Here is a 115,343-nt window from a genome sequence, read left to right on the forward strand (position 1 = left end):
ATTTTTCAACAAATGAATTAATTATCACAGAGTCGGTTAAAATAGGGACTTTTTTTCTCAAATTACCGTACCTCAACAGGTTTTTTTACCATATTATGCTTGATATCATTATAAGTATACTTATGATTAATGTAGTGAAAACAAAAAGATGATTAATAGATATGGCTAATTCAATTTACCGAAGCGTCCATCTTCAATCGATAGATGCTAATAACACAGTTTGGCGTGCTAAATTAACCACGTGATATCCTGTCTGAATATGGGGGGACCATCCTCCAAGGCTAAATACTACTGACTGACCGATAGTGTACCAGTACCGTGAGGGAAAGGCGAAAAGAACCCCTGTGAGGGGAGTGAAATAGAACCTGAAACCGTGTACGTACAAGCAGTAGGAGCACCTTCGTGGTGTGACTGCGTACCTTTTGTATAATGGGTCAGCGACTTAATTTTAGTAGCAAGGTTAACCGTTTAGGGGAGCCGTAGGGAAACCGAGTCTTAACTGGGCGTACAGTTGCTAGGATTAGACCCGAAACCAGGTGATCTAGCCATGGGCAGGTTGAAGGTTGAGTAACATCAACTGGAGGACCGAACCGACTAATGTTGAAAAATTAGCGGATGACTTGTGGCTAGGGGTGAAAGGCCAATCAAACCTGGAGATAGCTGGTTCTCCCCGAAAGCTATTTAGGTAGCGCCTCGGACGAATACTACTGGGGGTAGAGCACTGTTAAGGCTAGGGGGTCATCCCGACTTACCAACCCTTTGCAAACTCCGAATACCAGTAAGTACTATCCGGGAGACACACGGCGGGTGCTAACGTCCGTCGTGGAGAGGGAAACAACCCAGACCGCCAGCTAAGGTCCCAAAGTATAGCTAAGTGGGAAACGATGTGGGAAGGCTCAGACAGCCAGGATGTTGGCTTAGAAGCAGCCATCATTTAAAGAAAGCGTAATAGCTCACTGGTCGAGTCGGCCTGCGCGGAAGATGTAACGGGGCTAAGCTATACACCGAAGCTGCGGCTACGTACCTTAGGGTATGTGGGGTAGGGGAGCGTTCTGTAAGCCGTTGAAGGTGGTCTGTAAGGGCTGCTGGAGGTATCAGAAGTGCGAATGCTGACATGAGTAACGATAAAGGGAGTGAAAAACTCCCTCGCCGGAAGACCAAGGGTTCCTGTCCAACGTTAATCGGGGCAGGGTAAGTCGACTCCTAAGGCGAGGCCGAAAGGCGTAGTCGATGGGAAACGGGTTAATATTCCCGTACTTCTTACAATTGCGATGGGGGGACGGAGAAGGCTAGGTGGGCCTGGCGACGGTTGTCCAGGTTCAAGTACGTAGGCGGGTGGTTTAGGTAAATCCGGACCGCTACTAACGCTGAGATACGATGTCGAGCTACTACGGTAGTGAAGTCATTGATGCCATGCTTCCAGGAAAAGCCTCTAAGCTTCAGATTGTAAGGAATCGTACCCCAAACCGACACAGGTGGTCGGGTAGAGAATACCAAGGCGCTTGAGAGAACTCGGGTGAAGGAACTAGGCAAAATGGTACCGTAACTTCGGGAGAAGGTACGCTCTTATCAGTGAAGTCCCTTGCGGATGGAGCAGACGAGAGTCGCAGATACCAGGTGGCTGCAACTGTTTATTAAAAACACAGCACTGTGCAAAATCGTAAGATGACGTATACGGTGTGACGCCTGCCCGGTGCCGGAAGGTTAATTGATGGGGTTAGACTTCGGTCGAAGCTCTTGATCGAAGCCCCGGTAAACGGCGGCCGTAACTATAACGGTCCTAAGGTAGCGAAATTCCTTGTCGGGTAAGTTCCGACCTGCACGAATGGCGTAATGATGGCCACGCTGTCTCCACCCGAGACTCAGTGAAATTGAAATCGCTGTGAAGATGCAGTGTACCCGCGGCTAGACGGAAAGACCCCGTGAACCTTTACTACAGCTTGGCACTGAACATTGAACCTACATGTGTAGGATAGGTGGGAGACTTTGAAACCGCGTCGCTAGATGTGGTGGAGTCGTCCTTGAAATACCACCCTTGTAGTTTTGATGTTCTAACGTTGGTCCCTGAATCGGGATTACGGACAGTGCCTGGTGGGTAGTTTGACTGGGGCGGTCTCCTCCCAAAGAGTAACGGAGGAGCACGAAGGTGGGCTAAACACGGTTGGACATCGTGTGGTTAGTGCAATGGCATAAGCCCGCTTGACTGCGAGAATGACAATTCGAGCAGGTGCGAAAGCAGGTCATAGTGATCCGGTGGTTCTGAATGGAAGGGCCATCGCTCAACGGATAAAAGGTACTCCGGGGATAACAGGCTGATACCGCCCAAGAGTTCATATCGACGGCGGTGTTTGGCACCTCGATGTCGGCTCATCACATCCTGGGGCTGAAGTCGGTCCCAAGGGTATGGCTGTTCGCCATTTAAAGTGGTACGCGAGCTGGGTTTAGAACGTCGTGAGACAGTTCGGTCCCTATCTGCCGTGGGCGTTGGAAAATTGAAAGGGGCTGCTCCTAGTACGAGAGGACCGGAGTGGACGAACCTCTGGTGTTCGGGTTGTCATGCCAATGGCATTGCCCGGTAGCTAAGTTCGGAATCGATAACCGCTGAAAGCATCTAAGCGGGAAGCGAGCCTTGAGATGAGTTTTCCCTGGCGCTATAAGCGTCCTAAAGGGTTGTCGTAGACTACGACGTTGATAGGCAGGGTGTGTAAGTGCTGCGAGGCATTGAGCTAACCTGTACTAATTGCCCGTGAGGCTTAACCATACAACACCCAAGGGGTTTTGTGGACTCAAAGAAATACCAAACGCTTGAATGAGTTTGAAGAGACTTTTAAATCAGTTTTCCAGATTATTTGCCTTCAGTTTTTTAAAAACTGAAAGTAAAAGCAAAATTTGCTTGGCGACCATAGCATTGTGGACCCACCTGATTCCAATGCCGAACTCAGAAGTGAAACACAATAGCGCCGATGGTAGTGTGGGGCTTCCCCATGTGAGAGTAGGACATCGCCAGGCTTTAATTTCGTTATTTGCATAGCAAGTAACAACCTCAACAGTGCACAAATCTGTTGATGACAATTTGTTGGAGGGATGGCTGAGTGGTCGAAAGCACCGGTCTTGAAAACCGGCAACCGTTAATAGCGGTTCTAGGGTTCAAATCCCTATCCCTCCACCACCATTGAAAAGCCCGCTGAGAAATCAGCGGGCTTTTTTCATATCTGTCGTTTAGAAAAACAAAAAGAGCACTAACGTGCTCTTTATCTGTGACTCTATCCCCGTTTGTTACCACTTATATATTCTTTAGTCTTGCAGATATTTTCCTTCGGCGACCTGCCAAAATGCTCTAATTAATGGGTTTTCTAACTGTGCTCTCTTGCAGCAAACACCCAACTCAAAGGGTTTGATGGGTTCTATCTTTAAGCGGTCGACTTTATCTCTTACAGGGCTATTGTTAATCACCACGTCAGGTGCAATTCCTACCCCACAACCTAGCGCCACCATACTCACTATCGCCTCATGGCCTGAAACTTGCGCGTATATGTTGGGTTTTATCTTCATCTTTTTGAACCATGCATTGGCACGTTCACGCGCCGTACCTGCTTCAGGGATGATAAAGGGCACTTCATTCCAGTTTGGCTTGTCAGACTGAAGTTGCTGGCTAAAGCTGCTGACACCTGATGGAATTATGACGGATAGTGGAATATCGCTGATGGTCTCGAATTCTAATCTTGAAGGAAGAATGTCTGGCTTTGCTGAAATCGCGATATCCGCCTCATCGTTTAAAATCTTGTCGATGGATTGAGCTGGATCGCCAGTAGAGAGCTTAAATTCAATATACGGATGAATAGCCCTAAATTCGGTTATGAGTTCAGGTAAGTGACTGTAGCTAGCTGTTACTGAACAAAATATACGGATCTCACCTTTAAGCTCTTGCTCTCCACCTTTCAAATGAAGATTGTATTGCTGCCACTCTCCAACGATGCTTAGTGCTACAGGCAATAGGTGTTTTCCTGCTGGGGTGAGATCAACACTGCGGTTGTCTCTGATAAGCAGTTCTTGTCCTGTTTCCTCTTCAAGTTTTTGTATCTGACGGCTCAGCGCTGAAGGACTGACATGCATAGCAGCAGCGGTTTTGCTGAAACTCTTGCTATCACATAAATGTATAAATAATTGTAGAGATTTTATGTTCATGTTCTGCGATCGTTTCCATGTTGCATTTATTGCAATAACTAATTGTGAATATATCACTTTCAGCAACGGAGTGTCTGTTTTAGTATGAAGTCATTCGATAGAGAGATATCGACCTTACGGACTTATTTTTAAAGGAGTGCCCTAGAATGGCTAACTATTTCAATACATTAAACCTTCGTGAACAACTAGACCAACTAGGTCGTTGCCGCTTTATGGATCGTGAGGAATTCGCGACAGAAGCTGAATTTCTTGAAGGTAAGAAAATCGTAATTGTTGGTTGTGGTGCTCAAGGCCTAAACCAAGGTCTAAACATGCGTGATTCTGGTCTAGACGTATCTTACGCTCTACGCCAAGCAGCAATTGATGAAAAGCGTCAATCATTCAAAAATGCTGATGAAAATGGCTTTGTTGTGGGTAGCTACGAAACACTAATCCCTCAAGCAGACCTAGTAATCAACCTTACTCCAGACAAGCAACATACAAATGTTGTTGAAACTGTAATGCCTCTAATGAAAGAAGGTGCTGCACTTGGTTACTCTCACGGCTTTAACGTTGTTGAAGAAGGCATGCAGTTACGTTCTGACCTTACGGTTGTAATGGTTGCTCCTAAGTGTCCTGGTTCTGAAGTTCGCGAAGAGTACAAGCGTGGTTTCGGTGTACCAACACTGATTGCTGTTCACCCAGAGAATGACCCTAAAGGTGAAGGCTGGGATATCGCTAAAGCTTGGGCTGCAGGTACTGGTGGTCACCGTGCAGGTTGCCTAGAGTCTTCTTTCGTAGCGGAAGTTAAATCTGACCTTATGGGTGAGCAAACTATCCTTTGTGGCATGCTACAAGCGGGTTCTATCGTATCTTACGAGAAGATGATTGCTGACGGTATCGAACCTGGCTACGCAGGCAAACTTCTACAATACGGTTGGGAAACGATCACTGAAGCACTTAAGTTTGGTGGCGTAACTCACATGATGGATCGTTTATCTAACCCAGCTAAAGTTAAAGCGTTTGAGCTTTCTGAAGAGCTTAAAGATCTAATGCGTCCGCTTTACAACAAGCACATGGATGACATCATCTCTGGTCACTTCTCTAGCACAATGATGGCTGACTGGGCGAACGATGACGTGAACCTACTAGGCTGGCGTGAAGAGACAGGCGAAACGGCATTCGAAAACTACCCAGCTTCTGACGTAGAAATCTCAGAGCAAGAGTACTTCGACAACGGTATCCTAATGGTTGCTATGGTTCGTGCAGGTGTTGAGCTAGCATTCGAAGCTATGACTGCATCAGGTATCATCGACGAGTCTGCTTACTACGAATCTCTACATGAGCTTCCACTAATCGCAAACACAGTTGCTCGTAAGCGTCTTTACGAAATGAACGTTGTAATCTCAGATACTGCTGAGTACGGTAACTACCTATTCGCTAACGTAGCAACACCGTTACTACGTGAGAAGTTCATGCCTTCAGTAGCAACTGACGTAATCGGCCGCGGTCTAGGTGAAGCATCTAACCAAGTTGATAACGCTAAGCTAATTGAAGTAAACGAAGCTATCCGTAACCACCCTGTAGAGTACATTGGTGAAGAGCTACGTAGCTACATGAGCGACATGAAGCGTATCGCTGTAGGCGGTTAATTAGTCGCTTAGATACTGATAAATTTGCAGAAAAAGCGAAGCAGTATCACTAACTCCTTACAGGTTTGAGTTATAAATAAGCAACACAACATCTAATAAAAAGGCTTGGTCGCCGTTGACCAAGCCTTTTTGCTTTTAGTAACAAAGTCTTAAAAATCAATCAAATGAACATTGTTTGATCAGTTTTCGTCGACTTTCAGGTCTTGATTGATCCTCAGAAATACAAAAGGGTTGGCGTTTTCACACCAACCCTTTCAGTTTTCTTGCTTTGCGCTTACTTATCGGCAATCTTTGCTTCTAAGTCAGCTAGCTTTTGTTCCATTTCAGTTAGCTTTTGGCGAGTGCGAAGCAGTACTTGTGTTTGAACATCAAACTCTTCACGGCTCACAACGTCTAGCTTGTTTAGTTGGCCTTGGATAACTTGGCGAACTTTTTGATCTACGTCTGAACCAAGCTCTTTTACTGGTTGAGGCATAGAATCGTGGATCTGCTTAGCAATCTGCTCTAGTTTTTTTGGATCAAACATATCAATTAAAACTCCTGAATATTTACCACTATTCTATTTAATCACACTTGAGATGTCGCCTATGGCGTATAAAAAAAGGCCACCGAAGTAGCCTTTTTATTGTTAATACGACTTAGCGATTACTTATTATCAGCTAATTCTCTGTGTGCCGCTTTTGCTTCATCGACGCGAGCTAGCTTTTCTAGGTCTTTGTCTTCTACAAATACAGGTAGAGGTTTGTGTTTTTCAGCCAAGTAGCTGTAAATCACTGGCAGTACAAATAGCGTGAAGATAGTACCAATCGCTAGACCAGCAACGATTACGATACCAATACTAAAGCGCTGAGCTGCACCCGCACCACTTGCGTACATCAGTGGGATTAGACCCGCGATCATCGCAGCTGTTGTCATCAGGATTGGACGAAGACGAACCTTCGCAGCTTCCATTACCGCTTCGATACGAGTCTTGTGATGATGCAACTGTTCTTCTTTTGCAACTTCACAGATCAAGATACCGTGCTTGGTAATTAGGCCGACTAAGGTGATCAAACCTACTTGCGAGTAGATGTTCATTGTTGCCGCACCCCAAGCCAGAGCTATTAGGGCACCACAGATCGCCAGTGGTACAGATACCATGATAACCAATGGATCTTTCAGAGATTCGAATTGAATCGCTAGTACCAAGAAGATGATAGCCAGTGCTAGACCAAAGGTCGCGTAAAGTGCGCTACCTTCAGTTACGTATTGACGTGCTTCACCCATGTAATCGTGGTTGTAGCCACTTGGAAGCTTATTCGCCGCCGTGTCTTCAAACCATGCAATTGCATCACCCATTGCAGCGCCTGGAGCAGGTACTGCACCAATCGTAGCTGAGTTCAATTGGTTGAAGTGAGGAAGAGAGCGAGGCTCTGCCACAACATCAATCGTAATCAAACTGCCTAATGGGACAGCATTACCGTCCGCAGCACGTACGTAGTAGTTATTCATCGATTCTGGGTTCAAACGGAATTTACGTTCAACCTGAGGGATAACCTCGTAAGAACGACCATTCAAGTCGATACGGTTTACGTAGCCATCTGACATCATGGTACCTAGCGTGATACCGATATCTTGCATGGTTACGCCGTATGCGCCCGCTTTATCCTTGTCGATGTGTACTTTCATCGTTGCTGAGTCGTAGTTCAGATCGAGATCCGAGTATACGAATAGTGGGTTTGTCGCTACATCAGTCAAAATGTCAGTGGTGATTTGGAACAAGCTTTCAAAACTGTTTGGCGTTGTAATAACAAACTGAATTGGAAGGCCAGAACCTGCACCTGGTAGTTCTGGCATTTGGAAGGCTGTTACTGCCATTCCTGGAACATCTTTCACCAAACCACCAACGCGGTTTGCTACCTCAGATTGGCTTGCTTCACGCTCACTCCAAGGAACCATAGATGCAATACCAAACGCTTGGTTTGCATTAGGAACTCCTGTGAACACCTGCGCGTAAGCGACTTCTGGCTGGTCAGACAGAATCTTGTTTACGTCGTTCATGGTATTTTGCATGAAGTCTAAGTTCGCATTAGATGGTGCAGTACCCATTAGCATGATTACACCTTTATCTTCTGAAGGTGCTAATTCACTAGGGATGAACTTGAACAACATCGGCAAACTTGCAAATACGATGATAGCAAAGCCAATAAATACTGGACGATGTTGCATTACCGCGCCAAGCATACGCTCGTAACGGTTAGTCATACCATCCAAAACGCTATGAACCTTCTGTTCAAACTTGCTCGGCTCAGCGTGAGCTTTCAGCATTTTTGAACACATCATTGGCGACAGCGTTAGTGCCACGATACCTGATACAAATACAGAACCGGCTAGGGTTAATGCGAACTCTTTAAATAGTGAGCCCGTGATACCGCCCATCATTGCGATTGGAGCGTATACCGCACCTAGCGTGAGTGTCATTGCGATAACAGGGACCGCAATTTCACGAGTACCGATGATCGCAGCGCGGAAAGGGGACTCTCCGAGCTTGATATGCCTGTCGACGTTCTCAAGTACCACGATCGCATCATCTACCACCAGACCGATGGCGAGTACCATTGCCAGTAGTGTCATCAGGTTCCAAGAGAAGCCCATCGCCTGCATTACCATTGCCACACCAATCAGAGATAGTGGGATAGTAACGATAGGGATCAGTACCGCTCGGAATGAACCTAAGAACAATGTGATTACGATTAATACGATTAATGCCGCTTCAAGAATTGTCTTGATAACTTCTTGAATTGACTCGTTAATCGCAATGGTTGAATCGTACATTACGTTCATTGAGATGTTGCTTGGAAGGTTCTTCTCTAGCTGAGGAAGAAGCTCAAGTACATCTGCAGCGATGTTGATTGGGTTCGCACTTGGTGCCGCATTAATTGCTGCAACAACCGCCTCCTGACCGTTCGCACTTGCACGATAAACGTCGTGGCTTTTCTCTAGAGAAACCTTAGCGATGTCAGACAGACGGATAATCTCACCTTCACCACTTCTAACGACTAAGTTCTCTAACTCTTCAGTGTTTGATACTTGTGTATCGGCACTGCCGTTATAAAGAACGAATTCGCCAGTAGCTTGACCTGTCGCTGACTGGTAGTTGTTGGCATTCAATACCGACATAACATCAGTAGCAGTTAGGTTAACAGCTGCCATTTTTGATGGATCTAGCCATACGCGCAGTGCGTATTTCATACCACCATAAAGGTCGACTTTAGATACACCATTTACCGTGAATAGTTGCGGGTTGATTACACGCTCTAGGTAGTCGGTAATTTGGCTCGACACCAACTCATCACTGGTAAAACCAATGTAGAGTACAGCTGTCGTTGAACCGGTAGACATGGTTACGGTTGGATCTTCTGCTTCTTTAGGAAGCTGAGAACGCACCGAGTTAGTCTTGGCCAGTATGTCAGACAGCGCCGCATTCGGGTCGGTGTTCAACTTCATGTTCACGGTAATAGTAGAACTACCGAGCACAGAAGAAGAAGTCATATAGTCGATGTTATCCGCTTGAGCCACAGCCTGTTCGAGGGGCTGGGTGATAAAGCCTTGGATAAGATCGGCACTTGCACCGTAGTAACTCGTGGTTACGGTTACGACGGTATTCGTCATTTCAGGGTATTCACGCACCTGCATTTTGAAGATTGCTTGTAAGCCAAGCAGCGCAATCAAAAAGCTGATGGATACCGCTAGAACTGGACGTTTAATAAAAACATCAGTAAAGCGCATTGTGCCTCCAGTTACAGCTTAGGTGTTTCAGATGGTGGAGTGATTGCATCACTTTCAACAACCTTAACTTTGGCACCGTTACTTAGACGTACTTGGCCAGAAGTTACAACCGTATCGCCGGCTTTAACGCCTTCAAGGATGTGTGCAATATCAGCTGTACGCTCACCTACTTTTACAACATGTTGAGCAACACGTTGAACGCCGTCTTCTTCAGTCAGGATGTAAACATTGTCACCGTATAGAGTGAAAGTAATCGCCGTTTGAGGCAGAGTTACTTGGTTCTCTAGTTTAGGCAGAATGATGTTAGCGCGAGCGAACATACCGCTACGAAGCTTGCCATCATTGTTTGGAATGTCTGCTTGAACTTGGATAAGACCACTTTGGATGCTTACAGCTGGTTCAATTGCACTGATAGAGCCTTCAAACGGTGTCTCTGGGTAAGCATCAACAAAGATGTCGATAGCCTGACCAACATTGATACGAGAGATATCTGTTTGAGAAACTGTGAAGCGCAGACGCATGACACTGGTATCTTCTAAACGAACGATATCGGTACCCGATTGTAGGTATTGGCCTAGGTATACGTTACGAATACCAACAGTACCGTCGAATGGCGCGCGAATTTCACGACGCTCGATCGATGCTTTTAGGCTTTCAATGTCAGCAGATAGAGAGAAGTAGTTCGCTTCTGCTTCATCGTACGCTTCTTTAGAGATAGAACCTTTCTTGAATAGACCTTGGTAACGCTTGTATTTTGCTTTCGCAGCAGGCAAACGAGCTTCAGAACTCTTTAGGTTTGCTTTCTCTACGTCAGAATCAAGACGCACCAGTTGCTGACCACTCTTAACATCAGTACCTGACTCGAAAGAGATCTGGTCAATAACACCGCTGGTCTCGTTCGCTAGTGTCACACCTTGGTTAGGTTCGATGAAGCCGATAGCTTCAATCACTGGAACCCAGTCGATCGGCTGAACTTCAGTTACCGTTACTGGAAACTCTGGTTCAGGGCGGTTGGCCATATACTCAGCAATTTTTTGTTGTTTGAACATGTTAAACCCAATAACGCTGCCGAAAAGTAGTACAGCGATGAGTAACATGAAGAAAGTCCACTTTTTCATTATGGTCAAAACTCCGATCTAGTGTTTAATTATTGCGTCCCAACTGGCTTCGATTGCAGATTCTAGTTCTGCCTCATCAAGTTGGTAAAATCCTAAAGAATGCTTGCGTGCTAGAGAAACACTAGCCGCCAAGCTCAATCCACCTAATACTTCATTGTTAAGTGGTTTAAACAATCCTTGTTCCTTCCCCTCATTAAATAGCAGCTCAACTTGGGCAAACATTTTACGTTCTAGTTCCCTGAAGTTTAGGCTATTTGTGATGGGTAGAGAGTCATACTGAACTCGATTTTTTATTGCGGCTAAATTCGTTCCTGCTAAGTTCCATATGTTCAACCACATAGTACGGTAGCGTTGTTTAATTGGATCCGAATCATTAACCCCTTCTTGAACAGCATCAGCTACTCTTTGAGTCACGAGCATTCGAACATCTTCTATCAAGTGCTCTTTATCATCGAAGTAGCGATAGATAGTGCCTGCAGCCACTCCCGCTTCTTTGGCTAATTTTTGCATTGAAAGGCCTTGGAAACCGACCTCTGCAATTAGCTTTTCAGCTGCAGAAAGTATTTGCTGGCGTTTATCCCGAGGTGCATGAGTTGTCATTATTCCATCACCAGTGAATGAACGTTCATTCATTATAGCCTAAGAACCACACACATGTGCAACAAAGTTTTACACAAGCAGCGTAAAAATCTTGTATAAGAGAACGTAGCATTCGAGGTGTTGCAGCATTATTATAAGCGCGCAATTTAATTCGCTCCTCTAGACCAAATTGAGAACCAAATGAAACTGAACCCAAGACAAGATGAAGCCGTGAAATATGTTTCGGGGCCCTGCTTAGTATTAGCGGGCGCTGGATCCGGTAAAACACGTGTTATCACGAATAAGATCGCTTACTTGGTTCAAGAGTGTGGCTATAAGGCGCGTAATATTGCAGCGGTAACCTTTACCAATAAAGCGGCACGTGAGATGAAAGAGCGTGTTGGTCAAACCTTAGGTAAAGGTGAGTCGAAAGGACTTATTGTTTCGACGTTTCACACCATGGGCCTAACTATTATTCGTCGCGAGTACAAAGCACTGGGCTTAAAAGCTGGCTTCTCTCTGTTTGATGACCAAGACCAGTTAGCTCTGTTAAAAGAGCTAACAGAGAGACAGATCGATGGCGATAAAGATTTATTGCGTGCATTGATGAGTGCGATTTCGAATTGGAAGAATGACATGCTGACGCCAGATCAGGCGAAAGCTCGAGCTCAAGGCGAACAAGAACAGCTTTTTGCATTCTGTTTTGAGATGTACCAGAAACAGATGAAGGCATACAACGCGCTCGATTTTGATGATTTGATTGCGATGCCGGTATTACTACTGAAAACTAATCAAGAAGTGCGTGAGCGCTGGCAGTCGCGTATCCGCTATTTACTGGTCGATGAATACCAAGATACCAATACCAGCCAGTATGAGTTGGTTCGTTTACTAGTAGGAGAGCGTGGTCGTTTGACGGTAGTAGGTGATGATGACCAATCTATCTATTCATGGCGTGGCGCAAAACCGCAAAACTTGGTGTTGCTGGGTGAAGACTACCCGAACCTTCGCTTGATCAAACTCGAGCAAAACTATCGCTCAACCAGTCGAATCTTACGTGCGGCGAACATCTTGATCGCTAACAACCCACACGTTTATGAAAAATCACTGTTCTCAGAGATCCCGGACGGTGAAAAGCTTAAGGTACTGAATGCTAAGAATGAAGAGCATGAAGCAGAGCGTATTACTGGCGAGATCATCGCGCACAAGTTTTTGAACCGTACTGAATACAAAGATTACGCAGTGCTTTACCGTGGTAACCACCAATCTCGCTTGATAGAAAAAGCGCTGATGCAGAACCGCGTGCCTTACAAGATCTCTGGTGGTACCTCTTTCTTCGCTAGAGCTGAGATTAAAGACATCATGGCTTACTTACGTGTGTTGGTGAACCCTGATGATGACAACGCTTTCCTACGTATTGTAAATACACCGCGTCGTGAGATTGGTCCGGTGACGCTTGAGAAATTAGGCAGTTACGCCAATATGCGTGGTAAGAGTCTGTTTGAAGCCAGTTTTGAGATGGGCTTAGAGCAGACACTGACCGGGCGTGGTTTAGAAAATCTTCGCCGCTTCGGTGACTGGATTGTTCGTATCTCAGACAATGCAGAGCGTGGTAATACGGTTGAAGCCGTTCGTTCTTTGGTTCGTGACATCAACTACGAAGATTGGTTGTACGAAACCTCAGCGAGCCCGAAAGCCGCTGAAATGCGAATGAAGAACGTCTCTGATCTCTATAGTTGGATTGTGGCCGATCTTGAGGGTGACAATTACGACAAAGAAGAGAAAACCCTGCGCGAGGTGGTTCAACGTTTAACGCTGCGCGACATGATGGAGCGTGGTGAGGATGATGACGATGCAGATCAAGTCCAATTAATGACATTGCATGCATCGAAAGGCCTAGAGTTCCCGTATGTATTCCTGATGGGAGCAGAAGAGGGCATCTTGCCGCACCAAACCAGTGTTGATGAAGGCAACGTAGAAGAAGAACGTCGTCTTATGTATGTGGGGATTACTCGAGCGCAGAAAGAGCTGACTTTTACTAAGTGTCGTGAACGTCGTCAATATGGTGAATTAATAAAGCCAACACAAAGCCGCTTCCTTGATGAGCTGCCGCACGATGATGTGGAGTGGGAAAGCGTTAAGAAGCCTCAATCCGCTGAAGAAAGAATGGAAAAAGGGCAGGCACACATTGCGAATATTCGTGCGATGTTCAACAAGAAATAAAGCTCAGCTTTAATAGCACTATATTATAAGCCAATAAAAAAGGTGACCATGAGGTCACCTTTTTTGAATCTGGCATTTTTAATTACAGATCGGTAAATTACAGACCGGCAATCATGTGCTCGATAGCATCTTTGATTTCATCGTCTGAACAGTCCATACATGAACCTTTCGCTGGCATCGCATTGAAACCGTTGATTGCGTGGTCAGCTAGGATGTCGCGACCTTGAGCAATACGAGGGCCCCAATCTCCAGCATCACCTGTTTTAGGTGCGCCACTTACGCCAGATGCGTGACAAGCGATACAAAAGGTACCGTAAACTGCTGCGCCATCACGAGGGCCTGTTGGTTCTGCGGCTACTGGCTCGCTGCCGACTAGGTAAACTTGGCCAACTGGTTTGATGCGTTCAGCAATTGCATCTTGCTCCGCTTCGCTAAGGCCTGCAGCCATTGCGCCAGTTGAAAAGGTTAAAACTGCGATGACAACGCTTAAAATTCGACGAGACATATCCATTAAACTCACTTTACATTCCCAAGGTAAGTACATGCTTACCAATTTATAGTGTTGGAAGGGTGTTTTGGCTTTAACCAGCAAAGAGCAACTGTTAAACCAATGTAAATAATGGGTGATTATATCCCGATAAGTTGTTGCAATAAACAACAACTTATAAGCTGTGGCGGGTTGTAGTACTCAAATAAGGGGTTTATCACATATTAACTGTCGAAAAAGAGACCAAACAGAAAAAAAAGTTAAAAAAGTACTAGACGGCATTGGGTGATATACGTATTATTCCACTCCGCCGACAGGGCATGCGCCTGTAGCTCAGCTGGATAGAGCGTTGGCCTCCGGAGCCAAAGGCCGAAGGTTCGAATCCTTTCAGGCGCGCCATCCGGTCTCTTACTTCGGTAAGTGAGAAATTGGCACAAAAGAAATAATGGTGGCTATAGCTCAGTTGGTAGAGCCCTGGATTGTGATTCCGGTGGTCGCGAGTTCGAATCTCGTTAGCCACCCCATTCTTTCTTTATAAAATATCGGTAGCTTCGGCTTCCTGTGTTGATTCACTATCCCAAGAATCGATACAAAATTAGTCGGTGAATAGCGCAGCTTGGTAGCGCATCTGGTTTGGGACCAGAGGGTCGGGGGTTCGAATCCCTCTTCACCGACCACTATTTCAATAATCGCTTTTAAGCGGTTATATAAAAAATTAGTGGTGGCTATAGCTCAGTTGGTAGAGCCCTGGATTGTGATTCCGGTGGTCGCGAGTTCGAATCTCGTTAGCCACCCCATTAATTTTGGTAACTTCTTTGAAGTTCCCAGTTTGAGAAATCAAACGAAATGTCTCGGTGAATAGCGCAGCTTGGTAGCGCATCTGGTTTGGGACCAGAGGGTCGGGGGTTCGAATCCCTCTTCACCGACCACCTTAAGAAAGCTCATCAGAAATGATGAGCTTTTTTTCATCTGTAGATCACAGGTTGGAACCCAAGTGGGGTTCGCCTGATGTTCAAAGGATGTCTCTTCACTGACCGCCTTTATGAAAGCTCATCAGAAATGATGAGCTTTTTTTTCATCTGTAGATCACTAGATAGGAACCGAAATGGGTTCGCCTGATGTTCAAAGAATGTATCTTCACCGCTCACTTAAGAAGCATCATCAGAAATTATGGGCTTTGTTGCATATGTCGTGTCAGTATTCTTCAATTATTGCTTCTCACAGTGTTGAATTGGTCCAGTTCGACTCGCTCCTCTTTAATAAACTCCTTTTAGAAGCAAGAATCCCACCTTCGATCTCCTCGATTATTACGTCTGTATGGAGGTAGTTCATTTATCAAACGGAAAGATCTATATCTAATTTTATATAAAATAACCACTCAATAATTCGACAAATTAATAGGTCTGGTCTAGAGATTTTTGTGAAAAGTTGAATTTGGCCCTTAATCTGCTCACTAACCCATGTATTTGACAGCTTTCTACGCATTTGGTCGTTCAAAACTCCTCAGATTTATTAAGCCTTTCGTTTCTCTGGTTTGTATTTATCAAAAAAATACAAATGGTTAAATGTATGGTTACTTGGCGTGTATCTAGTTGTTTTATTTGTTTAAATTAACAAAGTTAGCGTTTGTTTCTATAGTGTTAATTGTTTTTTGGAATAATTATTTGTTTTTATTGAATGGTAGTGAGATCTGCTTTGAAGCACAGGTTTAACTCTACAAGTAAGCAGTGGTAAGGAGTTTGTGAGTATTTCTTGCCGATAATATAATGTTGATTTTTCTTACTATATGCTCTCTGGGTGAATAGTTATGTGGCACTTTTGCTTGCTAAGCGTTTAATGTCGACTTTTTATCCTATTTTTGTTGCTTTTCTGTGAATTATTTGCCAAATTGTCAACCGTATAAAATATCAGAACAATATTCTGGTAAGAATGGATTCAATTTTGCAGACAGGGCAGAAAGCTGCCAAAGCAGTAGAGGTCTGGTAATGTCACTTTTAGAAGTAAAAAATCTTCGTATCGAATACCCATCTCGTCATGGAGTTCACGCCGCAGTTAAATCGCTTTCGTTCAACATCGAACGTGGTGAGATCGTTGGTGTTGTAGGCGAGTCTGGTGCAGGTAAATCAACAGTAGGTAATGCTGTGATCGATTTGCTGAGCCCTCCCGGCCGCATTGCTAGCGGCGAGGTATTTCTGGATGGCGAAAAAGTCTCTGGCTTATCTCCTGAACAGATGCGTTCTGTTCGCGGCTCAAAGATTGGTTTTATCTTCCAAGATCCAATGACGTCTCTTAACCCTCTATTCACAGTAGAACAGCAGTTAAAAGAGACGATTCATGCCAACATGAAGGTTTCGGATCAAGAAGCCTACCAGCGTTCATTAGACTTGATGAACCAAGTGGGTATCCCACAACCTGAAAACCGTTTAAAGCAGTACCCACACCAGTTCTCTGGCGGTATGCGTCAGCGTGTGGTTATCGCGATCGCATTGGCTGGTGAACCTGACCTTATCATCGCAGATGAACCAACGACGGCACTGGATGTGTCTATTCAAGATCAAATCTTAGGTTTGATTCGCGATCTATGTATTAAGAAAAACGTAGGTTGTATGTTGGTCACGCACGACATGGGCGTGGTATCAAACGTTACCGACCGCGTAGCCGTTATGTATCGTGGTGACTTAGTTGAGTTTGGCCCGACGGCGAAAGTCCTTGGTACTCCTGAACACCCATACACACACAGTCTTATCTCAGCGGTTCCACGTTCAGACCGTAAACTTGATCGTTTCCCTCTTGTGAGCTACATCGAAGAAGCGCACGAGATGGAGCCTCTAGATGTGAAAAACCACTGGTTAGGCCAAAGCCAAGATCACCGCGATTACACTGGCCCATTGTTGAATGTTGAAAACGTGCACTTACGCTTTACCACCAAAGATTCTTTCTTTGAGAGTCGTCGTGAGTACGTTCAAGCATCAAACAACGTGAGCTTTGAAGTGCATGAAGGTGAGACGTTTGGCTTAGTAGGTGAATCAGGTTCAGGTAAATCAACGATTGCTCGTGTGATTGCTGGCTTGTACGCACCGAATTCAGGCAAGGTAACGTTTGAAGGCGTTGATCTTACTGGTCTTAAATCTGAAAAAGAACGTCGCCCTATGCGTCGTCAAATGCAGATGGTTTTCCAAAACCCTTACACATCAATGAACCCTCGAATGAAGATATTCGACATCATTGCTGAGCCTATCCGATTCCATAAGCTTACGCGCAACGAGAATGAAACTCGTCAGATCGTGAACGACCTGCTAGAGCACGTTGGTCTAGGCGTAATGGCCGGGGTTAAGTACCCGCACGAATTCTCAGGTGGTCAACGTCAGCGTATTTCTATCGCTCGCGCTTTGGCAACTCGCCCTCGTCTTTTGATTTGTGATGAACCTACCTCGGCACTGGATGTGTCGGTACAGGCTCAGATCCTTAACCTACTAAAAGACTTACAAGACGAGCTAAACCTAACCATGCTGTTCATCAGTCACGATTTACCGGTTATTCGCCAAATGTGTGATCGTGTTGGTGTGATGCAAATGGGAGAACTATTGGAAGTCGCGCCAACTGAGCAGCTATTCCAATCGCCTCAGCATGAATACAGCAAACACCTAATTTCTTTAATGCCTGAATTTACAGGTTTAAGAGAAGAAAAAGCAGTGGCACAAGCCGCGGTATAAAAATTAGCAGGCTGGAGTTTAGCTTGCTAACAACAATAAACAGACGCAAATACAACAACTAGGGATCTGGATTCCCGCATGAAGGAGTTATGCAATGAAAACCATGAAAAGCAAATTAGCAGTAGCTTTAATGGCAGCTGGCCTAAGCTTTAGTGCAGCAGCAGCAGATATTACCGTTGGCTACGCAGCTGACCCAGTATCACTTGACCCGCACGAGCAGCTGTCTGGTGGCACACTGCAAATGTCTCACATGGTGTTTGACCCTCTAGTACGTTTCACAAAAGAGATGGATTTTGAAGGCCGCCTAGCATCTAGCTGGGAGCGTGTTGATGAAACGACTTTCCGTTTCAACCTACGTAAAGGTGTGAAATTCCACTCTGGTAACGAACTGACTGCTGATGATGTTGTGTGGACTTTTGAACGTCTACAAGCTTCTCCAGACTTTAAGTCTATCTTCACGCCATACGAAAAAATGGTAAAAGTGGATGACTACACAGTTGAGCTAGTATCAAAAGCGGCTTACCCACTAGTACTACAAACAGCAACTTACATCTTCCCAATGGACAGCAAGTTCTACTCTGGCCAAACAGCGGAAGGTAAAGACAAGTCTGAGCTAGTTAAGCACGGTAACTCGTTTGCTTCGACTAACGTTTCAGGTACTGGTCCTTTCATCGTAACGCAGCGTGAGCAAGGCGTTAAAGTAACGTTCGAACGTTTCAACGATTACTGGGATACAGAAACTGAAGGTAACGTAGACAAGCTAACACTTGTGCCAATCAAAGAAGACGCGACACGTGTTGCAGCACTTCTTTCTGGCGACGTTGATATGATTCACCCAGTAGCACCAAACGATCACAAGCGTGTTAAAAACGCTAAGAACATCGATCTAGTAACGCTACCTGGTACTCGTATCATCACGTTCCAAATGAACCAAAACAGCAACGAAGCTCTTAAAGATGTTCGCGTTCGTCAGGCGATTGTTCACGCAATCAACAACGAAGGTATCGTTAAGAAGATCATGAAAGGCTTCGCAACAGCTGCTGGTCAGCAAAGCCCAACAGGCTACGCGGGTCACAACGAAGACCTAGTTCCTCGTTACGATCTGAAAAAAGCGAAAGAGTTGATGAAAGAAGCGGGCTACGAAGATGGCTTTACGCTAACTATGATGGCTCCAAACAACCGTTACGTGAACGATGCGAAAGTAGCGCAAGCGTCTGCGGCAATGCTGTCTAAGATTGGTATCAAAGTTGATCTTAAGACTATGCCTAAAGCACAGTACTGGCCTGAGTTTGACCTATGTTCAGCAGACATGATGATGATCGGCTGGCACTCAGATACTGAAGATTCAGCTAACTTCAACGAGTTCCTAACTATGACTCGTAACGAAGAGACTGGTCGTGGTCAATACAACTGTTCTGGTTACTCAAACCCAGAAATGGATGCGATTGTAGAAGCTTCTAACACTGAAACTGACCCAGTTAAGCGTGCTGAAATGCTGAAAGGCGTTGAAGCAACACTGTACAACGACGCAGCATTTGTACCGCTACACTGGCAAAGTGAAGCGTGGGGCGCGAAGTCTAACGTAGGTGCAGCAGACGTAGTAAACCCAATGGTTATGCCTTACTTCGGCGACCTAGTTGTAAAATAATCTAGCTTGCTAGAATCGAGAGCCTGAAGCTTTTCAGGCTCTCAAATTATTAAGAAATAGATTTAAGTTTCGGTATTTGGTCTTCCTTCAGTCTGGCTAAATACCTTTTTTAAGACTGAATTTTGTTATCTAGTCGCGGATTTCGATTAGATAGTCATGGATAGATAAGGGGCAAGGAATGGTTACGTTTCTGGTCAAGCGCCTGTTTCAGGCACTGATAGTGATGTTTGTGATCAGTTTGGTGGCGTTTGCCATTCAGGATAACCTGGGCGACCCGTTGCGTGAGTTAGTCGGTCAATCTGTTTCAGAATCGGAGCGTCAAGCGCTGCGTGATGAACTCGGCTTAAATGATCCCTTCATTACAAAATACACTCGCTTTGTGGGCGCAGCTCTACAAGGTGATCTTGGTACTTCATATTTCTTTAAACGCCCAGCTGTGGACGTAATCTTAGATAAACTAGTCGCAACGCTTGAACTTGTGTTTGGCGCTTCTCTGATCATTGTTTGTCTGTCGATTCCACTTGGCGTTTATTCTGCAATACACCCAAAAAGCTTCTTCACTAAACTGGTGATGGCGGGCAGTAGTATCGGCATTTCTGTGCCTGTTTTCTTAACCGCAATCATGTTGATGTATGTATTCTCTATTGAATTAGGTTGGCTGCCGTCGTTTGGACGTGGTGAGACCGCAAACTGGTTTGGTTGGGAGTCTGGCTTCTTAACGATAGATGGCCTTGCGCACTTAGTGCTGCCGAGTATTGCTCTAGCATCTATCATGCTGCCGCTATTCATTCGTCTAGTACGTTCTGAAATGCTAGAGGTTCTTAGCTCTGAATACATCAAGTTTGGTAAAGCAAAAGGCCTAGCGCTGAACAAGATTTACTACCAACACGCTTTGAAAAACACAATGCTGCCAGTATTAACGGTAGGTGGTGTTCAAATCGGTACTATGGTGGCTTACACCATTCTTACTGAAACTGTATTCCAGTGGCCAGGCACCGGCTTCCTATTCCTTGAAGCGATTAACCGAGTGGATACACCACTGATTACCGCATACGTTATCTTCGTAGGTCTTATCTTCGTAGTAACGAACACCATTGTTGACTTGCTATACGGCATCATTAACCCAACAGTGAACATTACAGGGAAAGGAGCATAATCATGGAACAAACAACAACAGCTCCATCTCGTTGGGAGCGATTCAAGCAGTCAGATATTCTGTACTACTTCTTACGCGACAAAGTGGCAATGGTCAGCTTTGCCATCTTTGCAGCCTTCTTAGTGATGGCACTCGCGGCACCGATTTTAGCGCCAACAGACCCGTATGACGTGACGTCTATCGACATCATGGATTCAGAGTTGCCACCATCTTGGATGGAAGACGGCGAAGAACGTTTCTTACTGGGCACTGATGAGCAAGGTCGTGACATCCTATCGACCATGCTTTACGGCTCTCGTCTTTCATTGACGATTGGTTTCTTGGCGGTTGGCCTTCAGCTGACTCTAGGTATCATCATTGGTCTGTCTGCGGGTTACTTCGGTGGTCGTATCGATAGCTTCCTGATGCGTTTTGCCGATGTTCAGCTTTCGTTTTCAACCATGATGGTAGCGATCATTGTCTCGGCTATCTTTAAGGCGAGTTTCGGTAGTGACTTCTACGCGCAATATGCCGTTGTTATGCTGGTGGTGATCATCGGTATTGCTGAATGGCCGCAGTATGCTCGTACGATTCGTGCATCGGTATTGGCAGAGAAGAAGAAAGAGTACGTAGAAGCGGCTCGTGTGATGGGCTTCCGAGCACCTCGCATCATGTTCCGTCATATTCTACCTAACTGTTTATCACCGATTTTGGTTATCTCTACGGTACAGGTGGCAAATGCCATCATGTCAGAGGCGGCACTTTCTTTCCTAGGTTTAGGTCTTCCGGTAGACCAACCGTCACTCGGTGCCCTGATCAGTACTGGTTTTAACTACATTTTCTCAGGAGCATGGTGGATCACGGCATTCCCAGGTGTGCTTTTGGTAACATTAGTTCTAGTTATTAACCTATTAGGCGACTGGTTACGTGACGTGTTTAACCCTAAAATTTATAAAGGGTGATAGCGCGGTTTGATTTTTAGAAAAAAAAGTCACTAAACTAAGAGCCGTAAGCAATTACGGCTCTTTTTTTGCTTAATGGATCTGGAACTTAGTATCATTGATACTGTCAATAATACTTAAAATGGAATTCATGTTTTATCGACATCGATTCGGTAATAATTAACCCGTAAGGGTTTAAGTGGTGGTTATGAAATTGACAATGAATGCTGTATGTCGTGCTGTGATGAGAAATTATCGTATGGGGCTTATCGCTGCATCCCTTTTGGTATCGAGCCAAGTTAGTGCAGAATCGGTTCTATGTGATGCTACTCAGGCAAGCACCAATCAATTACCACAGCTAGAGCAGTCATGTCCGATTGGTAAAGGAGTTTGGGGTAGCAAGGCACCTAAACGTCATTCAGATAACGAACTGTTCTGGGTTCAATGTGGCCTGCTGAACAAGCCTTTGTCACTGAGCCGTGCAAAACCTCTATATGAAAAGATCTCGACTAATGTTTGGATGAAGCCTGAAGGTGGTGACTACCGTTGCTTAATCGGCCCTTACTCGACCTTTTCTGATGCAAGGAAAGACCTAGCTCAAGTACGTAAGGTTCCTGGTTACGGTGAAGCCTTTATTCGTATGGTCGATAAGTCGAAAACTTCATCACGACCTATCGTTGCAAAAACGGCAGAACCAAAAACGGTGAAGTCTAAGGCTCCTGTAAAACCAAAAGTAGAAGCTAAACCTGTATCGAAACCTGTGGCTGCCAAGCAAGCGGCTGTGGTGACGAGCGCTGCTGCTATTCAGACGCTACCAAGTGGTAACGCGAGATCAGATAATGATCTAGAGATCGAGATTCGCGTGAAAGCAGACGTAGCGGGTAGCCAATATGCGATACCTTACCTTCTAGATCATCAACAACAGTTCTACATGGAGCAAGGTAAGCCTTGGAGTCGCCTAGATTACGCCAGTGCTGAGTTAGTGTGTCAGCAGGTCAACATGAAGCTGATGACTGAAAAACAATGGCAGAGCATCTTAGGTTCGAAGGTAATGGAGAAACAGAACTGGCCAATGCACCTACCTTACTGGGGCGCAGATAAGAAAGGTCTGTTTACCAACGGTAACGTAAACCAATTGAAAGGCTCTTCATTGCTTAACGTGATGTGTGTGAAGTAACTCCGACATGCAGTAATACCAAACAAGCCTCAGCCATCGCTGGGGCTTTGTTGTTTTTACATCTTTCTTTTTCAATGTTGGTCTAAGTTCTTGATGTCTACTTCTTCAAAACGAATTTGATTAAATATCGTTAAAAGTTGTTCAAATAGAGTCGTTGATGCGTAGTAAACCATAACTCAGCAATAAGGTGATTGAGATTATGAGTTTGAAAAAACGATTAGAAGACGTGGCTCCGCGCTTCGAAGCGGGTGGTAAGTACGAAAAGCTTTACCCAGTGTATGAGGCTTTTGCGACCATCTTTTACACGCCCGGCAATGTAAACCGCGGCATAACCCATGTTCGAGACAGCATAGACCTCAAACGCATCATGATTCTGGTGTGGCTAGCAACTTTTCCCGCAATGTTTTGGGGTATGTACAACGTAGGTCAGCAAGCCGTTATGGGGTTAGCGGCTACCTATTCCGGTGCCGAGCTTGCTTCTATCATCGATAGTAGTTGGCGCTTATCGTGGGCGTTTGGTGATGCACAGACCTTAGTAGCAAGCGGCTGGGGAAGCCAGATGTTCTTGGGGGCGCTCTACTTCTTACCTGTTTATGCCACGGTATTTGTGGTCGGGGGCTTCTGGGAAGTTTTATTTGCCGTTGTGCGAAAACACGAGGTGAATGAAGGATTTTTCGTAAGCTCGGTACTGTTTGCACTTATTCTTCCACCAACCATCCCGCTGTGGCAAGCCGCTTTGGGTATCACCTTTGGTATTGTTGTTGCCAAGGAGTTGTTCGGTGGTACAGGACGAAACTTCCTCAACCCTGCACTGGCGGGGCGAGCGTTTCTTTACTTTGCTTATCCTGCCAATATGTCCGGAGGCTTGGTATGGGTTGCCGCTGACGGCTATTCAGGAGCGACACCGCTCAGCCAATGGTATGAAGGCGGTAGTTCGTCACTCATCAACAACATGACAGGTAAGGCGATCACTTGGATGGATGCCTTCATCGGTAATATTCCGGGCTCAATGGGCGAAGTGTCTTCACTGCTGATTATGCTGACCGGTGTGATTTTGATTGTGATGAAGATAGCTTCTTGGCGCATTGTAGCTGGGGTGATTGTCGGTCTTGTGGTGACGTCGAGCTTGATGAACTGGATTGGCTCAGAGACTAACTCGATGTTCTCGATGCCGTTCTACTGGCACTTCGTGTTGGGTGGTGTTGCATTTGGTACCTTCTTTATGGCAACGGATCCGGTTTCCGCGGCGTTCACTAATCAGAGTAAGTGGGCTTACGGGATCTTGATTGGTGTAATGACGGTCGGTATTCGCGTGCTCAATCCTGCTTATCCAGAGGGCATTATGCTCGCTATCTTGTTTGCTAACCTGTTTGCTCCGCTGTTCGACTTTGTCGTGAAAGAGCAAAACATTAAACGCAGACAAAAACGCACTGCACGATAATAAATATGACCCAAAAGAAAAAGGCTTGCATTAGTGCAAGCCTTTCTATTTTTATCACGACTGATTTGAAGTTGATTTAACTCCACTTCAAATCAATCTCGAACAGTTGTGTGCTACCACAGTGTTCACCACACATTTCGTCATAAGCACTGTTATGAATTAGAGTTGCCGACGCCACACCTTGATCACTAAAGTGGTCACGTGCTTGATTGACACTCAAAAATTTCATTGGGTGCTGGTGGTCGTCTTTAATTAACTGCTTTTGCTCACCAACGATTTGGTAAGCCAAGTAAATCCCGCCTTCAAATGATTCAATTAGTAGATTCATCACAAACTCCATTTTTCTAGTTAGGTGGATATTGGTGTTACGTCGAATCGAGAACCAAGGTTCAAAGCGGGCATAAAAAAAGCAGTCCCAAGGACTGCTTTTTAAAAGTATCAACTAAAGGTGTTGATTAACGCATAGTTACGAATTCTTCGCTGCCCGTTGGGTGAATCGCCACAACAGAGTCGAAATCTGCTTTGGTTGCGCCCATCTTCATTGCAACGCCGAAGCCTTGAATCATTTCGTCAACAGTGAAACCGATGCCGTGTAGGCCAACTACAGTCTCTTCTTCGCCAGCACATACTAGCTTCATCTTACAAGGTTGACGGTGCTTGGTTACTGCTGTGTACATCGCAGTGAAGCCAGATGTGTAAACCTTGATGTTGTCTTTGCCGTACTGCTCTTCAGCTTCTTGAGTCGTTAAACCGATCGTGCCGATAGGTGGGTGGCTGAATACAACAGTAGGAACTAGCTTGTAGTCCATCTTCGCGTTGGTTTGACCGTTGAATAGACGCTCAGAAAGCTGACGACCTGCTTTAACTGCTACAGGTGTTAGCTCGATACCGCCTTCCATAATGTCACCAACACAGTAGATGCCAGGAACGTTGGTTGCTTGGAACTCGTCTACTTTGATGTAGCCACGGTCGTTGGTTGCAACGCCCGTTGATGCTAGGTTGATAGCGTCAGTGGCTGGGTGACGGCCGATAGCCCAAATTAGGTGGTCAACGTTTTGAGTGTTGCCGTTCTCTAGATGCAGAGTCAGCGTGCCATCTGCTTCTTTCACTACTTCTTTAGGAACTGAGTGCGTGTGAAGTGTTGGGCCTTCCGCTTCCATCACTTCAACCAGTGTCTCAACGATCATTGGGTCGAAGCTACGAAGTGGCGACTCTTTACGGCAGAACAGGTGTGTTTCTGTGCCAAGTGCGCTTAGTACGCCTGCGATTTCTACTGCGATGTAGCCTGCGCCGATTACAGCAACACGTTTAGGTTGCTCCATCAGATCGAAGAAACCGTTTGAGTCGATACCGTGCTCTGCGCCAGGGATGTTTGGAATGGTTGGACGACCACCCACTGCGATCAGGATGTGATCCGCTGTGTAGTGTTCACCGTTAACTTCAACGGTTTTTTCATCTACAAACTTAGCAAAACCTTTGATTACGTTTATTTTGTTGTTACCAAGAACGCGATCGTAAGATTGGTGGATACGACCAATGTACGCTTGACGGTTTTCAACCAGTTTGCCCCAGTTGAAGCCTTTTACGTCAACGTCGAAGCCGTAGTCTTTTGAATATAGGTTGATTGCTTCAGCAACTTGAGCACCGTGCCACATAACCTTTTTAGGAACACAACCAACGTTTACACAAGTACCACCAAGGTCTTGAGCTTCGATAAGTGCAACTTTTGCACCGTGCATTGCTGCGCGGTTAGCTGATGCGATGCCGCCTGAACCGCCGCCGATACAGATGTAATCAAAATGAGTCGCCATTACTTTCTCCATTTATTGAAGGTTGTGGGTACAGTGAGCGCACTGAACACCTACGTCCTATAGATTCTTAAATTGTCTAATTATTATATTGAGGGCAGATTGGTTGAACTCAATCTCCCTGTTTAAAATTTATTCGTGTATGTCACAGTCTATTGAAGATTCTTCAAACTATGCCATCGAGTTTGAGATTACTCGGGTACGATCCACTCTACTTTGAAGTGACCGGTCGCCGGCGCAATTGCTTCCTTCAAGAATGGAAGAATTTCATTCATTTGGCTTTCTAGCTTCCAAGGTGGGTTGATAACAATCATGCCTGATGCCGTCATACCACGCTCGTTGGTGTCTGGTGATACGCCAAGTTCGATTTGTAGAATTTTGTTGATGCCTAAGCCTTCAAGTCCTTCGATCATATCTTCGATATCACAGCGATTTACCACTGGGTACCAAATTGCGTAGATACCGGTTGCCCAGCGCTTATGGCTTTGAGCAATCGCAGTCACAACATCACGATACTCTTTTGCCAGCTCGTAAGGTGGGTCGATAAGAACCAAACCACGACGTTCTTTAGGTGGCAGGCTGCCTTTTAAGCGTTGGAAGCCATCTTCTTTATAGATAGACACCTGACGATCGCGGTGGAACTCTTGCTCAAGCAGAGGGTGATCGGCTGGGTGAAGCTCAGTTAATACCATGCGGTCTTGATCACGCAGGTGTGCACGCGCAACACGTGGTGAACCTGGATAGAAACGCAGTTTTTCGCCATTGTTGAGTGCAGAGATAGACTCAAGGTAGCTTTGAATGTCTTCAGGATGATCTTGTTGACCCGCTTCACTTGCAGACCATAGACGTGCAATACCTTGCTTGTATTCGCCCGTTTTTTCAGACCATTCATGCGTTAAGTCGTAACGACCTACACCAGAGTGAGTGTCATGGTAAACAAAAGGCTTATCCTTTTGTTTCAAAGAATTAAGAATAAGGCTCTGTACGATATGCTTTACTACGTCGGCATGGTTGCCCGCGTGGAAGCTGTGGCGATAACTTAACAAATTAAACTCTCGTAACACTCTCGAATTAGAGTGTGGTTAGTGTAGGTGGGGTTAGTTTGACTATTATAACCCCCAATGGACCATAAATTCTCGAACAATTCAGGAACAGTCGCTAGCAATATGCAGTTAGTTATTGGTTCTACTATTGAAATTTGCCTTGTTGGGCACTATCTAATAACTATTCGCAGGTGATTTTTTAGGGCGACCCTGAGCCTGATGACTGTAAGACGACCTCATTACAAAAAAGACGAAAGTCTCTAAAGCCAAAGGAATGTTTATATGTCTAATCCGCTATTAACCTTCACGGACTTACCTCCGTTTTCACAGATCAAACCTGAGCACGTTAAGCCAGCGGTTGAGCAAGTGATTGAAGAGTGTCGCAACAAGATAGAACAAGTACTTGAAGGTAATACTTCACCAAGCTGGGACAACCTCGTTGCTCCAATTGATGAAGTGGATGATCGTTTAGGCCGTATTTGGTCACCTGTAAGCCATATGAATTCTGTGATGAACAGCGACGAACTGCGTGACGCTTATGAGAGCTGCCTGCCTGTTCTTTCTGAGTACGGCACATGGGTCGGCCAACACAAAGGTTTGTTCGAAGCGTATAAAGCGATCAAGGCGAGCGAAGCATTCTCTGCATTAAACCAAGCTCAACAAAAAACCATTACCGACGCACTGCGTGATTTTGAATTATCAGGCATTGGCTTACCCGCGGACGAACAGCATCGCTACGGTGAGATCAGCAAGCGCCAGTCTGAGCTAGGTTCTCAATTCTCAAATAACGTGCTTGATGCAACCATGGGTTGGAGCAAGCAGATCACAGACGTCGCTGAACTGGCCGGTATGCCTGAATCAGCACTGGCGGCAGCACAAGCCGCGGCAGAAGCTAAAGAGCAGGAAGGTTACCTACTGACTCTAGATATCCCATCATACCTACCGGTGATGACGTACTGTGATAACCAAGAACTACGTAAAGAGCTGTACGAAGCTTACGTAACTCGCGCTTCAGATCGCGGTCCAAATGCTGGCAAGTGGGACAACACTGAGATCATCACAGAGCAACTTAAGCTGCGTCACGAGATCGCACGCATGCTTGGCTTTAGCACCTATAGCGAAAAATCTTTGTCGACTAAGATGGCAGAAACGCCAGACCAAGTACTTGGTTTCCTTAACGACCTAGCAGTAAAAGCCAAACCGCAAGGTGAGCGCGAAGTAGAAGAGCTACGTCAGTTTGCTGAGAAAGAGTTTGGTGTTTCTGAGCTAAACCTGTGGGACATCGCTTACTACAGCGAGAAACAAAAGCAGAACTTGTTCGAGATCTCTGATGAAGAGCTTCGTCCATATTTCCCTGAGTCGAACGCGGTTTCTGGTTTGTTCGAAGTACTCAACCGTGTGTTTGGTATGTCGGTAACAGAGCGTGAAGGCGTGGATACATGGCATGATTCAGTGCGCTTCTTCGACATCTTTGATGCGACAGGCACATTGCGCGGTAGCTTCTACCTAGATCTATACGCACGTGAACACAAACGTGGCGGCGCTTGGATGGATGACTGTCGCGGTCGTCGCATTACTCAATCTGGCGAGCTACAAACGCCTGTTGCTTACCTAACGTGTAACTTCAACAAGCCAGTCGGTGATAAGCCTGCGCTATTTACTCACGATGAAGTGGTGACCTTATTCCACGAATTCGGCCACGGTATTCACCATATGTTAACGCAAGTTGATGCGGGTGCTGTGTCAGGTATCAATGGCGTGCCTTGGGACGCGGTTGAATTACCAAGTCAGTTCCTCGAAAACTGGTGTTGGGAAGAGGAGGCGCTGTCGTTCATCTCTGGTCACTTCGAAACCGGTGAAGCGTTACCGAAAGAGATGCTAGAAAAGATGCTAGCGGCGAAGAACTTCCAGTCAGCGATGTTTATCCTGCGTCAGCTAGAGCTTGGCCTGTTCGATTTCACGCTACACACTGAATACGATCCAGAAGTCGGTGCTCGCGTACTAGAAACACTAGCCGACGTGAAATCTAAGGTATCGGTACTGCCAAGTCTTGATTGGAACCGCTTCTCGCACAGCTTTGGTCACATCTTTGCTGGTGGCTACAGTGCAGGTTACTACAGCTACCTGTGGGCAGAAGTATTGTCTGCAGATGCGTTCTCGGCATTTGAAGAAGAGGGTATCTTCAATACTGAAACCGGTAATCGCTTCTTGAACAACATTCTTGAGATGGGTGGCAGTGAAGAGCCAATGGAGCTGTTCAAACGCTTCCGTGGTCGTGAGCCACAAATCGACGCGATGCTGCGTCATGCGGGTATTAGCGCTTAATATTGTGCTGATAAGAATGTAAAAAGAGCCTCCTTGTGAGGCTCTTTTTGTATCTATTTATCAAATGATTATGGGTTAACGTTGCGGTTGATAGGGTTCTGTAATGAAATCAGAGTCTCTGTCGACTGAACTTCATCGATTGCTTGCAGCTTATCGATCAATACAAACTGCAGCTCTTCAATCGACTTACACATCAGCTTTACAAAGATATTGTAAGCTCCAGTGGTGTAGTACGCCTCAACCACTTCATCTAAAGCATTCAGCTTGGCGATCGCTGAGTGGTAATCTTTAGCTGCATTGAGGTTGATACCAATAAAGCAACACACGTCGTACCCCAGTTTTTTGGTGTTTACCACAACCTCGGTACGCTCAATAATGTCGGCCGATCTCATCTTTTCGATACGAACGTGAATCGTCGCAGGGCTGACATCGAACTGCTTTGCCATTTCAGCATAAGGAGTACGTGCATCTTCCATCAAGGTTTTGAGGATGGCACGGTCTAGATCATCGAGACGAGCTGTGGTTGTGGACATGCATAATCCTTAGATTGAATGAAAAACATACCGGCCTGAGTACACATCATAGCCAAGGGTGATAATATTAGCAGTAACTATAGGGTTAGGGTGAATTCAGTGCGATTTTCGTTATTTTTTATTGTGATGTGTTGGAGTGTGTTTGCTTCAGCTCAGGCAAAGGATGTATTGGTGATCCACTCTTACCACCAAGGCTTTTTCTGGACAGATGATTTCCATAAAGGATTATCAGATGAGCTCGATCGTGACGGGCTGTCTTACCGTGTGGTTTATCTCGATAGTAAACGCACTCAAAACCCAGAATACCTAGAGCGCGTGTATCAGCTTTATCATACCAAGCTACTGCATGAAGAATTTGCAGCGATTGTCGTTAGTGATAATAACGCGCTCAACTTAATGAAGCGCCTTGCGCCCGATCTCAAAGATACGCCAGTCATCTTTGGTGGCATCAACAACTTCTCCCCTGAAATGATCGAAGGTTTGAACGCGACGGGCATCACCGAAGATATCGACTTAGTTGGCAATATTGAGTTGGTTAAGCGTCTTCAAGCGACCGTAAAGAAAATCTATATTGTTACTGATCACTCGGTCACGGGTGAGGCGATTCGCTCTCAAATCGATTTGTTCATCAAAAACCATCCCGATATTTCTGATCTCGTTGAGCACTATGTGCCGGATTCCTACCAAGAGTTAATGGCCTTTTCTCAACGTGTTGACCTAGGAAAAAGCTTGCTGTTTTGGGCGTATTACCGCGATGCACAAGGCAGAGTGAGTAGTGATGAAGATTGGCGACAACTGAATATCAAGACCCAAATTCCATTGTACATGGTGCACGATCTAGGGCTAGGTTTTGGTGCGATTGGTGGTGTGATTCAAAGCGGAGAAACGCAAGGCCGAGACACCGGGCGCGTATTGTTGAGTGTACTGAAAAACCCCAAGGCACCATTGCCATTGGTGGTTGCTGGCGCGCCAGAAATCAAACTTGACTACCAACAGATCTCAAGATGGGATTTGGGTGCCGAGAATGAAGCCTCGGTGACCTTCCTCAACAAGCCAAAGTCATTTTTAGTACGCTACCGCGATGAAATTCGCACCGTAGGTTTGCTGTTTTTGGTTATGTCGTGTGTCATCGCGACATTGGTGTATTACCTCAATCGCCTAAAGAAAAGTGAACGTGCCAGCCGACAAAGCCAGCTGCTGCTTGAGTCGATATTCGACCAAAGCCTGCAGTTTATGGGGATCATTGATAAGGGCGGTGTGTTGTTGTCGAGTAACAGCAAGCTACATGAGCTGCTTTATAACCAAGGCTATAAACTGGGAACACCTCTGCAGCAACATCAACATTGGGAAGATTCTGCACGAGAAGTGCTAAGTGAATATTTCATCACTAAAAGTGAACACCCAGCCTTACGATTTGAAGCTGAGGTGTGGTGTCGTGATCGTGGTGCGATGGTGTTGGATATTTCATTGAAGCCGATGCCAGGCAATGAGAAGGAAGACACTCAGTTCCTGTTTGAAGCGCGTGACGTGACCTCTCGTAAGCTGGCTGAGAATAAACTGTTCCAGCGCGAAGCGAACCTCAAGTTATATTACGACAAACAACCGGTGATGATGATTACCCTCGATGGCAATAACCGCATCCAACAAGTGAACCAGTTTGCGGAGCAGCTACTAGGTTACCCGCTAGATCAACTATTAGGGCACCGCCCTCGAGAGTTCTATGTCGATGAGAACGCGATGATTCCACGTCATATTTTGCTGCAACCACAACATAAGATTCGTGGGGTATGGCGTCGTGATATCGAATATCGCCATGCCGACGGCAGCAAGATCTGGATTCGAGAAAATATTCGCCCGCTAGTGGAGTCTGATCAGCTGTTGATTGTGGGTGAAGACATCACTGAAACGCACGAGCTCTCTGAAAAGTTAGAGTATCAAGCTCGTTATGATCTGCTGACTGATACCTTCAACCGTAACCATTTTGAGCAAGAGCTGCAAAAAGCGCTCAAAGAGGTTGAGAGTCACATGCGAACTCATGCAATGTTGTTCTTAGACTTGGATCAGTTGAAGGTCCTGAACGACACCGCAGGGCATGAAGCGGGTGATGCCGCAATCATGTTTAGCGCCAATTTGCTGGAAGATGTACTGCCTTATAATGCGGTGTTAGCGCGAATGGGCGGTGACGAGTTTGCAGTATTAATGAAAGACTGTACTGAGCGAGATGCGGTGAATGTGTGTCGCAGTATTATCTCGATGATGAGCGAGAATCCGTTCTTGTGGGATGATATTCGACTCAACCTGACCTGCTCTATTGGCATTCGATTGATTGACCATACTGCGGCTTCACCGCAGATGGTGCATGCTCAGGCGGATGCGGCTTGTCATGCGGCTAAAGAAGAAGGCCGTAACCGTTATAACCTTTACCATCAAGATGATGAAGACCTGCGTCGTCGTCACTTAGAGATGGAGTGCGTCAACTTAGTGCATGAGGCTTTGGCGAATGACCGCTTAGAGTTGTTTGCTCAGCGCATTCTTGGTCTAGATGAAAATAGTGAAAAAATGCATTTTGAGATCTTGGTACGTATCAAGAATATCAAAGGTGAGTACATCTCTCCGGGGATCTTCATGCCAGCCTCTGAGCGCTACAACATCGCGCATTTGATTGACCGCCAAGTGGTGGGTCAAACCTTGAGTTGGTTGGAACAACGACCAGATATCATTGATGAGTTGGGGATGTGTTCAATTAACCTTTCCGGTCACTCGATGGGTAACCGTGAGTTTGTCGAGTTCTTGATAGATAGTCTGAGTGATTCATCGATACCGTGTCATAAGATTTGTTTAGAGATCACCGAAACGGCTGCGATGAGTAACATGAAGCAGGCGATCAAATTCTTCACTCGAATCAAAGAGCTCGGCTGCATGATTGCACTGGATGACTTTGGCTCAGGGCTATCGTCGTTTGGTTATCTGAAAAAACTGCCGGTCGATATTGTGAAGATCGATGGCTTGTTTGTACGTGATATTGATGTCAATGAGATGGACCATGTGATGGTTCGCTCGATCAATGATTTAGCTAAGCAGATGGGTAAACATACCGTGGCTGAGTTCGTTGAAAATACTCAAATCATAGATAAGTTGATCGAGCTTGGTGTGAACTACGCTCAGGGCTACATCATAGGGCGACCTAAGCCACTGGCGGAGCTCGTTGAAGAGTTAAGGCAAGAGCGCGAGATAGAACAATTGGTTTAGGTAAGCCGACTTTAGCTGTGAATACTTTTCACCGCTAATATGTATTGTTGAGGCAATCAGGTAAACTGGTTGCCTCTTTTGTTTTGAATACTACTGTCTGTTGGAGACGACCTTGCAACTACAACTGATTTGCGAAGATGCTACCCAAATCGATCATTTGAATGACTTAGCGACCCGCTGGAACTTATCTCATGATGAAAGCAGTGATTTTGCTTTGGTACTGACTAGTGAGCGACTTGAGCTACGTAAAGTCGATGAGCCTAAGCTTGGCGCTATCTTTGTTGATTTAGTGGGAGGCGCTGTCGGTCACCGACGTAAGTTTGGTGGTGGTAAAGGTCAGGCGATTGCCAAAGCCGCTGGTTTAAACAAAGGCGCAACGCCAACTATCCTCGATGGCACTGCGGGCTTAGGGCGCGATGCGTTTGTGTTGGCTTCTCTAGGTTGTAACGTACAAATGGTCGAGCGTCACCCCGTTGTGGCAGCACTGCTTGATGATGGCTTGCAGCGAGCGCAACAAGACCCAGACATCGGTGGTTGGGTCAGCGAACGTATGAAGTTGATTCACGCTTCGAGTCACGATACGCTAGATAAACTTAGTAACGATCCTGATTTCGAACAACCAGACGTGGTGTATCTAGACCCAATGTACCCACACCCAGAGAACAAAAAGAAATCGGCTCTAGTCAAAAAAGAGATGCGCGTATTCCAATCTTTGGTGGGTGCCGATCTGGATGCTGATGGTCTATTTGAGCCGGCGATGAAATTGGCATCGAAGCGCGTTGTGGTTAAAAGACCGGATTACGCAGCTTGGTTAGACGAGCAAAAACCGAGCATGGCGATCGAAACCAAAAAGAACCGCTTTGACGTCTATGTGAAAGCATCAATGACTTAATTGATGCATCAATAACTTAGATACACGCTAAGAAAATTTCCCGTCATAAATACGATAAATTGCCATTTAACACTTGCGATAGTCGCGTTACGGATGTATATCTAACTAAGAATCATTATTATTCTTAGCTGGAGTTGTAGCATGGCTAAACGCTTTTGTAAGTTAAACCGTCGAGATATCACTGAACACTTGGGCGAGATCCACAGCTTGGTGACTGAACCTAAGTTTGTGTGTCGTTCTTGTGCGCGTTCTTCGGCGGATCAAGCGAATCTATGCAAACCAACCGCAATTCCACCTCTTGGTTGTCAAAACAAACCCGTTGAAGAGAAAGTCGCATGCGGCCTGTTAGCGGAAACATTACCTGCACCAGAGCTATCGCTTGCAGAAATCAACGAAACAATTGAGCCAAGCGTACAAATGTTCGATCCAACCGCAATTGATATTGTTCCTGAGCTTGCAAAAAAAGAAGCAGCACAGAAAAAAGCCAAGCTGAAAAAACTGATGGCGAAGGCGAGTGGTGATGAGAAAGCTGAACTCAAACAAGCGAAGAAAGCAGCTAAGAAACAAGAGAAGTACAACAAAAAGCTCGCGAAGATGATTAAGAAACAGCAAAAGCTGTTTAAGAAAAGCCAGAAACTGGAAAGTGACCTTGAACGCATCAACCTACAACTTGATGATGTCGCCTTCACTGAAACCAAGACTCAGGTAGTGAGCCATAATCACATTCACTGAAGTTGATTCGAATGGTTTATTGCTACAGCGATGATTTAAAAAGAGCGACTTAGGTCGCTCTTTTGCTTTTTGGGGTTACCTGAGCTAACTCATGCAGCTCATTTCAATCCCTTAGGCATTGCTTGCGGATCTTGCTACGCGCTTCTTCACCCAGGTCTCATTGACGAACAAAGAGAATAAGATAACAGCGCCACCAATAGACAAGCGAACTAAATCGACATCTCTGTTCCAAATCAGGATATTCACCACTAGGCCAGCAGGAACCAATGCATTGTTCATTACCGCCAGTGCACCGGCATTCACCATGCATGCACCTTTATTCCACATAAAGTAACCCAGCCCCGAAGCAATCAAGCCAAGGTAGATCAGGATTCCCCATTGAAGTGTGGTGGTGGGTAGTTTCTCTGGATTGCCCAGTAGCATGAAAGCAACCGAAGCGACACATAGCGCCCCTAAGTAGAAGTAACCAAATATGGTTCGCTGAGGTAACTCGGTCGATTCCTTCTCCATCACAACTTTGTAGCCCACCTGACCGATAGCAAAGCACAGGTTCGCGCCTTGCACGACGAGGAAGCCAACTAAAAAGTTTTCGTTGATGCCTGCGAATTTAATGAATACCGCGCCTAATACCGCAATTGCCGCAGTCACTAGGTACCACGGAGAGAATTGCCCTTTGAGAAAGTCATAAATTAGCGTGACGTAAATTGGCGTGAAAACGGTAAACAAAAGGACTTCAGGAACAGATAGCAGTAAGAAAGACTGATAGTAGAAGCAGTACATCAGGCCAAGCTGGATACCACCAATTGTCATCAATTTAGCGATCAGCTTACGTGATACGCCGCGAAACTTTAGGAAAGGAAGAAATACGACGCCAGCAAGGGCAACACGCATTAAAACAGAGAACCAAGAATCAACCTGACCCGCAAGGTAAACGCCGATCAGGCTAAAGGAGAAGGCCCATAGGAGGGTAACACCAGCTAAATAGCTCATAGTAAAACTTCGTTAATAAGATATGAGCTGTATGTTACCTAACCTTAAATCATTAGTCTTCTGAATCTCTTAGAGGCACGACCAGCATATCAACCGGAGAGGCGTTGATCAGTTGTCGTGTTGAAGAAAGCAGTTTGCTCCAAAAGTCTTGATGGTGACCGCAAACCACGAGATCAACATTGAACTCGTTGATGGTGTCACACAGCTCATGACTCAAATCGCCACTACCCACCAGGGTATGGGTGATCGGGTATTGAGCGTGTTCCGCAAAATTTTGCAGCTGAATACGAGATGCTTCCATCGCGTTATGTTGCGTTTCGGCCATGTTGATATCAATCAGGCCAGTGTAGAGTTCCGCGTAGTTAATATCGATATGGATAAAAGAGACCTTGGCTTCCAATGGCTTTGCCAATGCTACCGCTTTATCCACAATTAATTTGCTGTCTTCTGATAAATCGACCGCGACCAAAATATGTTTGTAACTCATATCGCTACCTCCTTTATTCATTGTCTGTTTAAAGATTAGCACTATGCGATGGCTTTTTTTGCTGAAGTGATCTCATATCCACTGTCTTGCGTAATGACAGCTCGAAATATTGGTTAACTAATGGCCTGCGAGATATTCATTAAATAGTGATATAGTAGAGAAAATTGAGGATGTAATTAGGAGTCTTAAATGCTGTCAAAAACTATGGTTGAGCAACTGAATGATCAAATTAACCTAGAATTTTTCTCATCCAATCTATACTTACAAATGAGTGCTTGGTGTGAAGACAAAGGATTTGAAGGTGCAGCAGAGTTTCTGCGTGTTCATGCAGTAGAAGAAATGGAACATATGCAGCGTCTTTTCACTTACGTAAGCGAAACAGGTGCAATGCCAATTCTGGGTGCAATTGAAGCACCAAAACACGAATTCGAAAGCCTTGGCGCAGTGTTCCGTGAAACTTATGAACATGAGCAGATGATTACTGAAAAGATCAACAAACTGGCTCACGTTGCTTTCAGCACACAAGACTACTCAACCTTTAACTTCCTGCAATGGTACGTTGCAGAGCAACACGAAGAAGAGAAGTTGTTTAAAGGTGTATTGGATAAGCTAGAACTTGTTGGTGAAGACGGTAAGGCACTGTTCTTTATAGATAAAGACCTAGCGCAATTGGCAAAAGATGGTTCATCTTCAATTATGGAAGCTCCTGCCGTTTAGGTAGTACGAGAAAGACACTGATTATCTTTTTCTTTTGAGTTTTCTTATGAAGATGTAGGGAGGAAAGGATGATCAGCGGCGACACTATTCTATTTGCACTAATGGTTGTGACTTGCGTGAACTGGGCGCGTTATTTTACTGCGCTAAGAACACTCATTTATATTATGCGAGAAGCGCATCCTCTACTTTATCAACAAGTAGACGGAGGCGGTTTTTTCACAACTCATGGCAATATGACCAAACAGGTTCGCCTGTTCAGTTACATCAAAAGCAAAGAGTATCACCATCATCATGACGAAGTTTTTACTTCGAAGTGCGATCGTGTAAGGCAGTTATTCATACTCTCTTCCGCTCTGCTAGGTGTAACCTTGCTGTCTTCTTTCATCGTCTAAGTTTTTTAGTACATATGAAGTAGAGCTTAGGTTTTGGTGTGAAGCTTTGGTTGTTGGTTCGCTAAGCCAAGTAGTGGTTTTGCTGCTGTCTGCAAATTGTACAATTGAACATCAATTGCAAAGTTTAAAATTGCCGCTAAAATAGCGAGCAATTAGTAAGGATGTGCTGTTTATGCACATCCTTTTTTATTGATGGCATTTCGAGAACAGGGCGTACTCGGGCTGCAAAAGTGAAGAAAAGCAGAACCACATGAGTGAAAAATTTGATGTAATCGTAATTGGTGCGGGCGCCGCGGGCTTAATGTGTGCTGCGGAAGCTGGTAAACGCGGCCGACGAGTGCTGGTGGTTGATCATGCAAAGAAACCAGGCAGAAAAATTTTAATCTCAGGTGGCGGCCGTTGTAACTTCACTAACTATGATGTTTCAGCCAACAACTTCCTGTGTAACAACCCTCACTTTGTGAAGTCAGCTTTATCTCAATACACCAACTGGGATTTTATCTCGATGGTGAGCAAGTACGGTATAGAGTTCGAAGAGCGAGACCACGGCCAGTTGTTCTGTGTGAATGACCACACCGCAAAAGACATCGTGAGCATGTTGCTTGAAGAGTGTAAGCTGGCGAAAGTTGAACAGCGCTACCGTTGTGACGTTCACTCCATCGAAAAGACCGATTCTGGCTTCAAGATGCATCTCAATACCGACCAAGTTGAGTGTGACTCACTGGTGGTAGCGACCGGTGGTTTGTCGATGCCTAAGCTGGGCGCAACGCCATTTGGTTACAAGATTGCAGAGCAATTTGGTTTGTCTGTGATGCCAACTACCGCAGGCTTGGTGCCATTCACTCTGCATAAAGAAGATAAAGAAGCTTTCGCAGAGCTTTCTGGTATCGCAATTCCTGCCGAGATCACCGCGCAAGACGGAACCTTGTTCAAAGAAGCATTGTTGTTTACTCACCGCGGCCTATCGGGTCCTTCAGTACTGCAAATTTCTTCGTTCTGGAAAGCGGGTCAGTCGGTTTCGATTAATCTAGTACCTGAAGTCGATGTAGCTGAGTTGCTGGCTAACTCTCGCGAGAAGCACCCAAATCAGAGCCTGAAAAATACCTTGGCGAAAGCACTACCGAAGCGTTTTGTGGAAGTGTTGATTGATCGTAAAGAGCTGGAAGACAAGCCGCTCAAGCAGTTCAATGAAAAACAGCTGAATGACATCGTAGAGCACTTAGAAAATTGGAAAATCGCGCCAAACGGTACCGAAGGCTACCGAACGGCCGAAGTAACTCTAGGCGGCGTGGACACCAATCACCTATCTTCAAAAACTATGGAATGTAAGAGCGTCTCTGGCCTCTACTTCATCGGTGAAGTGATGGACGTAACGGGCTGGCTTGGAGGTTATAACTTCCAATGGTGCTGGAGTTCTGGCTTTGCTGCAGGCCAGTGGGTTTAAGCTTACCCATAGATTTAAAATTACATAAAAATGGCGAGTCATACGACTCGCCATTTTTGTATCTAACATTGTGCTCTAGCTCTAGATTCGGCTTTATAGATAGCTTTTCGTTCTCAATCGAATCTTTTAGCGCTTATTTACGCAGCTTTGTTTTTTGAAAATTTGATCTGTTGAACCACTAAACCAGCAATGATCAGTACCAAGCCAAACAGTGTCGCTGGGTGAATTTCTTCGCCGATAATCGTGGAAAGTAGCATCAACGAGATAAATGGTGATGCGAAAATCAGGTTGCTGATACGAGCTGTGTTGTTGGTTAGCTTGAGTGCTGATAACCACAATACAAAGGTAATTCCCATCTCGAATAGGCCAACGTAAGTCACCGCCATCCAGCCCTTCGCCGTGATTTGGCTAAAGCTTTCGCCCTCAAAAATGGTTAAACCGATCGCGAATGGCAATGCCACTAAGAAACCAAGCAGTACACCCACCACAGGATCTGCCTTGTTTTTGGTGTTGAGAATCCAGTATCCCGCCCAAAGCAAAGTTGAAAGCAGCGCTAGCGCCACACCGAGTGGGCTATCGAACTGCATTCCTAACACGTCGCCTTTGGTCGCAATAACTACCACACCCGCATAGCTGAAGGTACACGCAATCCAATCTTGTTTACGAATCTTTTGCCCTAGAAAAACCGCTGCCATTAAGGTTAGCGTGATCGCCCAGCTGTAGTTGATGGCTTGAGCTTGTGAAGCGGGAAGCAGGTCGTATGCTTTGAATAGAATCAGGTAATAGGCCAATGGGTTGACCAAGCCGAGCAGTAAGTAATACCAAGGGTTTGAAAGGAACGTAGTACTCAGCTGAGAAAGCTTGCCCTGAAAGGCGCAGACTGCGATCAGCGCAATCGACGACACAATGCTAGCGATAGTCAGCATTTGAATAGGTGAAAACTCAGCAAGGGTCAGCTTAAAGGCAGTAGCGACCGTTGACCACAGCAGTACTGCGGAAAGGCCAAAGCCTAAGGCACGACGTTCGTTCATGGCAACTCATTTTAATTTGATGGGACAGAATACGGAGCGCCTAGTCTATCTGTCGAATTTTAATACGGCAAACTGGACATTTATCCAGTATCAAAATACCATTTAATGAGTTATTTCCAATTAGGCTAAATCATTATCATGCAATGGATTATCGAACATCAGGCAACGCTTATTGCTGCAATTTCTGGCGCGCTCGTCAGCGGTGGCGTCGTGGGTTGGTGGATTAAACAGAAGCTCTCTTTTCAGCAGCGATTGCTCGAGCAGCAGCTAGAGTCCGATCGTTTGTTGCATGAATCTCAGCAAGCTCAGCTCAAATCATCACTCGCAGAGGCGCAACAAGAACTCAATGAGTTAGATGATGACCGAGACAAAGCGGCATTCGAGCTCAAGCAAGCACACGGTAAGGTGATGGCTGCGATGGAAAAGCTGCGCTACTTTGAGGCAGTAAAGCAAGAGCGCCAGCAGTACGCTGATGAGATCAATGTGCTTAAGGATCATAAGTCTGAATTAGAAGCCGAGCTGCGCGAACAAGAAGCAAGGCATGATCAAGAAAACCTCGCCAATAGCGAAAAGCTGCAGTTGCTAGAACAAGCTGAATCTCGACTTAAGCAGCAGTTTGAATTGTTAGCGAACCAACTTTTTGAGAGTAAAACCGCCAAGGTCGATCAGCAGAACAAGCAGAGCCTAGAAGGTTTGTTGTCTCCACTAAGAGAGCAGTTGGAAGGCTTTAAGAAGCAGGTTAACGATAGCTTTAACCAAGAAGCCAAAGAGCGCCATACCTTAGTGCATGAGCTGAAAAACCTGCAGCGCCTTAATGAAAGCATGACGCGTGAAGCGGTTAACCTGACTCAAGCACTAAAGGGCGATAACAAACAACAAGGTAACTGGGGTGAAGTGGTACTGGCTCGCGTGCTTGCTGAATCAGGGCTGCGCGAAGGTCACGAATACCAAACGCAAGTGAACCTACAGAACGATGCAGGTAAGCGCTATCAGCCGGATGTGATCGTGCATTTGCCACAAGATAAGCAAGTAGTGGTGGATTCGAAAATGGCGTTGGTCGCGTTTGAGCGCTATTTCAATGCCGAAACCGATCAGCAGCGTGATGCCGCATTGCGTGATCACTTGGTGTCGTTAAGAGCGCACATCAAAGGACTGAGCCAGAAAGATTATCATCAGCTTAAAGGCATACAGAGTTTGGATTACGTGCTGATGTTTATCCCGGTTGAGCCAGCATTCCAAGTGGCGATTCAGGCGGATCCTAGCTTGGTTAAAGATGCGATGGAGCAAAACATCATCTTGGTCAGCCCAACCACCCTGCTGGTGGCACTGCGTACCATTGATAACCTGTGGCGCAACGACAGACAGAACCAAAATGCACAAGTTATCGCGGAACGTGCGAGCAAGCTTTACGACAAGCTGCGCCTGTTTGTTGATGATATGGAAGGCCTTGGCTGCTCACTTGATAGAGCCAACCAAAGTTATCAAGGGGCGATGAATAAGCTAGTGACAGGGCGAGGCAACGTGATTCGTCAGGCCGAAAGCTTCAAGCAATTGGGTGTTGAAGTGAAGAAACCGATCTCGATTGGTTTGGCTGAAATGGCGCAAAATGAGGCTTTTTCAGAAAATGCCTCCTTAGTAGAAAGACAACCTGCTGAGGATAAAGTAAACTAATCGGCCGCAGCGCCTCTAAACATGGAGCGTGCTGTCGATGAGAACTTACCATGGTAGATAACAGCATTATGGACACAAGCGTGCAGACAAATTCAGCAGTAGAGTCAGAAACCACACACTTTGGTTTCGAAACAGTCGCGAAAGACGAAAAAGTCGCGAAAGTAGCAGAGGTTTTTCACTCTGTAGCCGCTAAATACGACATCATGAATGACTTAATGTCGGGTGGTGTTCACCGCTTGTGGAAGCGATTCACGATTGATTGCAGTGGCGTGCGCCCTGGTCAGCGTATCCTAGATCTTGGTGGTGGTACTGGCGACCTTACTGCGAAATTCTCGCGTATTGTTGGTGAGAAAGGCCACGTGGTTCTTGCTGATATCAACAACTCAATGCTGAATGTTGGCCGTGATAAGCTGCGTGATAGCGGCATTGTTGGCAACGTACACTATGTACAAGCGAACGCTGAAGAGTTGCCTTTCCCGGATAACTACTTCGATTGCATTACCATCAGCTTCTGTCTGCGTAATGTAACCGATAAAGACCAAGCGCTGCGTTCAATGTACCGCGTGCTTAAGCCGGGTGGTCGTCTGTTGGTTCTTGAGTTTTCTAAGCCAGTGCTTGAGCCACTATCAAAGGTTTACGACGCATACTCTTTCCACCTATTGCCAAAAATGGGTGAGCTGATTGCTAACGATGCAGACAGCTACCGTTACCTTGCAGAATCTATCCGCATGCACCCTAACCAAGAGACTTTGGAAGGCATGATGCAGGAAGCGGGTTTCGAGAATACTAAATATTTCAACTTAACGGGCGGCATTGTTGCGCTGCACCGCGGTTACAAGTTCTAGTCGAACTTGGTAGCAGGCTCGTTGAGCGTGCTAAACAATAAGAATAAAGACAGAACGGATAGGTTAAGGCTTATCCGTTTTCAAAGGTAAGGACAGTCATGCCATTTGATCCATTGGTAACCGCGGTTATTGAAACCTCTTTAAATACTTTCGTGAACGATGATCCAGCTTTGGTTCGTCGTTTGTCTCGTTTAAAGGGGCAGATCATTCAAGTTAATTTGAAAGAGTTGAATAAAACACTCACTTTCGTTTTCAGCCAACAAATTGATGTGTTGTCGGAATACGAAGGGCAGCCTGATTGCTACCTATCTTTGAATTTATCGGTGTTACCGGAACTGCGTGAGCAATCGAACATCACCAAGCTGATCAAGCAAGATAAGCTGATCTTAGAGGGTGATATTCAACTGGCTCAGAAATTTGCTCAACTGATGACAGACTGCAAGCCTGACTTGGAAGAGTGGTTATCGCGCGTAACAGGTGATGTGGTTGCTCATACCTTGGTCCAAGGCGTTAAAAACGTCGGTGGTTTTGTGGCAAAGCAAGCCAGCAAACATCAAAGCCATGTTGCTCAAGTTCTGACTGAAGAGTGGAAGATCGCACCAGCACCGTTAGAAGTCGCGCACTTTTGCGATCAAGTTGATGACGTGAAAAGCTCTGCAGCACGCCTTGAAGCTAAGTTGAACGCCCTGTTGGAGAAAGCATGACCCCAACAGAACTGAAACGTCTTTATCATATTATCAAGGTACAGTTGGAATATGGCCTTGATGAATTGATGCCAGAGCACCAATTGACCAAAGCCCCTTTGCTGGCGCGAAAGTCGCTGTTTTGGCTTAAGAACAAGCATCAAGATAAAGAGTTGGGTCATCGCTTACGTCTCGCGCTGCAAGAGCTTGGGCCTGTGTGGATCAAGTTCGGACAGATGATGTCGACGCGTCGCGATTTGTTCCCTCCTCATATCGCCGATCAACTGGCACTGTTGCAAGACCAAGTTGCGCCATTCGATGGTCAATTGGCTAAACAAGATATGGAAAAGGCGCTCGGTGGCAGTTTAGATAACTGGTTTACCGACTTTGATATCGAGCCTCTGGCTTCTGCTTCTATCGCTCAGGTGCATACCGCAAAGCTTAAAGAGAGCGGTCGTGAGATTGTTCTCAAGGTAATTCGACCTGATATTCGCCCGGTGATTGACGCAGATCTAAAACTGATGCACCGAATGGCGCGTATAGTCGCTAAGTCGCTTCCTGAAGCACGTCGTTTGAAACCTGTTGAGGTGGTTCATGAGTACGAGAAAACGTTACTTGATGAACTAGACCTGCGCCGTGAGGCGGCCAATGCTATTCAACTGCGACGTAATTTTGAAGGCAGTGAAGAGCTGTATGTTCCAGAGGTTATCCCTGATTTAAGCAGTGAAACCTTGATGGTGTCAGAGCGAATCTATGGTATTCAGGTTTCGGATATTGAGACGTTAAACTCCAACGGCACCAACATGAAATTGCTCGCGGAACGTGGTGTGACCGTATTCTTCACCCAAGTATTTCGAGACAGCTTTTTCCATGCAGACATGCACCCGGGCAACGTATTCGTTAATCCAGAAAATCCAGATAACCCGCAGTGGATTGGTTTGGATTGTGGCATTGTCGGCACACTCAACAGTGAAGATAAGCGTTATTTAGCAGAAAACCTGCTGGCTTTCTTCAACCGAGATTATCGTAAAGTCGCTGAGCTGCACGTTGATTCGGGGTGGGTGCCACACGACACCAACGTCAACGACTTTGAGTTCGCGATTCGCATGGTGTGTGAGCCAATTTTTGCAAAACCACTTGGCGAGATCTCATTTGGCCATGTGTTGCTAAACTTATTTAATACAGCAAGACGTTTCAACATGGAGGTTCAACCTCAGTTGGTGCTTCTGCAGAAGACCTTGTTGTATGTGGAAGGTCTAGGCCGCCAGTTGTATCCGCAGCTTGATTTGTGGGCAACCGCCAAGCCTTTCCTTGAAACCTGGATGATGAATCAGGTGGGGCCGCAAGCTGTGATTAACGCAGTAAAAGAGCGCGCGCCATTCTGGGCAGAAAAACTGCCAGAGCTGCCAGAGCTACTTTATGACAGCTTGCGCCAAGGTAAAGCGATGAACCACAGAATGGATCAGCTTTATCAAGGTTACCGAGATAGTAAGCGTCAGCAAGCAACTGGAAAGTTTTTGTTTGGCGTTGGAGCCACTTTAGTCGTATGCTCCGCAATATTAGTTTCAAGCCCTTATGAGCAGCTATCTATGGGCTGTGGCATCGCAGGTGTCACATTTTGGTTGCTTAGTTGGCGAGCTTACCGTCGTTAGACAGTAGACTCTCTTAATATTTTTATGTGTAGACAGACCCGAGGACAATGACAATGGGTGGTATCAGTATTTGGCAACTTCTAATCATTGCTGTAATTGTAATTTTGCTATTCGGAACAAAGAAACTGCGCGGTATGGGTGGTGACTTAGGTTCAGCGGTTAAAGGCTTCAAAAAAGCGATGAGCGATGAAGACAAGCCTGCAGATAAGAAAGATGCAGACTTCGAACCAAAGAATATTGAACAGCAGAAGACAGAAGCTCACGCTGAAACAACTGCTGAAACAAAGAAAGACAAAGAGCAGGCGTAAATCGTGTTTGATATCGGTTTTTGGGAACTGGTATTAATATCTGTCGTTGGGTTAGTGGTTTTAGGGCCTGAGCGTTTGCCCGTGGCGATTCGCAGTATTTCCAAGTTTGTTGGACAAGCGAAAAGCATGGCAAATAGTGTGAAAGATGAACTTTCTCATGAGCTTAAGGTGCAGGAGCTGCAAGAAAACCTACGCAAGGCGGAAAAAATGGGCATGGAAGATTTATCTCCAGACCTTAAAGCGTCAGTCGATGAACTCAAGCAGGCCGCTGCTGAGGTTCAACGTCCGTATGCTAAGCCTGAGTCTGATAAGCCAAGTGAGACTAAACCTAGTGTCACGGAAACTGTGGAATCTGAAACCATTCAGGTCAACAGCGAAGCTTCAGCACCGTCAGATAAGAAAGCCGAATAGTCTCGCAAGGAGGAGTCGCCGGATACTTGAGTCGCTAGATGTTTAAATAGATAGCTATTCAAGTAAATAACTATTCAAGTGGATACCAATTCAACTGGATAGATACACGCGCGGCTCCTTTTCGATCTTCCTGTTTAAGAGGTTTGACATGTCTTCGACTGAGCAGACACAGCCTTTAATTAGCCACCTTCTAGAACTACGTAATCGTCTACTACGTGCGATTGTCGCGGTGCTAGTGATATTTGTCGGGCTAATTTATTTTGCTAATGATATTTATGAATTCGTATCAGCACCTTTGGTAGATCGTCTACCTGAAGGGGCGACGATGATCGCAACCGATGTTGCATCGCCATTTTTCACACCACTGAAATTAACCTTGATCGCGTCTATATTCCTCGCGGTTCCGTTTATTTTGTATCAGGTGTGGGCTTTTGTTGCTCCGGGTTTATACAAGCATGAAAAACGCTTGATCATGCCGCTATTGGCTTCAAGTTCATTGCTGTTTTACTGTGGTGTGGCGTTCGCTTACTTCATTGTATTCCCGTTGGTATTTGGCTTTTTTACGGCCATATCATTAGGGGGGGTAGAGTTCGCAACCGACATCTCAAGCTATCTTGATTTTGTACTCGCGCTGTTCTTTGCTTTTGGTATTGCCTTTGAAGTGCCCGTTGCGATTATCTTGCTATGTTGGACGGGGGCAACAACGCCTCAATCTCTATCTGAAAAGCGTCCTTACATCGTTGTAGGTGCTTTCATCATCGGTATGATGCTGACACCACCAGATATGATCTCACAAACACTGTTGGCGATTCCAATGTGTATTCTGTTTGAGATTGGTCTGTTCTTCGCACGTTTTTATACGCGTAAGCCAGATGCGGATGAAGAGGAAGAAGCTGAGTCTTAATTCGGAATGCTTCAGTAAGAATCACATAATAAAAAAGCGGCCTAGGGCCGCTTTTTTATTATGTCTGTTTATCGAATCTTTAACTGATAGCCACAGTTCTGACATATATAGAGCTCTTTGATGCCCAAAATCTTATGCCATAGGGTTCGATGTTGACGTTGTAAGTGTTGTGAATGGTCACACATAATCAACTACCTCCATATGCAGGTGGTTGATAATATACATATCACTTAGCTTTCTCAAATAAATTCAGGATAAATCCGTAATAATTACTTATTAATAGATTTATCATAGATTAAACAATGCCTTAGCATTTGTGCTGGTTATGTTTTCGACTTCTTCAAGGGTAATTCCGCGCAATTCGGCGATGCGTTTTGCCACCAATTCTGTATAGGCTGGCTCATTACGTTTACCGCGATTCGGTGTTGGTGCCAAGTATGGGCAATCTGTCTCTAGAATGACGTAATCCATATCAAGATGTGGGATTACCTTGTCCATCCCTGAGTTCTTAAAGGTCGAAACGCCGCCTAAACCTAAGTGAAAACCTAACGCATTGATCGCTTGAGCTTCCTCTAAGCTGCTGCCAAAACAGTGGAATACCCCGCGTAAGCTGCCATCTTGTTCTTTACGAAGTAGGGCAAGTGTCTCTTCAATGGAATCACGGGTGTGGATCACCACCGGTAGATCGAGCTCTTTTGCCCACTGCAGTTGAGTCACGAAAGCCATCTCTTGTTCAGCCTTGAAGGTTTTATCCCAGTACAAGTCGATACCAATCTCACCCACGGCGATAAAGTCATGCTTATCAAACCAAGCTCGAATGGTTTTGAGGGTTTGCTCGATATTCGCATCGACATAGCAAGGGTGTAAGCCCATCATTGAACGGCACACATCAGGAAACTGCGCTTCCGTTGCTAACATTGGCTCGATAGATTCTAAATCGATGTTCGGCAATAGAATGGTATCAATCCCTTGAGCCAGTGCGCGCTGTACGACTTGCTCGCGGTCTTCATCAAATTCGCTCGCGTAAATATGAGCATGGGTGTCGATCATTGTTTTGTCCTGAAAGCGGTCTTTACTGAGTTGTCATGAGTATACGGCAGTGTGAGGAGAAGGTCATTTTTTGCCATTTATCCCTGTTTTTGAGTGGGTTTCATATTTTACTGCTAGCGTCCTGAGCCATCAGTGATATGCTTTTGCCTGTATTTAGCACTTTTCATATCTAAGTATTTCGGTGCTTAGACTAGGCAAGGAGAATCTAGTGTCTGTTTCAATTCAAGGTCAATTCCCAGGTCGCCGTATGCGCCGTATGCGTAAGCACGACTTTAGCCGTCGCCTAATGGCAGAAAATCAATTGTCTGTGGATGATCTAATCTACCCAATGTTTATCCTGATGGGTAAAGACCGCCGCGAGCCTGTCGAGTCAATGCCAGGTGTTGAACGCTTGTCGATCGACTACATGCTTGAGGAAGCAGATTACCTGTCAAAGCTGGGTGTTCCTGCGATTGCTCTATTTCCAGTCGTGAACCAAGATGCTAAAAGTTTATGCGCAGCTGAAGCTCATAACTCAGAAGGTTTAGTGCAGCGCGCTGTACGTTTACTAAAAGAGCATGTGCCAAACATTGGCGTTATTACTGACGTAGCACTAGACCCGTTCACCACTCACGGCCAAGACGGCATCATCGATGAAGATGGTTACGTGATGAATGATGAGACGACTGAAGTCTTGATCAAGCAGGCGCTATCACACGCTGAAGCGGGTGCTGACGTGGTTGCACCATCGGACATGATGGACGGTCGTATTGGTAAGATCCGTGAAGCGTTAGAAGAAGCGGGCCATATTCATACTCAGATTATGGCGTACTCTGCGAAATACGCATCGTGCTATTACGGTCCATTCCGCGACGCAGTCGGCAGTGCTTCGAACCTGAAAGGTGGTAACAAGAAGAACTACCAAATGGATCCTGCGAACAGCGATGAAGCGATTCACGAAGTCGCGATGGATCTTAATGAAGGTGCGGACATGGTGATGGTTAAGCCTGGCATGCCTTACCTAGATATCGTGCGCCGTGTGAAGCATGAACTTCAAGCGCCGACATTTGCATATCAAGTGTCTGGTGAGTATGCGATGCACAAAGCGGCGATTCAAAACGGTTGGCTGAAAGAGCGTGAAACCGTCATGGAATCACTGCTGTGCTTTAAGCGCGCTGGTGCTGATGGCATTCTTACTTACTTCGCTAAAGATGTGGCTGAATGGCTTGCAGAAGACAATGCACAAGCCGCAGAGCACTTAAAAGAAAAGTAATCGTGTAGAGTTCACTTAAGTGATCAGTAAAGGGTTGGCCATTGTGCCAGCCCTTTCGTTTATAAGGATGAATAAGATGTCAGTTGTCGTGCGTGAAGGTTCGTTAGAAGAAGTGGTGTCTGTGGTCGAGCAGATCTCTGAGTTCGCTAAAAAAGAGAGTGTCGCTTCTCTTTCAGAGCGGCTGGTAGGGAAAAAGAACCTTATCTTAGTGGCTGAAGAGGCTGGGGTGCTGCTTGGTTTTAAGATCGGCTATGAATTGGATCAGCAGACTTTTTACAGTTGGTTTGGTGGGGTGTCACCGCTCGCGAGGAACAAAGGCGTTGCACAGGCGCAATTAGACGCTCAGGAACAGTGGGCGAAAGAGCAGGGCTACAGACAGTTAAAGGTTAAGTCTCGTAACCAGTTCTCAGCCATGCTGCGCCTGTTATTAAGAAACGGTTACCTAATCGAAAAATTTGAAGAAAAAGAAGACATTAATGACCATAGAATCCATTTTTTGAAGCAAATTTGAACACTGTCGTTAACAGTATATAAATTAAATGAGATTTATTATCATTTAATTGTTGACTATCAAATGAGAATCATTATTATTAACTTCGTCTTAGGGAATGAGGAAATGTTCACAAGGATGTTAAGTACTCAAGTATCTACTTGGTTACCCAACAGAATTCTCGCGAACTTGTACTAAGTTCTTTTTGACACGACATTGCTCACATTGCTTCCAGTGTAATTTATAGCTTTTAGGTAAAGCTGTGGTATTCAATTTGAATGGCTTTACCGGTTTTTGCTAGGCGACATCTTCGGGTGTCGCTTTTTTTATACCTACCATTTCAACAAGATGCATATTTAGTGGCACGTATTTTTATGAATAAAACGCCATCAGCATTCTTTTCCACAACGCAAGATCGAGAAAAGATCGTTGATCATCTGTTCGATCTGTAAAATTATCCTTTATTTTCAGCTGCTTATTGGTGTTTCTTGAGTTGTTTACCTTAGTTCTCAACAGGGTGGATAAATAATATAAACAGAGTTATCCACAGAACGCTTGCGTCTAAGAACAAAAAATAACAACAAATCGATTATAACGAACACAACCGAGTGAACGGATACAGATCGACAACGTGGAATCCAACCAACAGACGTGGCATTCTTAACAGATAATTTCTGTACTTACTGGATACACAAACATTATGGCTCGTATTCCTGATAACCCATTGATTCTGATCGATGGCTCTTCTTACCTATATCGCGCGTTCCATGCTTACCCTGGCACAATGAGCAATGGTGATATCCCAACTAACGCTGTTTACGGTGTAGTTAACATGCTGCGCAGCATGATGCGTCAATTTGCTTCAGATCGTATTGCGGTAATTTTTGATGCGAAAGGAAAGACGTTCCGTGATGACATGTACCCAGAGTACAAGGCAAATCGTCCACCTATGCCTGATGATCTTCGTTGTCAGATTGAGCCTTTACACAATGTGATTCGTGCAATGGGTTTGCCACTTATCTCTATTCCCGGCGTTGAAGCGGATGATGTGATCGGTACACTTGCTTCTCAAGCTTCTGCGATGGGTATGCCTGTGCTTATTAGTACTGGCGATAAAGATATGGCGCAGCTGGTCGATGACAACGTTACTCTGATCAACACCATGACCAACGTGGTCATGGATCGTGAAGGCGTGATTGAGAAGTTTGGTATTCCACCAGAGCTTATCATCGACTACCTTGCACTGATGGGCGATAAAGTCGATAACATCCCAGGTGTTCCAGGTGTTGGTGACAAGACAGCGACTGCTTTGCTGCAAGGCATCGGTAGCATCGAGAAGTTGTACCAAAATCTTGATGATATTGCGGCGCTTGGTTTCCGTGGTTCAAAGACCATGGCTAAGAAGCTGATTGATAATAAAGACAACGCTGAGATGTCTTACGAGCTTGCTACGATCAAATTGGACGTCGAGTTAGAAGAGACACCTGAGTCGCTTGTAAAAGCACAACCAAACACGGATGAGCTGATTAAGCTATACGGTCAACTGGTCTTCAAGTCTTGGTTGAACGAGCTACTTGAAGGTGGCAGCGGTGTGGTTGAGGCGGATGAAAAGTCGGGCGCAGTGCGTAGCAATACGGCATCAACCACTTCTACCGTAGAAATGAACACCTCTGCCGTGACCATTGATCGCAGCAACTACGAAACCATCCTCGATGAAGCGTCATTCAATGTTTGGCTAGAGAAACTGAAAGCGGCTGAAGTGTTTGCCTTTGATACTGAAACAGACAGCCTAGATTACATGGTGGCGAACCTCGTTGGCCTGTCATTCGCGACTGAAGAAGGCGTTGCCGCTTACGTGCCAGTTGCTCATGATTACCTAGATGCACCGCAGCAGCTGGATCGTGATTGGGTACTTGAACAGCTTAAGCCGATTCTTGAAGATGATGCACAAGCAAAAGTAGGTCAGAACCTTAAGTATGATATGAGTGTGCTAGCGCGCTACGGTATCGAGATGAAAGGCATCAAACACGACACCATGTTGGCGTCTTACGTTTTCAATAGCGTAGGTGGCAAGCATGATATGGACAGCCTAGCGCTACGTTTCCTACAGCACAGCTGCATCTCATTTGAGCAGATCGCAGGTAAAGGTAAGAAGCAGCTTACTTTCAACCAGATTGAGCTGGGTGAAGCGTCTCCATACGCAGCAGAAGATGCTGACGTGACTTTACGTCTTCATAATCGTTTGATGGAAAACATTGAGCAAGATGAAAAGCTAAAAGCCATCTATGAAGAAATCGAAGTACCACTGATCCCTGTAATGTCTCGCATTGAGCGTACTGGCGTATTCATCGATGACATGTTGCTAGGCGCTCAATCGCAAGAGATTGCGGTTCGTCTGGATGAGCTAGAACAGAAAGCCTACGAGATTGCAGAGCAAGAGTTCAACATGAACTCGCCAAAACAGCTGCAAGCGATCCTGTTTGAGAAAATGGGCTTGCCGGTTATCAAGAAAACGCCATCAGGTGCACCTTCAACCAATGAAGAAGTGCTGCAAGAACTGGCTCTTGATTACCCGCTACCTAAGCTGATCATTGAGTATCGTGGTCTTGCGAAGCTGAAGTCTACCTATACAGATAAGCTGCCAAAGATGATCAACGCTGAAACCGGCCGTGTTCATACGTCTTACCACCAAGCGGTAACGGCGACGGGTCGTTTGTCTTCGACGGATCCAAACCTACAGAACATCCCAATTCGTAATGAAGAAGGTCGTCGTATCCGCCAAGCATTCGTTGCACAACATGGTTGGAAGATTCTAGCGGTCGATTACTCTCAAATTGAATTGCGTATCATGGCGCACCTTTCGGGTGATAAAGCGCTTCTGGAAGCATTCCAACAAGGTAAAGATATCCACGCGGCAACCGCGGCTGAGATCATTGGGGTTGATATTGAGCAGGTAACGACGGAACAACGTCGTCGCGCTAAAGCGGTTAACTTCGGTCTTATCTACGGCATGAGTGCTTTTGGCTTGGCTAAGCAACTGGGTATTCCTCGTGGCGAAGCACAACATTACATGGATACTTACTTCGAGCGTTACCCTGGCGTGATGCAGTATATGGAAGACACGCGCAGTGCGGCTTCAGAGCAAGGTTTCGTAGAAACCATTTACGGTCGTCGTCTGCACCTTCCTGAAATCCAATCTCGTAATGGTATGCGTCGTAAGGCGGCTGAGCGTGCGGCGATCAACGCACCAATGCAAGGCACAGCGGCAGACATCATTAAGAAAGCGATGCTATTGGTTGATGAATGGATCCAAGCGGAAGGCGATGGTCGTGTGAAATTGCTTATGCAAGTACACGATGAATTGGTATTTGAAGTAGAAGAGTCATCTTTAGCCGAAATTGAAAGTAAAGTACAAGAATTGATGGAATCCGCTGCAGAGCTAGAAGTGCCGCTTGTCGCGGAAGCTGGCCACGGTGACAACTGGGATCAAGCCCACTAATCAGTTTTTGACCTTAATAAGAAAATTAGTATGAGCCAGTGCACAAACACTGGCTTTTTTTTGTCTCAAATAAAGTTAAGTCGTAGTAAGAATTTAGGTGTTTTAATAAAACATTCATGAAAAAAAACTACAAAAATTGTTTTCATTTCTGAGCAATTGTTGTACATTAAATCTCGTAGGGTACAGAGGTAAGATGTTCTATCTTTCAGACCTTTTGTTTCACGTTATTGGATTAGGCTGATTCAGCCGCCCCAGTCAGTATTTGACTGGGGCGTTTTTTCTTGTGCGAAAGAAAAATATTTCCAACCTGCTATCCCCCCAAAAACCTCTCGTTTTTAGTGCCTTTCATTACACTTTCTCAAGCACAGTGATAACCCCCCTGATTTGTCTTAGATCTGGAATTCGACCAGCTTTTGGTAATTTAAATCCGTCTCTAAGTTGATTGTTTTATCGCTTGAAATAACTTTTATTTTACAAGTGATCGATAAAGGATTGATGGCTCACGCCTTATTTATCAGTGTATTGAGTCGGTGAATGCTCAATGTAATCCATGATTTTCTGTTGTTTCTCGGTGCTGTATTTCAGTGCTTCGGCGGTGATCTGGATGGATTGCGCCATCGAAGAGATATTGTTGGTCGCTTTTACCAAGGTTTGCTGCATTGGTTTCAGGATAAGCAGATAGATAGCGGTCAAAGCGATAATAATGACGGCGATAACGGCCGCCAGCGCAATGATGATCTTGGTCTGAATATCATCCAACAGCATTTGACTGGTTTGTTTAAAGGCGAGTCGAGATTGGTCTAAGGCTTGTGGCAGTTGATTGAGGGATGTCTTGGTGGAGCTCGCAAGCTTATTGATGCTTTCAACGGTTTGATTCAAGGCTTGTTGCTGGTCTTCGCTTAGGTTGGGGTTGTTGATTATCGCCTGCAAAGATTGCGATATCACCTTAAGAGACTCACTCGCATCTTGGGCGTACTTTTCCATCCCATCTAAGTCCAAGGTCATATCGACATTGATCAGTGGGGCTTGTTCTTGTTCTGCTTCAGAAGCAAACCCTGTCAGTGAGACCAACATAAGTGCAATGATAGCCAACGGTGTTTTCCACATGAGTATTCCTTTCTCATTATCCTGATTATTTAGATATGTCTTTTAGTATGGTTCACTTCTGTTGGTCGTAACGGGTTAATCCTGTCTTTGATTCTCAGTTTTTGAGTTTAAATCGCTAATTTTAGGGAAAAAAATACCCCACCTATATAAGGAGGGGTATTGATAAGGCTAAATTACTTGCTGTAAGTGCTCTAACCTATAGTGATAAGTAGGGGAACTACTCTGAGTCGTTGTGCTCTTCGTCCGCTAGCTCATCAATGATTTGATCAGCAAGCGCAGGGGCAAACCACTCATCCATCTTGGCACGCAGTTGGTCTACGCCGATGCCTTTCATAGAAGAGAAGACATCAACCGCAACATCACCACCGAAAGATTTTGCATCGTTGCGGATTTTCAGTAGCTGTGCTTTACGCGCGCCACTTTTCAGTTTGTCTGCTTTTGTTAACAAAACCTGTACTGGGATGCGGCTATCGATAGCCCAGTAGATCATTTGTTGGTCAAGGTCTTTCATTGGGTGACGGATATCCATCAATACCACTAAACCTTTCAGGCTTTCACGTCGTTGTAGGTATTCACCTAACGACTTCTGCCATTTTTTCTTCATTTCAAGCGGTACTTGAGCAAAGCCATACCCAGGTAAATCGACGATATGACAACCGTCCGTCACCTTAAATAGGTTGATTAGCTGAGTTCGACCGGGTGTTTTACTGGTTTTCGCCAAGCTTTTTTGGTTGGTAACGCGATTTAGCGCGCTAGATTTACCAGCATTGGAGCGTCCTGCAAACGCAATTTCGATCCCTTCGTCTTCTGGTAAATGACGAATATCAGGTGCACTGGTAATGAAATGCGTGTTTTGATAATGAATTTTTACGCTCACTGTTAACTCCATCTCGACTTTGTGTAGTCGATTGATTACTTTTTTGTGAATTTGTGTAAAATAACCGTGCTCGGCATAAGGTCGCCTATTGTACCATGAGTGGCAACATAGAGTGGTACTGGAAGCTTGATAATTATAATGGAATGTCATGAAGAAATTAGCGCTAATTTTGAGTCTTTTAGCCAGCTGCTCAGTATGGGCTCAAGGTAGTATTGAAGCTGGTAAAGCCAAATCACAAACATGTGTTGCCTGCCACGGTGCTGACGGCAACAGTCTGATCACTCAGTACCCTAAGCTGGCCGGTCAACATGAGAAGTATCTAGAGAAGCAGTTAAAAGAGCTTAAGCTAGGTATGACAAGTGGTGGTAAGCAAGGTCGTTACGAACCTGTAATGGGTGCAATGGCGATGCCTTTATCTGAAGAAGATATGGCTGACCTAGCGGCATACTACGCCTCTCTACCTATCTCTAGTAACTCTACTCCTGAAAATGTAGTAGATGAAGGTAAGGTTCTTTACACAGCGGGTAACGCAGAACGCGGCGTAACGGCGTGTATTGCTTGTCATGGCCCTCGTGGTAATGGTACCGAACTTTCTGGTTTCCCTAAGATTTCAGGTCAGCACGCAGATTACATCAAGGCTCAACTTGAAAAATTCCGCGATGGTGACCGTAATAACGACATGAATGCGATGATGCGTGATGTAGCTAAAAAGTTAACAGACGCTGATATTGATACCTTATCGAAGTACGTTGGTGGTTTACACTAATTTGTCGGTTTCTTGCTCTTAGCCAGAGTAAAGGAATGTACGTTCGAGCGAGATTGAAGAGACGCCCCGATCAGTAATGGTCGGGGCGTTTTCTTTTGTATTGGTTTTATTAATGCGTTTTGTGTTTATGTCTGATTTATCAATGTGTGATCGATTTGTGTACAAAAGTGTGAAGTCGCACTCTTGTAGTCTTTTTGTAACACGGTAAAGTAACCGCCATCAGCTAGGAGCTGACTTAGATATGGATGATCATCTAGTCTAACGGTATAGACAGAAATGGATCAGGCTAGGACAGCCCAGCAACAAGGTGTTAGAAAAGGATAGCCAAAACTCATCAGGACGATGAACAACAAACAAATTTGGCATGGAAAGCACCAATAACAAATGGAGATTTGTGTACCAAGTTGAGTATGCAAATTTTGGCCGATATAGGCAGATTTAGAGAGCGATAGGTTTTCCTATCGCTTTTTTTATTGATTTGATGAAAAAACACCCAATACCTCTCCACTATAAACTCAGTTTCTGGTATGTTTCGCATCCCTGTTTAAGGATGTGCTATGTATACTTGTCCCTTATGCCATCACCAAGGCGTGAATCACTATTTTGAAGACAAACGCAGAGCCTATCTGCAGTGTCAGCAATGTGAACTGGTATTTGTTAAACCTGAACAAAGGTTAGAAGCAAAAGAAGAAAAAGCACACTATGATCTCCATGAGAACGATCCTAGTGATGCAGGCTATCGCCGCTTTTTATCTCGCATCGCGGATCCACTAACAGACAAAATTTCATCTAACTCACACGGGTTGGATTTTGGTTGTGGCCCAGGCCCTACGCTATCTATTATGTTAGAAGAAGCCGGACACACCATGGAGTTGTACGATATCTATTACCACCCAGAACCCTCTGTGTTGGAAAAAACGTATGACTTTATGACTGCCACGGAGGTGATAGAGCATCTTTATCACCCAGACAAAGTGTGGCAGCAATGGTTGAATTTAGTTAAACCCAAGGGCTGGATTGGTCTTATGACTAAACTAGTAATAGACGTAGACGCGTTTGCTGGTTGGCACTACAAGAATGACCCGACACATGTCGTCTTCTTTAGTCGTCAAACATTCCAGTTTTTGGCAGAGCGGGATAAGCTCGAACTAGAATTTTTTGGAAATGATGTAATTTTACTGAGGAAAGTGCAGTAATGGGTCGTAGTAAGAAATCAAGAAAGCCGGGAGCACTTGGCGCTCCGGAGCCTATGGTTACTCGTAACCGTAGTGAATCTGATGTTGAAGGTCGTGAACGTAAGCGTGTTAAAAAGCGTAAAGGCCTTAAGTCTGGCAGCCGTCACTCAGATGGTAGCGAAGCAAAACAGCGTAAAGCTGCACAAGCTCGTGATCCACGTTTAGGCAGCAAGAAAAAAATTCCGCTGATCGTTGAACCAGCGAAGAAGCCGACTAAACAAGAGCGCAAGCTATCTAACGAACAAGAGTTAGAGATGCTTGAGAATGACGCTCAACTGAACACACTCCTAGATCGTATCGAAAATGGTGAAAACCTAGGTGCTGGTCTACAGAAGTTTGTTGATGAGAAACTTGATCGTATCGAACACCTAATGGGCCGCTTAGGTCTACTAGAGCCAGAAGACGATGAAGAAGAGATCTTCGAAGAAGCACCGGTTGCCTCTAAGAAGAAAGCGAGCTCTGACGAAGACTTGCTATCTCAATTCGAAGATTTCGATTTAGACAGCTTTAAAGGTTAATAGCCAGTGAACGTAACCTTATTAGCAATTGCTGGTGGAATTATCATTCTCGGCTTGGGCTCTTACGCAGGTTACCTTCTACTTCAAGTGAAGAAGCAGACGGAGTTGCAAAAGCAGCATCAAGCACTAGCCATTGAAAAACGCAACGCGACGATTTACGAAAACGTAAATACTTTGTGCTTAGCGGGCATTCAAGGGCAATGTGACTTACCTGAGATCAGTATCCGAGTGTGTATCATTATGGATAATGTTCAGGGTGATGAGCGTGTCGATTTTGATTCTGAGTATCCTGCTCTTTCTGAGCTGTACCATATCGTAAAAGATATGGCTCGCGGAGAGGCAAGACAGGAACTGACGAAGAAAGAGCGCATGCAGCAGAATCTCACGCGCCATAAGGCAGAGACTCGCTTGAATGATGCGGTCATTGAAGATCTGAAAAGGTTGCAAGAGAAGGTTAAACCTCTCAACAACCAAATCAACATTCAGATGATCTAGTCGCTAAGACTATTTAAAATAGAGGCTTGTTTAATACAGGGTGTTCTTGAGACCCCTTATCTTTATAGATAGTGTTAAATGAGCCTTCTTACCTTTTGCGTCTCGTTAATCCCGACGCTTTGTTAGTGATCAAGCTAGCAGTTCTGAGTTTTTGTCTGAAAAATTGATTTTGTCTTAGAACGACCTTACTGGTCGTGTGGCAAAATAACCCGTCTATATTTTAATGTATGTAAAATGATTTGAGAGACCTTAGGTTCTCGCGGATCTAAATTGGAAATACCGCTATGTCGAGCAAGCCAGTAACAACGAATCAGCAAATCGTTTGGGATCAAGAGATCTTAAACAAGTACAACTATTCGGGACCTCGTTACACCTCATACCCAACTGCGTTGGAGTTTCATGAAGCGTTTACCGTCGCTGATTACGACATGGCGTGTACTCAATATCCTGAGCGTCCACTCTCTCTTTACGTGCATATCCCATTCTGTCACAAGCTTTGTTATTACTGTGGTTGTAATAAAGTCATTACTCGTCACTCGCATAAAGCGGATGAGTACCTTGATGTGATCGAACATGAAATCCGCCAGCGCGCCTCTTTATTGAATGGTCGTGAAGTGACTCAATTGCACTTCGGTGGTGGTACGCCAACGTTTTTGACCAAAACACAAATCACTCGCTTGATGATGATTCTGCGTGAGGAATTTAACTTCACCGCTGACGCTGAGATCAGTATTGAAGTTGACCCGCGTGAGATTGAGCTAGACGTACTTGATCACCTGCGTAATGAAGGCTTCAACCGTCTGAGTATTGGTGTGCAAGACTTCAATAAAGAAGTGCAGAAGCTGGTTAACCGTGAGCAAGATGAAGAGTTCATCATTGCGATGGTTCAACGTGCGAAAGAATTAGGTTTCCGCTCAACTAACCTTGATTTGATTTACGGCCTACCGAAGCAGACTCAAGCTTTGTTCGCTGAAACATTGAAGCAAGTGCTGGAGATGAAACCGGGTCGTTTATCGGTATTTAACTACGCACACATGCCTCAGTTGTTTGCTGCTCAGCGTAAGATTAAAGACGAAGACCTACCGGAAGCGAAAGAGAAAATGGCGATCTTACAAGATACCATCGAGACGCTAACGGGTGCGGGTTACCAGTTCATCGGTATGGACCACTTTGCTCTACCTGAAGATGAGCTAGCGGTTGCCCAGCGTGAAGGCATTCTGCATCGTAACTTCCAAGGCTACACCACTCAAGGTGAAGCTGACCTAATTGGTTTCGGTGTTTCTGCGATCTCTATGGTGGGTGATGCTTACGCGCAAAACCAAAAAGAGTTGAAGAAGTACTACGCTCAGGTGAATGATTTGCGTCATGCACTTTGGAAAGGTGTGGCACTAGACAGTGATGACCTTCTACGCCGTGAAGTGATCAAGCAGCTTATCTGTAACTTCAAGCTTGATAAAACCATGATCGAGTCTGAATTCTCGGTTAACTTTAATCGCTACTTCAAAGAAGATTTAGAGCTTCTACAAACCTTCATCAACGATGATTTGGTTGAAGTCGATGACAAAGAAATCCGCGTAACTCTGCGTGGCCGTTTGCTGATCCGTAACATCTGTATGTGTTTTGATAAATACCTACGTGCAAAGGCTCGCCAGCAGCAATTCTCTCGCGTTATCTAATCGCTCGATTGAGAATAGAAACATAAAAAATGCCAGCATCATGCTGGCATTTTTGTATCTGACTCATTCGATTTCTGCCTGACTAGGTGAGGCTCTCAGTGGTATTTTGTTTGACCTTGGCACTTTGTTTGGAGTTGCTGAGGTCGGTAGGCCATTGGTCAAACGGAACTGGACGGCTGTATAAGAATCCTTGAGCAAGCGGGCATTGTAGTTGCTTGAGTAATTCTGCCTGTTGCTGTGTTTCAACGCCTTCGGCCACCAAGCTTACTTTGAAACCCTTAGTGATGTTAACGATGGCCGCGACGATGGAGCTGTCTAGGTTCTCTTTTTCTAGCTTGCTAACGAAGCTACGATCGATTTTCAGGCAATCAAATGGCAGCTTTTGCAGATAGGCTAGGGAAGAGTAGCCAGTACCAAAATCATCAATTGCGATTGAGACCCCTAATGCTTTTAGTGTCAGCATGTTATCGATGATGGTCGGGTCGTTGTCGACGATGCGTGATTCAGTGATCTCTAGTGTCAGGTTGCTTGCTGGCAGCTTTGTGTCTCGCAACGTGCCTTTTACTTGTTCAACAAAGCCACTTTCGCTTAGCTGATCGACCGATAGATTTACGTGAATCGAGAAATCTTTGCTCCACTTTCCTGACTCAATCGCGATGGCGGTATCGCGACACGACTTATGCAGAATTTGTTTTCCGATATCGTAAATGAGCCCGCTCTCTTCCGCGAGAGGAATGAACTCGAGTGGCGAGATCACCCCTTCATCGGTTATCCAGCGAGCTAAAGCTTCAGCTCCAATAGTTGACCCGGATTCCAGATCAATAATAGGCTGGTAAAACGGTTCGAACTGCTGAAGCTCAATCGCTCGATTCATCCGCGCTAGCATCTTGGTTCGATGTCTTGATGCTTTGCCCATTTCAGGGCTATAAATACTGACATTGGTTTTGTCTTGTTTCGCATTGCTCAATGCAATACTGCTGCTGCGTAACAGTAGTGTGATGTCGTGGAGATTCGAGACCTTCACTATCCCCATCGATACCTTAATCACCACGCTCTCCGATTCCATTGAAAATGGGGAAGCGAAGGTTTGAAGTAAGCGATTAGTCAGGAGCTGAACATCATCGCTTTGCGTAACGTTTGGCGCATAGATGGCAAACTCATCACCACCAGTACGAGCCAGCAGGTATTCGGATGGCAGTGTGCCTCTTAAGCGTGCGGCCGAAATGATAAGCAGCTGATCACCATTGTAATGACCTAGGCTGTCATTGATGTCTCGGAAGCGATCAATACCAATCAAATACAGCGTGCCTTTTTCGTTGTCAGGATGTTTCTTGGCAGCGTCAATAAAGCCTTCACGACTGTATAGCTTAGTTAATGAGTCATAGGTAACCTGAGACTGTAACGCGTGAAACGAGGCCTTTAAGTTGTTGGTCATTTCATTGAATGACTCCACCAACATGCTAGTTTCATAGATATGACCCATCTTTGGCATGCTCGTGTCCCAATCGCCCTTAGCAAGGCGTTTTGCTGCATCCGCTGTCGAGGTTATCGGTTGGGTTACACGATTAAAGGCAATTAATCCTGCAATGACCCCAAGGCAACTCAGTGCCAGCCCGAGCAACCAACTGTTTCTTTGATTTTCTGGCAATTCACCGAGCAGATTACTTTCAGGGATCGACACCCCAATAAACCACGTGAGGCCGTGCTCATCTTCGTAAGGGGTGATTTGGTTGAAGTAGCGTTCGTTGTCTAGGCGGAAGCTAAAGCGCTGCTCGCCCAAATTATCGATTAGGTGGAATTGGTCTACGTAACTGGCGCTTTCACGTATGACGGGGTTAGCACTCTCTGTTGCGAGGAGACGTTGGCCCTTGTGGGTTTTTCCTGTGCCCCATGAAACGACACTGCCTCCGCCTGAATGCGCGACTAAGCGTTGCTGTTTATCGATGATGTAAACAGAGGCATCCGTTCTATCTTTGAGCTTTCGGAGAAATGCATTGAAGGTATTGATCTTGATGTCGCTGACTACGACGGCTTTGAATTCGTTATCATCATAGATAGGCGCGAGAGCAGATAAGGTGATTTCTTGGCGCTCGTCAGCATTGGCATAAATTGGTGACCATAACGGTTTTTTCTGTGTCGCAACGGGTGTGTACCAAGGACGGATTCTTGGATCGTAACCTGAAATTACCGAGCGAATGTCTTCACTGATCTTACTGCCACGGTAAATGACCAACTGATCATTGGTGCGTTCGTCTTGCACCATCAAGGTGTAGCCTTTATTGGCTTCTTTGCGGAAACCGACGTAGTTACCATCTTCAGAACCAAAGCCGATAACATCGAGTTGAGGTACAGCAGTGTAATGGTCTGAAAACGTATAAAAAATATAGTCTTGGACCTTGCTGAGATTACCCGCTTGATAAAGGTGGTGGTAGCCGATGTTATGGCTGAGCGAGAGGTTCGCATGAAATGGCTTTTCTAAAAAATTAGACAGGCTTTGATGAACATTATCAGTCAGTGATGTTAGTTGGCGTGCACTAACATCACTCACCATCTCTTTGTAGCTTAGCTTTTGAGTGAAAACCATTACGCCCATAGTGAACAGAAAAATCATCACGAATGGCAGAACCACTGCGGTTCTCAAAGTAATTTGTGTTTTCAAAGACATCTTTAGCTACAACTTTGGTGAATAGTGTACTGTAATTGTACCGACACTATTCAAACCAAGCGACACTTTTTTGGTTAAAAAGTAGCTGCATCGAAAATAATATAAGGTCTAGTACAGTTCTTTGAGTTTACGAGTTAGGGTATTTCTTCCCCATCCCAAAACCTTAGCTGCATCCTGTTTATGACCATTAGTATGGTTGAGTGCAGCCTCTAGCAGTATACGTTCAAACTCTGGCAGAGCATAAGTCAGCAGCTCTTTTTCTCCTGAATCAAGCGCACACTTTGCCCAATTGGCGAGCAGTTGTTGCCAGTTATCTCCAGTTCCTGAGGTTGTCACCACTTTTTCTTCCAACAGCTCTGGTGGCAGGTCTGAAGGGAGAATTTCGCTGCCGCTCGCCATCACGGTGAGCCAACGACAAATGTTCTCAAGCTGACGCACGTTACCCGGCCAATTGAGTTGGTTGAGTTTCAAAATGGTCTCAGGATGCAGTGTCTTCACTTCAACACCTAGCTCTTCGGCGGCGGATGCTAGGAAGTGGTGAGTCAGCTTTTCAATGTCTTGTTTACGTTCGCGCAGCGCTGGGATATGGATTCGGATAACGTTGAGGCGGTGGAAAAGGTCTTCACGGAAGTCACCTTCATGTACCAAGCGCTCAAGATCTTGGTGGGTTGCCGCAACGATACGCACGTCAACCTTAACCGCAGAGTGTCCACCTACACGATAGAATTGACCATCAGAAAGTACACGTAACAAGCGAGTCTGAATATCGAGTGGCATGTCGCCGATCTCATCAAGAAATAGTGTGCCGCCGTTGGCTTGTTCGAAACGTCCTTGGCGAACGCTGTTGGCTCCGGTAAAGGCGCCTTTCTCATGGCCAAACAGTTCAGACTCGATCAGATCTTTGGGGATCGCTGCCATGTTCAAAGCTATGAAGGGTTTCTTGGCTCTTGGGCTATGACGATGCAGCGCGTGGGCAACCAGCTCTTTACCCGTACCCGATTCACCATTGATCAGCACGGATATCGATGAGCGAGACAAACGGCCAATAGCTCGGAAAACCTCCTGCATCGCAGGTGCTTCGCCGATGATTTCTGGCGCATTGGTGTCTTCAGCGACTTCACTGGCTTGCTCGCGTTTCTGTTCTTGGCTGTGCGCAATTGCTCGTTCTACGAGAGTCAGTGTCTCATCAATGTCGAACGGCTTTGGTAGATACTCAAAGGCGCCTTTTTGATAAGCATTCACCGCAGCATCGAGGTCTGAGTGCGCGGTCATGATGATTACGGGCAGGTCGGGAGAGCGTTGATGAACCTGATGCAACAGCTCAATCCCGTCAATGCCGGGCATACGAATATCAGACACCAATACGTCAGGAGTCTCGCGTTCAAGCGCAAGTAATACGCTCTCAGCATCAGCAAATGTTTCACACTTTATATCCGCAGATGAAAGTGTTTTCTCTACTACCCAGCGGATAGAACTGTCGTCATCGACGACCCAAACGTATCCCTTACTCATAATTCAATTCCTTTGCAGCCAAATCTATTGTGATAATCATTGTTGTTTTTATGATGTCTTAATCTTTGTGTTACCGAGTTGAGTCTTCATCTCGCTGTCTAATCGCGAGGTTCTTGTGACCTAAATCGGTAGATAAATCGTGAATGTGGTGTTACCTGGCCAACTTTCAACATCAATTTTTCCGTTGTGCTGATCGATCAGGTTTTGAGATATCGATAACCCTAAGCCTGTGCCACCCTCTCGTCCGCTAACCATTGGGTAAAAAAGCGTGTCTTTTAAATCATCGGGGATGCCTGGGCCGTTATCGCTGATCTCAATGCGTGCAGCGAGTTTGTGTCGCTGACCATGAATGTTGGCTTGATGCACCGTTCTGGTGCGAATGGTAATTTTGCCCGAATCTTGTGCCTTTAAAATCTGCGCCGCATTGCTCACGATATTGAGCATCGCCTGTTCAACCTGCGCTGAGTCCATCACTATTGGTGGCAGGCTTGGATCGTAGTCTCGCTCAATCGCCAGTGTGGATCCGGATTCGAGCTCGACCAACTGCCTTACTTTTTCAAGTATCTGGTGAAGGTTCTCTTCTGACTTGGTTCCCGGCTTCTGTGGACCAAGCAGACGGTCGACCAAGGCTCTTAAGCGGTCGGCTTGTTCAATAATGATCTGGGTGTATTCATTCAAAGATTGATCAGGGAGCATCTTGCCAAGTAATTGCGCCGCTCCTCTTAAGCCGCCTAGTGGGTTCTTTATCTCATGAGCTAATCCACGCACCAGCAGCTTAGCCGCTTGCTGTTGTGCGTGTTGGTTAAGCTCTTGGCTGAGGCGTCTTTGCTGGTCTATTTTTCGCATCTCAACCAATAACAGCGTCTCTCGCTGCCAAGAGATTGGGCTAACTGTTACCTCAAGCATCAGTGGGCGGTTATCAACCACAAAGGTCACGTCACTGTCGGTAATGCTCTGGCCACTTTGTAGCGGTTGTGTTAGCAGTGCCAAATCCAATGAGGCGTGTTGGATAAGTTGGCTTAGTGGATGATCAACGATGCGTCGCGCGCTCTGCGAAAAGAGCTGTTCAGCTGCCGGATTGGCGTATCGCACATACAATTGCTCATCGAGCATCAATGTCGAAGTCACCATATTGTCGAGAATGGCGCTGGAAAGATGATGTGTATCTATGCTGTCGCTTTTGGCTGATCGATTCACTATTTCGTCCTTGAACTGGTGTTTTTCTCACTGCACCAAAATGGTGCGTAGCTAAGTTCAAGTATGGCGCATATCAACCAGAAGCTAAAGATAATTCATTAGAGTCGCTGAAAGCTGCTTCGATTAGGTGAAAAGTAGAGGTTATTTAGTCTCTTTTAACACATTGGCCTACTTGAGCGTCGCTCGATGTAAATACACGGTGACTGGACTAGTAGATGCAATAAGCTTGCCGCTTCTATGTGCTTGAATTGCAATGGTGTGAGTACCTCGATCGATACCTTTTAATTCCCAGTTAGGTTGGGTTTGAGGAGCGCCATAACGACGGCCATCGAGCATTAATTGCAGCTGCTCTCCAATACCAAGTTTTCGGTTGAGCTCTATCTGAACCGGGATTAACCCACGGTTGCTACGAATCGTTTGGTCATGAACTGGAGTCAACATAGCGAGTACTAATTGAGTGGGAACCTCGCGCTCAGTGGTTTCTGTTTCTGCCTGAGTTTTAGCTGGCGTTGCCGTTTTAGTTGTAGATGAAGCAGCGGCGTCAACCGGAGTCGAGGCCTCAAATTTAGGAGCGGGTGCTGCAGCTTGCACATCTGGCAGGCGAAGGGCCTCGGCATCTTGAGCGCTAGGGTTATCACTAAAGTGGAGCACGCCTTCTTCATCTACCCAGGTATACACTGTTTGAGCTGAGCATGAGAGTGCGACTGTTAACCCGATCAGGAACAGTATATTTTTCATATCTTTAGCCTCTTTTTCACCGTTAGATGATTTCACGTTTGGCGTTGGTTTTATTGTATTTCGCGCGACAGCCTCTGAGGGCTTTTGTCTAAGGTATGTTACGAGGAGGGGAGCGTCGAGAGAATATAAAAAAGGCCCGCCTGCGAGGCGAGCCTAATATTTAGTCAGCGATTCTTACAAGTTTGCAGTAAGAAATAGCTTATCTCTACTGGAGATTAAACTGAGTAGTACAGTTCAAACTCAAGTGGGTGTGTAGCCATGTTCACGCGTTGTACGTCGTCAGATTTCAGAGTGATGTAAGAATCGATGAAGTCGTCAGAGAATACGCCGCCAGCTGTTAGGAACTCACGGTCTTCGCTAAGCGCTGCTAGAGCTTCTTGTAGAGATTCTGCAACTGTTGGGATTTCAGCTGCTTCTTCTGCAGGAAGGTCGTATAGATCTTTATCCATAGCTTCGCCTGGGTGAATCTTGTTCTTGATGCCGTCAAGGCCAGCCATAAGCATTGCTGAGTAGCATAGGTATGGGTTAGCTGCTGGGTCACCAAAACGTAGCTCGATACGACGTGCTTTAGGGCTTGGTACTACTGGGATACGGATAGAAGCAGAACGGTTACGTGCTGAGTAAGCAAGCATTACAGGTGCTTCGAAACCAGGTACAAGACGCTTGTACGAGTTAGTTGATGGGTTAGCAAACGCGTTGATTGCACGAGCGTGCTTGATTACACCACCGATGTAGTAAAGAGCCATTTCAGATAGGCCGCCGTACTTATCACCAGCAAACAGGTTAACGCCGTCTTTTGCTAGAGATTGGTGAACGTGCATACCAGAACCGTTATCACCAACTAGTGGCTTAGGCATGAATGTCGCTGTTTTACCAAATGCGTGAGCAACGTTGTGTACAACGTACTTGTAGATTTGAGTTTCATCAGCTTTCGCTGTTAGCGTGTTGAAGCGAGTAGCGATTTCGTTTTGACCCGCAGTTGCTACTTCGTGGTGGTGAGCTTCAACTACTAGGCCCATCTCTTCCATTACTAGACACATTGCTGAACGGATGTCTTGAGATGAATCTACAGGAGCTACTGGGAAGTAACCGCCTTTAACGCCAGGACGGTGACCTTTGTTACCGCCTTCGAATTCAGTACCTGTGTTCCAAGCTGCTTCTACGTCGTCGATCTTGAAGAAAGAACCAGACATGTCGTTTGAGAACTTAACGTCATCAAATAGGAAGAACTCTGGCTCTGGACCAACTAGAACTGTGTCTGCGATACCTGTAGAACGTAGGTACTCTTCAGAACGTTTAGCGATAGAGCGTGGGTCACGGTCGTAGCCTTGCATTGTTGCAGGCTCAAGAATGTCACAACGGATGTTTAGTGTTGCGTCTTCTGTGAATGGGTCCAGTACAGCAGATGCTGCGTCTGGCATCATTACCATGTCAGATTCGTTAATGCCTTTCCAACCAGCTACTGAAGAGCCGTCAAACATTTTGCCTTCTTCGAAGAAGTCTGCATCAACTTGGTGAGAAGGAATAGAGATATGCTGCTCTTTACCTTTTGTATCAGTAAAACGTAAGTCGATAAATTTAACTTCGTTCTCTTGGATCAGGGATAGTACATTTTCTACTGACATCTTGGATAACCTCCAGTGTTATTAATTCGGTATTAGCTCGATTCGGTTGAAACTAGCATTGATTAATGTCTCTAAGTGCATTAATCGATGCTGATTTATCTATAGCCAAAAACGTGCCAAAAAAATTATTCCATTAATTTCAATGATTTAACTGTTTTTAAGTTTTGCTTAATCTACTTTTTGCACCAAAATGATCTCTGATTGCACTTTATTGGTGCAATCGGTTGTCTGTGCACCAATATGAGACATAAGCGAGCACCATTCAGCAATTAATTGCCTAAGTTGTCAATCCACTTTTTTTATTTTGCGGGAGATTTGGCTCGCCACTCGCAGGTGATGCTTTTTTAGAGTCCTACGAATTTGGCTGCTCAATACTGTACTGAATCAAAGTTAAGCGGATATGAATCGCTAATAAAGAAAAAAGCCCCGGTTCAGATCACATATTTCTGGGTTTTTGTCTAGAATCTGGTATATTATTGACCGTTTTTTAAATCAAGCTAGCGGTTATTATCCAAACTTTTGAGATAAGTGACGGCTACTTTTATGAGTGAATCGAGAATCCATGTCTACTCCACAGATTGATAAGTTAAGAAATATCGCGATCATCGCGCACGTTGACCACGGTAAAACGACTTTGGTTGATAAACTGCTACAACAGTCAGGCACTCTTGAGTCTCGTGGTGAAGCTGAAGAGCGTGTCATGGATTCGAATGACATCGAAAAAGAGCGTGGCATTACCATTCTTGCTAAGAACACAGCAATCAACTGGAATGATTACCGCATCAACATCGTAGATACTCCGGGACACGCGGACTTCGGTGGTGAAGTTGAGCGTATCATGTCTATGGTTGACTCTGTTCTGCTTATCGTTGACGCAGTTGATGGCCCAATGCCTCAAACTCGTTTCGTAACGCAAAAAGCATTCGCACACGGTCTTAAGCCAATCGTTGTAATCAACAAGATTGACCGCCCAGGCGCTCGTCCTGATTGGGTTATGGATCAAGTATTCGACCTTTTCGACAACCTAGGTGCTACTGATGAGCAACTAGACTTCACAGTTGTTTACGCTTCAGCTCTAAACGGTTGGGCAACAATGACTGAAGGCGAAACTGGCGAGAACATGGAACCATTGTTCCAAGCTGTTGTTGATACAGTAGACGCGCCTGCAGTTGACCTTGACGGTCCACTACAAATGCAAATTTCGCAACTTGATTACAGCTCTTACGTAGGTGTTATCGGTGTTGCTCGTGTTACTCGTGGTTCTGTTAAGCCAAACCAACAAGTAACTATCGTAAATGCAGAAGGCAAAAAACGTAACGGTAAAGTAGGTACAGTTCTTGGTTACCTAGGTCTTGACCGTCACGAAGTTGAGCAAGCTAACGCTGGCGACATCATTGCAATCACTGGTCTTGGTGAGCTGAAAATTTCAGACACTATCTGTGACGTAAACAATGTTGAAGCAATGACTCCGCTTTCTGTTGATGAACCAACAGTAACAATGACGTTCCAAGTAAACACTTCTCCGTTCGCGGGTAAAGAAGGTAAGTTCGTTACTTCACGTAACATCCTTGAGCGTCTAGAGAAAGAACTAGTACACAACGTTGCACTACGTGTTGAAGAAACTGATAACCCAGATCGTTTCCGTGTTTCAGGTCGTGGTGAACTTCACCTATCTATCCTGATCGAAAACATGCGTCGTGAAGGTTTCGAGCTAGCTGTATCTCGTCCAGAAGTTATCATCAAGAAAGACGAAGATGGCAACCTAACTGAACCGTTTGAAACTGTGACTATCGACGTGCTTGAAGAGCACCAAGGTGGCATCATGGAAAACATCGGTCTACGTAAAGGTGAGCTAACTGATATGTCTCCAGATGGCAAAGGCCGTGTTCGCATGGACTTCATGATGCCTTCTCGTGGTCTTATCGGTTTCCAAACTGAGTTCCTAACGCTAACGTCTGGTTCTGGTCTTCTTTACCACTCATTTGATCACTACGGTCCTCACAAAGGCGGCGTAATTGGTCAACGTAACAACGGTGTTCTAATCTCGAACGCTACTGGTAAAGCTCTGACTTACGCACTATTCAACCTACAAGAACGTGGTCGTCTATTTGCTGAGCACGCGGATGAAGTATACGAAGGTCAAATCATCGGTATTCATAACCGTTCAAACGACCTAACAGTAAACTGTCTGAAAGGTAAGCAGCTAACGAACGTTCGTGCATCAGGTACTGATGAAGCACAGGTTCTTTCGCCACCTATCCGTCACACTCTAGAGCAAGCTCTTGAGTTCATCGACGAAGACGAACTAGTAGAAGTAACGCCAGTAAGCATTCGTATCCGTAAGAAGCTTCTTACTGAAAACGAACGTAAGCGTGCAGCACGTCCAGCTAAGGCTTAATTGCCAGCTGACCAGCTTCTAGCTAATTAAGAAAGCCCTGAGTAGCCTAGCTGCTCGGGGCTTTTGTTTTATATGGCATTAGGATAGATACGGGTAAACGAGATGCGGGATACGAAGAGCGTGTTCCATACCTATTCATCGAATCGTCATTCCAGAATCGAGGGACGAGATATCTGGAATCTTTTTACGGCATGGAAGAGATTCCCTATCACGCTCGTTCCTCGCTGTAGGGAATGACGGTGGTTTGTTTAGTGCGAGTAGACGAGATGCGTGATACGAAGAGCGTGTTTTATATCTACTCATCGAATCGTCATTCCAGAATTGAGGGACGAGATATCTGGAATCTAGCTTTTGATTCCTAGGTGGCTTTCAACGAATTGAACTCGCTCAGCTACCGACATAAATGGCACTTCAACGATCTCATAACCTAGCTCTTGATAGACGTTGACCAGCGCGTAGTGAATCTCTAATGCTTCTTCAAAGGGGTAAGGGCGCACTTCATCTTGAACATAAATCGAAGCCTCTGGTCGGCAGAACAAGACTTGTGAGTGATAACCCTTGCTTGCTTCTCGGTAAGTCGCATCTATATCTAGTTTAGCCTGAGCCAAATAGCCACCGATATCTGGAATAGCGCGATCGAGAAATGCAGTTGGGTGCTGCCTCGCTTGCTCTTTCTGCTCGCTCATTACACCTAAACATAGCTGAGCAAAGCCCGGAAGGTCTAACCAAGGCAAGATACCGTTTTCAAGCTGACTTTGTTCTTCGATCAGCTGGCGAGAGGACTCTGCGAAGGTTGGGTAACCCATGTCACCCAAGGCATTAATCAGAGTTGTTTTTCCGGCTCCGGGACCGCCAGTAATAATGATTGGGTTCATACGGGCTTATCTTGATTCGTTTCTACTGATGTTATTTTTGGTTCAGCTGAGCTAGGAATTTATCTGATTCTGCGATGGCAGCATTCATCTGCTTAATCGCGTAGGCGATGTCTTTTTCTAAGCTCATGAACTCGCCTTGCAGTGAACCAACCGCACTCGCATTGAGGTTGTGCTTGAGATAAAGCGTGTTGTCGCGAAGAGTGTTCAGTACCGGATCCATTTTCTTCTCAGCTCTTTTCATTGCTGATAGCATGGTTTGGTAAGACGATTTGGTTTCACGCAGCTTTTTCTCACTTGAACGACGCAGTGAATCACTGGTGTAGAGATCTAACTCACCCTGCCACTCTTCAAATAGCGCATCGGACACATCTTCAATCGCAGCAATGCGGTCACTGACATTTTGTGCGGCTTTCTCGCTGTCTTGGTATTTATCATTAATCTTGTTGTACATGTCTTCAAGGTCGCCACCACTGAAGTTAGTCAGGCTACTCAAGGCTTCAAGTGCGCTGGTAAATTCTTCCTGAGCATCCTGCTGAGACTCTTTCGCGTCTTCTACTCTGTCGACCATAATGTCACGTTTGTGGTAACCCACTTGCTCCATTGCGGAGTAATAAGCGGATTGGCATCCAGTAAGAGTAAAAATAGAGAGGACTATAACTATTAAATAAGGCATCCTAGTTTCCTATAGTTAAATAATATCAATCGTAGTAAATAACTGCTCAATCTAGCTTGTTAAAATGCTCGATAACGGCGTTAGAATTTTTGATTGTAGAATGACTACTTATCGAAACTATTCTTTGCCGAGAAGGGCTTCCTTGTTCTCAAGCCTTTTTCCTACGCTATTTTTGAACATTTACTTACTGTGATTAATATAACGGAATAATAATTAGGACTATGAACGAGTTACCAGGGAGTTACAAGTTGAAGATAAAAAAGGTCGCCACACTCAGTATTCAGTTTTCTCGCTATCTTTTGGCGCGCATGACGCATGATAGAGTCAACGTGAATGCGGGGTACTTGGCGTACATTACCTTGCTCTCAATTGTGCCGATGTTGACGGTTTTGCTCTCTATCTTGTCGTCATTCTCAGTCTTTGCTGATGTTGGCGTGGTGATTCAAAATTTCGTCATTACCAACTTTGTTCCAGCATCAGGAGATGCGGTGCACGGTGCTTTGTTAGAGTTCGTTGCCAATACCGGCAAGATGACGGCGGTAGGTAGTGTGTTCTTATTCATTGCAGCGCTGATGCTGATCTCGAATATTGATAAGAACCTAAACTACATCTGGCGAGTAACGGAAAAGCGACGTGCGGTGCTGTCTTTTTCTATGTACTGGATGGTGCTCACGCTTGGACCTATCTTGGTCGGTGCGAGTATTGCTGCAACGTCTTACGTGACATCATTGAGCTTATTGCAAAATGAGGTGGTGTCTGGTGCCTTTAATACCGTGATTCGCAAACTTCCTTTGATTCTCTCTTTCTTTGCGTTCTTCGGTCTGTACCTGCTGGTTCCCAACAAAAAGATACACTTTTCTCATGCAGCAGCGGGCTCTCTGGTTGCGGCTCTGTTGTTCGAACTCAGTAAGAAAGGCTTTGCAGCCTACATTACGCAATTCCCTTCTTACCAGTTGATTTATGGCGCATTAGCGGCAATTCCTATTCTGTTTGTTTGGGTGTATTTGTGCTGGTTGATCGTGCTGGTGGGGGCTGAGGTGACGGCCGCATTGGGTGAGCAGGAACAGTGGAGTGACTCGAAAGAAATGGTACACTCGTCGGATAAAGACAAAATCACAGAGCAAGGAAACAACAGTGATAGCACTGATCCAGAGAGTAAGTGAAGCTGCCGTCCGTGTTGATGGCGAAGTAGTTGGTGAGATTGAGCAAGGCTTATTGGTTTTGTTAGGCGTAGAAAAAGGTGATGACGAAGCCAAAGCCAAGCGTTTGATGGAACGAGTAACTACTTATCGTGTCTTTGGAGATGAAGACGATAAAATGAACCTCAACGTGAAACAGGTAGAAGGTAAGGTATTAGTGGTGTCTCAATTCACTCTGCCAGCCGATACCAAGAAAGGGACACGAGCAGGGTTTTCTCGTGGTGCTCACCCAGAAGATGCAGAGCGTCTTTACAACTATTTCTCTGACCAATGTGAATCAGTGTTGCCAACGGAACGTGGCCGCTTCGCAGCCGACATGAAAGTGTCTTTGGTTAATGATGGCCCAGTAACATTCTGGCTGCAGGTTTAGGCTTAAAGGAATAAGCATGTTTAAACTCATAACACCGACCACCGAAAATCAGCTAAACAAGTATTACCATTTTCGTTGGCAGATGCTCCGTGAACCTTGGCGAATGCCGGTAGGTTCAGAGCGCGATGAATATGACCCAATGAGTCACCATCGTATGATTGTTGATGGCCGTGGTCGCCCGATGGCGATTGGTCGTCTGTATATCACCCCAGATCTAGAAGGTCAGATCCGCTACATGGCGGTGAAGAACTCTCGCCGAAGCAAAGGCATGGGCTCACTGATCTTGGTTGCGCTAGAGTCATTAGCGCGTCAAGAGGGCGCTAAGCGCTTGGTGTGTAATGCACGTGAAGATGCGATCTCATTCTATGAGAAGAATGAATTTGAACGTCGCGGTGAGATTAACGACCAACGTGGCCCAGTGCGTCACCAACAAATGGTTAAGCACCTTGACCCAATGGCGGATGTACTGCGCAAACCTGAATGGTGTAATGAGCTGCAGCAGCGCTGGGAACATCAGATCCCGATCAGTGACAAGATGGGCATCAAGATTAACCAATATACAGGTTACCAATTTGAGTGTAGTGCTCAACTGAATCCTAATTTGAACCCGCATAACACCATGTTTGCAGGCTCCGCCTTTACGCTTGCGACTTTAACGGGTTGGGGTATGACGTGGTTACTGATGAAAGAGCGTGGCCTGACCGGTGATATCGTATTGGCAGACAGTAATATTCGTTATCGTCATCCGGTTGAGCAAAATCCTGTTGCCTCTACTTCGTTAGACGGTATCAGTGGTGATTTAGACCGCCTCGCGTCAGGCAGAAAGGCACGTATCATCATTCACGTGACCATTCACAGCGGCGATGTGGAAGCGGTAGAGTTTACCGGTACCTATATGCTGATCCCTGATTATAAGAAAATACTATCGACGGATAGCAAGGCGAGTGAATAACTTCACGCTCGCTTGATGATAGATAGAATTATTGATTGAAAGCGCTACTCCTGAGGAGTGGCGCTTTTTTGTTGGCAGTCGTTAATCTCCGAATACTCCGCTTGGGTGAGCTTGCCTGAGATTTGATGGCATGTGTCCGATAGGGTAATCGATAGGGTGTGTTGCTCGGCTTTAAGCAAGTCGAGCTCTCCAGAAACCTCACCATTGAGCGTTTGAATCCTTTGTTCGCCTTGCTCTGCTGCCGATGCACCAATAATGTGCATCGGTTCGAGAGTGAAGCGTCCACGGTCAAAATTGGCATTGAGCTCTGGGATCTCGAATACGTTATCGGTTGAAGTTTCAGAAAGCCTGTCGTTAAAGGTCATCACGCCTTGGCGAACGCTACCAGTGAGTTGACCTGTGGTCGAATAGCCCAGCATCAGTGAGTCGCCATATAAACCTGAAGCTTGAAGTTCGAATTCGCCATAACCGGTTGCATCGAGTGGTAATTCGAGTCGCTGCAGCATAGGCGCAATAGGTAACCCATCGGCAGAAATATCTAAGCTCCATGGCTTGCTGATTTGGTTAAAGTCGAGTGTCGCATTGGCTTCAATGTAGCCATTTCTGAGAGGTGCAAACAGACGTGTCAGCGTCCATTTCCCTTGTTCGCTATTCATTTCCATCACTGGCTGAGCGCTTACAATGTTTTGGTAGCTGGCATCATTGGCGCTCGCCATTAGCTTTCCTTGCCACAAACCTAGTTTTCTATCTTGCAGCAATTGAACTTGATGCCCCTCAACATGTAACCCTGAGACCTGCCAGTAAGGTTTTTCTGCGAGTTGGATGAGTTGACTGCGTTCTATGTTAAGTCGGCTAACCTCGATGCTCTGGAGTTGTGTGAGCCAAGGGATTAGGCGAGTAGCAGGGAGGTTTTTATCTTGGCTTTCAGTAATCCATTTTATGCCTTGCAGGTCGAGTTGCGCTAATTCAATGCTGCTAGGTGTTATTTCGCCATTGAGTTGCACAGTGCCCTGCAGGAATTGAGTATAGAAATCCTCAATCAGAATCTGGTTTGCTTCTAGGTTGAGCTTGAGGCTTGGCCCGATGAACATGTCATCATCAATGGTCACTCCTTCAGCTTGCAGAGAGAAAATGGCTTTCTGTTGCTTCCACAGTTCAAAGGGTAGTTGGATATTTTCTAACGAGGCATCAAAGGCTGCGAGATGGCCACCTTTCCACTCTACATCGCTACGCAGAATATCTAGGCTGTTGATGTGGTTAATCTGAATACCTGCCACATCCCACTCTTTGCTTAGTAGGCTTTGGGTTTGCTGCTGATTGAGTCGTAAGCCATCGATGGTCACATTCACTAACGACCAATCTTGCTGATATTGCTCTGCTTGTCCGGAAATCTTAGCGCCACGCCAGTCAAACGAAGTACCATAAAGGGTGCTGTCACTCGGCTTGAGGTCCAGGTCAATCAACAGGTTATCGAATGCTTCACCTTGCCAATATAACTGCGAGGCTGAAAGTTGGGTTTTGCCATAAGGTAGCAGTGAGTTTTGGTTATCCCACACGGGGCCGGCGATCTGAAGGTTGATGCCTCGTGCATTAAAGTCTGGAGTCGAGAAATCTAGATTATTGATCGCTAGCTGACGGAGCTTGAGGTTTGGTTGGGTAAACACTGATGTGAATGTGTCTAGATCGTTGGCTTCTAACTGCAGTCCGCTGATCAATACAGAGTCCAAAACCAGCTTAGTTTCAAGAATAGAGTCTGGGCTGAACCAGATGTCGACCTTGTCGATATACAGGGGTGGTTGTTTTTCCGATTGGCTTTGGGTGATGCCCATCAAGGTGATGTGATAAGGCGCCTGATACTCAACATCTTCAATGAGCACAGGTTGTTCAATCGTATGCTTGATAAAAAAGTTAGCAACATCGGCGCGGTATTGGGTTTGTAGGCTTAACAGCAATGCTGCGATAAACGCAACGGCGATAGCCAACACAATGCCGAACACCATCAATACCTTTTTCATTCCCTGAAAGCCTTAAATCTCAATAGTCTTAAAACAGAGTGGAACAAAAAGGGTCAAGCATCAACAAAAAAGCCCCTCAAAAGAGGGGCTTGCTACAAAAATATCATTTTAAATAGGACGTTCGCTTTTGGCTAAGCCCGAGCAGATGGTTGGATTAGTCCAGTTGAGGACCAGCGGCAACAAGTGACTTACCTTCAGCGTTGTCTGTGTACTTGTCAAAGTTGTTGATGAAGCGTTCGGCTAGATCTTTCGCTTTGCTTTCCCATTGTAGTGGGTCAGTGTACGTGTCGCGTGGGTCAAGAATCGCTGGGTCAACATCGTGTAGCGCTAGTGGCACTTCTAGGTTGAACATAGGGATAACCTTAGTATCAGCCTTGTCGATAGAGCCATCTAGGATTGCGTCGATGATGCCACGAGTATCTTGAATAGAGATACGCTTGCCTGTGCCGTTCCAACCTGTGTTCACTAGGTAAGCTTCAGCGCCAGCTGCTTCCATACGTTTCACGAGCACTTCAGCGTACTGAGTTGGGTGAAGAGTAAGGAACGCCGCACCAAATGCCGCAGAGAATGTTGGTGTTGGCTCAGTAATACCACGCTCAGTACCTGCTAGTTTCGCAGTGAAGCCAGATAGGAAGTGGTACTTCGTTTGCTCTGGAGTCAGTTTAGAAACTGGTGGTAGTACACCGAATGCATCAGCAGTCAGGAAGATAACTTTTTGAGCATGGCCTGCTTTTGATACTGGTTTAACGATGTTATCGATGTGGTGAATCGGGTAAGAAACACGAGTGTTCTCAGTTTTTGAACCGTCATCAAAGTCGATAGAACCATCACCACGAACCGTTACGTTTTCTAGTAGTGCGTCGCGACGGATTGCATTGTAGATTTCTGGTTCTGCTTCTTTAGATAGGCGAATGGTTTTCGCGTAACAACCACCTTCGAAGTTGAAGATGCCATCATCGTCCCAACCGTGCTCATCATCACCGATTAGCTCACGTTTAGGATCGGTTGATAGAGTTGTTTTACCTGTACCAGATAGGCCGAAGAAGATGGCTACATCGCCTTTTTCGCCGACGTTTGCACTACAGTGCATTGAAGCAATGCCTTGCAGAGGAAGCAGGTAGTTCATCATTGCGAACATGCCTTTCTTCATCTCACCGCCGTACCAAGTACCACCGATGATTTGAACGCGCTCTGTTAGGTTGAAAGCAACGAAGTTTTCAGAGTTCAGACCCTGTTTTTCCCAATTAGGGTTGGTTGTTTTAGCACCGTTCATTACCACGAAATCTGGTTCGAACGTTGCTAGCTCTTCGTCTGTTGGACGAATGAACATGTTCTTAACGAAGTGCGCTTGCCACGCTACTTCAGTGATAATACGTACACTTAAGCGCGTATCAGGGTTAGCACCACAATAACCGTCGATGACAAACAGGCGCTTGCCAGATAGCTGAGTTGTCACAAGCTCTTTCAGCTCATTCCATACTTCAGTTGTAATCGGTTTGTTGTCATTTTTGCCTTGATCTGACCACCACATGGTATCGCGGGTCGTGTCATCTTTAACAATGTACTTATCTTTTGGTGAGCGGCCAGTAAAGATACCAGTGTCTACCGCAACAGAGCCTAGTTCCGTTACTACGCCTTTTTCGTAGCCTTCCAAACCTGGCAGTGTTTCTTCAACGAATAACTGCTCGTAGCTAGGATTACGAAGAACTTCAGTAACGCCAGTCAGTCCGTGCTTAGTTAGATCAATTTGTGCAGCCTTTGTATGTTCCATAACGGTCATAGGTGCTCCTTGTAGGATATTTTGTAGGGATTTTGTATTAATTTTTTATTGTTATCTGCTCACCATGCTAGCAACGAGACTCGGGGGAAACAGGGATACAGCTCAAAAAATACCCATATTAACCATAGGGTTTTAAGCGTCTCGTCACATATTGGCCCAACTAGTCTATCCTGTACGCAAACCTTTGCGCTAGGGGTGAGAACATTATTAATTGATTAAAATTAAGCGGTGATTTTATTACGAGATGTTACGGAGTTTGCGCTATTTTGATCACAAAAAAGGCCAGCTTAGTGCTGACCTTTTTGGGGTAAATTACGTGTTTTAGGTACGCCGTAAATTAATGAACCGTATTGCTGCCTTTATCTGCTGCTTCTGCGTACAGTGCGTCAACATCGTTCTTGTCGAACGAGTAGTTTGTGCCACAATAATCGCAGTGCAGACCAACGCTTCCTTCGGTACTTAGGATGTCGTAGATCTCTTCTTGAGCAACGGTAATGATTGCAGCTGCGCTTCGATCGCGTGAACAGCCGCAGAAGAACTCAACCGGTTGTGGTGTGAATAGCTGTACTTTCTCTTGGTTGTACAAACGGTAAAGCAGTTCGTTTGCTTCAAGAGAAAATAGCTCTTCGTTTTTCACTGTGTCTGTCAGTTGCTCTAGGTGCTCGAAGTCGTCTGGTGTGCCAGTGCCGTCAGGCATAACTTGCAGCAACATACCTGCAGCATGTGCTTTGCCTTCGTGCTCGCCAGTGCGTAACCATAGACGGGTCTTAAGCTGTTCAGAGTTTGCGAAGTAACCTTCAAGTACTTCAGCTAGTGTGTCGCCTTCAAGACCAACGATACCTTGGTAGCGCTCACCTTTCTTAGGATCGATAGTGATCACTAGGTGACCTTTACCCATTAGGTCGTGTAGACCTGCGTCATCTGCGATATCGCCTTCAAAACGAGCAACACCACGGATCTTCTGATCGTGGTCGCCATTGATAACTGCTAGAGATACTGGGCCGTCACCTTGCAATTGCATCGTGATAGAACCTTCAAACTTTAAGGTCGCAGTTAATAGCGTTGTTGATACCAATAGCTCGCCCAGTAGTTTTTGCACTGGTGCTGGGTATTCCTTGCTAGAAATAATCTGTTGGTACGCTTCATCCATTTGTACCAATTCACCACGTACTGATAGGTCTTCAAATAGGTAGCGATTTAAAACATTACTTGTAGACATTGGGTCTGCCATTTGGCTATTCCTTCTAGCTTATTGAGTCTTGAACTTAATGATGTCACGACGTTGCTTCTTATCAGGGCGACGCTCTGGAGCTGGGTTATGAGCATTCAGTTTACGCTGTGTCGCAAACTCTTCTCTTTTTGCCAAGCTCTCGGTGGTTTCTTCATAGAGGGTTTGAGCGATTGGAGCTCCACCACGATGAGCAGAGATTTTCTCGATAGTCACCGTCTTTTCTTCATTACCTTGGCGCAGTGTAATCACAGCCCCAAGTTCGACAATTTTACTTGGCTTGCTGCGCTGACCATTATAGTGGACTTTGCCACCATCGACCATGTTACGAGCAATGGACCGAGTTTTGTAAAAGCGTGCTGCCCACAACCATTTATCGAGTCTGACAGCTTCATTAGCAGTTTTCATATAGGGCAGTGCCTTATTTAGTAAGAAATGAATGCGGTTTAACTGTAATGAACAGTGCGCAACATGTTTTTGATGATGCTTATCACATTAGGTAGAGGTTTTATGTGGAGGCGGTTGGCATTTTTTTCAAGTCATAATACAAAATAGCCATGTTATGCCGATTTATCGATTTGCTATGATATAGTTTAAGATCTTATTGCTTAAATAAGCTTGGTATCGAACGAATGAATAAAAAAGCTGAAAGTTTAATGATTTGCAGCGTTTGTCGTCATGAAAAGGGACAAGGAAAGTGAACTTTTTAGAGCTCAAAAGTCGCGTAGGTAATTCTCCTATGTTGAGCCGCTTATTAGAGAATGGGTTTGTACTTCAGCAGAAACTAAGCCTAGCGATCTGTTGTGTATTGATTGCTGCTTCCGCATGGATTTTAGGGCAGCTTGCATGGTTTATCGAACCTGCCGAGCACACCGTCGTGCCTTGGGCAGCATCGGCTTCATCGTCTTCAACGCCTCAATCGACCCTGGATATATCTTCTTTGCAGCAGAGCAACATGTTTGGAGCTTACAACCCAAGCACGCCCGCTGTAGTTGAACAGCAAGTTATTCAAGATGCGCCTAAGACAAGATTAAACCTCGTTTTAGTGGGTGCAGTCGCTAGTTCTAATCCAAAACTGAGCTTAGCAGTGATCGCGAATCGCGGCACGCAAGCGACCTACGGGATTAATGAAGAGATTGAAGGCACCCGAGCCAAGCTCAAAGCGGTATTAGTCGATCGCGTGATCATTGACAACTCAGGACGAGACGAAACCCTGATGCTTGAAGGTATTGAGTACAAGCGTTTGGCCGTATCAGCGCCAGCGTCACCTCGAGCCTCTTCTTCGGTTCGTGGTAATAACCCGGCTTCTGCAGAAGAGAAGCTTGATGAAATTAAAGCGAAGATAATGAAAGATCCGCAACAAATCTTCCAATATGTTCGACTGTCTCAGGTGAAGCGCGACGATAGTGTTATTGGTTATCGTGTGAGCCCTGGCAAAGATTCAGAACTTTTTAACTCAGTGGGGCTCCAAAACGGAGATATTGCTACTCAGTTAAATGGACAAGACCTGACAGACCCAGCCGCTATGGGCAACATATTCCGTTCTATCTCAGAGCTGACAGAGTTAAATCTCGTCGTCGAGAGAGATGGTCAACAACATGAAGTGTTTATTGAATTTTAAAACTTTGCGTCTATCGAAGGACGAAAGTGTAGGAGAAGTACGTGAAGCATTGGTTTAAGAAAAGTGCATGGTTATTGGCAGGAAGCTTGATCTGCACACCCGCAGCCATCGCGAGTGATTTTAGTGCCAGCTTTAAAGGCACTGATATCCAAGAGTTTATTAATATTGTTGGTCGTAATTTAGAGAAGACCATCATCGTTGATCCATCGGTGCGCGGAAAAATCGATGTACGCAGCTACGACGTATTGAATGAAGAGCAATATTACAGCTTCTTCTTAAACGTATTAGAGGTGTATGGCTACGCGGTCGTTGAAATGGACTCGGGTGTTCTTAAGATCATCAAAGCTAAAGACTCTAAAACCTCGGCAATTCCAGTTGTCGGTGACCGTGATTCGATCACTGGCGACAGCGTAGTCACGCGTGTTGTGACGGTACGTAATGTCTCGGTTCGTGAGCTTTCTCCTTTGCTTCGTCAATTGAACGACAATGCCGGTGCGGGTAACGTAGTGCACTACGATCCTGCCAACATCATTCTTATTACCGGCCGAGCGGCGGTGGTAAACCGTTTAGCGGAAATCATCAAGCGTGTTGACCAAGCAGGTGATAAAGAGATTGAAGTCGTTGAGCTAAAAAATGCCTCAGCAGCAGAGATGGTACGCATTGTTGATGCGCTGAATAAAACCACAGATGCGAAGAATACGCCTGCATTCCTACAGCCTAAGCTGGTTGCTGATGAGCGTACCAATGCGATTCTGATTTCTGGTGACCCTAAGGTTCGTAGCCGTCTAAGAAAGCTTATCGAGCAACTTGATGTCGAAATGGCAACCAAGGGTAACAACCAAGTTATCTACCTAAAGTATGCGAAAGCTGAAGATTTGGTCGATGTGTTGAAAGGTGTGTCGGATAACCTGCAATCAGAGAAGCAGTCATCAACCAAAGGCAGCTCATCGCAGCGTAACCAAGTGATGATCTCTGCACACAGTGATACTAACTCTCTAGTTATTACCGCGCAGCCTGACATCATGAACGCTCTGCAAGACGTGATCGCTCAGCTGGATATTCGTCGTGCTCAAGTATTGATTGAAGCCTTGATCGTTGAAATGGCTGAAGGCGATGGCGTTAACCTTGGTGTGCAATGGGGTAACCTAGAAACAGGTGCAATGATCCAGTACAGCAACACTGGTGCGTCAATTGGTGGCGTAATGGTCGGTCTAGAAGAAGCTAAAGATTCTACTACAACCACCGCTGTTTATGACTCTGATGGAAAATTCCTACGAAATGAAACCACCACTGAAGAAGGTGATTATTCAACATTAGCCTCTGCACTTTCAGGTGTTAATGGCGCGGCAATGAGTGTGGTGATGGGTGACTGGACTGCACTTATTAGTGCGGTAGCGACCGATTCAAACTCAAACATCCTATCTTCTCCAAGTATTACCGTGATGGACAACGGCGAAGCGTCATTCATTGTGGGTGAAGAGGTGCCTGTTTTAACAGGTTCAACAGCAGGTTCAAGCAACGATAATCCATTCCAAACGGTTGAACGTAAAGAAGTGGGCATCAAGCTGAAGGTTGTTCCACAAATCAACGAAGGCGATTCTGTTCAGCTGAATATTGAACAAGAAGTGTCGAACGTATTGGGCGCGAACGGCGCGGTAGATGTACGTTTTGCTAAGCGTCAACTGAACACCTCTGTGATTGTTCAAGATGGCCAAATGCTGGTGCTGGGTGGTTTGATTGATGAACGTGCGTTAGAGAGTGAATCTAAGGTGCCATTCTTGGGTGATATTCCTGTTCTTGGGCACCTGTTCAAGTCAACCAGTACTCAGGTTGAGAAAAAGAATCTAATGGTATTCATCAAACCGACCATCATCCGTGATGGTATGACGGCTGATGGTATCACTCAGCGTAAATACAACTTCATTCGAGCTGAGCAGCTGTACAAGGCAGAGCAAGGTTTGAAACTGATGGCTGACGATAATATTCCAGTACTGCCTAAATTTGGTGCAGACATGAATCACCCGGCTGAAATCCAAGCCTTCATTGATCAAATGGAAACAGAATAATGGCTGAATTGGTAGGGGCGGCACGTACTTATCAGCGCTTGCCGTTTAGCTTTGCGAATCGCTACAAGATGGTGTTGGAATATCAGCATCCAGAGCGTCCGCCGGCACTTTATTATGTAGAGCCTCTAAAATCGGCGGCGATCATTGAAGTAAGCCGTGTGGTGAAAAATGGCTTCACGCCACAAGCGATCAGCGCAGACGAATTTGATAAAAAATTGACCGATGCGTATCAGCGTGACTCGTCGGAAGCTCGTCAGCTAATGGAAGACATTGGTGCTGACAACGACGACTTCTTCTCGCTAGCAGAAGAGTTGCCACAAGATGAAGACTTACTTGAATCGGAAGACGATGCACCAATCATCAAGCTAATTAACGCGATGTTGGGTGAGGCGATCAAAGAGGGTGCTTCAGATATTCATATCGAAACCTTTGAGAAATCACTGTCTATCCGTTTCCGTATTGATGGTGTGTTGCGTGATGTTCTTGCGCCGAGCCGTAAACTGGCTCCGCTGTTGGTGTCACGTGTCAAGGTTATGGCTAAGCTAGATATTGCGGAAAAACGCGTGCCACAAGATGGTCGTATTTCTCTGCGTATCGGTGGTCGAGCGGTCGATGTTCGTGTGTCTACGATGCCTTCATCGCACGGTGAGCGCGTGGTAATGCGTCTGTTGGATAAGAACGCGACTCGTCTAGACCTGCACAGTTTAGGCATGACGGCCGAGAACCACGAAAACTTCCGTAAGCTTATTCAGCGCCCACACGGTATCATCTTGGTTACTGGTCCTACGGGTTCTGGTAAATCAACGACCTTGTACGCTGGCCTGCAAGAGCTCAACAGTAATGAGCGAAATATTCTAACCGTTGAAGACCCAATCGAATTCGATATCGATGGCATTGGCCAAACACAAGTGAACCCTAAGGTTGATATGACCTTTGCGCGTGGTTTACGTGCCATTCTTCGTCAAGACCCGGATGTGGTAATGATTGGTGAGATACGTGACTTAGAGACCGCTGAGATCGCTGTTCAAGCCTCTTTGACCGGTCACTTAGTAATGTCGACCCTTCACACCAATACGGCAATCGGTGCGATTACACGTCTACGTGATATGGGCATCGAACCCTTCTTGATCTCTTCTTCGCTGCTGGGTGTTTTGGCTCAGCGCTTGGTTCGTACCCTATGTAACGACTGTAAAGAACCTTACGAAGCGGATAAAGAGCAGAAGAAGCTGTTTGGGTTGAAGAAGAAAGACAGCCTTACGCTTTACCATGCCAAAGGGTGTGAAAACTGCAGTCACAAAGGCTATCGAGGCCGTACCGGTATTCATGAACTCCTGATGATTGACGACTCGGTGCAAGAGCTTATTCACAGTGAAGCTGGCGAACAGGCGATTGAGAAAGCAATTCGTGGCACAACCCCAAGTATTCGAGATGATGGCTTGAGCAAAGTTCTAAAAGGGGTAACGTCCTTAGAAGAAGTGATGCGTGTGACCAAGGAAGTCTAGTATGGCGGCATTTGAATACAAAGCACTGGATGCCAAAGGTAAGAGCAAAAAAGGCTCTATTGAAGCGGATAACGCTCGTCAGGCTCGCCAACGCTTGAAAGAACAAGGCTTGATGCCGGTTGAGATGACTGAAGCCAAGGCTAAAACTGCGAAAGGTGCTCAGCCCTCGACCAGCTTTAAGCGTGGTATCAGTACACCTGATCTTGCTTTAATTACTCGACAAATATCCACGCTCGTTCAGTCTGGCATGCCGCTAGAAGAGTGTCTGAAGGCCGTGGCGGAACAATCTGAAAAGCCACGCATTCGAACCATGCTACTGGCGGTTCGTTCGAAGGTAACGGAAGGTTATTCGCTAGCGGATAGCTTGGCTGATTACCCACACATCTTCGATGAACTGTTTAGAGCCATGGTTGCGGCTGGTGAGAAATCTGGTCACTTAGATGCGGTATTGGAGCGGTTAGCCGATTATGCAGAAAACCGCCAGAAGATGCGCTCTAAGCTGCTACAAGCGATGATCTACCCTGTGGTGCTGGTGGTGTTTGCGGTGACGATTGTTTCGTTCCTGTTGGCAACCGTGGTACCTAAGATTGTCGAGCCTATTATCCAAATGGGCCAAGAGCTTCCTCAATCGACACAATTTTTATTGGCATCAAGTGAATTTATCCAGAATTGGGGTATCCAATTACTGTTGTTGATCATTGGTGTGATTGTGTTGATTAAGACCGCGCTGAAAAAACCGGGCGTTCGCATGAGTTGGGATCGCAAGCTATTAAGCATTCCACTGATCGGAAAAATAGCAAAAGGGATTAATACCTCTCGTTTTGCACGAACACTCTCTATCTGTACTTCGAGTGCGATTCCTATTCTTGAAGGGATGAAAGTGGCGGTTGATGTAATGTCGAATCACCATGTGAAGCAACAAGTATTACAGGCATCAGACAGTGTTAGAGAAGGGGCAAGCCTGCGTAAAGCGCTCGATCAAACCAAACTCTTCCCTCCAATGATGCTGCATATGATCGCCAGTGGTGAGCAGAGTGGTCAGTTAGAACAAATGCTGACAAGAGCGGCGGACAACCAAGACCAAAGCTTTGAATCGACCGTGAATATCGCGCTAGGTATTTTCACACCAGCACTTATCGCTTTGATGGCAGGCTTAGTGCTGTTCATTGTGATGGCGACCTTAATGCCGATGCTTGAAATGAATAATTTAATGAGCGGCTAAATGACTGCTCACAAGACGTTAGTTTTTGGATTATCGAGAAGAAGGACATTATTACCTTCAACTCGCTGTCTGTAATTTGGAGAAAATAATGAAAAACAGAATGAAGAAACAATCAGGCTTTACCCTATTAGAAGTGATGGTTGTTGTGGTTATCCTTGGCGTATTGGCGAGCTTTGTTGTACCTAACCTATTGGGTAACAAAGAGAAGGCTGACCAACAAAAAGCCATCACTGATATCGTGGCGCTAGAGAATGCGCTCGATATGTACAAACTGGATAACAGCGTTTACCCAACAACGGATCAAGGTCTTGATGCATTGGTTTCTAAACCAAGTAGCCCAGAGCCTCGTAACTACCGTGACGGTGGCTACATCAAGCGTCTACCTAACGACCCATGGGGCAATGAGTATCAATACCTAAGCCCTGGTGATAACGGCACTATCGATATCTTTACACTTGGCGCTGATGGCCAAGAAGGTGGTGAAGGTATTGCTGCGGATATCGGCAACTGGAACATGCAAGACTTTCAGTAAGCCTAGGCTTATTGTCACTTGATGCCGTTATTTGATGTTAGGACGTAAACAGATGGAGTCTAAAGGTGAAAACTAAGCAAACACAGCCAGGTTTCACCTTAATTGAGATTCTTTTGGTATTGGTATTACTGTCAGTAACGGCGGTCGCGGTGATCGCGACCATTCCTACCAATAGTAAAGATGTTGCTAAAAAATATGCTCAAAGTTTTTATCAACGAGTTCAGCTACTCAATGAAGAAGCTATTTTAAGTGGCTTGGATTTTGGTGTTCGGGTTGATGAAAAAAAATCGACCTATGTACTGATGGCGCTTAAGTCTGAAGGCTGGCAAGAAGTCGACTTTGAAAAAATCCCCTCTTCAACTGAATTGCCGGAAGAACTCGCATTGTCACTGACTCTAGGTGGTGGTGCATGGGAAGACGATGATCGGCTGTTCAATCCAGGAAGCTTGTTTGATGAAGATATGTTTGCGGATCTGGAAGAGGAAAAGAAGCCAAAGCCACCGCAGATCTACATCTTGTCGAGTGCTGAAATGACGCCATTTGTATTGTCGTTTTATCCAAATACCGGAGACACCATACAAGATGGTTGGCGTATTCGAGTATTGGATAATGGTGTCATTCGATTACTAGAGCCGGGAGAAGAATATGAAGAGGAATAACCGTTCTCCTTCTCGTTCTCGTGGTATGACTCTGCTTGAAGTATTGGTTGCGCTCGCTATTTTCGCAACGGCAGCGATCAGTGTGATTCGTGCTGTTACGCAGCACATCAATACTCTCAGTTATCTAGAAGAAAAAACCTTCGCTGCTATGGTCGTTGATAATCAAATGGCCTTGGTGATGCTGCATCCTGAGAAGCTTAAAAAAGCACAGGGTACACAAGAGTTGGCGGGAAGAGAGTGGTTCTGGAAGGTGACTCCCATCGATACCAGCGATAATTTATTAAAGGCGTTTGATGTGAGTGCGGCAACCAGCAAGAAAGCGTCTCCAGTGGTTACGGTGCGCAGCTATGTGGTCAACTAAAAACGTGTGGTTAGCTAAGAGCAAGTCGCTAGGTAAGAGCGTGTCGGCAAATAAGCGTATGCCACGTAAACAAGGTCTATCTTCAAAAGGGAGAGGCTTTACCTTAATTGAAGTTTTGGTCTCGATCGCTATCTTTGCCACGTTGAGCATGGCGGCTTATCAGGTAGTGAATCAGGTTCAGCGTAGCAATGAACTCTCAATCGAGCGCAGCGCCCGTTTGAATCAACTGCAACGTAGTTTAGTCATTTTAGATAATGATTTTCGCCAGATGGCGGTGCGAAAATTTCGCACCAACGGTGAAGAAGCATCATCTAAGCTGATCCTAATGAAAGAGTATTTACTGGATTCCGACAGTGTTGGCATCATGTTTACTCGCCTTGGTTGGCATAACCCACAGCAGCAGTTTCCTCGCGGAGAGGTCACCAAAGTGGGCTACCGTATTAAAGAAGAAACACTTGAGCGTGTGTGGTGGCGTTACCCCGATACCCCTGCAGGCCAAGAAGGTGTGATTACGCCTTTGCTTGATGATGTTGAAAGCTTGGAATTCGAGTTTTATGACGGAAGCCGCTGGGGCAAAGAGTGGCAAACCGACAAATCACTACCGAAAGCGGTAAGGTTAAAGCTAACCTTGAAAGATTATGGTGAGATAGAGCGTGTTTATCTCACTCCCGGTGGCACGCTAGATCAGGCCGATGATGCTTCAAACAGTGACTCTTCAGGCAGTAATGAGGGGAATAATGACTCATCGAACTAACAAGCTTGCACGGACAAGGTCTGCTATGGGTCGTAAGCAGCGTGGTGTCGCGCTGATCATTATCCTGATGCTATTGGCTATCATGGCAACTATCGCTGGCAGTATGTCGGAACGTCTGTTTACGCAATTCAAGCGCGTTGGTAATCAACTGAATTACCAACAGGCTTATTGGTACAGCATTGGCGTAGAAGCGCTGGTGCAAGACGGCATTAGGCAAAGCTACAAAGACAGTGATACCGTAAACTTAAGTCAACCATGGGCGCTAGAAGAGCAGGTATACCCATTGGATTACGGTCAAGTTAAGGGGCGCATCGTTGATGCTCAGGCTTGCTTTAATCTCAATGCATTGGCGGGAGTGACGACTACTTCAAGTAACCAGACACCTTATTTGATCACGGTTTGGCAAACCTTATTAGAAAACCAAGACGTTGAGCCTTATCAGGCCGAGGTTATTGCAAACTCAACGTGGGAATTTGTTGACGCAGATACCCGAACCACCTCTTCAGCGGGGGTAGAAGACAGCACCTATGAAGCGATGAAGCCATCTTATTTGGCGGCGAATGGCTTAATGGCGGATGAATCTGAGCTAAGGGCGGTTTATCAGGTCACGGGTGAAGTGATGAATAAGGTTCGCCCGTTTGTTTGCGCTCTGCCTAGCGACGATTTTCGCTTGAACGTGAATACACTCACGGAAAAGCAGGCGCCTTTATTGGAGGCGATGTTTGCACCTGGTTTAAGTGAGTCAGATGCTAAACAGCTAATAGACAAACGCCCATTTGATGGCTGGGATACGGTGGATGCTTTTATGGCAGAACCTGCCATTGTTGGCGTGAGTGCCGAAGTTAGCAAAAAAGCGAAAGCATATTTAACTGTAGATAGCGCCTATTTTGAGCTAGATGCAGAGGTATTAGTTGAGCAGTCCCGTGTACGTATACGGACGCTTTTCTATAGTAGTAATCGAGAAACAGTGACGGTAGTACGCCGTCGTTTTGGAGGAATCAGTGAGCGAGTTTCTGACCGTTCGACTGAGTAGCGAACCACAAAGCCCTGTGCAGTGGTTAGTTTGGTCGACAAGCCAACAAGAAGTGATAGCAAGTGGTGAGTTGTCTAGCTGGGAGCTGCTGGATGAGTTAACGCCTTACGCTGAAAAGCGCAGCTGTATCGCTTTATTGCCGGGAAATGAATGCTTAATTAAGCGTGTTGAGATCCCGAAAGGTGCTGCTCGCCAGTTCGATTCTATGCTGCCGTTTTTATTAGAAGACGAAGTCGCACAAGATATCGAAGATTTACACCTGACGATTTTAGATAAAGACGCAACGCACGCTACCGTGTGTGGTGTCGACCGCGAATGGTTAAAGCAAGCTTTAGACCTGTTTCGTGAAGCCAATATTATCTTCCGTAAGGTGTTACCAGATACACTGGCCGTGCCTTTTGAAGAATCTGGCATCAGTGCATTGCAGATCGACCAGCATTGGCTACTGCGCCAAGGTAACTATCAAGCCGTGTCGATCAGCGAAGCATGGTTACCGATGTTTTTGCAAAGTGATTGGGTTGTTGCTGATGACGAAGAGCAAGCGACGACTATCTTTAGCTATACCGCGATGCCGAGCGAAGACGTTCAACAGCAGAGCGGTGCGAATTGGCAAGCAAAGCCTGCGGAATTGGTGATGTCTTTGCTGAGCCAACAAGCGATCACAAGTGGCGTAAATTTACTGACTGGCACCTTTAAAACCAAATCTTCATTCAGTAAATATTGGCGCGTATGGCAGAAAGTAGCGATTACTGCTTGTTTGCTGGTGGCTGTGATTGTGACTCAACAAGTGTTGAAGGTTCAACAATACGAAGCTCAAGCACAAGCTTACCGCATGGAGAGTGAACGTATTTTCAGAGCAGTGCTCCCAGGTAAACAACGTATCCCAACAGTGAGCTATCTTAAGCGTCAGATGAACGATGAAGCCAAGAAATATGGCGGTTCAGGCGAGGGTGACTCCTTACTAGGCTGGCTAGCGTTATTGCCAGAAACGCTAGGGCAGGTGAAGTCAATCGAAGTCGAAAGTATTCGCTACGATGGCAACCGCTCTGAGGTTCGACTTCAGGCTAAAAGCTCTGATTTCCAACACTTTGAGACTGCGAGAGTGAAGCTCGAAGAGAAATTTACCGTTGAACAAGGTCCATTAAACCGTAATGGCGATGCTGTATTTGGCAGCTTTACTCTTAAACCCCATCAATAACCTGCGTAAGGAGATCAGTGATGAGAAATATGATTGAGCCACTCCAAGCGTGGTGGACTTCAATAAGTCAGAGAGAGCAACGATTAATGATTGGTTGCTCAATTCTATTGGTGGTCGGTGTTGTTTATTGGGGGCTAATCCAGCCACTCAGTCAGCGAGCTGAACTTGCGCAGAGCCGTATTCAAAGTGAGAAGCAACTTCTGGCTTGGGTAACCAATAAAGCCAATGAAGTGGTTGAGTTGCGAGGCAGTGGTGGCATAAGTGCCAGCCAGCCTTTAAACCAATCTGTGCCTGCTTCTATGCGCCGTTTTAACATCGAGCTGATACGCGTACAACCACGTGGTGAGATGCTGCAAGTGTGGATTAAGCCTGTGCCATTTAATAAGTTCGTTGACTGGCTAACATACCTGAAAGAAAAACAGGGTGTTGAGGTTGAGTTTATGGATATTGATCGCTCTGATAGCCCTGGGGTTATTGAGATCAACCGACTACAGTTTAAACGAGGTTAATGTGAAACGCGGTCTATCTTTCAAATATGGCCTGTTATTCAGCGTCATTTTTATCGTTTTTTTCTCAGTAAGCTTGTTGCTGCATTTGCCTGCCGCTTTTGCTCTCAAGCATGCGCCCGCTGTGCGTGGTTTAAGCATCGAAGGCGTTGAAGGCACCGTTTGGCAAGGTCGCGCTAACAATATTGCGTGGCAGCGTGTCAATTACGGCTCAGTGCAGTGGGACTTCCAGTTCTCTAAACTATTCCAAGCCAAAGCCGAGCTTGCGGTTCGCTTTGGTCGTAACAGCGACATGAATTTATCCGGTAAAGGTCGTGTTGGATATAGCATGAGCGGTGCTTATGCAGAAAACCTCGTGGCTTCAATGCCTGCTATGAACGTGATGAAATATGCGCCGGCTATCCCAGTCCCCGTTTCTATTGCAGGACAAGTTGAACTGACGATCAAACACGCAGTTCATGCTCAGCCTTGGTGTCAATCGGGCGAAGGTACGCTTGCTTGGTCTGGTGCAGCTGTCGACTCGCCAGTGGGTTCATTAGACCTCGGGCCCGTGATTGCGGATATTACCTGTGAAGACAACACCATTGCAGCTAAAGGCATCCAGAAGAGTGATCAAGTGGACAGTGAGTTCTCAGCGAGCGTAACGCCTAATCAAAGCTACACCTCGGCAGCATGGTTTAAACCGGGTGCTGAATTCCCATCAGCGATGCAGAGCCAGCTTAAGTGGTTGGGTAACCCTGACAGCCAAGGTAAATATCAGTTTACTTACCAAGGTCGTTTTTAGCTAAACAGCTAAGGGTCACTAAATTACGAGATATAAAAAACGGGCACCTCATTGAGGTGCCCGTTTTGTTTGAATATCCTATGGCTATAAAGACTGTTGGCTTTAGTCTTTGCCTTGTAAGATCTCTGCCCACGGTAAATCTGCATCACCGAGTACAATGAAGTTCGGGTTTTCTAGCGTTTCTCTTTCATTGTACGAAAGCGGCTCTAGTTGAGTACTTAAGATACGTCCGCCAGCTTCTTCAACAATGCACTGCGTTGCGGCGGTATCCCACTCTCCGGTTGGTCCAAGGCGTAGATAACAATCCACAGCACCTTCTGCTACTAAACATGCCTTAAGCGCTGCTGAGCCTAGAGGAACCAAATCATAATTCCATGCTGAGCTCATACGGCTGGTGATGCGATTGATGTCTTGGCGACGGCTGATCGCCATTGCAATAGACTGGTTTGGTAGTTCATGACGATGCGTTTTGATTTTAACACTGTCATTAAGGTCTGGAATTTTCCAAGCCCCTTTACCGCTGTATGCGTAATAGCTCACACCAGAAACCGGAGCATACACCACACCCATTACTGGCTTGTTATGTTCAATTAGGGCGATAATTGTCGCGAAATCACCACTTCTTGCGATGAACTCCTGCGTTCCATCTAATGGGTCAACCAACCAGTAGCGGTCCCACTGAGCGCGTTTTTCTAGGCTAATATCAGCGGCTTCTTCAGATAACACTGGAATATCAGGCGTGAGTTCACTGAGTTTTTTCGAAATCAGTTTATGCGCAGCCAGATCGGCACTGGTGACAGGCGTGTCGTCACTCTTGGTGAACTCTTCGTAATCTTTCTTTTCGTAGATCTCTAAGATGAGTTGGCCTGCAGAGCGAGCAACCTCAATGACAGAGGGTAGGAGGTGAGACAAATCTTTTGTTGTTGGCATAAATATTCTCTTACTCTTCGAGTGCGCTTATGGCTTTAGTTGTTATTTAGCGAGCGAAGGGTCAATAGTAGGGCGGTAATACTGCGAGCCTCACAGAAGTCGAGATGCGTTAATAGCTCTTCGGCTTGAGCAAGCGGCCAGCGCACAACGTCTAGTGGCTCTGGTTCATCACCTTCTAGCTTTTCTGGGTAGAGGTCTTCTGCGATAAACAGCGTCATTTTGCTAGAGAAGTAAGAGGGCGCAAGGATCACTTCCTTTAGTGGAGTGAGTTTGTTAGCCCCAAAGCCAATCTCTTCTTTGAGTTCACGAACCGCGGCGTCACTTGGTTGTTCACCTGGATCAATCAGCCCTTTTGGAAAGCCGAGTTCATAGCGTTCAGTTCCCGCTGCGTATTCACGTACTAACAGAATATCGCCTTGCTCAGTAATTGGAACCATCATCACTGCGTTGCGCCCGCTAGGCTTCATGCGTTCGTAAGTGCGCTCTTCACCGTTTGAAAAGCGTAAGTCGAGAGACTCGATAGAGAATAGTCTTGATTGAGCGACAGTTTGTTTAGCCAAAATCTCTGGCTTGGTCCTTTTTGTCATTGCGCTCGCTCCTTAGCTCATTGGAATTCTTTCTTATAAAGTCATTCTAATATAGGGGAAATGACCTTGAGTTCCTAGATCCGAGTTTTCATATCCGAAAATTATTGAAGCAGGAGTCGATTACGATCACTTGAATACCTTACTCAAGATGGTAACGAGGTGAGGTTTTTGATAATTAAGCTCATTAATACAAGAGCATAGGAAGCTAATATAGGGGCGTGTTTTCTTAGACCTAAAACAAAAAAGGTTGATGCTCACGCATCAACCTTTCAAATAACGACTAACACTAAATCAGTGATTAGTAGTAAGAGTGCTCACCACGATCGTGCTCAGTTGCATCACGAACAGCAGTCAGTTCACCTTCGAATTGTTGAAGAAGTTCTTTCTCGATGCCTTCTTTTAGAGTCACATCAACCATAGAACAACCGTTACAACCACCGCCGAATGCTACGATAGCAGCACCGTCTTCAGTGATTTCTACCAAGCTAACGTGACCACCGTGACCAGCAAGTTGTGGGTTAACTTGTGTTTGAATTGCGTATTCAACGCGTTCTAGAAGCGGTGCATCATCAGATACCTTACGCATTTTAGCATTTGGTGCTTTAAGCGTTAGTTGAGAGCCCATTTTGTCAGTCACGAAGTCAATCTCAGCTTCGTCTAGGAATGGTAGGCTTAACTCATCTACGTATGCAGAGAATGCTTCGAAAGAAAGTTTGGTATCAGACGCTTCGATAGCATCTGTTGGACAGTAAGAAACACCACACTCAGCGTTTTGTGTGCCTGGATTTACCACGAACACACGAATGTTTGTACCTTCAGGCTGCTGTGACAGCAGATTGGCAAAGTGAGTTTGAGCTGTTTCTGTAATAGTAATATTTGACACGACGAATACCTGAGTAGATTTGTAGGTTATTAGCGCCATTCTACTCCTGTCAGATTTGTAATTCAGCCCTTTTTTGTTGGATTGCTGTACAAGTAGTGATTCACAGCTTTTATCCAGAGGGCTCAGGAGTGCGGCAGATGCAGTAAATATCAATCCTTTTAACGCCCACTTCAAGTAGTAATTGGCATAATTGATACACAGTACTGCCGGTGGTTACAACATCATCAATTATCGCGACGTGAGAGGGGATAGTTCCTTGAAAGTCTTGTTTTTGCAGCGCAAAAGCGCTCTTTAGATTGTGTAATCGTGCGGATTTAGTCAGCCCCTGCTGGGAAGCTGTTGAGCGAATTCGACGAAACAACACCTCATCTTTAACGCCAAGCTCTTGAGCCGTGTAATTGGCCAGTAGCTGACTTTGATTAAAGCCGCGATGGGTGTATCGGCGCCAATGCAGCGGTACGCTGGTGAGCAACGGAGCAGGTTGATCGATACGTGATGCCAATAGCTTAGACAGATCACGTGCAAACCAAAACTTATCAGCGTATTTCATTTGTTGGATATAGCCTGCTGTTGGGAAGGTGTAATCACCGACGCAATAGAGCCGATGCCAAAGCGGAGGATTAGCTAAGCACTCACCACATTGATCGACAGTGGTCAGTGTTTTTATGCCACATCTTTGACAGCGTGGTACAGGTTCAAAGAGCTTGAGACAAGAATTGCACCATCGAGGATGTGCGTCCTCGGGAAGCTTATCGAGCTTACATAGGTGGCATTGAGGTGTGACCAGACGTGGTGTGTGTTTTTGTAGCCAATCGGATAACATAGCTCGCGATGCTTTTGGGTTATGGTGTTCCTTTTGCTAACCATACTGAAAAGCACGGATTATCGCTGACGGAAAAAGTAGGGAATATTGAGAATGAGTGACGCGTTATATTGGCATGTTTCTGGGCAAGGGCCTGATTTAGTACTGGTTCATGGCTGGGGAATGAACGGTGCGGTGTGGCAACAAACCGTTAATGCATTACAAGCTGATTTCCGAGTGCATGTTGTCGATTTACCAGGGTATGGACACAGCGCACACTGCCACGCTCAAGATCTTGAAGAGATTGCTCAGCAACTGTTGGCCGAAGCGCCTAAACAAGCGATCTGGGTGGGTTGGTCGCTCGGTGGTTTGGTCGCAACGCACATGGCTCTTCATCACTCAGATTACGTGAGCAAGCTTGTGACTGTCGCCAGTTCTCCTAAATTCGCTGCTGCTAAAGAGCCCGTATTATGGCGAGGTATTCAGCCAAACGTATTAAGCGCATTCACCGAACAGCTGGTGGAAGACTTCCAAACCACCATCGAACGCTTTATGGCATTGCAAGCCATGGGTAGCCCTTCAGCAAGACAAGATGTAAAACAGCTCAAGCAAGCGGTGCTGTCTCGCCCGTTGCCGAACCCTGAATCATTATTAGCAGGATTAAAGATGCTGTCGGACGTCGACCTGCGTGAACAATTGCCTGAGATTTCAGTGCCTATGTTGCGCTTGTATGGTCGATTAGATGGATTGGTGCCAATCAAGGTGGCCAAAGATTTGGGCAATGCTCTGCCTCATACTGAGCAATACATCTTCACGCAGTCTTCACATGCGCCGTTTATGACCGAAGCCGATGCCTTTTGCAGTGAACTGGTCAGCTTCGCCCAAAAATAATCGCTAAATTTATTGCCGGCTTGGTCGATATATAACCTAATACCAATCACAGTAAGTAAGTGTTCAAAAATAGTGTAGGAAAAAGGCTAGAGAACAAGGCAGAGCTTTTTGATAAGTAGTTATTCTACAATCAAAAGTTCTAACGCCGTTATCGAGCGTTTTAACAAGCTAGGTTGAGCAGTTATTTACCACGATTGGTATAACACCAATGTACAGCATGATACTCAGACCTAACTCTCTCCTGAGCTGATTGCGGTAAGTTGGGCTATGCCTGTTGTGCTGACTCACAGTACAACAGCGTTATAGCAATAACGATGGGCGATTCTTGAGGAGAGTTCGCGATGATTGTGTCACCTGCAACTGCAGTGAGTGTGCCACTAATCGCCCCGTCCGTTAATGTGCAAACAGAGCAAGTTGCGCGTGATAATAGAGTTCGAGAACCTGTCGCTCCCGCCGTAGCATTGGCGAAAACCAATGCAGAGCGAAAGGTAAAGTCGGACGATAAGCGAAGGCAGCAGTCGGCTTGGGATCCTTCAGACCATCCGGGTTATGAAATGGAGAACGAGTCAGAGGCCAATTCGATTAGCCAAGAAGAGCCACAAGATCCTTTTGATAGGCTGTTCAGCTTGTTGGCACTGAGAACTTACAGTGCTGACCAAGGAAAAGGCTATACCATGCGTTTTCGCCTGCCAAAGCATGTTTTAGATGCGGCGATTCAGGAGGGACAGATGGAGAAACGACGTAAGGTCATAAAATATCATTATGGTCATGCTGTTGCGCCTCATGCTCCATCAGAAATGCTGATTGTGTTGTAATTATACTCTTCATACTTGAAGCCGCAGCGTTGTTAACTGCGTAAGTTCACCCTAATTACATAGAACCCCTATGCTCATAGGGATGAACTTACTTGTTGCCTAGCTGCAACCCCAATTATTTCGAGTATAAAATACGTAGAATACAGCTCAGCTTCGATGTCTTTTTTGAACACATAATAAAAACCTGCATACCCTAAGGGATGCAGGTTTTTTGTTTTAAGCACATCAGCTTTTTAGATGAGCTAATGGATTATTTTTTCGCTTTAGCAAAGGCTGCGGCAAAAGCACCGCCCATCGCCGCGTTTTGTTGCGGCTCCTCACGACGGCGTTGTCCACCTTGTGAATTCTGGTTCGGGCGGTTTTGCGTGCGAGGTGCACTTGAACGTTGAGCACGGTTATCTTGTCCCGGCTCGTCCTTCATACGCATGCTTAGCGCAATACGCTTACGCTGAACATCGACTTCCATTACCTTCACCTTGACGATGTCACCGGCTTTAACCACTTCACGGGGGTCAGAGACAAAGCGATCGGTGAGCGCTGAAATATGCACTAAGCCATCTTGGTGAACACCAATATCAACGAAGGCGCCAAAGTTAGCCACGTTCGATACCACGCCTTCTAGAATCATGCCCGGTTCTAAGTCTGAAACGCTGTTTACGCCATCAGCGAAGGTTGCTGTCTTAAATTCAGGGCGAGGGTCACGTCCCGGTTTATCCAGCTCCTTGATGATGTCGCTTACCGTTGGTACACCAAAGTTTTCATTGGTGTAATCAATGGCATGCAAGCCACGCAGGAAGTCTGTGTTACCCACCAGAGATTTGATGTCTTTGTGGTTTTTCTCAGCGATGCTTTTCACCACAGGGTAAGCTTCTGGGTGAACCGATGATGCATCGAGAGGGTTCTTGCCGTCCATAATTCGTAGGAAACCAGCACACTGTTCAAAGGCTTTTGGCCCCAAGCGAGCGACTTTCTTCAGCGTAGTACGCGCTTCAAAACGACCATTTTCATCACGGAAATCCACGATGTTCTGAGCGATGGTGCTAGAAAGGCCCGCTACGCGAGTAAGTAGTGCGGCAGACGCGGTATTCACATCAACACCTACGGCGTTTACACAGTCTTCGACAATCGCATCGAGGCGTTTAGCGAGCATAGTTTGGCTCACATCGTGTTGGTATTGGCCCACACCGATCGATTTAGGGTCAATTTTCACCAGCTCTGCCAATGGATCTTGCAGACGACGCGCGATAGACACTGCACCACGGATCGATACGTCCATGTTCGGGAACTCTTTTGCTGCTAACTCAGACGCAGAATAAACCGATGCGCCCGCTTCGCTAACAATGATCTTTTGTGCTTTTAGGTTGCCACGCTTAATCACATCAGCCACGAAGCTGTCGGTTTCGCGGGAAGCTGTGCCGTTACCAATCGCAATCAGGTCAACGTTGAACTGATGAACCATCTGCTCAACCACGTGTGCTGACTTGTCGTATTGCTTTTGCGGTGGGTGAGGGTAAATAGTCTCTGTCGCTAGAACTTTACCTGTTGAGTCCACAACAGCGATTTTCGAACCGGTACGTAAACCTGGATCCAAGCCCAATGTTGCTCGAGGGCCAGCAGGCGCAGCCATTAGCAGGTCTTTAAGGTTGGTTGCGAATACTTCAATTGCTTCGATCTCTGCTCGTTCTTTCATCGCGCCCATCAATTCGGTTTCCATGTGCATAGAAACCTTGATGCGCCATGCCCAGCTAATCACTTGCTTACGCCAAGCATCTGCAGGAGCGCTGCTTAGAGTAATACCGTAGTGATCAGAGATGATGTTCTCGCAGTAAGAACCGCGTACACCTTCTTCTTGTTCAGGGTCTGCATTCATTGCCAACGTTAAGAAGCCTTCATTTCGGCCTCGCAACATGGCTAACGCACGGTGTGAAGGTACTTTGTTTAGCGTTTCGTTGTGTTCGAAATAGTCTTTGAACTTCTCACCTTCGTTCTCTTTGCCAGCCACAACACGAGCACCAAGCTCTGCGTTGCGGTTCAGGTGTTGGCGAATCTTTTCAAGCAGGTTTGCGTCTTCCGCAATGCGCTCCATGATGATCGCGCGTGCGCCATCCAGTGCAGCTTTGGTATCGGCAATGCCTTTATCGCTGCTGATGAAGTTAGCTGCTTCCGTTTCCGGATCGTGCTGTGGTTCATTCCATAACGTATCGGCAAGTGGCTCTAAGCCTGCTTCAATCGCGATCTGACCTTTGGTACGGCGCTTTGGTTTGTATGGAAGGTATAAATCTTCTAGACGAGTCTTGCTGTCTGCTTGAGTGATATCACGCTCGAGTTCTGGCGTGAGTTTTCCTTGGTCTTGAATCGACTTAAGAATCGTTTGGCGACGATCGTCTAGCTCGCGAAGATAAGAAAGGCGGCTATCAAGGTTACGTAGTTGGGTATCGTCTAAGCCACCCGTAACTTCTTTACGGTAGCGGGCAATAAAGGGAACGGTGTTACCGTCGTCAATTAGGTTTACTGCGGCAGTGACTTGCTCAGAACGGACATTCAGTTCTTCAGCGATCAGTCGACAGATAGCTTGGCTCATCCGATGAATCTCTTATTTAATATCATGACAAATACATGGGGGTGAGCGTACGCTTTTTCTAGCTTTGGCTGTGTAATTATCCTGTCAGAAGTCGAATTTCCGTTTCTGATACCTGCTTTGTGCGAGATCTCTTACAAGTGATGTGAGACTAAGTCGCTTTAAACCAATGAAATCGTCTTGTTTTTTATCTAAGTAATTGATTTTATTGGATTGTGTGTTTGTGGGCGTATTTCCCACCTGAAATGTTTTTTGCAACTATCTAGGAAACTCGCTCAATTACCGTAATATTTAACTTGTCGACAGGGAGTTGGCAGGAACAGGAAAAAGCCTAATGGACTAGGTATCTTCAGGATGAAGATTTGATTACTTAGGATGAGTGGTCAGCAAGGAAGTAATAATCTCTGGATGAGATTCGCCAGTCAGGATGACAGGCTAGAATGGACACCGCTAGGATGGCGATGAACAAAAAGGAAATTGGTTAAAGGATTTAGCCACTATCAAGGAAAGATGCAGGGAGCACCTTATCTCGAAGAGATAAACAGTAGCCGGATTGCTGCGATAGAGACTTAACCCCGTCAGGCGAAAGCCTAGCGGGGTTTTCTTTTGTCTGGAGTTTGAGTTTGCTTGAATACTCAGCTCATCGCTAAGTATTTATTAAGTTTGGTTATTCGTTGTCTGCGTAGCGAATCGAGTTAATGAACCACTCTTTGTCGCCTTCCGGTGTTTTTACCGTAAACTCATCATCCACTTCTTTCTTGAGCAGAGCTCTAGCCATTGGTGAGTCGATAGAGATATAGCCTTTAGCATCGCCGTATATCTCTTCTGGGCCGACAATTCGAAACTTCTTAATTTCCCCATCATCATTCTCAATTTCGACCCAAGCCCCGAAAAATACCTTACCTTCTTGTTGTGGCGAGTAATCAACGATCGTGACATCAGGTAGGAACTTTCTTAAGAAACGTACTCGGCGATCGATCTGACGAAGTAAACGCTTATTGAAGGTGTAATCTGCGTTTTCTGAACGATCTCCAAGGCTTGCAGCCCAAGTGACTATCTTAGTAATTTCAGGACGCTTCTCGTGCCATAAGTGGTCATGTTCTGCTTTAAGTTTGTTATAACCTTCTCGAGTGATAAGTTTGGTTTTCATAAATCTGACTTAATGAAATGATGATCTAAGATAGAATATATAGAAAGGCAACATACGTTAACAATTATTTAGGCGACTTTTTCTCCAATAATGTTACATTTTTAATGTATTGAACTCATTAGACTGTGCCCAAAAGCTTATAATCCAATAAGCGATTAATAGGTGGAACCATTACATGCAAGAAAACTACAAAATTTTAGTGGTCGATGACGATGCTCGTTTACGTGCACTGTTAGAGCGCTATCTGTCAGAGCAAGGCTTTCAAGTGCGTAGCGTGGCAAACAGTGAGCAGATGGACCGCCTGTTAACCCGTGAAAATTTTCACTTGATGGTATTGGATTTAATGTTACCGGGCGAAGACGGTCTGTCGATCTGTCGCCGTCTAAGAAACGCAAACAACTCGCTACCTATCCTGATGCTGACTGCAAAGGGTGACGAAGTGGATCGTATTGTGGGTTTGGAAGTGGGTGCCGATGATTACCTACCGAAACCATTTAACCCACGCGAACTGCTTGCTCGTATCAAAGCGGTACTGCGTCGCCAAGTAATTGAAGCACCGGGCGCACCAAGCACAGAAGAGTCTGTGGTTGAGTTTGGTGAGTTTCGCTTGAACTTAGGTACGCGTGAAATGTTCCGTGGTGAAGAGCCAATGCCGCTTACTTCAGGCGAATTTGCGGTACTTAAGTCGCTAGTCACTAACGCGCGTGAGCCAATGTCTCGCGATAAGCTGATGAACATGGCTCGTGGCCGTGAGTATTCAGCAATGGAACGTTCTATCGATGTTCAGATTTCACGTCTGCGTCGTCTTGTTGAAGAAGATCCAAGCAAACCCCGTTATATCCAAACGGTGTGGGGCTTGGGTTATGTATTCGTTCCAGATGGTAAAGCTGTGTAATCTAGCTTTATAAGCTCAAAAGCCGCTTTATCGATTCTGTAATTCAGAATTCTCTATTTACGGGCCATCTCATTGATATGTGATGGCCCGTTTTGTATTCAGCACAATGGTTTAGAGTTATAGTTTCTATTATGTCTCTGTTTCTCCACCTTTCACTTTAGGCCTTCTATGCGCATACGTAGCTCCTTTACTCAGTCGATAGTGCTCTTTTTAACTCTGTTGGTTGCTAGCCAAATCTTTTCATATTACGCCGTGTTTAACTACGCATTGATGCCGAGTTTGCAGCAGTTTAATAAGATATTGGCACACGAGTTAAACCTGGTGTTGGACCAAGGCAGTGATATCGAAATCGATGCACCTCTGCGCCAGCGTGTGCTTGAGCAACTCGGAGTGACGGTTCACGCCAAGGATAGCGAGGCTGCGGGTGAGTATTATCATGCGGTCGCAATTGACCTGATGAGTGAGGAGATGACCAAAGAGCTGGGATCTGAAACCGAAGTGCGGTTGATTCTAGGTAAAGAGAGCTATGTGCTGTGGATGGACATTGCTCAGCTTCCTAACTCGTTGATTCGTATACCTCTGTCTGAGTTGCAAGAAGAAGATTTTGCACCACTATTTCGTAACAGCTTGATCATGGCGATGTTGATCGTCGCAGGTGGTTGGCTGTTTATCCGATTGCAAAACCGCCCGCTCATTGCGCTAGAGAAAGCCGCACAAGGTGTTGGACGCGGTGACATTCCACCGCCATTACCAGTGCAAGGTGCGCAAGAAATTCGTTCGGTAACTCGTGCATTCAATCAGATGTCGAAAGGCATACAAGAACTGGAAGAAGATAGGGCTCTCTTGATGGCTGGTATCAGTCATGATTTACGTACCCCGTTAACGCGTATTCGCTTAGCGACTGAGATGATGTCTCCAGAAGATGGTTACTTAGCTGAAGGGATCATCAGTGATACTGAAGAGTGTAACGAGATCATCAGTCAGTTTATGGATTACTTAAAGCCAGTCGATCGTGATTCATTCCAAGCGGTGTTTGTCGATGATATTGCACGCGAAGTATCGAGCTCTGAGGGTGGCTACGAGGTTCAGATTGAAACCGATATTCCAGAAACCATGAAACCTGCGTTGGGCAACCCGATCGCGATGAAGCGTGCAGTGAGTAACTTGGTGGTGAACGCGCTGCGCTATGGTAATGGTTGGGTCAAGGTATCGACCGGTATGACTGCAGACAATAAGTTGGCTTGGGTGACGGTAGAAGATAATGGTCCGGGCATCCCACAAGACCAAGTCGGTAAGTTGTTTGAACCGTTCACTCGCGGTGATACGGCTCGAGGCAGTGAGGGTACGGGCTTAGGCTTGGCAATTGTGAAACGTATCGTCAGCCAGCATCAAGGTGCGGTGGTGGTGAATAACCGCAGTGAAGGCGGTTTGAAAGCGCAGATCAGTTTTCCTGTGAAGCCGTAAGCTAAGTTTCATTGTTTGGCGAGTCGGTTGGGTTTCTGTTTCGAGATCCCCGACTCGGTCATTCTTCCCTCTCGGGGATGACGCATTGCTAACCATGGACTTTGACGATGACAGTTTACTTTGATCGTCATTCTCTATCGTGAGGAACGAGCGAATAGGGAATCTCGTTCTTGATTGATGGAAGTAACACACACGAAAAAGGCTTCCTTGAGGGAAGCCTTTTGCGTTTTGGATTACGTTAGTTTTGCTAGTTACGCCTTAGAATACACATCGCGTTCACCCAACCAGCGATTGATGATCGCTTTGGCATTCTCTGGGTAGCTATCGTGAATATGACGTGCGATACGCTGTACTTCAGGGATTAAACGTTGGTCTCGTATCAAGTCAGCAATCTTAAAATCGGCTAGGCCAGTTTGCTTAGTCCCAAGCAGTTCTCCGGGGCCACGGATCTCTAAGTCTCGTTGAGCAATAACAAAGCCATCGTTACTTTCACGAAGTACACCTAAACGTTTCTGAGCGGTTTTAGATAGCGGCGAGTGATACAGCAGTACACAATGACTTGCGACCGAACCACGACCAACACGGCCACGTAATTGGTGCAGTTGTGCTAGACCAAGACGTTCTGGGTTCTCGATGATCATTAAGCTCGAGTTAGGTACATCCACACCCACTTCAATCACCGTAGTCGCAACCAATAGGTGCAGTTTGTTCTCTTTGAATTCTTGCATCACCGCTTGTTTCTCGGCGGGTTTCATTCGGCCGTGTACCAGACCAATTTTCACATCTGGCAATTTACGTTGCAGCTCTTCTGCGGTATCAGCAGCGGCTTGCGCTTCCAATACTTCGGATTCATCAATCAGCGTACATACCCAGTAGGCCTGTTTTCCTTCATTAAGACACGCATTACGCACCCGCTCAACGATATCATCCCGTTTGGTATCAGGAATCGCCACGGTTTGAATCGGTGTACGACCCGGTGGCAGTTCATCGATAATCGAGGTTTCGAGATCGGCATAGGCCGTCATGGCGAGCGTTCGTGGAATTGGTGTTGCTGTCATCACTAGCTGGTGCGGGTAATAGCCTTGTTTTGCCCCTTTTTCACGTAGCTCTAAACGCTGATGGACACCAAATCGGTGCTGCTCATCAATGATCACTAAGCCAAGGTTTTTGAACTCGACATGTTCTTGGAACAAGGCATGAGTACCGACCACCATTTGCGCTTCGCCGCTAGCAATGCGTGCCAGTTCGGTTTCACGGGCTTTGCCTTTGAGTTTACCTGCCAGCCAACCGACTTGAATGTCCATTGCTTCAAACCAGTTAGTAAAATTAATCGCGTGCTGCTCGGCTAATAGTTCTGTTGGTGCCATCAAGGCGACTTGTTGGCCATGTTCCAGTGCGCGAACCGCCGCTAGTGCAGCAACCAAGGTTTTACCTGAACCTACATCCCCTTGCACTAAACGCATCATAGGGTGCGGCTTTTCCAAGTCAGCTTCGATCTCCTTGGTCACTCGTGCTTGCGCATTGGTCGGAGAAAAAGGCAGCTGAGCCAACAGCTTATCTTTGAGGGTGTTCGCTGGAGGAAAAGGCATCGCCTTGTCTTGCTGTCCTTTGCTACGAACAGACAGCATCGACAGGTTTTGAGCCAGTAGCTCTTCCATAATCAGACGCAGTTGAGCAGGGTGTTTACCTTCATCAAACAGCTCTAGGTCAATGCCTGGAGGAGGCCTGTGAATGGTATGCAGTGCTTGTGCTAGGGTGATTTGGTGGTCGTACAAGCCAGACGGTAGCAGCTCATTGACGGCAGCTTTGTCGATTAGCTCTAGAGCTTGGTCAGTGAGGTTGCGCAGTGTGACTTGTCTTAGCCCTTCAGTGGTTGGGTACACCGGGGTCAGGTTAGCTTCAACATCTGGCTGCTGCCTTGGGGCAAAGAACTTGTAGTCAGGGTGGACGATCTCAAGTCCCATATTACCGCGTTTGATCTCGCCGTAGGCGTGCACTTGTTTGCCTTCAGCAAAGTTATTCTTCATTCCTGCAGTAAAGTTGAAAAAGCGCAGCGTAATCGTACCGTTACCATCGCTGATCTTTACTGCGAGCATCTTACGTTTACCGAAAATGGTATCGACGTGCATTACTTTGCCCTGTACAGCAGCCCAAAGGCCGGCGTGCAACTTTACGATTGGATAGATACGTGTTCGATCTTCGTAGCGCAAAGGAAGGTGAAATAGCAGATCTTGTACGTTGTTAAGCCCAACCTTTTCCAGTTTCTCTGCGACTTTAGCGCCGACTCCAGATAAAGAGTTGAGAGGGATAGCAGATAAAAGCTGTGACATAACAAGGCTCATAAACGTAAGAGAGATAATCTATTCAAGCATTTTACTGGATTTTTGTACAGGATAAAGCTTAGAAGCAGATGCGGGATACGAGTAAACGAGATGCGAAGGGATGAAGAGCAGATGCGGGATGCGGGTAAACGAGATGCGAAAGGATAAGAGTAGATACGGGATGTGAGTAAACGAGATGCGAAAGGATAAGAGCAGATATGGGGTGCGAGTAAACGAGATGTGAAACGGTAAGAGCAGATAAGGGGGGCGAGTAAGCGAGATGCGAAAAGGTAAGAACAGATGTGGGATGCGAGTAAACGGGATACGAAAAGACTAAGAGCGAGTACGGGGTGTATGTAAATGGGATATGAGAGGAATAGGGCGCTATAAAAAACTAAAGCAGACTCGAAATACGAAAAGTTGAGTGGTGAAAAGCTTTTGCTCTTCGCATCTCGAGACTCGTATCTCTCATCTGCCTTATCGCTTTATCTATCGATATTCAAAAACTAAATCAGATGTGGAGCCAAGATGGTGAGTCACGAAGTCTTTTGCTCTTCGCATCCCGCCATCTCGAATCCCTCATCTTTATTTTGATCAGTTCTTACGACGTCTTACTTTCAGCGCATGTGGCATCACACGTAGCTTCTTCATAATGCTCGCAAGGTGAACACGATCTTTGGTGGTCAGCAAGATTGTCACTGTGTATAGGCGTCCATCACGTTCTTCGGTTGAAATACCGTGAATGTTAGAGCCTGTTTTCGAGATAACATTGGTTAGCTCAGCCAGTGCACCTTGATGGTTCTGCAGATCAACCTGAAGCTCAGCAGTGAACTCTTGGTTGTAATCGTCAGACCATTCAACCGCCATGTATTTATCTGGTTCTTTCTGGTAACCACGAACGTTTGGACACGTTTCGCGGTGAACCACAAGGCCACGACCTGGAGATACATGAGCAATGATGTGATCATCTGGAATCGGGTGACAACAGTTAGCGAACGTCAGTAGCAGGCCTTCAGCACCACGAATAGGCAGTTTCTTCCTAGGCGCATCGCTGTTGTTTTTCACTTCCGTCAGTTCGTCAGCATCACCCAGTAGGCGACGAGCAATAACGATACTCATCAGCTCACCAAGACCAATCGATGCGAGCAAGTCTTCAACGCTTTCTAGGCGCAAGTCAGACAATACATGTTCGAGATTCTCTTGGCCGATATCGGTAATAGAGTGCTCGCCAAGTGCGTGGTTCAGTAGACGACGACCAAGGGTAATCGACTCTTCACGACGCATGGTTTTCAGAACCTGACGGATCTTAGTACGCGCACGTGATGTCACCACGTAGTTGAGCCATGCCGCATTTGGACGTGCGCCCGGAGCACTGATTATCTCAATGGTTTGGCCATTCTTCAGCGATTTGCTGAGTGGGTAAGGGTTCATGTCTACACGAGCACCTACACACATGTTGCCGACGTCGGTATGCACCGCGTAAGCAAAATCGACCGCTGTTGCACCTGCCGGAAGTTCGACAATGCGACCTTTCGGCGTGAATACGAAGATCTCATCTGGGAACAGGTCAGATTTAACGTTTTCAATGAATTCGAATGAGTTACCTGCGCTTTGTTGTAGCTCAAGTAAGCTCTGCATCCAACGTTGTGCTTTAACCTGTGCGGTTGTCCCGTTACTGCTGCGCGAGCCATTACCTTTGTAAGACCAGTGCGCCGCGACACCTTTATCTGCCATTTGCTCCATATCTTCAGTACGGATCTGGACCTCAACTGGCACCCCGTGAGGGCCGATCATTGACGTGTGCAGAGATTGGTAGCCGTTGGCTTTTGGTACTGCAATATAGTCTTTCATGCGGCCAGGACGAGGCTTGTACAGGCTGTGAGCCTGACCAAGTACGCGATAACAAGTATCTGGGGTATCAACCACTACGCGGAAAGCGTAGATATCCATAATGGTGTGGAAGCGCTGCTCTTTGGTTTTCATCTTGTTATAGATGGAGAACAGATTCTTCTCACGACCAAGTACGCGAGCAGGCAAACCGACTTCTTCAAGGCGGCCTTCGATTTCGCTATGGATACGTTGGATCATCTCCTTACGGTTACCACGCGCAGCTTTCACTACGTTTTTAAGTACGCGATAACGGTTCGGATAAAGGGCTTCGAAGCCTAACTCTTCTAGTTCGGTCTTGATGTTATGAATACCAAGACGGTGAGCTAGCGGAGAATAAATCTCGAGGGTTTCACGAGCAATACGACGCTTTTTGTCAGGACGAAGTGCCCCAAGCGTGCGCATGTTGTGAGTACGGTCAGCTAATTTGATCAAGATAACGCGGATGTCTTGCACCATCGCGAGAACCATCTTGCGGAAGTTCTCTGCTTGCGCTTCTTTGCGATCACGAAATTTAAGCTTATCCAGCTTAGATACACCATCAACCAGTTCAGCAACAGTATTGCCAAATTGAGCTTCTAACTCCTCTTTTGTAACTTCAGTATCTTCAATTACATCATGGAGTAGGGCTGCTTGCAGAGTTTCGATATCCAGACGCATTTCTGCCAGGATTCTTGAAACAGCAACAGGGTGGATTATGTATGGTTCACCCGTTGAACGGGTTTGCCCTTCATGGGCGTTTCTCGCTACCACATAAGATTGACGCAGAGCCTCAATTTGAGGCTCTGTTAGGTATTCTTGGGCAACGTCTTTGAGGCTATCGAATAGATACAAATTAAAGGCCCGGAAGGTTAATTAGTTCGAATGACGTTCTTATCGAGTGTGAGCGATGCTGCTTACTGCTGCAAGTTCAGCCGCTTCTTGCTCTTGTTGCTCTTGACGCTCACGAGCATCTAGTACGTCTTTAGTGATAAGACCTTCTTCGATTTCGCGAAGAGCGATAACCGTTGGCTTATCGTTTTCTTCAGGCACTAGTGAATCTTTACCGCCAGTTTGCATTTGACGTGCGCGGCGAGCCGCAATAAGAACTAGGTCGAAACGGTTGCCAACTTTTTCAACAGCGTCTTGAACAGTTACGCGTGCCATGAGGACTCCAAATAGTAATTAACTAATAAATTTTTGATGACGAGAAAGTATACAAGTTTAACTAGAGACTTTCTAGATCACCGTATACTTATCTCAATGGAAAATCCAGTTATACCAATCACAGTAAATAAGTGCTCAGAGATAGCGCCGGAAAAAAGTTTGAGAACAAGGCAGAATTTTTCGATAAGTAGTGACCCTACAATCAAAAATTCTAACGACGTTATCAGGCTTTTTCACAAGCTAGAATGACCAGTTGTTTACTACGATTGGTATCAGAGATTATTCCGCCAGTAGTGCTGTAAGCATGCCGCTGTATTTAGCTGCTTGCTTATCTTCTTTCAAACGCTCCGCACGAATGATTGCTCTGAAGTCCATTAGGGCTGCATCAAAGTCATCATTCACGATCACATAATCGTATTCTGCATAGTGAGAAATCTCTGATTTTGCTTCGCTCATGCGTTTCGCAATAACTTCGTCGCTATCTTGACCGCGAACATTCAAACGACGCTCTAGCTCACCATTTGATGGTGGAAGAATGAATACACTCTTTGCTTGAGGCATTTGTTCACGGATCTGACGAGCACCTTGCCAGTCGATATCTAGGAATACATCGATACCGCGATCTAGGTTTTCTTCAATCCAAACGCGTGAAGTACCGTAGTAGTTGCCGAATACTTCTGCGTACTCTAGGAACTCACCTTTACCAATAAGGTCTTCGAAGTGATGTTTTTCTACAAAGTGGTAGTGAACACCATTCTCTTCACCAGGGCGCATACCGCGAGTGGTGTGTGAAACAGATACCTTCATTGCGTAGGTTGGATTGGTTTCTAGCATTGCTGAGATCAAGCTCGACTTACCTGCGCCACTAGGTGCAGATACGATGTAAAGAGTACCTTTGCCCATCTGTATATTTCCACTGTTGGTTGGATTGAGTGAAGGCGATAAACCGACACTATAAAAGATAGCACTGACCTTAATTACGTTCCGGTAATTGCGCGTATAGAGCGGCAACTGGTGAAAATTAGGTCAGAAAAATGGAGGCGAAGAGTAGCACATTTAGATGATTGAGAACAACTGGCTTGATCGTTATTTATTAGCGAATGATCCTCTCAAGGATCTTTGTAGAAATGTAATCACTCATCATCTGCACTTTTTTATGTGATCTGGACAAAATCTGTTGAAGTTTTAATCTCAATCCTTACAATCCGCGCAAACGATTAAATGCTGTATATATCTAGTAAAAAGGTCTAGATGTTTCTACTACCGAGCCTACCTTGGTGACTACAGTTTTTAGTGTAGAGACCTCTCTATTCTCACAGCATTTGAATCACCACATTCTTAATTTATTGCAAAGGTTTTGTTGTGAGTACCGATTCCACCCTGAAAGCCCAGAACACCTCTGGCTCGCTTGATTCGATGTTTAAAATCACTGAAAGAAAGACCACGATCGGCACTGAGCTGTATGCAGGTTTCATTACTTTCTTGGCAATGAGCTACATCCTAGCGGTTAACCCAGCGATTTTGGGTGGTATTCCTGGCATGGATAAAGGTGCCGTGTTTACTGCAACGGCTCTGTCTGCGGCTATCGCAACCCTAATCATGGGCATTTGGGGCAACTACCCAGTGATGCTTGCGCCGGGCATGAGCATGAACGGCTTCTTCAAAGGTTTGCTATTAAGTGGTTCAGTCGCAGTACTTTGGAATGAGGCACTGTTCGGCATTTTCCTATCAGGTATCTTGTACCTCGCGTTCTCGTTGACCAATATCCGTAAATCGATGATTGAGTCGATTCCTGAAGACTTGAAGTTGGCGATTACCGTTTCTCTCGGTTTGTTCATTGCTTTCTTAGGTCTTAAGAATGCGGGCATCATCGTTTCGAACCCGTTTGTATTGGTTGGCTTAGGGGATATCTCAGACCCACAAGTGGTCATCGCTTACATCAGTATCTTTATTGCCCTTGGCTGTATGGTGCGTGACATCAAGCTGGCGACCTTTATCTCATTCGTATCAGCGATTGCACTGACAATTCTGGCTGACGTGTTCATGGGTACATCAAACGCGCCAATCCCTGAACAGTTAGTTGCGATACCACCGAGCATGGCAGGTAGCTTCGGCGCTATCTTTGATTTCTCTGCTTTCACGCCAGAGAAAATGTTCGACCTATTGTTCATCGTACTGATCTTCCTGATTGTTGATTTCTTTGATGGCTTGAGCACGATTGTTGGCGTTGGTCGCGATGCGGGTATTATCGATAAAGACGGCAAGGTGCCAAACGCGAAATCGGCTCTAGTGGCAGATGCGGGTGGTACGGTGATTGGTTCGATTCTAGGTACTACATCTATTACCGCGTTCTCCGAGTCTGGCATTGCTTCTTCTCAAGGTGCGAAAACGGGCTTGGCAGCAGTGATGGTGGCTGGTCTGTTCTTAATCTCGCTGTTCCTATACCCAATCTTCTCTATCTTCTCAGCTGCAATGGTTGCACCGGCGATGGTAGTAGTGGGCATCTACATGGTAGGTCGTCTTGGTCAGATCAACTGGGAGAAGAAAGAGTCACGTATTGCGGCCTTCTTCACCATCATGTTCACAGTGCTAAGCTTCTCTCCAGCGAACGGTATGGCGATGGGCTTTATCAGCTACGCATTCACAATGGTTGTGGCAGGTAAGCGTAAAGAAGTGCACCCGCTTATCTACGGACTGTGTGTGGTGTTCTTAACTTACCTGATTCTGCTTTAAGGCTAATCGGCTGAGTTAAGCTGAGACGAAGAATGAATAGATGGCTCTGCAGTGAATGTGGGGCCATTTTTGTATCTGCGGCTTCTACAAAAGGTGTGCAATTGATGGTGTTCTCCGACAGAGAGTGAGCGACTTATATTGATGCATGCTATTGTAGAGACTGGATTAATTATTTTTTGAAGAGTGACTATGCCTTCTAATTTACCTAGATCTTTTAGTAAGCCGTTTTTAAAAGTATTCCACATTATGGAAGCGGTATTGCTGGTGGCGATCACGCTCGCGACCTTGTTTGCGATGGTCGAAGAGTTCATGCATGTTTTCGCTGAACGCCGTGTACAGCTGACCGACATTCTACTGATGTTTATCTATTTAGAAGTGTTGGCCATGGTTCAGCAGTTTGTGATGAACGGTAAGATCCCAGTGCGATACCCAATCTATATCGCGATGATGGCGATTGCTCGTTACATCACTCTGGGCATGAAAGAACTCGATGCGGTATTGATCGTTTGGTTATCTTTAGCGGCATTTATCTTGGCCGCTGCAACACTCTTGATTCGTGTTGGGCATCATTATTGGCCGTATGTAGACCTTCGAACCAAGCAGCCAGATGAGTAACACTTTGAAGGTTAAGGTTTTATAAATGAAGCCCAGCGATATCGTTGGGTTTTTAATTGGGCTAATTGAACAAAAAAGCATCGATTTATCCAAATAACGCTTTACAAGCAGGCTAAGATCACCAAGAATGGCGTCGCTCTGTTTTCAGGGTTATTAAATGAAACATCCAGTTGTAAAGTAAAACCCTTAGTATTGCTTCATTGTTATTCTCAGTGTTTCCCTTAGCTTCATAGATACATTAAATAATTCAAGCTTTCAGCGCATCGCACTTTTGGCGATTAATTTTTTATTTTTATATAAGGGACACATCATGTCTAACAAAACAAACGGCGTAGTAAAATGGTTTAACGAAGAGAAAGGCTTCGGTTTCCTAACTCAAGACAACGGCGGCGCTGACGTATTCGTACACTTCCGTGCAATCGCTTCTGAAGGTTTCAAGACTCTTAAAGAAGGCCAACAAGTGTCTTTCGAAGTAGAGCAAGGCCAAAAAGGTCTTCAAGCTGCAAACGTTGTAGCTCTATAAGATTTTAAGTCGGCGCAGGTTGCAACAGCAACTTGCGTCACTTTCTCTCTCAAATCTGTTTCCTCCTCAGTTTTACCGTAACACTCTTCTCCACTTGCAATACCTCCTCAAAATATTCTTAAATTCTTTTGTACACCTGTTCCGTTCCATCTATCGCTGTATCTATTTCTTGCTCTAAGTAAATCTCCAGCGTAACTACCCGCTTACTGACTAGCCTTGATTTTCATTACTGTATCCATAAAAAAAGCCCCTAAAACTAGGAGCTTATCTTGATCTAATCAACACTGTTAGTTAATCAACACTGATTAGGCTAATGGCTATTCACAGCGTGTTACTGACAAACTGTTATTCAATGTTTTGGATCTGCTCACGCATCTGTTCGATAAGAACCTTAAGCTCTACGCCTGATGCGGTGATGTCTGTGCTGATAGACTTAGATGCCAGCGTGTTTGACTCACGGTTGAACTCTTGCATCATGAAGTCCAGTTTACGACCACAAGCGCCACCTTTCTTCAGTACTGCATTTGCTTCTTTCACGTGAGAATCTAGACGATCTAGCTCTTCTGCTACGTCTGACTTCTGCGCAAGTAGGATAAGCTCTTGCTCAACGCGAGAACCTTCCAGTTCGATTTTCGCATCTTCAAATTTGGTAAGAAGACGCTCACGTTGCCACTCTAGGATTTCAGGCATACGTGCACGAACTTTCACGACTTCTTCAGTGATTGCATCTAAGCGCTGTACGATTAGCGCCTTCATGTTTTCACCTTCACGAGCACGAGCATCAATGAATTCTGCGATAGCATCGTTGAATGCTTCTAGTAAGTCTTTGTTGATGGCATCCATGTCTTGCTCTGGCGTTTCCATCACACCAGGCCAGTTCATGACTTGGAATGGGTTCAAACGGCTCTCTTCGCCAGTCATCGTCATTACTTGGTTCGCCGCATTGATTACTTGCTGAGCCAAACCTTCGTTAATGCTTAGTTCGCCCTTTGCAGCAGGGTTTGCTTCAAAGCGTAGGTTACATTCAACCTTACCGCGCGCTAGACGCTTACGGAAACGCTCGCGCAAGATTGGCTCTAAACCACGGAACTGTTCAGGCATACGGAAGTAAGTTTCTAGGTAGCGTTGGTTTACACTACGGATTTCCCATACTGCGCTGCCCCAATCGCCTTTTACTTCTTTGCGTGCGTACGCGGTCATACTATAAATCATCGAATTTTCCTGTCTTTTATCATTCTGAAAATAACGCGCACGCATAGTATCACGATATGGTGTGCTCCCGAAGCTTGTCTCTTGTGACTATAAATAGCCGGTTACGGTAAATAGCTTTGAACGGTAAATAGATTTGAAAGATAAACTGCTATATAATCTCGCCCCAATCAAAACTGTCTCACCCCTTTCTTAGGTGATGCACTCTTTCGATAGTAAATCACTTCAGACTGTTAATAAGGTAGATACCAATGCGTCCAAATGACCGCGCTGTAGATCAAATTCGTCCAATTAAAATTACTCGTAACTACACAGCTTATGCTGAGGGTTCTGTATTAGTTGAGTTCGGCAACACTAAAGTTCTATGTAATGCGACGGTAGAAGAAAACGTACCGCGTTGGTTAAAAGGCCAAGGTAAGGGTTGGGTAACCGCTGAATACGGCATGCTGCCACGTGCAACGCACACTCGTAACCGTCGTGAAGCGGCGAGCGGTAAGCAAGGTGGTCGTACGATGGAAATCCAACGTCTGATCGCGCGTAGCCTACGTGCTGTTGTTGACCTGAAAGTAATGGGTGAAATCATGATCACTGTCGATTGTGATGTTATCCAAGCAGACGGCGGTACACGTACTGCTTCTATCTCAGGTGCAAGCGTAGCAATGGCTGACGCTATCAACAGCCTACTAGCAAGCGGCAAACTGAAAAAGAACCCAATGAAAGGCCACGTAGCGGCAGTTTCAGTGGGCATCGTTGGTGCACAAGCACTGTGTGACCTTGAGTACGTTGAAGACTCAGCAGCAGATACCGACATGAACGTTGTAATGACAGAAGACGGTAAGATGATTGAGATTCAAGGCACCGCAGAAGGCGAACCGTTCAGCCATGAAGAGCTGATGCAGCTTTTAGCCCTGGCGAATAAGGGCATTGCTGACATTGTTGAAGCGCAGAAGTCGGCGTTAGCAGAATAGTTTTTAGATAGCTCCTTTCATAAGGAGCTATTTTTTTGTCTGTAAAACTCGAAAGAGTAGTGCAGAGCGTAAGTTAAGTTTTATTGAATAAACGTAGAGGAAAAACATGAAAGCATATCAACGTGAATTTATTGAATTTGCACTAGAGAAAGAAGTACTTAAGTTTGGTGAGTTTACTTTAAAGTCTGGCCGTAAGAGCCCTTACTTCTTCAATGCTGGATTGTTTAATACAGGTCGTGACCTAGCACGCTTAGGTCGCTTCTACGCAGCGGCATTGGCTGATTCAGGTATTGAGTTCGATGTGCTATTTGGCCCAGCATACAAGGGTATCCCAATCGCGACCACAACAGCAGTTGCACTGGCGGATCACCACGATGTAGACACGCCTTACTGCTTTAACCGTAAAGAAGCGAAAAACCACGGTGAAGGTGGCAACCTTGTAGGTAGCGCACTTGAAGGCCGCATCATGCTGGTGGACGATGTGATCACTGCCGGTACTGCGATTCGTGAGTCGATGGAAATCATCCAGGCAAACGGCGCTGATCTAGCGGGTGTGCTTGTTGCTATCGACCGCCAAGAGAAGGGCAAAGGCGAGCTGTCTGCAATTCAAGAAGTTGAACGTGACTTCGGTTGTGCAATCATCTCAATCGTTAGCCTGACTGACTTGGTGACTTTCCTTGAAGAAAAAGGCACAGACGCAGCACATCTAGAGTCAGTAAAAGCGTACCGCGCTCAATACGGAATCTAATTCTTGAAGCGTCGAACCTAACGGTTTAGCGTTCTAAGTTTAGAATCGAAAAATCAAAAAGGCCCGAGAGATAAATATCTTTCGGGCCTTTTACTTTTCTATTGAAGTGAGCTGTTTTCTTATCTAAGAAATAGTCGCTCTATTTGTAGCGGCTACTCTATTTATAACGAATGCCGCGTTCAGCTTCTGGATCTTCCATGGTCTTGAAGCGTTTGTGTAGCCACATCCACTGTTCTGGTGCTCTTAAGATAATCTTCTCAAGATAGCTGTTCATGTAGGCAGCGGCGGCTTTCTCATCTTTTTGTGGATAGTTATCTTCAATTGACTCGTCGGCCATGATTTCATACTTGCCGTCGGCATTTCTAAAACCTGAACCCGGAACAAGTGCGCATCGGCTGGTGTACGCAAGAATGCTGGTACCTGTGGTAGTACACGCATCTTCTACCGAGAAGAAAGGCACAAACACCGATTTGTTACGACCGTAATCATGATCCGGAAGGTAGAAAAGGATCTCACCCTGGCGCAGGATTCGAATCATACGCTTCACGTCTTTACGGTGAATCAGGCGGTTGCCGTTTTGAGTACGACCACGGTATTGAATGAATTCATAAGCCGGATTGTTGTGCGGGCGATAAACACCTAAACCTGAAATACCGAGAACAGCCATTGCTCGCGCAGTGATCTCTAGGTTCAAGGCATGCACACAACACAGCAGAACACCTTTGCCGTTGGCTTTATGTGTACGCAGCATTTGAGTGTCTTTATCTACTAGGATTCGCTTGAAACGCCACGTCGGCCAAAACCAGGTAATGCCCGTTTCGATCAGTGCCATACCGGTGTTCTTGAAGTTCTCACTGACCATTGCCGCGACTTCATCTGCTGGCTTGTCTGGGAAGGCGAGCTCCAAGTTACGTGTTGCGACTGCTACGCGCTTTTTGCCATAGCGAGCGCCCAAAGAGCCTAATGATCGGCCTAACAGCAGTAAGAGGCGGTAAGGGAGAACGTTAACGATAAGCGCCAATAACCCAAAACCGAACCATACTCCCCAGTATTTAGGGTGGAGTAACGCCAGAGTAAAAGGTGGCTTAGTAATAACGTGTTGTGCAGTGCTGCTTGTCGGAGAAGTTTTCGTCGTCATAACCATCACTTAAGATTTGATTGCTACTTAATTTGATTGCTACTTAATCTGAGCGCTTAATAGAGCCCAATAAGCATCAAAATTTTCTGTCGGTTGATATTTGAAGTCTGAACGAACAAAGCGATTCAAGCTGCCTTCAACTTGACCGAGCAGCTGAGCCGCTAAAATTTTCTCATCAACCGGGAATGATTTCCCTTCACGAAGTTTTCTTTCACGCAGGATTTGGCGAAGTTGCGTCTCAATGCGTTCGAAAAGTTGGTTGATGCGATCACGCAGGCGTTCATTTTCAAACATTAGAGCATGACCAGACAAGATTCGAGTCAGGCCAGGGTTACGTTCTGAGAAAACTAAGATAAGTTGTAGCACTAGGCGTATGCGCTCTAGCGTGTCTTTCTCTTCATCCAGAATACGGTTGATTCGAGACATCAACGCTTCTTCAATGAACTCGATTAGGCCTTCAAACATACGAG

General features: G+C 45.8%; 95 protein-coding genes, 6 tRNA genes, 1 rRNA gene, 1 pseudogene, 1 riboswitch and 1 other annotated feature (1 of these 105 running past the window's edge). Of the genes and pseudogenes, 63 read left to right on the top strand and 40 right to left on the bottom strand.

The window, feature by feature from the left end:
* Window positions 1-2,761, top strand: a sequence feature (mutual gap in cmsearch alignment for this rRNA model is longer than 100).
* The 3 genes and pseudogenes from CWO08_RS07570 to CWO08_RS07585 all read left to right on the top strand — a co-directional run.
* Window positions 162-236: pseudogene (locus CWO08_RS07570) on the top strand (DUF3319 domain-containing protein); the annotation flags it as partial. It overlaps the preceding feature by 75 nt.
* Before the next feature lie 131 nt (window positions 2,762-2,892).
* Window positions 2,893-3,009 (top strand): 5S ribosomal RNA (gene rrf, locus CWO08_RS07580).
* 69 nt (window positions 3,010-3,078) lie between these two features.
* Window positions 3,079-3,169: transfer RNA gene (locus CWO08_RS07585), tRNA-Ser, on the top strand.
* A 125-nt stretch (window positions 3,170-3,294) separates the two neighbouring features.
* On the opposite strand, the gene ilvY is transcribed toward CWO08_RS07585, so the two are convergent.
* Entirely contained in the window at window positions 3,295-4,185 is an 891-nt protein-coding gene (gene ilvY, locus CWO08_RS07590; RefSeq protein ID WP_048612410.1) for an HTH-type transcriptional activator IlvY, read from the bottom strand.
* Between the two features lie 146 nt (window positions 4,186-4,331).
* Here ilvY and ilvC point away from each other — a divergent pair, with 146 nt between their 5' ends.
* A complete protein-coding gene (gene ilvC, locus CWO08_RS07595; protein WP_048661257.1) occupies window positions 4,332-5,816 on the top strand; it encodes a ketol-acid reductoisomerase in 1,485 nt (494 codons plus the stop codon).
* A gap of 274 nt (window positions 5,817-6,090) precedes the next feature.
* On the opposite strand, the gene CWO08_RS07600 is transcribed toward ilvC, so the two are convergent.
* The 4 genes from CWO08_RS07600 to CWO08_RS07615 all read right to left on the bottom strand — a co-directional run bounded on the left by CWO08_RS07600 (window position 6,091) and on the right by CWO08_RS07615 (window position 11,302).
* On the bottom strand, window positions 6,091-6,342 hold the full coding sequence (locus tag CWO08_RS07600) for an accessory factor UbiK family protein (RefSeq protein WP_009848085.1): 252 nt from the start codon (window positions 6,340-6,342) through the stop codon (window positions 6,091-6,093).
* 119 nt (window positions 6,343-6,461) lie between these two features.
* Complete coding sequence (locus tag CWO08_RS07605; protein ID WP_017112133.1) at window positions 6,462-9,584, bottom strand: multidrug efflux RND transporter permease subunit; 3,123 nt, start codon at window positions 9,582-9,584, stop codon at window positions 6,462-6,464.
* Window positions 9,585-9,595: 11 nt separating this feature from the next.
* Complete coding sequence (locus CWO08_RS07610; RefSeq protein WP_065677334.1) at window positions 9,596-10,702, bottom strand: efflux RND transporter periplasmic adaptor subunit; 1,107 nt, start codon at window positions 10,700-10,702, stop codon at window positions 9,596-9,598.
* Window positions 10,703-10,720: 18 nt separating this feature from the next.
* Window positions 10,721-11,302 (bottom strand): TetR/AcrR family transcriptional regulator, encoded by a 582-nt coding sequence (locus CWO08_RS07615; RefSeq protein WP_017629442.1) that lies wholly within the window; start codon window positions 11,300-11,302, stop codon window positions 10,721-10,723.
* A gap of 180 nt (window positions 11,303-11,482) precedes the next feature.
* Between CWO08_RS07615 and rep the strand changes: the two genes are divergently transcribed.
* On the top strand, window positions 11,483-13,501 hold the full coding sequence (gene rep, locus CWO08_RS07620; protein WP_108020191.1) for a DNA helicase Rep: 2,019 nt from the start codon (window positions 11,483-11,485) through the stop codon (window positions 13,499-13,501).
* A gap of 97 nt (window positions 13,502-13,598) precedes the next feature.
* Here rep and CWO08_RS07625 read toward each other — a convergent pair whose 3' ends face one another.
* A complete protein-coding gene (locus tag CWO08_RS07625) occupies window positions 13,599-14,012 on the bottom strand; it encodes a cytochrome c5 family protein (RefSeq protein WP_017069626.1) in 414 nt (137 codons plus the stop codon).
* 298 nt (window positions 14,013-14,310) lie between these two features.
* On the opposite strand from CWO08_RS07625, the gene CWO08_RS07630 reads away from it, so the two are divergent.
* The 11 genes from CWO08_RS07630 to CWO08_RS07685 all read left to right on the top strand — a co-directional run bounded on the left by CWO08_RS07630 (window position 14,311) and on the right by CWO08_RS07685 (window position 24,043).
* Window positions 14,311-14,387: transfer RNA gene (locus CWO08_RS07630), tRNA-Arg, on the top strand.
* Between the two features lie 49 nt (window positions 14,388-14,436).
* Window positions 14,437-14,512: transfer RNA gene (locus CWO08_RS07635), tRNA-His, on the top strand.
* Between the two features lie 76 nt (window positions 14,513-14,588).
* Window positions 14,589-14,665, top strand: a tRNA-Pro gene (locus CWO08_RS07640).
* Between the two features lie 44 nt (window positions 14,666-14,709).
* Window positions 14,710-14,785 (top strand) — tRNA-His (locus CWO08_RS07645).
* 55 nt (window positions 14,786-14,840) lie between these two features.
* Window positions 14,841-14,917, top strand: a tRNA-Pro gene (locus CWO08_RS07650).
* Between the two features lie 1,056 nt (window positions 14,918-15,973).
* On the top strand, window positions 15,974-17,701 hold the full coding sequence (locus tag CWO08_RS07655; protein WP_019826573.1) for an ABC transporter ATP-binding protein: 1,728 nt from the start codon (window positions 15,974-15,976) through the stop codon (window positions 17,699-17,701).
* A gap of 94 nt (window positions 17,702-17,795) precedes the next feature.
* On the top strand, window positions 17,796-19,349 hold the full coding sequence (locus CWO08_RS07660; RefSeq protein ID WP_050633914.1) for an ABC transporter substrate-binding protein: 1,554 nt from the start codon (window positions 17,796-17,798) through the stop codon (window positions 19,347-19,349).
* 178 nt (window positions 19,350-19,527) lie between these two features.
* Window positions 19,528-20,505: an ABC transporter permease gene (locus CWO08_RS07665; RefSeq protein ID WP_008218600.1), complete on the top strand. Its 978-nt coding sequence runs from the start codon at window positions 19,528-19,530 to the stop codon at window positions 20,503-20,505.
* A gap of 2 nt (window positions 20,506-20,507) precedes the next feature.
* Entirely contained in the window at window positions 20,508-21,446 is a 939-nt protein-coding gene (locus CWO08_RS07670; protein WP_017060135.1) for an ABC transporter permease, read from the top strand.
* Between the two features lie 187 nt (window positions 21,447-21,633).
* Window positions 21,634-22,602, top strand: a complete 969-nt coding sequence (locus CWO08_RS07675; RefSeq protein ID WP_102432227.1) for an SPOR domain-containing protein — start codon at window positions 21,634-21,636, stop codon at window positions 22,600-22,602.
* A gap of 199 nt (window positions 22,603-22,801) precedes the next feature.
* Complete coding sequence (locus CWO08_RS07685; protein ID WP_108020192.1) at window positions 22,802-24,043, top strand: NADH:ubiquinone reductase (Na(+)-transporting) subunit B; 1,242 nt, start codon at window positions 22,802-22,804, stop codon at window positions 24,041-24,043.
* Between the two features lie 76 nt (window positions 24,044-24,119).
* Here CWO08_RS07685 and CWO08_RS07690 read toward each other — a convergent pair whose 3' ends face one another.
* The 3 genes from CWO08_RS07690 to CWO08_RS07700 all read right to left on the bottom strand — a co-directional run bounded on the left by CWO08_RS07690 (window position 24,120) and on the right by CWO08_RS07700 (window position 26,897).
* Complete coding sequence (locus CWO08_RS07690; protein ID WP_375071281.1) at window positions 24,120-24,383, bottom strand: DUF6482 family protein; 264 nt, start codon at window positions 24,381-24,383, stop codon at window positions 24,120-24,122.
* 115 nt (window positions 24,384-24,498) lie between these two features.
* Complete coding sequence (gene gorA, locus CWO08_RS07695) at window positions 24,499-25,854, bottom strand: glutathione-disulfide reductase (RefSeq protein ID WP_108020194.1); 1,356 nt, start codon at window positions 25,852-25,854, stop codon at window positions 24,499-24,501.
* A 188-nt stretch (window positions 25,855-26,042) separates the two neighbouring features.
* The gene (locus CWO08_RS07700) at window positions 26,043-26,897 is read right to left on the bottom strand and encodes a 23S rRNA (adenine(2030)-N(6))-methyltransferase RlmJ (RefSeq protein WP_102440921.1); all 855 of its coding nucleotides are present in this window, start codon (window positions 26,895-26,897) and stop codon (window positions 26,043-26,045) included.
* A gap of 279 nt (window positions 26,898-27,176) precedes the next feature.
* On the opposite strand from CWO08_RS07700, the gene prlC reads away from it, so the two are divergent.
* Window positions 27,177-29,219 (top strand): oligopeptidase A, encoded by a 2,043-nt coding sequence (gene prlC / locus CWO08_RS07705; RefSeq protein ID WP_108020195.1) that lies wholly within the window; start codon window positions 27,177-27,179, stop codon window positions 29,217-29,219.
* A 68-nt stretch (window positions 29,220-29,287) separates the two neighbouring features.
* On the opposite strand, the gene asnC is transcribed toward prlC, so the two are convergent.
* The gene (asnC, locus tag CWO08_RS07710; protein WP_008218581.1) at window positions 29,288-29,752 is read right to left on the bottom strand and encodes a transcriptional regulator AsnC; all 465 of its coding nucleotides are present in this window, start codon (window positions 29,750-29,752) and stop codon (window positions 29,288-29,290) included.
* 126 nt (window positions 29,753-29,878) lie between these two features.
* Here asnC and CWO08_RS07715 point away from each other — a divergent pair, with 126 nt between their 5' ends.
* The 3 genes from CWO08_RS07715 to CWO08_RS07725 all read left to right on the top strand — a co-directional run bounded on the left by CWO08_RS07715 (window position 29,879) and on the right by CWO08_RS07725 (window position 34,625).
* Window positions 29,879-33,001 (top strand): EAL domain-containing protein, encoded by a 3,123-nt coding sequence (locus CWO08_RS07715; RefSeq protein WP_108020196.1) that lies wholly within the window; start codon window positions 29,879-29,881, stop codon window positions 32,999-33,001.
* A gap of 112 nt (window positions 33,002-33,113) precedes the next feature.
* Window positions 33,114-33,893, top strand: a complete 780-nt coding sequence (locus tag CWO08_RS07720) for a class I SAM-dependent methyltransferase (protein ID WP_108020197.1) — start codon at window positions 33,114-33,116, stop codon at window positions 33,891-33,893.
* A 141-nt stretch (window positions 33,894-34,034) separates the two neighbouring features.
* Entirely contained in the window at window positions 34,035-34,625 is a 591-nt protein-coding gene (locus CWO08_RS07725) for a hypothetical protein (protein WP_108020198.1), read from the top strand.
* Between the two features lie 111 nt (window positions 34,626-34,736).
* On the opposite strand, the gene CWO08_RS07730 is transcribed toward CWO08_RS07725, so the two are convergent.
* Both CWO08_RS07730 and uspA read right to left on the bottom strand, forming a co-directional pair.
* Window positions 34,737-35,615, bottom strand: a complete 879-nt coding sequence (locus tag CWO08_RS07730; RefSeq protein WP_102479131.1) for a carboxylate/amino acid/amine transporter — start codon at window positions 35,613-35,615, stop codon at window positions 34,737-34,739.
* Window positions 35,616-35,667: 52 nt separating this feature from the next.
* Window positions 35,668-36,102 carry a universal stress protein UspA gene (uspA, locus tag CWO08_RS07735; RefSeq protein ID WP_017060149.1) on the bottom strand — a complete coding sequence of 145 codons (435 nt, stop codon included), beginning with the start codon at window positions 36,100-36,102 and terminating at the stop codon, window positions 35,668-35,670.
* A 189-nt stretch (window positions 36,103-36,291) separates the two neighbouring features.
* Between uspA and ftnA the strand changes: the two genes are divergently transcribed.
* The 3 genes from ftnA to CWO08_RS07750 all read left to right on the top strand — a co-directional run bounded on the left by ftnA (window position 36,292) and on the right by CWO08_RS07750 (window position 38,655).
* Window positions 36,292-36,819 (top strand): non-heme ferritin, encoded by a 528-nt coding sequence (gene ftnA / locus CWO08_RS07740; protein ID WP_017066029.1) that lies wholly within the window; start codon window positions 36,292-36,294, stop codon window positions 36,817-36,819.
* 68 nt (window positions 36,820-36,887) lie between these two features.
* A complete protein-coding gene (gene uspB / locus CWO08_RS07745; protein ID WP_009848060.1) occupies window positions 36,888-37,211 on the top strand; it encodes a universal stress protein UspB in 324 nt (107 codons plus the stop codon).
* Window positions 37,212-37,461: 250 nt separating this feature from the next.
* Window positions 37,462-38,655, top strand: coding sequence for an NAD(P)/FAD-dependent oxidoreductase (locus tag CWO08_RS07750; RefSeq protein WP_107899037.1), 1,194 nt, complete (start codon window positions 37,462-37,464; stop codon window positions 38,653-38,655).
* A 137-nt stretch (window positions 38,656-38,792) separates the two neighbouring features.
* Here the strand turns inward: CWO08_RS07750 and CWO08_RS07755 are convergent, their stop codons facing one another.
* Window positions 38,793-39,686, bottom strand: a complete 894-nt coding sequence (locus CWO08_RS07755) for a DMT family transporter (RefSeq protein WP_107899036.1) — start codon at window positions 39,684-39,686, stop codon at window positions 38,793-38,795.
* Between the two features lie 138 nt (window positions 39,687-39,824).
* On the opposite strand from CWO08_RS07755, the gene rmuC reads away from it, so the two are divergent.
* The 7 genes from rmuC to tatC all read left to right on the top strand — a co-directional run bounded on the left by rmuC (window position 39,825) and on the right by tatC (window position 46,160).
* Window positions 39,825-41,357 carry a DNA recombination protein RmuC gene (gene rmuC / locus CWO08_RS07760; RefSeq protein WP_108020199.1) on the top strand — a complete coding sequence of 511 codons (1,533 nt, stop codon included), beginning with the start codon at window positions 39,825-39,827 and terminating at the stop codon, window positions 41,355-41,357.
* 65 nt (window positions 41,358-41,422) lie between these two features.
* On the top strand, window positions 41,423-42,202 hold the full coding sequence (gene ubiE, locus CWO08_RS07765) for a bifunctional demethylmenaquinone methyltransferase/2-methoxy-6-polyprenyl-1,4-benzoquinol methylase UbiE (protein WP_026012235.1): 780 nt from the start codon (window positions 41,423-41,425) through the stop codon (window positions 42,200-42,202).
* Window positions 42,203-42,300: 98 nt separating this feature from the next.
* On the top strand, window positions 42,301-42,906 hold the full coding sequence (locus tag CWO08_RS07770) for an SCP2 domain-containing protein (protein WP_102432214.1): 606 nt from the start codon (window positions 42,301-42,303) through the stop codon (window positions 42,904-42,906).
* Window positions 42,903-44,537 (top strand): ubiquinone biosynthesis regulatory protein kinase UbiB, encoded by a 1,635-nt coding sequence (gene ubiB / locus CWO08_RS07775; RefSeq protein ID WP_107899035.1) that lies wholly within the window; start codon window positions 42,903-42,905, stop codon window positions 44,535-44,537. The genes CWO08_RS07770 and ubiB overlap by 4 nt, the downstream gene beginning before the upstream one ends.
* Window positions 44,538-44,590: 53 nt before the next feature.
* Complete coding sequence (gene tatA / locus CWO08_RS07780) at window positions 44,591-44,845, top strand: Sec-independent protein translocase subunit TatA (protein WP_017060154.1); 255 nt, start codon at window positions 44,591-44,593, stop codon at window positions 44,843-44,845.
* A gap of 3 nt (window positions 44,846-44,848) precedes the next feature.
* Entirely contained in the window at window positions 44,849-45,256 is a 408-nt protein-coding gene (tatB, locus tag CWO08_RS07785) for a Sec-independent protein translocase protein TatB (protein ID WP_048612432.1), read from the top strand.
* Between the two features lie 148 nt (window positions 45,257-45,404).
* Entirely contained in the window at window positions 45,405-46,160 is a 756-nt protein-coding gene (gene tatC, locus CWO08_RS07790) for a twin-arginine translocase subunit TatC (RefSeq protein WP_017060156.1), read from the top strand.
* A gap of 288 nt (window positions 46,161-46,448) precedes the next feature.
* Here tatC and CWO08_RS07795 read toward each other — a convergent pair whose 3' ends face one another.
* Window positions 46,449-47,210, bottom strand: coding sequence for a TatD family hydrolase (locus tag CWO08_RS07795; RefSeq protein WP_048661278.1), 762 nt, complete (start codon window positions 47,208-47,210; stop codon window positions 46,449-46,451).
* A 208-nt stretch (window positions 47,211-47,418) separates the two neighbouring features.
* On the opposite strand from CWO08_RS07795, the gene hemB reads away from it, so the two are divergent.
* The 3 genes from hemB to polA all read left to right on the top strand — a co-directional run bounded on the left by hemB (window position 47,419) and on the right by polA (window position 52,451).
* Entirely contained in the window at window positions 47,419-48,462 is a 1,044-nt protein-coding gene (gene hemB / locus CWO08_RS07800; RefSeq protein ID WP_017060158.1) for a porphobilinogen synthase, read from the top strand.
* A gap of 76 nt (window positions 48,463-48,538) precedes the next feature.
* On the top strand, window positions 48,539-48,973 hold the full coding sequence (locus CWO08_RS07805; protein WP_048661279.1) for a GNAT family N-acetyltransferase: 435 nt from the start codon (window positions 48,539-48,541) through the stop codon (window positions 48,971-48,973).
* A gap of 679 nt (window positions 48,974-49,652) precedes the next feature.
* On the top strand, window positions 49,653-52,451 hold the full coding sequence (polA, locus tag CWO08_RS07810; protein ID WP_057621837.1) for a DNA polymerase I: 2,799 nt from the start codon (window positions 49,653-49,655) through the stop codon (window positions 52,449-52,451).
* 507 nt (window positions 52,452-52,958) lie between these two features.
* On the opposite strand, the gene CWO08_RS07820 is transcribed toward polA, so the two are convergent.
* Entirely contained in the window at window positions 52,959-53,558 is a 600-nt protein-coding gene (locus CWO08_RS07820; protein ID WP_108020201.1) for a GTP-binding protein, read from the bottom strand.
* 217 nt (window positions 53,559-53,775) lie between these two features.
* Window positions 53,776-54,435 (bottom strand): ribosome biogenesis GTP-binding protein YihA/YsxC, encoded by a 660-nt coding sequence (gene yihA, locus CWO08_RS07825; protein ID WP_017060162.1) that lies wholly within the window; start codon window positions 54,433-54,435, stop codon window positions 53,776-53,778.
* Between the two features lie 148 nt (window positions 54,436-54,583).
* On the opposite strand from yihA, the gene CWO08_RS07830 reads away from it, so the two are divergent.
* The 5 genes from CWO08_RS07830 to hemN all read left to right on the top strand — a co-directional run bounded on the left by CWO08_RS07830 (window position 54,584) and on the right by hemN (window position 59,125).
* Window positions 54,584-55,201, top strand: a complete 618-nt coding sequence (locus CWO08_RS07830) for a cytochrome c (protein ID WP_012602993.1) — start codon at window positions 54,584-54,586, stop codon at window positions 55,199-55,201.
* A gap of 557 nt (window positions 55,202-55,758) precedes the next feature.
* Complete coding sequence (locus tag CWO08_RS07835; protein WP_010433503.1) at window positions 55,759-56,397, top strand: class I SAM-dependent methyltransferase; 639 nt, start codon at window positions 55,759-55,761, stop codon at window positions 56,395-56,397.
* Window positions 56,397-56,954, top strand: a complete 558-nt coding sequence (yihI, locus tag CWO08_RS07840; RefSeq protein ID WP_017060163.1) for a Der GTPase-activating protein YihI — start codon at window positions 56,397-56,399, stop codon at window positions 56,952-56,954. The genes CWO08_RS07835 and yihI overlap by 1 nt, the downstream gene beginning before the upstream one ends.
* Window positions 56,955-56,960: 6 nt before the next feature.
* On the top strand, window positions 56,961-57,449 hold the full coding sequence (locus CWO08_RS07845; RefSeq protein ID WP_017060164.1) for a DUF2489 domain-containing protein: 489 nt from the start codon (window positions 56,961-56,963) through the stop codon (window positions 57,447-57,449).
* 284 nt (window positions 57,450-57,733) lie between these two features.
* On the top strand, window positions 57,734-59,125 hold the full coding sequence (hemN, locus tag CWO08_RS07850; protein WP_048663047.1) for an oxygen-independent coproporphyrinogen III oxidase: 1,392 nt from the start codon (window positions 57,734-57,736) through the stop codon (window positions 59,123-59,125).
* Window positions 59,126-59,207: 82 nt separating this feature from the next.
* On the opposite strand, the gene CWO08_RS07855 is transcribed toward hemN, so the two are convergent.
* The 5 genes from CWO08_RS07855 to glnA form a co-directional block, all read right to left on the bottom strand.
* Window positions 59,208-61,790: a GGDEF and EAL domain-containing protein gene (locus CWO08_RS07855; RefSeq protein ID WP_102478224.1), complete on the bottom strand. Its 2,583-nt coding sequence runs from the start codon at window positions 61,788-61,790 to the stop codon at window positions 59,208-59,210.
* 108 nt (window positions 61,791-61,898) lie between these two features.
* The gene (gene glnG, locus CWO08_RS07860) at window positions 61,899-63,302 is read right to left on the bottom strand and encodes a nitrogen regulation protein NR(I) (RefSeq protein WP_048661285.1); all 1,404 of its coding nucleotides are present in this window, start codon (window positions 63,300-63,302) and stop codon (window positions 61,899-61,901) included.
* 120 nt (window positions 63,303-63,422) lie between these two features.
* On the bottom strand, window positions 63,423-64,499 hold the full coding sequence (gene glnL / locus CWO08_RS07865) for a nitrogen regulation protein NR(II) (protein WP_048663049.1): 1,077 nt from the start codon (window positions 64,497-64,499) through the stop codon (window positions 63,423-63,425).
* Window positions 64,500-64,667: 168 nt separating this feature from the next.
* The gene (locus CWO08_RS07870; protein WP_108020202.1) at window positions 64,668-65,237 is read right to left on the bottom strand and encodes a DUF4124 domain-containing protein; all 570 of its coding nucleotides are present in this window, start codon (window positions 65,235-65,237) and stop codon (window positions 64,668-64,670) included.
* Between the two features lie 215 nt (window positions 65,238-65,452).
* Window positions 65,453-66,862 (bottom strand): glutamate--ammonia ligase, encoded by a 1,410-nt coding sequence (glnA, locus tag CWO08_RS07875; protein WP_048661288.1) that lies wholly within the window; start codon window positions 66,860-66,862, stop codon window positions 65,453-65,455.
* 562 nt (window positions 66,863-67,424) lie between these two features.
* Between glnA and typA the strand changes: the two genes are divergently transcribed.
* The gene (typA, locus tag CWO08_RS07885; RefSeq protein WP_017059220.1) at window positions 67,425-69,260 is read left to right on the top strand and encodes a translational GTPase TypA; all 1,836 of its coding nucleotides are present in this window, start codon (window positions 67,425-67,427) and stop codon (window positions 69,258-69,260) included.
* 344 nt (window positions 69,261-69,604) lie between these two features.
* On the opposite strand, the gene CWO08_RS07890 is transcribed toward typA, so the two are convergent.
* Both CWO08_RS07890 and CWO08_RS07895 read right to left on the bottom strand, forming a co-directional pair.
* A complete protein-coding gene (locus CWO08_RS07890; RefSeq protein WP_102432204.1) occupies window positions 69,605-70,135 on the bottom strand; it encodes an AAA family ATPase in 531 nt (176 codons plus the stop codon).
* A gap of 31 nt (window positions 70,136-70,166) precedes the next feature.
* Entirely contained in the window at window positions 70,167-70,808 is a 642-nt protein-coding gene (locus CWO08_RS07895; protein ID WP_048663052.1) for a DUF2959 domain-containing protein, read from the bottom strand.
* Window positions 70,809-71,029: 221 nt separating this feature from the next.
* On the opposite strand from CWO08_RS07895, the gene CWO08_RS07900 reads away from it, so the two are divergent.
* From CWO08_RS07900 to CWO08_RS07910, 3 genes are read left to right on the top strand one after another with little or no spacing between them, the layout of a single operon-like run.
* Window positions 71,030-71,971, top strand: a complete 942-nt coding sequence (locus CWO08_RS07900; protein ID WP_080967389.1) for a virulence factor BrkB family protein — start codon at window positions 71,030-71,032, stop codon at window positions 71,969-71,971.
* Window positions 71,943-72,377, top strand: a complete 435-nt coding sequence (gene dtd, locus CWO08_RS07905) for a D-aminoacyl-tRNA deacylase (RefSeq protein WP_004735590.1) — start codon at window positions 71,943-71,945, stop codon at window positions 72,375-72,377. The genes CWO08_RS07900 and dtd overlap by 29 nt, the downstream gene beginning before the upstream one ends.
* Window positions 72,378-72,393: 16 nt before the next feature.
* Window positions 72,394-73,329 carry a bifunctional GNAT family N-acetyltransferase/hotdog fold thioesterase gene (locus CWO08_RS07910; protein ID WP_048661291.1) on the top strand — a complete coding sequence of 312 codons (936 nt, stop codon included), beginning with the start codon at window positions 72,394-72,396 and terminating at the stop codon, window positions 73,327-73,329.
* A 44-nt stretch (window positions 73,330-73,373) separates the two neighbouring features.
* Here CWO08_RS07910 and CWO08_RS07915 read toward each other — a convergent pair whose 3' ends face one another.
* The 4 genes from CWO08_RS07915 to hslR form a co-directional block, all read right to left on the bottom strand.
* On the bottom strand, window positions 73,374-75,344 hold the full coding sequence (locus CWO08_RS07915) for an AsmA family protein (RefSeq protein WP_102432203.1): 1,971 nt from the start codon (window positions 75,342-75,344) through the stop codon (window positions 73,374-73,376).
* Window positions 75,345-75,498: 154 nt separating this feature from the next.
* Complete coding sequence (gene pckA / locus CWO08_RS07920) at window positions 75,499-77,124, bottom strand: phosphoenolpyruvate carboxykinase (ATP) (RefSeq protein WP_048661293.1); 1,626 nt, start codon at window positions 77,122-77,124, stop codon at window positions 75,499-75,501.
* Between the two features lie 337 nt (window positions 77,125-77,461).
* On the bottom strand, window positions 77,462-78,355 hold the full coding sequence (gene hslO / locus CWO08_RS07925) for an Hsp33 family molecular chaperone HslO (protein ID WP_048669600.1): 894 nt from the start codon (window positions 78,353-78,355) through the stop codon (window positions 77,462-77,464).
* Window positions 78,356-78,373: 18 nt separating this feature from the next.
* The gene (gene hslR / locus CWO08_RS07930; RefSeq protein ID WP_048663055.1) at window positions 78,374-78,760 is read right to left on the bottom strand and encodes a ribosome-associated heat shock protein Hsp15; all 387 of its coding nucleotides are present in this window, start codon (window positions 78,758-78,760) and stop codon (window positions 78,374-78,376) included.
* 331 nt (window positions 78,761-79,091) lie between these two features.
* Between hslR and gspC the strand changes: the two genes are divergently transcribed.
* From gspC to CWO08_RS07990, 12 genes are all read left to right on the top strand, one after another.
* Window positions 79,092-79,973: a type II secretion system protein GspC gene (gene gspC, locus CWO08_RS07935; protein WP_102432202.1), complete on the top strand. Its 882-nt coding sequence runs from the start codon at window positions 79,092-79,094 to the stop codon at window positions 79,971-79,973.
* A gap of 41 nt (window positions 79,974-80,014) precedes the next feature.
* Window positions 80,015-82,039 (top strand): type II secretion system secretin GspD, encoded by a 2,025-nt coding sequence (gene gspD, locus CWO08_RS07940; protein ID WP_052880256.1) that lies wholly within the window; start codon window positions 80,015-80,017, stop codon window positions 82,037-82,039.
* Window positions 82,039-83,541 carry a type II secretion system ATPase GspE gene (gene gspE / locus CWO08_RS07945; RefSeq protein WP_048661298.1) on the top strand — a complete coding sequence of 501 codons (1,503 nt, stop codon included), beginning with the start codon at window positions 82,039-82,041 and terminating at the stop codon, window positions 83,539-83,541. The genes gspD and gspE overlap by 1 nt, the downstream gene beginning before the upstream one ends.
* Before the next feature lies 1 nt (window position 83,542).
* Complete coding sequence (gene gspF, locus CWO08_RS07950) at window positions 83,543-84,763, top strand: type II secretion system inner membrane protein GspF (protein ID WP_048661299.1); 1,221 nt, start codon at window positions 83,543-83,545, stop codon at window positions 84,761-84,763.
* 88 nt (window positions 84,764-84,851) lie between these two features.
* A complete protein-coding gene (gspG, locus tag CWO08_RS07955; protein WP_017062485.1) occupies window positions 84,852-85,295 on the top strand; it encodes a type II secretion system major pseudopilin GspG in 444 nt (147 codons plus the stop codon).
* 65 nt (window positions 85,296-85,360) lie between these two features.
* Entirely contained in the window at window positions 85,361-85,954 is a 594-nt protein-coding gene (gene gspH / locus CWO08_RS07960) for a type II secretion system minor pseudopilin GspH (RefSeq protein ID WP_061019412.1), read from the top strand.
* Window positions 85,941-86,315 carry a type II secretion system minor pseudopilin GspI gene (gene gspI, locus CWO08_RS07965; RefSeq protein WP_108020203.1) on the top strand — a complete coding sequence of 125 codons (375 nt, stop codon included), beginning with the start codon at window positions 85,941-85,943 and terminating at the stop codon, window positions 86,313-86,315. Before gspH ends, gspI begins: the two co-directional genes overlap by 14 nt.
* Window positions 86,302-87,069: a type II secretion system minor pseudopilin GspJ gene (gene gspJ / locus CWO08_RS07970; protein WP_108020204.1), complete on the top strand. Its 768-nt coding sequence runs from the start codon at window positions 86,302-86,304 to the stop codon at window positions 87,067-87,069. The genes gspI and gspJ overlap by 14 nt, the downstream gene beginning before the upstream one ends.
* A complete protein-coding gene (gene gspK, locus CWO08_RS07975) occupies window positions 87,053-88,102 on the top strand; it encodes a type II secretion system minor pseudopilin GspK (protein ID WP_108020205.1) in 1,050 nt (349 codons plus the stop codon). The genes gspJ and gspK overlap by 17 nt, the downstream gene beginning before the upstream one ends.
* Complete coding sequence (gspL, locus tag CWO08_RS07980; protein WP_108020206.1) at window positions 88,071-89,300, top strand: type II secretion system protein GspL; 1,230 nt, start codon at window positions 88,071-88,073, stop codon at window positions 89,298-89,300. Before gspK ends, gspL begins: the two co-directional genes overlap by 32 nt.
* Window positions 89,301-89,320: 20 nt before the next feature.
* On the top strand, window positions 89,321-89,809 hold the full coding sequence (locus tag CWO08_RS07985) for a type II secretion system protein M (protein ID WP_055320004.1): 489 nt from the start codon (window positions 89,321-89,323) through the stop codon (window positions 89,807-89,809).
* Window position 89,810: 1 nt separating this feature from the next.
* Complete coding sequence (locus CWO08_RS07990) at window positions 89,811-90,590, top strand: type II secretion system protein N (RefSeq protein ID WP_102432197.1); 780 nt, start codon at window positions 89,811-89,813, stop codon at window positions 90,588-90,590.
* A gap of 102 nt (window positions 90,591-90,692) precedes the next feature.
* Here the strand turns inward: CWO08_RS07990 and cysQ are convergent, their stop codons facing one another.
* The 4 genes from cysQ to CWO08_RS23950 form a co-directional block, all read right to left on the bottom strand.
* Window positions 90,693-91,520: a 3'(2'),5'-bisphosphate nucleotidase CysQ gene (gene cysQ / locus CWO08_RS07995; RefSeq protein ID WP_048663063.1), complete on the bottom strand. Its 828-nt coding sequence runs from the start codon at window positions 91,518-91,520 to the stop codon at window positions 90,693-90,695.
* Between the two features lie 35 nt (window positions 91,521-91,555).
* A complete protein-coding gene (nudE, locus tag CWO08_RS08000) occupies window positions 91,556-92,107 on the bottom strand; it encodes an ADP compounds hydrolase NudE (protein ID WP_108020207.1) in 552 nt (183 codons plus the stop codon).
* 298 nt (window positions 92,108-92,405) lie between these two features.
* The gene (gene nfuA, locus CWO08_RS08005) at window positions 92,406-92,990 is read right to left on the bottom strand and encodes a Fe-S biogenesis protein NfuA (RefSeq protein WP_048661415.1); all 585 of its coding nucleotides are present in this window, start codon (window positions 92,988-92,990) and stop codon (window positions 92,406-92,408) included.
* Window positions 92,991-93,099: 109 nt separating this feature from the next.
* On the bottom strand, window positions 93,100-93,813 hold the full coding sequence (locus tag CWO08_RS23950; RefSeq protein ID WP_181360038.1) for a ComF family protein: 714 nt from the start codon (window positions 93,811-93,813) through the stop codon (window positions 93,100-93,102).
* Between the two features lie 93 nt (window positions 93,814-93,906).
* On the opposite strand from CWO08_RS23950, the gene bioH reads away from it, so the two are divergent.
* Window positions 93,907-94,683: a pimeloyl-ACP methyl ester esterase BioH gene (gene bioH, locus CWO08_RS08015; protein ID WP_048663065.1), complete on the top strand. Its 777-nt coding sequence runs from the start codon at window positions 93,907-93,909 to the stop codon at window positions 94,681-94,683.
* A 341-nt stretch (window positions 94,684-95,024) separates the two neighbouring features.
* Window positions 95,025-95,498: a hypothetical protein gene (locus tag CWO08_RS08020; RefSeq protein ID WP_048661309.1), complete on the top strand. Its 474-nt coding sequence runs from the start codon at window positions 95,025-95,027 to the stop codon at window positions 95,496-95,498.
* Between the two features lie 250 nt (window positions 95,499-95,748).
* Here the strand turns inward: CWO08_RS08020 and CWO08_RS08025 are convergent, their stop codons facing one another.
* On the bottom strand, window positions 95,749-98,079 hold the full coding sequence (locus CWO08_RS08025) for a Tex family protein (RefSeq protein ID WP_102479332.1): 2,331 nt from the start codon (window positions 98,077-98,079) through the stop codon (window positions 95,749-95,751).
* A gap of 664 nt (window positions 98,080-98,743) precedes the next feature.
* Window positions 98,744-99,226 carry a transcription elongation factor GreB gene (greB, locus tag CWO08_RS08030; RefSeq protein ID WP_017062470.1) on the bottom strand — a complete coding sequence of 161 codons (483 nt, stop codon included), beginning with the start codon at window positions 99,224-99,226 and terminating at the stop codon, window positions 98,744-98,746.
* 175 nt (window positions 99,227-99,401) lie between these two features.
* On the opposite strand from greB, the gene ompR reads away from it, so the two are divergent.
* Together ompR and envZ are read left to right on the top strand one after the other, a co-directional pair.
* The gene (ompR, locus tag CWO08_RS08035) at window positions 99,402-100,121 is read left to right on the top strand and encodes a two-component system response regulator OmpR (protein WP_008218409.1); all 720 of its coding nucleotides are present in this window, start codon (window positions 99,402-99,404) and stop codon (window positions 100,119-100,121) included.
* 168 nt (window positions 100,122-100,289) lie between these two features.
* Window positions 100,290-101,585: a two-component system sensor histidine kinase EnvZ gene (envZ, locus tag CWO08_RS08040; protein WP_102479334.1), complete on the top strand. Its 1,296-nt coding sequence runs from the start codon at window positions 100,290-100,292 to the stop codon at window positions 101,583-101,585.
* Window positions 101,586-101,836: 251 nt separating this feature from the next.
* Here envZ and recG read toward each other — a convergent pair whose 3' ends face one another.
* The 4 genes from recG to gmk all read right to left on the bottom strand — a co-directional run bounded on the left by recG (window position 101,837) and on the right by gmk (window position 107,842).
* Entirely contained in the window at window positions 101,837-103,915 is a 2,079-nt protein-coding gene (gene recG, locus CWO08_RS08045) for an ATP-dependent DNA helicase RecG (RefSeq protein ID WP_108020208.1), read from the bottom strand.
* 585 nt (window positions 103,916-104,500) lie between these two features.
* The gene (gene spoT, locus CWO08_RS08050) at window positions 104,501-106,627 is read right to left on the bottom strand and encodes a bifunctional GTP diphosphokinase/guanosine-3',5'-bis pyrophosphate 3'-pyrophosphohydrolase (RefSeq protein ID WP_048661313.1); all 2,127 of its coding nucleotides are present in this window, start codon (window positions 106,625-106,627) and stop codon (window positions 104,501-104,503) included.
* A 39-nt stretch (window positions 106,628-106,666) separates the two neighbouring features.
* The gene (gene rpoZ, locus CWO08_RS08055) at window positions 106,667-106,939 is read right to left on the bottom strand and encodes a DNA-directed RNA polymerase subunit omega (protein WP_009848003.1); all 273 of its coding nucleotides are present in this window, start codon (window positions 106,937-106,939) and stop codon (window positions 106,667-106,669) included.
* A 279-nt stretch (window positions 106,940-107,218) separates the two neighbouring features.
* On the bottom strand, window positions 107,219-107,842 hold the full coding sequence (gmk, locus tag CWO08_RS08060) for a guanylate kinase (RefSeq protein ID WP_048661314.1): 624 nt from the start codon (window positions 107,840-107,842) through the stop codon (window positions 107,219-107,221).
* Between the two features lie 301 nt (window positions 107,843-108,143).
* Window positions 108,144-108,243, top strand: a riboswitch (purine riboswitch).
* Between the two features lie 58 nt (window positions 108,244-108,301).
* Between gmk and CWO08_RS08065 the strand changes: the two genes are divergently transcribed.
* The 3 genes from CWO08_RS08065 to CWO08_RS08075 all read left to right on the top strand — a co-directional run bounded on the left by CWO08_RS08065 (window position 108,302) and on the right by CWO08_RS08075 (window position 110,810).
* Window positions 108,302-109,672 carry an NCS2 family permease gene (locus tag CWO08_RS08065; protein ID WP_108020209.1) on the top strand — a complete coding sequence of 457 codons (1,371 nt, stop codon included), beginning with the start codon at window positions 108,302-108,304 and terminating at the stop codon, window positions 109,670-109,672.
* 189 nt (window positions 109,673-109,861) lie between these two features.
* The gene (locus CWO08_RS08070; protein WP_050652097.1) at window positions 109,862-110,287 is read left to right on the top strand and encodes a phosphate-starvation-inducible protein PsiE; all 426 of its coding nucleotides are present in this window, start codon (window positions 109,862-109,864) and stop codon (window positions 110,285-110,287) included.
* A 310-nt stretch (window positions 110,288-110,597) separates the two neighbouring features.
* On the top strand, window positions 110,598-110,810 hold the full coding sequence (locus tag CWO08_RS08075; protein WP_004735656.1) for a cold-shock protein: 213 nt from the start codon (window positions 110,598-110,600) through the stop codon (window positions 110,808-110,810).
* Window positions 110,811-111,155: 345 nt separating this feature from the next.
* Here the strand turns inward: CWO08_RS08075 and CWO08_RS08080 are convergent, their stop codons facing one another.
* Window positions 111,156-112,022, bottom strand: coding sequence for a YicC/YloC family endoribonuclease (locus CWO08_RS08080; RefSeq protein WP_017063084.1), 867 nt, complete (start codon window positions 112,020-112,022; stop codon window positions 111,156-111,158).
* A 248-nt stretch (window positions 112,023-112,270) separates the two neighbouring features.
* Here CWO08_RS08080 and rph point away from each other — a divergent pair, with 248 nt between their 5' ends.
* Together rph and pyrE are read left to right on the top strand one after the other, a co-directional pair.
* Window positions 112,271-112,987: a ribonuclease PH gene (gene rph / locus CWO08_RS08085; protein ID WP_019826449.1), complete on the top strand. Its 717-nt coding sequence runs from the start codon at window positions 112,271-112,273 to the stop codon at window positions 112,985-112,987.
* A 106-nt stretch (window positions 112,988-113,093) separates the two neighbouring features.
* Entirely contained in the window at window positions 113,094-113,735 is a 642-nt protein-coding gene (gene pyrE, locus CWO08_RS08090) for an orotate phosphoribosyltransferase (protein WP_017059267.1), read from the top strand.
* 157 nt (window positions 113,736-113,892) lie between these two features.
* On the opposite strand, the gene lpxL is transcribed toward pyrE, so the two are convergent.
* Both lpxL and slmA read right to left on the bottom strand, forming a co-directional pair.
* On the bottom strand, window positions 113,893-114,873 hold the full coding sequence (gene lpxL, locus CWO08_RS08095) for an LpxL/LpxP family Kdo(2)-lipid IV(A) lauroyl/palmitoleoyl acyltransferase (protein WP_108020210.1): 981 nt from the start codon (window positions 114,871-114,873) through the stop codon (window positions 113,893-113,895).
* 39 nt (window positions 114,874-114,912) lie between these two features.
* On the bottom strand, window positions 114,913-115,343 hold the 3' portion of the coding sequence (gene slmA, locus CWO08_RS08100; protein WP_017063086.1) for a nucleoid occlusion factor SlmA. The gene runs 160 nt beyond the window's last position; 431 of the gene's 591 nt are visible here — the last part of the coding sequence; its start codon lies beyond the right edge, outside the window — the gene reads right to left on this strand; the stop codon is at window positions 114,913-114,915.

Source organism: Vibrio sp. 10N.286.48.B8, assembly GCF_003050085.1.
In the GTDB taxonomy this organism is placed as follows: domain Bacteria; phylum Pseudomonadota; class Gammaproteobacteria; order Enterobacterales; family Vibrionaceae; genus Vibrio; species Vibrio crassostreae.

Coding starts and splice junctions, on each gene's coding strand:
- ilvY (WP_048612410.1), bottom strand. CDS start 4,185: ATGAACATAAAATCTCTACAATTATTTATACATTTATGTGATAGCAAG.
- ilvC (WP_048661257.1), top strand. CDS start 4,332: ATGGCTAACTATTTCAATACATTAAACCTTCGTGAACAACTAGACCAA.
- CWO08_RS07600 (WP_009848085.1), bottom strand. CDS start 6,342: ATGTTTGATCCAAAAAAACTAGAGCAGATTGCTAAGCAGATCCACGAT.
- CWO08_RS07605 (WP_017112133.1), bottom strand. CDS start 9,584: ATGCGCTTTACTGATGTTTTTATTAAACGTCCAGTTCTAGCGGTATCC.
- CWO08_RS07610 (WP_065677334.1), bottom strand. CDS start 10,702: ATGAAAAAGTGGACTTTCTTCATGTTACTCATCGCTGTACTACTTTTC.
- CWO08_RS07615 (WP_017629442.1), bottom strand. CDS start 11,302: ATGACAACTCATGCACCTCGGGATAAACGCCAGCAAATACTTTCTGCA.
- rep (WP_108020191.1), top strand. CDS start 11,483: ATGAAACTGAACCCAAGACAAGATGAAGCCGTGAAATATGTTTCGGGG.
- CWO08_RS07625 (WP_017069626.1), bottom strand. CDS start 14,012: ATGGATATGTCTCGTCGAATTTTAAGCGTTGTCATCGCAGTTTTAACC.
- CWO08_RS07655 (WP_019826573.1), top strand. CDS start 15,974: ATGTCACTTTTAGAAGTAAAAAATCTTCGTATCGAATACCCATCTCGT.
- CWO08_RS07660 (WP_050633914.1), top strand. CDS start 17,796: ATGAAAACCATGAAAAGCAAATTAGCAGTAGCTTTAATGGCAGCTGGC.
- CWO08_RS07665 (WP_008218600.1), top strand. CDS start 19,528: ATGGTTACGTTTCTGGTCAAGCGCCTGTTTCAGGCACTGATAGTGATG.
- CWO08_RS07670 (WP_017060135.1), top strand. CDS start 20,508: ATGGAACAAACAACAACAGCTCCATCTCGTTGGGAGCGATTCAAGCAG.
- CWO08_RS07675 (WP_102432227.1), top strand. CDS start 21,634: ATGAAATTGACAATGAATGCTGTATGTCGTGCTGTGATGAGAAATTAT.
- CWO08_RS07685 (WP_108020192.1), top strand. CDS start 22,802: ATGAGTTTGAAAAAACGATTAGAAGACGTGGCTCCGCGCTTCGAAGCG.
- CWO08_RS07690 (WP_375071281.1), bottom strand. CDS start 24,383: ATGGAGTTTGTGATGAATCTACTAATTGAATCATTTGAAGGCGGGATT.
- gorA (WP_108020194.1), bottom strand. CDS start 25,854: ATGGCGACTCATTTTGATTACATCTGTATCGGCGGCGGTTCAGGCGGC.
- prlC (WP_108020195.1), top strand. CDS start 27,177: ATGTCTAATCCGCTATTAACCTTCACGGACTTACCTCCGTTTTCACAG.
- asnC (WP_008218581.1), bottom strand. CDS start 29,752: ATGTCCACAACCACAGCTCGTCTCGATGATCTAGACCGTGCCATCCTC.
- CWO08_RS07715 (WP_108020196.1), top strand. CDS start 29,879: ATGTGTTGGAGTGTGTTTGCTTCAGCTCAGGCAAAGGATGTATTGGTG.
- CWO08_RS07725 (WP_108020198.1), top strand. CDS start 34,035: ATGGCTAAACGCTTTTGTAAGTTAAACCGTCGAGATATCACTGAACAC.
- CWO08_RS07730 (WP_102479131.1), bottom strand. CDS start 35,615: ATGAGCTATTTAGCTGGTGTTACCCTCCTATGGGCCTTCTCCTTTAGC.
- uspA (WP_017060149.1), bottom strand. CDS start 36,102: ATGAGTTACAAACATATTTTGGTCGCGGTCGATTTATCAGAAGACAGC.
- ftnA (WP_017066029.1), top strand. CDS start 36,292: ATGCTGTCAAAAACTATGGTTGAGCAACTGAATGATCAAATTAACCTA.
- uspB (WP_009848060.1), top strand. CDS start 36,888: ATGATCAGCGGCGACACTATTCTATTTGCACTAATGGTTGTGACTTGC.
- CWO08_RS07750 (WP_107899037.1), top strand. CDS start 37,462: ATGAGTGAAAAATTTGATGTAATCGTAATTGGTGCGGGCGCCGCGGGC.
- CWO08_RS07755 (WP_107899036.1), bottom strand. CDS start 39,686: ATGAACGAACGTCGTGCCTTAGGCTTTGGCCTTTCCGCAGTACTGCTG.
- rmuC (WP_108020199.1), top strand. CDS start 39,825: ATGCAATGGATTATCGAACATCAGGCAACGCTTATTGCTGCAATTTCT.
- CWO08_RS07770 (WP_102432214.1), top strand. CDS start 42,301: ATGCCATTTGATCCATTGGTAACCGCGGTTATTGAAACCTCTTTAAAT.
- ubiB (WP_107899035.1), top strand. CDS start 42,903: ATGACCCCAACAGAACTGAAACGTCTTTATCATATTATCAAGGTACAG.
- tatA (WP_017060154.1), top strand. CDS start 44,591: ATGGGTGGTATCAGTATTTGGCAACTTCTAATCATTGCTGTAATTGTA.
- tatC (WP_017060156.1), top strand. CDS start 45,405: ATGTCTTCGACTGAGCAGACACAGCCTTTAATTAGCCACCTTCTAGAA.
- CWO08_RS07795 (WP_048661278.1), bottom strand. CDS start 47,210: ATGATCGACACCCATGCTCATATTTACGCGAGCGAATTTGATGAAGAC.
- CWO08_RS07805 (WP_048661279.1), top strand. CDS start 48,539: ATGTCAGTTGTCGTGCGTGAAGGTTCGTTAGAAGAAGTGGTGTCTGTG.
- polA (WP_057621837.1), top strand. CDS start 49,653: ATGGCTCGTATTCCTGATAACCCATTGATTCTGATCGATGGCTCTTCT.
- CWO08_RS07820 (WP_108020201.1), bottom strand. CDS start 53,558: ATGTGGAAAACACCGTTGGCTATCATTGCACTTATGTTGGTCTCACTG.
- CWO08_RS07830 (WP_012602993.1), top strand. CDS start 54,584: ATGAAGAAATTAGCGCTAATTTTGAGTCTTTTAGCCAGCTGCTCAGTA.
- CWO08_RS07835 (WP_010433503.1), top strand. CDS start 55,759: ATGTATACTTGTCCCTTATGCCATCACCAAGGCGTGAATCACTATTTT.
- yihI (WP_017060163.1), top strand. CDS start 56,397: ATGGGTCGTAGTAAGAAATCAAGAAAGCCGGGAGCACTTGGCGCTCCG.
- hemN (WP_048663047.1), top strand. CDS start 57,734: ATGTCGAGCAAGCCAGTAACAACGAATCAGCAAATCGTTTGGGATCAA.
- CWO08_RS07855 (WP_102478224.1), bottom strand. CDS start 61,790: ATGTCTTTGAAAACACAAATTACTTTGAGAACCGCAGTGGTTCTGCCA.
- glnG (WP_048661285.1), bottom strand. CDS start 63,302: ATGAGTAAGGGATACGTTTGGGTCGTCGATGACGACAGTTCTATCCGC.
- CWO08_RS07870 (WP_108020202.1), bottom strand. CDS start 65,237: ATGAAAAATATACTGTTCCTGATCGGGTTAACAGTCGCACTCTCATGC.
- glnA (WP_048661288.1), bottom strand. CDS start 66,862: ATGTCAGTAGAAAATGTACTATCCCTGATCCAAGAGAACGAAGTTAAA.
- typA (WP_017059220.1), top strand. CDS start 67,425: ATGTCTACTCCACAGATTGATAAGTTAAGAAATATCGCGATCATCGCG.
- CWO08_RS07890 (WP_102432204.1), bottom strand. CDS start 70,135: ATGAACCCAATCATTATTACTGGCGGTCCCGGAGCCGGAAAAACAACT.
- CWO08_RS07895 (WP_048663052.1), bottom strand. CDS start 70,808: ATGCCTTATTTAATAGTTATAGTCCTCTCTATTTTTACTCTTACTGGA.
- CWO08_RS07900 (WP_080967389.1), top strand. CDS start 71,030: ATGAACGAGTTACCAGGGAGTTACAAGTTGAAGATAAAAAAGGTCGCC.
- CWO08_RS07910 (WP_048661291.1), top strand. CDS start 72,394: ATGTTTAAACTCATAACACCGACCACCGAAAATCAGCTAAACAAGTAT.
- CWO08_RS07915 (WP_102432203.1), bottom strand. CDS start 75,344: ATGAAAAAGGTATTGATGGTGTTCGGCATTGTGTTGGCTATCGCCGTT.
- pckA (WP_048661293.1), bottom strand. CDS start 77,124: ATGACCGTTATGGAACATACAAAGGCTGCACAAATTGATCTAACTAAG.
- hslO (WP_048669600.1), bottom strand. CDS start 78,355: ATGGCAGACCCAATGTCTACAAGTAATGTTTTAAATCGCTACCTATTT.
- hslR (WP_048663055.1), bottom strand. CDS start 78,760: ATGAAAACTGCTAATGAAGCTGTCAGACTCGATAAATGGTTGTGGGCA.
- gspC (WP_102432202.1), top strand. CDS start 79,092: ATGTTGAGCCGCTTATTAGAGAATGGGTTTGTACTTCAGCAGAAACTA.
- gspE (WP_048661298.1), top strand. CDS start 82,039: ATGGCTGAATTGGTAGGGGCGGCACGTACTTATCAGCGCTTGCCGTTT.
- gspF (WP_048661299.1), top strand. CDS start 83,543: ATGGCGGCATTTGAATACAAAGCACTGGATGCCAAAGGTAAGAGCAAA.
- gspG (WP_017062485.1), top strand. CDS start 84,852: ATGAAAAACAGAATGAAGAAACAATCAGGCTTTACCCTATTAGAAGTG.
- gspI (WP_108020203.1), top strand. CDS start 85,941: ATGAAGAGGAATAACCGTTCTCCTTCTCGTTCTCGTGGTATGACTCTG.
- gspJ (WP_108020204.1), top strand. CDS start 86,302: ATGTGGTCAACTAAAAACGTGTGGTTAGCTAAGAGCAAGTCGCTAGGT.
- gspK (WP_108020205.1), top strand. CDS start 87,053: ATGACTCATCGAACTAACAAGCTTGCACGGACAAGGTCTGCTATGGGT.
- CWO08_RS07985 (WP_055320004.1), top strand. CDS start 89,321: ATGAGAAATATGATTGAGCCACTCCAAGCGTGGTGGACTTCAATAAGT.
- cysQ (WP_048663063.1), bottom strand. CDS start 91,520: ATGCCAACAACAAAAGATTTGTCTCACCTCCTACCCTCTGTCATTGAG.
- nudE (WP_108020207.1), bottom strand. CDS start 92,107: ATGACAAAAAGGACCAAGCCAGAGATTTTGGCTAAACAAACTGTCGCT.
- CWO08_RS23950 (WP_181360038.1), bottom strand. CDS start 93,813: ATGTTATCCGATTGGCTACAAAAACACACACCACGTCTGGTCACACCT.
- bioH (WP_048663065.1), top strand. CDS start 93,907: ATGAGTGACGCGTTATATTGGCATGTTTCTGGGCAAGGGCCTGATTTA.
- CWO08_RS08020 (WP_048661309.1), top strand. CDS start 95,025: ATGATTGTGTCACCTGCAACTGCAGTGAGTGTGCCACTAATCGCCCCG.
- CWO08_RS08025 (WP_102479332.1), bottom strand. CDS start 98,079: ATGAGCCAAGCTATCTGTCGACTGATCGCTGAAGAACTGAATGTCCGT.
- greB (WP_017062470.1), bottom strand. CDS start 99,226: ATGAAAACCAAACTTATCACTCGAGAAGGTTATAACAAACTTAAAGCA.
- ompR (WP_008218409.1), top strand. CDS start 99,402: ATGCAAGAAAACTACAAAATTTTAGTGGTCGATGACGATGCTCGTTTA.
- envZ (WP_102479334.1), top strand. CDS start 100,290: ATGCGCATACGTAGCTCCTTTACTCAGTCGATAGTGCTCTTTTTAACT.
- recG (WP_108020208.1), bottom strand. CDS start 103,915: ATGTCACAGCTTTTATCTGCTATCCCTCTCAACTCTTTATCTGGAGTC.
- rpoZ (WP_009848003.1), bottom strand. CDS start 106,939: ATGGCACGCGTAACTGTTCAAGACGCTGTTGAAAAAGTTGGCAACCGT.
- gmk (WP_048661314.1), bottom strand. CDS start 107,842: ATGGGCAAAGGTACTCTTTACATCGTATCTGCACCTAGTGGCGCAGGT.
- CWO08_RS08070 (WP_050652097.1), top strand. CDS start 109,862: ATGCCTTCTAATTTACCTAGATCTTTTAGTAAGCCGTTTTTAAAAGTA.
- CWO08_RS08075 (WP_004735656.1), top strand. CDS start 110,598: ATGTCTAACAAAACAAACGGCGTAGTAAAATGGTTTAACGAAGAGAAA.
- CWO08_RS08080 (WP_017063084.1), bottom strand. CDS start 112,022: ATGATTTATAGTATGACCGCGTACGCACGCAAAGAAGTAAAAGGCGAT.
- rph (WP_019826449.1), top strand. CDS start 112,271: ATGCGTCCAAATGACCGCGCTGTAGATCAAATTCGTCCAATTAAAATT.
- pyrE (WP_017059267.1), top strand. CDS start 113,094: ATGAAAGCATATCAACGTGAATTTATTGAATTTGCACTAGAGAAAGAA.
- lpxL (WP_108020210.1), bottom strand. CDS start 114,873: ATGACGACGAAAACTTCTCCGACAAGCAGCACTGCACAACACGTTATT.